Raw genomic sequence first — 115,343 nt, 5'->3', positions numbered from 1 at the left:
TGACGGATGCTGAAAAAGCGCAGCAAACGATCACTGGTACAGTGAAAAAGCTAGAGAAAGAAGGAAGAATTATCGTTCAAAGAGGTGAAGAGGATGTCCTTATTTAAAAACAGAATTCCGAAGAATTCTGTTTCTTTTTCTGAAGAAACGTATGAATTACAATTTCCAAAACCAGCTTCAGTTCAAATAGAAGAGGAAGAATTACAAGCTGATCATGCAGAGCTTCGCGCCCAGCAAGAGTCATTACATATGGAAATGAATCAGCTAAGGCAAGAGAAGCAAATGCTAGAACGAGAGCGGCAGCAGTTATTACAAGATAAAGAACAATTTCAAATGCATATTCATGAACAAATGGAACAGATGGAAGCAGCGCGTGTGCAGTTTCAAAAAGAACAACAAGAAACAGCATATGAATGGACAGAGTTATTATGGGATCAATCTTTTCATCTAGCAGAAAAAATCGTGAATCAAGCGGTAGATTCACGATCGCTTGATGTGTTACCTATTTTAACTGGCATCGTGCAAACATTGCCAACTTCATTTGAAAAATTAATCATTACAGTACATCCAGAAACGTTTGAACGTATTCAAGAAGAGAAGGAAAATACGAAAGAATATTGGTTGCTACAATTAGTAGAATGGAAATATGATTTCTCCCTGCAGTTTGGTGAATTTGTTCTGGAAGAAGAGAAAGAGTTCTTTGAATTTAAATTTGCACCTATATTTGCGAAACTTCGTCAGAAATGGGAAGAAGAGAAGTTATTTGAGGAGCAAAATGTATGAGCCGCCTGTTAATGAATGAGAACGAAAAATGGAATAAGTTCATTGAAACACCACTGTATACGAAAGTGGGCAAAGTTCATAGTGTACAAGAACAGTTTTTCGTAGCAAAAGGGCCGAAAGCGAAGATTGGTGATGTTTGCTTCGTTGGAGAACATAACGTCTTATGTGAAGTGATTGCTATTGAAAAAGAAAATAATATGCTACTTCCATTTGAACAGACAGAAAAAGTATGTTATGGAGATTTAGTGACATTAGTTTCAGAAGATGTTGTTGTACCACGTGGTAATCACTTGCTTGGCAAAGTGTTAAGTGCAAATGGTGAAGTGTTAAATGAGGAAGCTGAAAACATTCCATTACAGAAAATTAAACTAGATGCACCGCCTATACATGCATTTGAACGTGAAGAGATTACCGATGTATTTGAAACAGGAATAAAATCAATTGATTCTATGCTAACAATTGGTATCGGTCAAAAGATTGGTATTTTTGCTGGGTCAGGTGTTGGTAAATCTACTTTACTTGGAATGATAGCAAAAAATGCAAAAGCTGATATAAACGTTATTAGTTTAGTAGGAGAACGTGGCCGGGAAGTAAAAGACTTTATTCGAAAAGAGTTAGGCGAGGAAGGGATGCGAAAAAGCGTCGTTGTTGTAGCGACGTCAGATGAAAGTCACCTTATGCAACTTCGTGCCGCGAAACTCGCAACGTCTATTGCTGAATACTTCCGTGATCAAGGCAATAACGTATTACTTATGATGGACTCTGTTACTCGTTTCGCCGATGCACGAAGAAGTGTTGATATTGCTGTTAAAGAGTTACCGATTGGTGGTAAAACACTGTTAATGGAAAGTTATATGAAGAAGCTGTTAGAGCGGTCCGGGAAAACACAAAAGGGATCTATAACAGGTATTTATACGGTGCTTGTTGATGGGGACGATTTAAATGGCCCTGTACCAGATTTAGCACGTGGTATTTTAGATGGACATATTGTATTAAAGCGTGAGCTTGCAACGCTTAGTCATTATCCTGCAATTTCAGTATTAGATTCAGTAAGTAGGATTATGGAAGAAATCGTGTCACCACATCATTGGCAACTTGCAAATGAAATGAGGAAAATTTTATCAATTTATAAAGAAAATGAATTGTATTTTAAGTTAGGAACGATTCAAGAAAATGAAGAAAATGCTTATATTTTTGAATGTAAAAATAAAGTAGAAGGTATAAATACATTTTTAAAGCAAGGTCGATCGGATAGTTTCCAATTTGATGATATCGTTGAAGCGATACACCATATAGTATAAGGCCTCTGCCTAAGAGGTCTTATTTTTTTGTTTTTTAATATTTCACAGATTTTTTTGGAAAAAAACTATATAATAGAAAAAGAGAACGTTATAATAGGAAGGGGCTATGAAAACAGGTGGATAAACAGCAGTACGACACAATAAAATTGCAAATAAATCAAGAAAAAGAACATATTTTAAAAGAAGTGTATGAATTAACAGCTGAAAAAAGAAAAATAGAACAAAAAAAAGAATATGATTTATATGTTGTGAAATCGCGTAGTAAAGTCGTACAAACTGGGCAACGTATTATGGCGGGCATGCTTTCTTCACATACGTTTTCACCTGAAAGAATAGAAGAATGGAATCGAAAAATTAAAAAAACGGAAGGTTTTATTCAAAAAAATGAAAGCCTTTTAGAGCAAGTAAAAGAAAAAGAACGTGTCATTGATGAGATGTATCAAGAAAATTGTAAAAAGCTTGCGAAAGCACAAGAAAAGCTGGAAGAAAAAATGCTTCTGGATTTGAAAATGTGTATGAATGGATGAGGTGAATGTAGTGATACAGTCTGTATTACCGGTGCAACAAAGTTTACCTCCGCAAAAAGAAAAAGGGCTAGAAGTACAATCAAAAAATGAAGATTCTTCATTCGATCGTACGATGAGAATGGAAAATAAAAAACAGCCGCAAACGGAGAAAACGAAACGAGAAGAAGCACCACCAGAAGAGAAAAAAGATTATATTCTTTCTAAAAAATCGGTAACGAAAGAAGAACCAAATGTAAAGAAAGAAGAAAAAAAAGAGACAGAACAGTTGTTATTAGCTGTATCTGAGCAAATGGTTGCAATTGAGCAATTACATGTGCAGCCGGAATTGTTATATCAATACATACAAAAAATACAAGAGCTATATAAAGAATATGGCAATATTAAACTTAATGAATTACCTGCAGCTGAATTACAACAATTACAAGAACTTCTTTCAAATATGAATATCAAAAATGCTATATGTTTAGAAGATACAATGCAAATGGTATTAGACAAAATGAAGATGCCAGAGCAAACTATGCAAGCATTGAAAGTTGTAGAAACAGAAACTTGTAATATTGCAAAGGAACAAGAAGAGTCTAAAGAGGTAGATCTTCCAAAACTTGAGAGCGATGACGCAAAGGTAGAGTTGCCAGAAGTTGATGCATTAAACGATTCGAGCTCTGCAGGTGCAGAATTATTAAATAAAACGACGAGTACCGAACAAGTAGGGAAATCAAATAGTGGTGCTGAGAAAGTTTCATTACCTGACTTAGGAAAGAAAATGGAAGCACAAGTAGAAGCGCTGCAAAAATTTGTAGTGAAACAAGAACGTGTTTTATTTCAGTTAAATCCAGAAAAACTTGGTACATTAACAGTGTTTATGAAAAAACACGGAGATCAAATTGATGTTCACGTAGAAATGGAAAAACACGATGCGAAAAAACGTGTTGAAATCATTTTTGATGAATTGAAATTAAAATTAAAAGAAAAAGAAATCAATATTCAAATTAGCTATTCAGATAAAGATGAAAATCGAAAAGAACAGCGAGAACAAGAGCAAAGGCAAAAACAGAAATTAGCAAATACAAATCATGAAAAACAACAATCAACAGAATTTGCGGGATTATTGGAGGAATAAAGCGTGCCAACAGTTGGGTTAAATACAACGAGTACAAATCATATTCCGTTACAAGCAGGAGCGCAAGCAAAAAACGCAACTGTTAATGGTGTACAATCGCCAGTGCAACAAAGTAATGGAGTTTCGGCAGGAGCGCAAAAGACTCCTGGTGTAATGGGGAAAGATGATTTCTTAAAATTGTTTTTATCAAGTTTCCAACATCAAGATCCATTTAATGCGATGGATATGAATCAAATGATGAATCAGACAGCACAGTTATCTCTTATGGAACAAGTACAGAATATGACGAAAGCAGTAGATAAGCTGCAATCAACGATGTATTCAACAGCACTTGATGGTGGAATGAAGTTTTTAGGTAAATACGTAAGAGGTGTTGACGGTGACGGAAACAAAGTAACCGGTCAAGTAGAAACAGTTCGCCTTGCGGAAAATAACGATGTACAGCTCGTTATTAATAATAAGGTTGTATCTCTTCGTTTCGTTGAGAGGGTGTCTGATAAACCGATTGGGGAAACGAACCCAGAAGACGCAAAGAAAGACGATCAAAAAGTAACTGAAGAAGTAAAAACTACAAATTCATAAGGAGTGTCCATACGTTATGATTAAAGCGTTATATACAAGTATTACAGGGATGAATGCAACACAAAATGCATTAAGTGTAACTTCAAATAATATTGCCAATGCACAAACAGTAGGTTATAAAAAACAAAAAGCAATGTTTGATGATTTACTATATAACAATTCGATTGGTGCAAAAGGTGACGGTAAATACGCAGGAACAAATCCGAAAAGTATTGGTAATGGTGTGAAAATGAGTGGTACAGTTACGGATTATAGTGATGGTACAATTACGTTAACAGGTGGCAAAACACAAGCCGCAATGGAAGGTAATGGTTTCTTCGTTGTAGGTGATTCAAAGGGCGGAAATATGGAATTTACTCGTAAAGGTACGTTTGGGATATCTTCAGATTACTATATTACGAATACTGAAGGTCAATACGTATTTGCATACCCTGCAAATGAGGCAACTGGTGAAGTTGATTTATCTGGAATTCCAGGACCGTTGCAAATTCCAATGGGAACAGCAATTGGTGGTATTCGAACATCGAAAGGGACAATTAAAGGGAATATTCCAACTGGTGAAAAACAAATTACACAAGATTTACCTGTATATGATAATGCAGGGAATACATGGACAATGCGTGTAGAGTTTAAACAAACGAGTGAACATAATTATACATATAAAGTACAAATGCGTAATGACTCGAAAAAAGAAACAGAGTTTAAGGACGTTCCAGGTGCAGGTGGTAATATGACATTTGATGCTGTTGGAAATCCAAATCCGAAAGAGCAAGGAGCCAATATTCCATTCGATGGCGGCTCTATAAAATTAGACTTAAGTCATTTAACAAACCATCCAACAGATAAAACATTATCAGTAACAGACGTAGATGGTAGAGCAGCAGCGACGGTTAAAGATTGCTTCATTGCTGACGGTGGATATGTGATGGTAAAATATTCTGATGGAAGTATGAAATCTGCAGGTCAATTAGCTGTTGCGATGTTCCCGAACGAAGGCGGACTAATGAAAACCGGTAATGGTAACTATACAGCGACGAATACAACAGGTATTTTAGCTCTTGGTGCATCTGGTCAAAACGGTGCAGGTAAAGTACGTGGTGGTGCACAAGAAGGTGCAAACGTAGATTTATCTGTAGAATTCGTTGACTTAATGTTATACCAACGCGGATTCCAAGGAAATGCGAAAGTAATTAAAGTTTCAGATGAAGTATTAAATGAAGTTGTAAACTTAATTCGATAATATATCGTAAGGAAAAAATGTAATGGAGTAGAAAGGGTTTTTTATTCGTATGACAAGACAAGAGCGAATTTTACAATTGCCTTTTTTCGAAAATAAACGTGAACTTGCCGAGCAAGTATTAAAAATAGAACGAGAAGAGCATGTATATTTACCAGATCAATTTGAAATTAAGCAAGTGCCTCCATATTCATTTGGCGAAAAACAAGCAATCATTGGCCGCATCCATGAGTTTTATTTCATAAGTGTTGGTAGCGATAGCATTTGGAAGTATCAACTGTTTAAGGATGAGATGAAGTGTCGTGAGTTTTTTGTTATGTTGCCAAATATTACGGATCAGCAGATAGCGTTTTGGTTTAATAACATAGAGTTATTGAAAGGTTCTTAAAAGCACTTTTTAGGTTTTGAGAGAGGACCTGGCGATGTTTTGGAGCGGTTAGTGCCTAATAGAGTCCCGACCGATGTGTAAGACCAGAGATATGTAGCATTACTAGAGTAGTATGGTAGTGTAAGAAGTGGTAATATAAAATAGTTTTAAGTTAATTTAAGGTAGTTGTAGTATACAATTAGACTGAATTTCTATAAAAGGAGAGGTGAGGAGGATGGCGCAAAATAAGTATCGCGTTACATTCATTTCGCCGAATGAGATTGAGCAGCGGACTGTAATGGCGGCGAATAGTTTGCCAGATTTAATTCGTAAAGTAGAGAGTATTATTGCAGATCCAAACGGTTATTTTGTGAATGATAAAAAAAATAATTGTTATTTTAAAGTGATTAAAGAAAATGTTACGTTTATTCAGTATGAGTTACTATTTTCGGATAAGGAAATTCATATTGAAAAATTAAAACATATAGCACCAGTAGTATTAAAACGATTATTCGAAAAAATAAATGACCCGGAATTATATGCACTCGCGCTACTTGATGTTGATATAGCAACGAAAGAATATGTGCTAGCAGAAATGAATTCTGAGCTGAGAATAAGAGTAGAGACTGAGCTTTCGAAAAAATGGGAAGCAATGCCGACGGAAGTTGCAGGAGCACAAGAAGTGTTATTAGAGGCACTTGCTTCGTTTATACAAGATTAATTGTTTTTTTATAAAATGAATCGTTCGACTATCTATATTTTTTATATAGGTAGTTGACTTTTTCGCTTTTATAAAGCTTAATAATTAGATATACGGAATTAATGGAAGGGGAGCGACACCTTTATGTCACAAGCACAAAGTATTTTATTAGAAAGCGGAACAAATGAATTAGAGATTGTTACGTACACTGTTGGTGAAAACCTATTTAGTATTAATGTAATGAAAGTACGTGAAATCATTAATCCATTCCCTGTTACAACTGTGCCAGAATCTCATCATGCAGTTGAAGGTGTTGTTCAAGTACGTGGTGAAATTTTACCTGTTATTAACTTAGCAATGGCTCTTAATTTAAAGTCAACAAAGCCACTTGATCAAACGAAATTTATCATCTCAGAATTAAACCAAATGAAAGTTATTTTCCGCGTTGATGAAGTGCATCGTATTCAACGTATTTCATGGGAACAAATTGATGAACCAGCTTCATTATCTATGGGACTAGAAGAAACGACATCTGGTATTGTAAAACTAGATGGCAAAATCATCTTACTATTAGATTATGAAAAAATTGTATGTGAAATTAGCGGCACTGGTTATGACAATAAATCAATTGCAGGGTTAGAACAAAAAACAGATCGAGCTGAAAAAGTAATTTATATTGCAGAAGATTCAGCGATGCTTCGTCAAATATTAGAAGAAACATTATCATCAGCTGGATATACGAAAATGAACTTCTTCAGCAATGGTGCAGAAGCGTTAGCGCAAATTGAAAAATTAGCGAAAGAGCAAGGCGAAAAAATGTTTGAACATATTCACCTGCTAATTACGGATATTGAAATGCCAAAAATGGATGGACATCATTTAACAAAAGTAGTTAAGGATAGTGAAGTAATGAATCGTTTACCAGTCATTATTTTCTCTTCATTAATTACAAATGAATTATTCCATAAAGGTGAAGCTGTAGGAGCAAATGCTCAAGTAAGTAAGCCAGATATTCAAGAGCTAATTGGTTTAGTTGATAAGTTAGTGCTTTAAAAGCTTCTTTTTAGCCGGAATAGAAGCTCTAGCTAAGTGTTGAGCGGTCAGTGCTTAATAGAGCCCTATGCGATGTTGAGACCAGAAATATAGAGTGGTTATAGGTAAGTAGAAGAGCTGGTGTATAACATTTTTCTATTTAGTAGGAATAGAGGAACTACTTATGTAAGTAAGTTTTCAGTGATTAATAGAGTCTCATGCGATGTGAGTTCAGAGGTATGAAGTAGTTTTAGGTAAGAAGAAGTGAGACTTTGATTGAGGATTTGAAGATTGGGTTTATAACTCTATTCTGTTAGAGAGAGGAAGGAATTAGCCATATGTAGTATTGGCTAATTCCTTTTTGGTATTCTATACTCTAACCTGGCAGAAAAATGAAAGGTTTCTGAGATGTTTGGCGCTGTATGTATGAAAAAATCTTCAAATGAAGATTTTTGATTTGAAAATATAAGCAAACGTATTTTCGAAGGTTATTTTAGTAACATTTCGTGGTAACGCAAATTTTTTCGGTGAAAAAATATTCAAAATACCATATAATATAATTAAATGTAATTAATATGCAATTTTACATATTAATAAAAAACATTTTCCAAATTTTTATACTTTCTATACATTTTTGTATGTTAATTATTTGACAGATAATTTCGAACTGTTATAATATGGATATGTAAAAATTGCTATTTTCTTAAAAGACATGGGAGTCAGATGAGAATTGTGAAAGGATGAGGGGGAGTGGCACAGATTATGTATCACCACACAGCAATTAATGTATTAGGTCTTTTACAAAACATGTCAAATAATAAAATAAACGATATGCAACTAGAGGTGGAATTTAAAAAAATAGAAAAAGAATTCCAAGTAAAGTATGAAGAATTAGTTGATTTACATAATAGAATGGTATTATTTCAAATAGATATAGAAAAAAATGGCGGGATGCGAGCGTACGAAAAATCAGCAATTACATGGCTGAAATCTGAACTAGAGCTACTGTATGAAGTGTATCAATTTTGTCAGCGTCACGGTTTAAACATTTTAAATATTTCAAAATACGTAAGTAAAAATGAACTAAATCTTTTTCCAAAAACAGAAAGTCAATTGCAAAATACGTATTATAAATTGAAAAAACGTGAAATACCGTTTGAAAATATTGAAAAACAAAAACCAGGACGAAAGAGAAAATATATACCTGTAAAAGAGACAATTGTTGCAAGAAAACAAGAAAACGAGTACGAATTAAAAGAAGAAATCCAGCATAAAGAGGATGAAAAAAATCTTGTAACAGTTATATCTGGTATCGTTGATAACTTTGAAACAATTAATCAGTGTAGTGAAAGGAAAGAAGACGAACTACATCAGTTTATGGAAGGTATTTATAAGCTTTCTAGCATGGCAGCAGGGCGTTCTAGAGAAGCAAAGAATACACTTAGCCTAGAAGGTGAATTGCAGTCGTTACAACTAGAAAATGAAAGGTTAAAACGAGAGAAAGAAGAGCTTGTACAAGATATTAAGGGCATGACGCAGCTTTTAATTCATTTCATTACAAGTTCTGATATCGATCAAATTCGTAAATTACCAACTTTCGTACAAGATTGTAAAATGGAATTACATAAACTAGGGCTATATAATGCACAAGACGGTAAAATGAAAATTATGGTTGATCGTAGTGGACAAGTTATGACGGTAACACAGTAAAAAAATTTGGGTACAAAATAAAAGGGAAATACATAGTTTATATGTATTTCCCTTTTATTTTGTATGGAATCGTTCCAAAGATGGAAAATGAACTTTTACGATTGTAGTAGTTTAGAAACCATTTGCGGAATTTGATTTGCTTGTGAAACCATACTAAGTGCAACTTCAGTTAACAATTTAAACTTTAAAAAATCGCTCATTTCCTGCGCCATATCCGCATCTTCAATTCGAGATGCAGCATCTGTTAACGCCATACTTTGGCTATATAAATTTTCAATATTAAACTGTAAACGATTCATCATAGCCCCAAGATTAGCACGATGAAGTGATACATTTTGTAAAGCCTCTTCAATTTTACGAATCGCCGCTCTTGCTTCTTGTTCTGTTGAAATCTTGATGTCATGTTGTGTAGGGGCAGGGGGAATATGTTTCGTTACATTTACTGTATGACCGATATCATCTAATGTAATAGGGCGGTTTTGACCGTCAAATACGGATAAATCATTAAACTCAGTCGTCTCGTCAATATAGCCAATTTGTTCTGTTAAAGATTGAAATTCTTTACTGAGTGAGTCACGGTTTTTATTTGAATTTGTACCATTTGCAGATTGAACAGCTAAATCACGCATACGCTGCAAAATATTCGTCACAGTTTGAAGGGCAGCTTCCGCTGTACGAAGCATTGATATCGCATCTTCATTATTACGAATCGCCACGCGCATACCACTTGCTCTCGCATGCATACGAGTCACAATTGCAATGTTAGCGGGATTATCAAAAGCAGTATTTAACTTTTTACCGGTCGCCAAATGCTCCATCGCAACATTCATACGTTTCTCATTCTCATAAAACGACTGTCTAGCATTCATACTCGAAATATTCGTACTAATACGCATAATAGACACTCCTTATAGATTGATATAGTTAGTGTTCTAAAGCTAATAAATAAAAAATAAACCTCTCCGCAAGCAGAGAGGTTTATTCAGGAAACTAACTCAAATGGCTTATTGTAATAATTTAGAAACCATTTGTGGCGTTTGGTTTGCTTGAGAAAGCATGCTGATTCCAGCTTCGTTCAAGATTTTGAACTTAGTCATTTCAGACATTTCTTTCGCCATGTCAGCGTCTTCGATTTGAGAAGCAGAAGCTGCCATAGAGTTTTCTTGGCTTTTAAGGTTTGTTACGTTAAAGTCAAGGCGGTTTAATGTAGCACCTAAAGTAGCACGGCTAGAAGCAATTGTTTCTATTGCTTTATCGATTTTTTCAACAGAAGAAGATGGATCGAATGCTGTTGCCGTAGGTGCTGTTAGTGTTTTAAATTCTGTATTAATCTTTTCTGCAGCAGCTTTAAGAAGAGCATCAGTTTTAGCTGGATCAGCTACTACTTTATCATAAGCTTTGAAAGCATCTTCCATTTTCTCTACTTCTGCTGGTGTATAACCTGATTTGACTTTATTAAAAGCATTTTTTGCATCTGTAACGTCTTGAGCTTGTACAGCTGCATCTGCAGCAGCAGTTTCTAGTCGTTTCATAGAATTATTAAGTGTATCAAGATCATTTTTGTTAACTGTGTTTGAGCCAATGGCTAAATCTGTAATATCTAAGTTTTTAAGTGATGCAGAATCAAGTGAAATTGTAATTTGTTTATTTTTATCATGTGAGTCAAGAGTTTGGATATTAATAGTACTATTAGATCCGTCTAATAATTTTTTGTCGTTAAACTCAGTGTTGTCCGCAATGTATTGAATTTGTTCTTTTAATTGATCAAATTCTTTTTGCATTGCAGCTTGGTTTTTACTAGTATTAGTCTCACTTGCAGATTGGTTTGCAAGGTCACGCATACGAAGTAAGATGTTTGATACAGAGTTTAAAGCTGAGTCAGCTGTACGAATTAAAGACATGCCGTCTTCTGTATTACGAGCTGCAACGTTTAAGCCACCTTCACGTGAACGCATACGAGTTGCAATTGCAAGACCTGCTGCATCGTCAGAAGCGTTGTTGATACGTTTACCACTTGATAAACGGTCCATAGCATTGCTCATTTTTGTTTGGTTTTGGCGCATGTACTCTTGTGTACGCATGCTGTTAATGTTTGTATTAATTCTCATGTTAAGAAACCCCCATTTTTTTATATTGACTTTTCTGCAAATTGAAAAACGGTAATATGCGAAAAAATCAATTTCGAGATTTATTGTAATCCTTGCCACAACGGGTGTCAACTAAAAATTCGAATTAATAAATATAAAAAAATAACAGTTTAACAATATATTCATTTTTTTATTACATAATTATAAAAGGATTATTGCAAACTTTAAAAAAAAACTCTAATATTAGATTATCTTTGTTTACCGAAAAGGTGATATTATGATAGTTGGAAATATAGTAAAAGAAGTGCTTGCATATAAGAAAGGGCAAATTCAGCAAAAGCTAAGTAGTCCACAAGCATTCGTTAGTAGTCGTTTTCAAGAGAAGTTGCAGAGTGAACCTGCGAAGGAGACCAAGGCTACTACGCAGCCGGCAAAAGTAGAAGATATGAGTCAGCCGGTACAATCTACGAAAATAGAAGCGGTTGTTAATAAACCGGCAGAAACTATTAATAAAGTAGAGGAAGCGAGTAAGCCTGAAGAAAAGGCTGAAACGAAGAAAGCAGATGAAGTGCAAGTTGCGCAAAAAGAGTTTGAACGACGTTTCCCAGAAACGAAAAATGAGGCTGTTGATACGTGGGAATTAACGAAGAAGTATAATATTCAAAAAATACGTTCTTCCAATGAAGGGAAGTATGAGGATATTATTGATCGTGTAAGTCGTACATACGGAATTCCGAAAACGTTAATTCAAAAAATGATTGAAGTAGAGTCTAATTTTAATCCGAAAACGGTGTCACATGCAGGTGCGATGGGTCTTATGCAGCTTATGCCAGCGAATGTGAAGGAGATGGGTGTGAAGAATCCATTTTCACCAGCTGAAAGTATTGAAGGTGGCGTAAAAGAGTTAAGCGGTTATTTAAAGAAAAATAACGGCGACTTAGTATTGGCGCTTGCTTCTTATAATGCTGGTCCTGGGAATGTGAGGAAGTACGGAGGCGTACCGCCATTTAAAGAAACGCAAGGATATATTAAAAAAATATTAAATATCGACGTTTCAAAATAAGAAGTTTCATATATAGAGAGAACATGAAATTTTCGTGAACATGATATGGGAGTTGGCTAGATTTGAAATTACAAGATGATATTCCGTTAACAATTTATTTTGAAATCGGAAATACGAAAAAGAAAATTGAAGATCTGCTTCATATTACGAAAGGTACATTGTATCGTCTTGAAAATTCAACGAAAAATACGGTGCGTCTTATGCTTGAGAATGAAGAGATTGGAACCGGAAAGATTTTGACGAAGAATGGAAAGATGTACGTTGAAATCGTTGAATTGAAAAGGTAGGGAAGGGGATTGTCATGAGTGGCGAAAAATTAAGCCAAGAGCAAATTGATGCCCTGCTGAAGGCGGTAAATGAAGGCGAGGAAATGCCAGCTTTCGCACAAGAAGCAGGAAAGCAAGAGAAATTTCAAGAGTATGATTTTAATAGACCAGAGAAGTTCGGTGTTGAGCATTTACGTAGTTTGCAAGCGATTGCTTCTACGTTTGGGAAACAGACGTCACAGACGTTATCAGCGCGTATGCGTATTCCAATTGAACTAGAGCCTTCAACGGTTGAGCAAGTTCCATTTACGAGTGAGTATGTGGAGAAAATGCCGAAAGATTATTATTTATATTGTGTAATTGATCTCGGTTTACCAGAGCTTGGAGAAATTGTTATTGAGATTGATTTAGCATTCGTTATTTATATTCATGAATGTTGGCTTGGCGGAGATAGTAAGCGTAACTTTACGATGCGTAGACCGTTAACAGCATTTGAGTTTTTAACGCTTGATAATATATTCTTGCTTCTTTGTAAAAATTTAGAGCAATCATTTGAAAGTGTTGTTGCGATTGAACCGAAATTTGTAACGACGGAAACAGATCCGAATGCATTAAAGATTACGACAGCGAGCGATATTATTTCATTACTTAATGTAAATATGAAAACAGATTTTTGGAATACGACGGTGCGTATCGGAATTCCGTTCTTATCTGTTGAAGAAATTATGGATAAGTTAACGTCTGAAAATATTGTCGAACATTCTTCGGACAAACGTAGGAAGTATACGTCTGAAGTGGAAGTGAAAGTAAATCAAGTGTACAAACCTGTTCACGTTGCAATTGGTGAGCAGAAAATGACAATGAGTGAGATTGAACAAATTGAAGAAGGCGATATTATTCCGCTTCATACGAAAGTTTCGGATGAATTACTTGGTTATGTAGATGGAAAGCATAAATTTAATTGTTTTATTGGAAAAGACGGAACGCGTAAGGCGCTCCTATTTAAAAGTTTTGTAGAGTAGGAGGATCCATATGAAGCATGAAGTATCTCCTGTGTCATTAATGGGATTAGAAGATTTTGCAGGAAAGCGAAATGAAGCAGGCAAAGCACATATTGATACTGTTTCAGATATTTCGATTGAACTTGGTGTAAAGCTTGGAAAGTCATCTATTACGCTTGGTGATGTAAAGCAGTTAAAAGTTGGGGATGTTCTTGAAGTAGAGAAAAACTTAGGACATAAAGTAGATGTGTATTTAAGTAATATGAAAGTCGGCATCGGTGAAGCAATCGTAATGGACGAGAAATTCGGTATTATCATTTCTGAAATTGAAGCTGACAAGAAACAAGCGGCGCTTATGAAAGCGCAAAGTCAAATGCAAGATAAAGAGTAGAGGAGGAGTCATATGTCGTATATGACGACCTTATTTCAAGTCGTTTTACTGTTTGGTGCGCTCGGTTACGGTGCATATTATATGACAAAAAAGACGCGCAAACAGCAGTTTTTTAAGCAGGGTGAAAATGGCCATATTCAGGTAAAAGACGGCGTGTATTTAAATCATCAAACGAGTGCCTTTTTATTTGAAGTGGACGGAAAGCAAGTGTTCACTGTTATTAGTAATAACGGTGTGCAGTCTGTGCAATTAACCGGAACAGGAAATCAGTTTCAACAAGCACTAGAAGACGCGGTGAAGACTGAAACGAAAAAAGTAGAGGATCCATCATGAGAATAAAGAAACAGTTATCATTATTAGCCGTTATTTTCGTATTTTCTATCGTTTTTTCAATTATTTTTGTAAATCCAGCGTATGCGGCCCCGAACGGTTTTATTAATTTCGAAAATGGAAAAGAGTTTACGAGTAATTCAAGTGTACAACTATTTGCGCTCGTTACCCTTTTATCATTATCTTCTTCTATCGTTCTATTATTTACACATTTTACTTATTTTATGATCGTTCTTGGGATTACACGTCAAGGACTTGGGGTAATGAATTTACCACCAAACCAAGTGCTTGTTGGACTTGCATTATTTTTATCACTCTTTACGATGCAGCCTGTACTCGGGCAACTGAAGAGCGATGTGTGGGATCCGATGACGAAAGAGAAAATAACAGTAAGCCAAGCTGCGGAAACGACAGCTCCTATTATGAAAGAATATATGTCAAAGCATACGTATAAGCATGATTTGAAAATGATGCTGAAAGTACGCGGAGAAGAGTTGCCGAAAGATTTGAAAGATCTTTCCTTATTTACACTCGTACCATCCTTTACGTTAACGCAAATTCAAAAAGGTTTACTAACAGGGATGTTCATTTATTTAGCGTTTGTATTTATAGATTTGATTATTAGTACACTTTTAATGTACCTCGGGATGATGATGGTACCGCCGATGATTTTAAGTTTACCGTTTAAAATACTCGTTTTCGTATATTTAGGTGGATATACAAAAATCGTCGATATTATGTTTAAGACGGTCGCCTGAAGCGCTTGATGCTATGTGATAGGAGTCATATAAATGAATACGTCACCAATTATAGATATTTTCCAAACCTTTTTTTATAAAGGGGTTATGATTTTAATGCCGATTGCCGTTGTAAGTCTGATTGTCGTTATTATTATCGCGGTTATTATGGCAATGATGCAAATTCAAGAGCAAACGCTGACGTTTTTACCGAAAATGGCGAGTATTGTGCTCGTTATTATCATTTTAGGTCCGTGGATGTTCCAAGAGTTAACGATGCTTATTTTAGATTTATTTGATAAAATCCCATCGCTATTGCGTTCGTACTAAGATAGGTGAACTGAAATGAATATGGAATTATGGGCGGCAACGTTTTTTGCGTTTTGTCGCATTACTTCATTTTTATATTTTTTACCGTTTTTCTCAGGCCGATCCATTCCAGCAATGGCGAAGGTTACAGTTGGACTTGCTCTATCAATTACAGTGGCCGATCAAGTGGATGTCTCTCACATCAAGACAGTTTGGGACGTTGCAGCTTATGCAGCAACGCAAATTGTAATTGGATTATCACTTTCAAAAATTGTAGAAATGCTGTGGAACATTCCGAAAATGGCAGGGCATATTTTAGACTTTGATATTGGTTTATCACAAGCAAGTTTGTTTGATGTAAATGCAGGGTCACAGTCCACTTTGCTATCAACAATTTTTGATATATTTTTTCTTATTATTTTTATTTCACTTGGCGGCATTAACTATTTCGTTGCCACTATTTTAAAGTCGTTTCAATATACAGAGGCGATTTCAAAATTGTTGACGACTAGTTTTTTAGATAGTCTACTCGCAACGTTATTATTTGCGATCACATCAGCGGTTGAAATTGCTCTGCCGCTTATGGGAAGTTTATTCATCATTAACTTTGTTTTAATTTTAATCGCAAAAAACGCTCCGCAATTAAACGTTTTTATGAATGCATACGTAATTAAAATTACATGTGGGATTTTGTTTATTGCGATGAGTGTACCGATGCTCGGTTATGTGTTTAAAAATATGACGGATGTATTACTTGAAGAGTATACGAAACTATTTAACTTTTTCTTAACGAAGTAGGGGGACGCGCATGGCAAAGGATAATAAAACAGAAAAGGCCACCCCGCAGAAGCGTAAAAAATCGCGTGAAGAAGGGAATATTGCCCGGAGTAAAGATTTAAATAATTTATTTTCCATTCTCGTATTAGCAGTTGTCGTTTACTTTTTCGGAGATTGGCTAGGTTATGAGATTGCAAATTCCGTAGCGGTGCTGTTTGATCAAATTGGAAAAAATACAGATTCAACCGAGTATTTTTATTTAATGGGGATTTTATTACTGAAAGTATCGGCTCCGATATTAATACTCGTATATGCTTTTCATTTATTCAATTATATGATTCAGGTCGGCTTCCTATTTTCTTCTAAAGTCATTAAACCGAAAGCGTCACGTATTAATCCGAAAAACTATTTTACGAGATTGTTTAGTCGTAAAAGTTTAGTAGATATTTTGAAATCACTGTTTTATATGGGATTAATCGGTTACGTTTCGTATGTTCTCTTTAAAAAGAATTTAGAGAAGATTGTTAGTATGATTGGATTTAACTGGACAGCGTCACTTACTGAAATTATTAGCCAAATTAAATTTATCTTTTTAGCCATTTTAATTATTTTAATCATTCTTTCTATTATTGATTTCATTTATCAAAAATGGGAGTACGAACAAGATATTAAGATGAAAAAAGAAGAAGTAAAAAGGGAGCATAAAGATAATGAAGGGGACCCGCAAGTAAAAGGGAAACGAAAAAACTTTATGCATGCGATCTTGCAAGGAACAATTGCGAAGAAGATGGATGGCGCAACGTTTATTGTAAACAACCCGACCCATATTTCAGTTGTACTCAGGTACAATAAACACGTTGATGCGGCACCAATTGTCGTTGCAAAAGGGGAAGATGAGCTCGCATTATATATACGAACACTTGCCCGTGAACAAGAAATACCAATGGTGGAAAACCGTCCACTTGCTCGTTCTTTATATTATCAAGTCGAGGAAGATGAGACGATTCCAGAAGATTTATACGTAGCTGTAATTGAAGTTATGCGCTATTTAATTCAGACGAATGAACTTGAAGTATAATAGCGCGTTTGGAGGAGATCTCTTTGTTTAAGATAGATTCTGCAAGAACCTATTTTTCTATCTTTTTAGCAGCGTCATTCGTAGTGGCGCTCTTAATTCCACTTCCACCATTTATACTTGATATCATTATCGTTTTTCTACTAAGTATGTCAGTACTTATTTATATGCGAGCGACAAGTATTAACGAGTGGGATGAATTAAAGTCATTTCCGACGATGTTGTTATTAATCGGGATTTTCCGCGTATCGATTAACGTTTCGACGACGCGAGCGATTTTGACAGACGGAAATGCCGGTCATGTTATTGAAGAGTTCGGCCAGTTCGTAATTGGCGGAAACTTATTAATTGGTATCGTTATTTTTACAGTATTAATCATATTCCAGTTTATCGTTGCAAACGGTGCATCTCGTACAGCTGAAGTAGCAGCTCGTTTTACACTTGATTCTTTACCAGGGAAACAAATGTCTATCGATGCTGATTTAAACCAGCGTATTATTTCAGAAAAAGATGCACAGGCAAAACGTAAAAAATTAAATATGGAAACAGAGTTTTACGGAGCGATGGATGGTGCCGGGAAGTTCATTAAAGGGGACGTTATTTTCGGGATTGTCATTTTATTCGTAAACATTATTTTCGGTTTAATTGTCGGAATGATGCAGCAAGGAATGAGCTTTGCAGATGCAGCTCTTCATTATACACAGTTAACTGTCGGTGACGGAATCGTAAACCAAATCGGTTCGTTAATGCTTGCAATTTCAACAGGTATTATCGTAACGCGTGTATTTGACGGCTCACCGGATACAGTAACAGAAGGTATCTTTAAAGAGTTATTAGCACATGAAGTCGTTGTATATGCACTTGGTGGTTTATTTATTGCAATGGGTATTTTTACTCCGCTACCGTTTTTACCATTCGCACTCGTTGGTGGAACGATTATCTTCTTAGGCATTCGTAATAAAAATCGAATAAAGAAAGAAAAAGAAGACGAGCTTCAAAAAGAATTAGAAATGATTCAAGGTGAAGATGAGCAACTGCAACAAGTGGAAGATTCATTCGGAGTATTTACGGATAAATATCCGATTATTGTAGAACTCGGTTTAGATTTAGCAGCACTTGTAAAGCAGAAAATTAACGGGGAAACAGCTCGTGATAAAGTTGTTCTTATGCGGAAGTCGATTATTACTGACCTCGGTATTAACGTTCCTGGAATTAACTTTAAAGATAATACGAGCTTTAGACCACGTGGTCGTTACATTATTCGTATTAAAGGTGCGAAGGCGGCTGAAGGTGTTTTAAAATCAGGTTATTTATTAGCACTAAAAACACCGAACGTAATGGCTGATTTAGATGCAGAACCAGCGAAAGATCCAATTTTCGGCGAAGATGGATATTGGATTTTAGAGCATATGGTGCAAGATGCACAAATGAAAGGCTATCAAGTGTTAGAGCCACTTAGCATATTAATTACACATTTAGATGTTGTCGTTCGACGTAATCTTCATGAATTAATTCAGCGTCAACATGTAAAAGACTTAATTAACTCGCTTGAAAATGATAATGGCGTTCTATTAGAAGAGATTAAGAAGAAAGAAATTGATTTATCACTCGTTCAAAATGTTATTAAACAACTTCTAAAAGAAGGTATTTCTATTCGTGATTTACCAACAATTATTGAAGGTATTATTGACGGAAAAGAAGTGTATCAAAACCACGTTGACGGTGTGACATCATTTGTTCGTGAATGTATTTCAAAAGTTATTTGTGAAAATGCGAAAAATCCGGACGGAAAAATATATGCAGCGCTCTTCTCTGATTCAATTGAGTTAGATGCGGATGTTGTGAATAATTCATATCAAGGTTACTTATTAAACTGGGATTTAGATTTAGAAACACGTGTCGTTGAGCAAGTGCAACGCGTCTTTAAGCAAGCACGTTTAATGGGAAGAGAACCAGTGTTATTAACACGTAGAAAAGATTTTAGATTTGCGATTGTAAGACTGCTAGAACGTTATCAAGTGGAAGCACAAGTACTTTGTATTAGCGAATTAGCACCAGAAATTGTTGTGGATCAAATTGCCTATATTGAATAGTAGGGGGTGAAGTAATGGAAAGTACAGAAAAGAAAGAAGCGTTAATGCGAATAAAAGCAGCTTCGAAAAATGAATTGTATCGAAAGTTATTTGACCAATATGGTACAGATTATTATTACGTTGTCGATGAAAGTGTAAAACGAAATATACCATTTTTCTGGAAAAAGGATTATGAAATGTTAGTTGCTTTTCCAGAAGAAAAACAGGAAGAAGTGAATGAAGGTACAGCTCAATTTCATGAACAGTTAATGGATGTTGTGAATGATCCTTCAGAACAAATTGTGAAGGCGAATGGAATTCAATCAGTACTGCACAATTTAGAAAACGTAACGACTTCTATGTCATACGCGGCAATGCAAACAGGAAATAGTGAAGAATGGGCAAGAAAAAAAGAAAAACTATTAAAGCTGTTTGAAAAAGGAATTGTCGTGGTGAAACAGACGAAAGAAACGGAAGTACCGAAAAAGAAAAAAGTTGTGAAACAAGTCGTTCCGGTAAAGAAAGAAGAAGTAGTTCCAAAGAAAGAAAATCAAGAATCTGTACCGTTTATTATTCAAAAAGTAATTCGGATGCTAGAACAAAACGATGTAGAACAATATTTCATTTATGCATATGCTGAAAAGTTAAAAATAAAGTTTGAAAATGCAACGATGATTACAGAAGAAGAAGTTATCAGGTACATATTGGAAGATATGAAATCTCATTTTAATACGGAAAACGTCTTTGAAAAAGAAGTACAAACAATCGCATTAATCGGTCCAACTGGTGTTGGTAAAACGACGACGCTTGCGAAAATGGCATGGCAATTTCACGGTAAGAACAAAACAGTTGGTTTTATAACGACAGATCATTCGCGCATAGGGACAGTGCAGCAATTGCAAGATAACGTAAAGACAATTGGATCGGAAGTAATTGCTGTGCGTGATGAAGCTGCCATGACAAGAGCGCTTACGTATTTTAAAGAAGAAGCACGCGTCGATTATATTTTAATTGATACAGCCGGAAAAAATTATCGTACGACAGAAACAGTGGAAGAAATGATTGAAACGATGGGACAAGTAGAACCAGATTATATTTGTTTAACGTTATCAGCTTCGATGAAAAGTAAAGATATGATTGAAATCATTACAAACTTTAAAGATATTCATATAGATGGTATTGTGTTTACAAAATTTGATGAAACAGCAAGTAGTGGTGAATTGTTGAAAATTCCGGCAGTATCATCAGCTCCTATCGTATTAATGACAGATGGCCAAGACATAAGGAAAAATATACATATCGCTACAGCTGAACATTTAGCGAAACAAATGTTACAAACATCGTAGAAAAGAGGTGAAGAATAAGGCGCTTGCCTTATTCAAACGAATATGAACGGTCTTTATATAGGTTCTATGGGTATGATGAACTACATGCAGCGAATTAATGTTCATTCGAATAACGTTGCAAATGCTCAAACGACAGGATTTAAAGCAGAAAATATGACGTCTAAAGTATTTGATGTACAAGACACATATCGCCGCGGAGATGGGGCGGTAACAAATATCGGTTCGGTCGATTATGCTGTAGTACCAGCCGCAACACACGTGAATTTAGTACAAGGAAACATACAAATGACAAATAGTGCTACAGATTTCTTTTTAGATGACGGCGCGGCCGGCACAACATCATTTTTCGTTACTTCTAAAAATGATGAAACGTTTTTAACGAGAGATGGTAGTTTCACATTAAATAGTGATCGTTATTTACAAACATCTTCAGGTGCTTATGTTATGGATGTCAATAATGAGCGTATTCGTATTCCTGAAAATGTTGAGTTCTTCGTATCTAATAATGGAGAAATTTATAGAGAAGTTAACGACGGAACTTTGCAAGACCCAGATATTAAGAGAATAGTAATTGCACAGTTACAAACAAAAACAGTAGATGCAGAAACGAATGCTCGACTCGTGCAACGTGAAAATAAAAGCTTTACACTAGCAGAAGGAAACATTGCTAATTTACCGAACGGAACAGGAATAGTAAAAAATCATATGCTAGAAAATTCAAATGTAGATATGACGAAAGAGATGGCCGATCTTATGACGGATCAAAAAATGATTTCGGCGTCACAGCGCGTTATGACTTCATTTGATAAAATTTATGAAAAAGAAGCGAATGAAATATTGAGATAGTGGACTCCTAATAAAGGAGTCTTTTATTAATTTTAAATTTCAGAATTATCAATTGACTTTACGGAGCTTCTTTTTTATATTAGTAGGTATAACTATAACTACTAAAGAGGTGAGAGTATGACAACGGCATTATATTTAGAAGATGCATACAAAACGAGTTGCGAAACAGAAGTGATAAGAGTAGAAGGGAATAAAGTATTTGTAAAGGAAACAATTTTTTATCCAACTGGTGGAGGACAGGAATGTGATACGGGTGTCATTGTACAAGATGGGTCTGTATTTGAAGTTGAAAAAGTAAAGAGGGGGCAGGGAGAAATAGTTCACTATATAAAAGATGAAGCTCAAGTAAAATTAGGTCCAGTTAAATTAGAGATGAATTGGGAAAGACGTCATAATTTAATGCGTCATCACTCGTTACTGCATCTTATCGGAGCTGTTGTTTATGAAAAGTATGGAGCACTATGCACCGGAAACCAAATTTATCCTGATAAAGCACGTATCGATTTTAATGAGTTACAAGAGTTATCGAGCGTGGAAGTAGAAGAAATTGTTGAGGAAGTGAATAAACTTATTGAGCAAAATAAAGAAATTTCCACTCGCTATATGAGCCGCGAAGAAGCAGAAAATGCTGTAGGAATGATTAAAACAGCAATAAATCTCCTGCCAACTACTATCCAAGAAATCCGCATTGTTACAATTGAAAATTTAGACGAACAAGCTTGTGGAGGCACACATGTGAAAAATACGAGTGAAATAGGAACACTTGTTATTGATAAAGTAAAAAGTAAAGGGAAGCAAAATCGTCGTTTTGAAGTAAGGGCGATTTAGATTGTGAGGGGTTACCGATGGATGAAATTATAAAGGAATTACAAAAGTTAGGATTTTCCCAGTATGAATGTAAAGCGTATATTGGATTATTAAAACACTCCCCAGTAACAGGCTATGAAGTGAGTAAACAAACAGGAGTACCTCGTTCTATGATTTACGAGGTACTCGGTAAGTTAATGGATAAAGGAGCGGTGCATATTGTACCTTCTGAACCAGTTAAATATGTACCAGTACCAGCTACCGAATTAATGAATCGAATGCGAAAAGACTTTGAAAAGTCCTTTGAATTTTTAGATGAGAAACTAAATTGTTTAGAACAAGAGCGACAAATAGATGTAATTTCGCATATTCGCTCAAATGATCGTGTTTTAAAAGAAATATGCAATATAATTAATAGGGCAAAGGAAGAATTATGGATTTCTGTATGGGAAGATCAAGTGCATGAAATTGAGCCATACATTCATCAAAAGGAAGAGGAAGGCGTACATATATTTTCAATCTTATTTGGAGCTCCAGAAACAAAAATAGGAGCGACGTTTCATCATAATTATATGACGCCCCACGTTGTTGAAAAGAGAATGGGTGGTCATTTAACTGTTATTGCTCGTGATGGAGAGGAAGTATTAATTGCGAACTTCTCAAATGATAGCACTTCATGGGCCGTTACAACGTATGACCCAGCGCTAGTTCTCGTTGCGACAGAGTATGTACGGCACGATATTATGGTTGAAGAAATCACAAAGGAATTTGGAGCTGATAAGTTAGATACGTTATGGCGTGAAAATATAGATTTAGTTCATGTCGTAACAGGAAAACGAACTTTAGAAGGAATGGAGGATGATAGAGATGAGTAAAGCTCAGGCACATGTAGCTTTGCAGAGCGATGATACATTTCAGCAAGGAGTAAAAGATTGTTTACCAACTGTATTTGGTTATTTGAGCATCGGTATAGCAGCTGGTGTAATTGCAAAAACAGCAGGTTTTTCTATCATTGAAATTGCATTTATGTCCACTTTAATTTATGCAGGTTCTGCCCAATTTATATTAGCTGGTATGTATGCAGCCGGTGCTCCTGCTTCCGCAATTATTTTTACTGTATTTTTTGTTAATTTACGCCATTTATTAATGAGTGCTGCCCTCGCACCGTACTTTACGAAACTACCTCTATTAAAAAACGTCATTATCGGTTCTCAAATTACAGATGAAACTTTCGGCGTTGCAGTGCAGCATGCAGCGCAAAAAGGATATTTAGGTGAAAGATGGATGATTGGGCTTAACGTAACAGCGTATTTAAATTGGATACTTGCTACCATTATTGGTGGGCTATTTGGTGAGTGGATACCAGATCCACATACATACGGGATGGATTATGCATTACCAGCGATGTTTATCGGGTTATTTGTACTTCAGCTCATAAGTAGTAAACCAAAGATAGCAATTCATTTAAGTGTTGCAATTGTAGCGATTATTATCGCATACGTTTCACACCTATTTATGCCAGATAGTATAGCGGTTATTATCGCAACATTACTAGCTGCGACGATTGGAGTGGTGATTGAAAAATGGAAATGAGATTAGACGTATTATTACTTTTACTAGCAGCAGGAGCTGTTACACTCGTGCCACGTATTTTACCTCTACTCGTATTTAGCAAACTACAAATTCCTGAATGGGGTTTAAAATGGTTAAATTACATACCAATTGCAATATTAGCAGCGCTTTTAGCACAAGTTTTATTTATGCATGAGACGATGCAGTGGGATTACCTTATCGCAGCAATTCCAACATTTCTTGTAGCGATATATACTCGTAGTTTATTAGGTACAGTATTAACGGGAGTGGTTGTGATTATTTTGTTACGTTTCTTTTTCTAAAAAGGATTACGCTCATATAATAGCGAAAAGTGTAATAACATGAAAAATATAGGGGTGGTGTTATGATACTTTTAACGATAGGAGCAATTTTGTTAACGCTGTTTATTTTCTTTATTATCGGTTTCGTTACGTTTATGATGTTTGTTGATAAGGCGACACCTCAAATATATTATACACCTTGTGAATCAGTGACAGTGAAAACTAAAGGTAAACATAGAAGGAAGAAAAGTTGAAAGTTGGCTTTTCTTCCTTCTTCTATTACATCCCCGAAATAACTAACAACAATAACCAAAATAGAAAACTAATAAAGGAAAGAAAACCAATACATATCGAGAACACACGATTATTTCTCCATTCGTGCCAAAAAGCGATAAATCCTAAAATACAAAGGAAAAACCAAAGGGGCAGGAATATGAACTCGCTAACTTTCTCGGGGAGTAACGAATAAAAAGTTGTTACATATAAGATCCAATTAGTAAAAAATAAAATGCAAATGATAATAGATTGTAAGTAGGGGCGGTTGAAAAATCTCCCTTTTTTTACGGTTTTAAAAATGATAGTTAGCGCTGAGATAAAGGCAATGAGTATGAAAACAAGTAAGAGTAATGTCAGCGTCATTTTGAGTCTCCTTTATAAGATTGTTTTTATCACGCATGGGCAGTAAGACCCACACCTCAAAACTCAACGTAAGGAAAGAGATTAGGTGGGGGATGAACACCCCCCCACTGATTGAAGTTTCACTTTACAAGAAATGAATCTATTAAATTGTATGCTTGTTTTGTAGAGTGCCTGTTATATTTTTCAGTGTACGGATTTAGAAATCCATGTTCACCGTGTAGTTGTTTTATTTCTAATAAAGGATTTTTTTGTTGCTGCAATGTTTGAATTAAAGAGGATACTGAAAAACTAGCTTCTTTTTCAGGGAATATAAGTAGTGTAGCGCATGTAGGCTTTATGTGAACATAGTCACGTATACGAGAACCGTAACATCCGATAATAAAATTTATTTTCGGATTGTTACTACATAGCCATGAGATGGTAGCTCCAACACTAAAGCCGATAAGTCCAATATGTGTATAACTACTAGAAAGATGAGAAATGAATTCTTCAATTTGCTTTTTTCCATAATCAAATCCAATATGATTTACAAAATGTTCATATGCTTTTTCTTCATCACGATAATGAAATGCATGTTGCGATTGTAGAAGATTAGGACAGAATACGTCTATATGAGATGAAGTAAAGTGGTTGGTAACGTGATGCATATGGTCGTTCACACCATATATTTCATGAACAGCAATGAGAGCTACTTTTTTCTTCATAGTTATAAAGTACCTCTATGAAACTTAAATTCTTTCTCAACAAGGCAGATACGCAGGTGAAAGTTTTCATACCATTGCTCACGACCTCTTTTTTTCGCTTCTTTATGTAAGGTGTTCTTCTTCCAATTTTCAATTGCATCAAGTGATTCCCAATAGGAAATTGTTATTCCGAGTCCAGAATTACCTCGTGCACTTTCTACACTTAAAAATCCAGGTTGTTGCTTTGCAAGTTTCTCCATTTTGTCGGCAACTGTACTATAATCTGCTGTATTATTAGATAAATTGGAAGTGAATATAACTGCATAATAAGAATTGTTTTTTTCTAAATTAGATGCCATTATTTTTCCTCCTTAATGTATAGTGTGAATAATTAATCCATAGTTTGTATTTTAGCAGGTCACCAAAAGAAAAGAAGTAGAAAATTCTTATTTTTTTCAGCTCATGTAAAATAAAAGATTGAAGAAATTTATAATAAGTAATCTGAAAGAAGAAAAATGCCACTTCAAAAGAGAAGTGGCATTTCTTATATTTCCTCTAAGCTATTAACTGGAACAGTTAATTCGCGTCCTGGGTTTTTTACTTCATATATGCGGGCGGTTTCATTGCTTTCATCGACGTGTTGAATCATAACAGGCATGCCTTGAAAACTGACATTGGCTTGTTCCGCTGACACAGAAAGCTCTATTGCACGTTGTATATTCATTTATATTCCTCCCATCATTATTATCTTTGCTAAAAAAGAGGAATAATATACCATTTAGAGACATTCTTAAAGTTTTTGTATTATTTGTAATGTTTCTTTAATAAATGAAGAAAAGATGGAATCAGGATAACCATCTATCGTTTGAACTGCTTCTTTTGCTTCTTTCAGAGCAGCTGGTTTATCTTGAAGTTTTATATGACACAGGGCACGATAAGACCCGGCTGTTAATACCCACGATTGATCAAGTGGATGAGTCATATAATCTGGTATGGTAGCGTGTTTTAATACTGCCAAAGCTTCCTTATAACGTTTTAAGCCATACAAAGATTTTCCTTTTTCAAGATAATATAATCCATCGTCTTGAAAGATTGGTTCATCTTTTAGTTTTTCTCGGAATTGTTCTAGATGTTCTAATGCGATTGTATATTCATTAGTAATTGTGTTGTAGTAGTAAGCTTTTAAAATATCAATAATCGCAATGGATAGAATATCTTCTGTAAAAATGGCAAATTGCTCCGATTTTTTTATGTAATATAAATACTGTTCTTTATCAGCTGTAATGACTTTTTGGTAAGATAAAATGCGATAAAATTCATCTGTTTTATAATACACTTGATGTTTTTTTGAAAATGCAAGTGCATCTAAAATGACTTTTTCACATTTTTTATAATTGCCGTATGCGAGTAAAATAATGGCTTCTTTTAAGTATAGTTGTATATGTGTAATAAGATCCATTTCTAAATTCTTCGTTTTATATTCATCGCGAATTCTGCTAATCAACTGTAAACATTCTTTATATTTTTTCCGTTTGTAGAGCATATAGTAAAACAGTAGTTTCATTTCAGTACTTTCACGATACAAAGTATATTTTTCAAATATAGAAACAGCTGTTTCAACGTAATATTCAATATTATAATCGTTCATAATGGCCGCTCCAGTTATGAACTGTTTATATAAACGTGCTGTGTTTAAAGTAAGGGGTAGTTCTTTTTGAACGATAGGTAGTAAAGTCTTGTATACTTCATCGCATTTATTTGATTTTATTAATGGCTCCATTTTTTGAATGAGTTCCACAATTTCTTCTTCATCTTCTTCTAATAAAAAGCTCGTTTCACATTCAAGTTTTTCCGCAATATATTGTAATGTTTTCATAGAAGGTGTAGCTTTTCCATTTTCAATTTGACTAAGCATACTTTTTGTCAGTTCCGAACCTGCCAGTGCTGTTTGCGTAAGCTTTTTATCTTTTCGTAATGCTTTAATTTTTTCACCGAGAGTTGCCATATTATTGCTCCTTTATATTTAAAAAGTTTAATTGTATTTAACTTATTGTTGTAAAAATTGGAAAGTTGATTATATAATAAGTTTAACACAATTTAACTTTTAAGGGGAGAGAGTCAAAAATGGGAGATATAAGTATAGGAAAACATGATTCAAGAATGAAGATTGCAACTAGAAATATCATTTTAATGATGATTGGAAAAATGACGTCTTTATTAGGCGCAGGTATTTATACGTTCGCAATGGGGTTATATGTATTAAAGACTACTGGTTCAGGGATGGGTTTTGCAATTACGCTCGTTTGCGGATCACTTCCAAGGATGATCTGTGGCCCAATTGCTGGTGCTGTAGCAGACCGTGTGAATCGAAAATGGCTTGTTATTGGTACTGATTTATTAAGTAGTTTAACGATGCTTAGTATGTTTATTCTTGCTACTATATTTGGGCCATCACTTCTTTTTATTTATATTTCAGCAGCATTATTATCAATTTGTGCAAGTTTTTATTCTGTTGCATTAACTTCGTCTATTCCGAGTTTAGTAGATGAAGGACGTATTCAAAAAGCGAGTGCTTTAAATCAAACGGCGGCTTCTTTATCAAATATTTTAGGACCGATTATTGGCGGAGTTGTATATGGTTTCTTTTCAATTAAATCGTTTTTCCTATTAAATAGCATTACGTTCTTTTTAGCGGTTATTTTGCAATTATTTATCGTATTTGATTTATATAAAAAAGAAGTGGCTGAAAGTACAGAGCATTTCTTGACGAGTATAAAAGAAGGTTTTTTATATGTAAAAAGACAACGTGAAATATATGGTTTAATGAAAATAGCATTGTGGGTAAACTTTTTTGCGTGTGGTCTAACAGTTGCACTTCCGTACATTATCGTCCATACATTGCATTTATCTTCAAAGCAACTCGGTACTGTAGAGGGAATGTTAGCAGTCGGGATGCTAATGGGAGCGATTGCTTTATCAGTGCGTAAAGAAGTGAATAATCCGTTTCGTTCTATTTATACTGGACTGTTTTTGTTTGCAGGTTTAAGTTTATGTACAGTCTTTCCGTTGTTAGTTATCATTCCAAAAGTAGCAAGTTTTATTTACTATATTGCTTTTATGATGTTAACTGGTATAGCAATTATGATTGTAAACATTCCAATGCAAGTACATATGCAAAAAACGACAGATCCGAGCTACCTAGGGCGTGTGTTTGGCCTACTTGAAACAATTGCGACTGCCATCGCACCACTTGGTATGATTGTATATGGACTACTATTAGATATGTTGCCAACTAGCATTGTTATGATGACAATAGGCGGAGGGTTATTGTTAGTTGTATTAGTTGGAGTAAAGCAACATATGGCGAAAAAACAAGTAGATGTGTCCGCTTAAAAATAAGAAAATAATAAAAATTTGACTTATCATTATAAAAATGACTAAATTAGTATTTTAGTTTTTGAAACTCTTTTTCATGTATGTTAAAGTAAAGTGAGCTTGCAAAGAAAAGGAGACAACAGCATGAAAAAATTAAGTTTTGTTATGCTTTTTCTATTAGTCGTAATGGCTGGATGTAGCAATTATGACACATATATTGAAACAGGTATGCAATCATTGAAAGATGAAAAGTATAGTGATGCAACAATGTGGTTCGAAAAAGCAGAAAAAGAGAAATCAGGAAATGAAGCGAAATCATATAAAGAAGTTGCTGAGAAAATGGATCACGGAGCAACAGCATTAAAAGATGGTAAGTATTTAGAAGCGAAAGACATTGCAAATGAAGTGTTACAAAAGAAAAAAGATGCTGAACTTGAAAAAGCTGTAACATCAAATGCAGAGAATATGCTTCAAAAAGCAAAAGATGTGGAAGAGAAAGTAAATGAAAGAGTGGCAAAGCGTAGAAAGGTAGAAGAAGAAGGAATCGATAAAATTATTAAAGCTGTCGATAGTATAGATGAAGTGAAAGAAAAAGAGAAGAAAGTATCAGAAGCATTAGATAAGGCTGAAGAGGCGCAAGCAAAAATTGAGGCAAAGAAAAATAAATAGATTTATAGTTTGAAAGGCTGTCGTGCATAACGACAGCCTTTTAATTTTTTGTTGCAAATGAAGTGATGCTCTGTAGTAAAAAAGAAATGATTTTAGAATTCCATCTGTCCTCATGATGAATCGTATAAATGTTACGCTGAAATTCAAATTCAGGGATTGGTATATAGCATAGCTCATTTCGTTGTATTTCTTGCTCGATAGCAAGTTTAGAAATAAAGGCAATTCCATTACCATATTTTAAAATTTGTTTCATCGTTTCTAATGAGTCTAATTCAATTTCAGATTGGAATGTAATGTTGTGCGCCAACGTCCATTGTGTAAGTAAATCTCTCGTTGTAGATGGATTACGATGCAATAGTATGCGTTCCTTTTCGATATTTTGTAACGATACATTGTCTTTCTTTGAAAAATGATGTTCTTTGGAAAAGGCAAGAACAAGTGTATCGGGCATTATATTCGTTTGTTTTAAAAGTGCTTCATCAAATGGAGCAGCGGAAATTATCCCAAGATCGATTTCGTGATTTTGTAGCATCATTCGAATTTCAGGGGCTGTTTTCACTAGTAGCGTTATTTTTATATTGGGAAATTCACATTGAAATTGATGAACGACTTCTGGCAAAAGATAAGTCGCTGGTACATAACTAGCGCCGATTGTTATAGCACCTTTATGAAAATCTTTAAACTCTTGCGTGACACGTCTAGCTTCTTTCATAAGTGCATCTATTTTACAAGCATAATGGTGCAAAGCCTCACCAGCCTCTGTTAAGAAATACCTTCCAGAACGTAATTCGAATAGAGATACACCGAGTTCTTCTTCTAAGCTTTTTATATGAAATGTAATAGTTGGTTGTTTAACGCCAAGTTTTTCTGCAACGATTGTAAGCTTTTTGTATTTCTTAATAAGTACTACAATTTCTAATTTTAAGAGATTCATTATGAATTGCCGCCTTTTTTATTTTAACTATAGAAAAAATCTATAGAAATAAATAGTTTATTAGAAGTTTTTTAATTTAATCTTTACAGTACATTAACATTCAGTATAAATCTTCCATATAGAATGAAAGCAGGTTAAGAATGAGGGGAGAGAGGTGAAGCAATGGATATTACAATTAGTGGATTAGAAAAGGCATTTGGAAAAATACAGGCGTTAAAGACGTTGCAGATTGTAATGAAACAAGGGGAATTCACTACACTTTTAGGACCTTCGGGGTGTGGAAAAACGACTTTACTTAGAATGATAGCAGGGCTTGAAGAACCGGATAAGGGAGAAATATATTTTGGAGACCAGTGCATGTATTCTGCAGCAAAAAAGATAAAGACATCTCCTCATGAACGGAATATCGGTATGGTATTTCAAGATTTTGCCTTATGGCCGCACATGACTGTTTTTGAAAATGTTGCATTTGGTTTAAGAGCTACAAAGCAAACGAATCAATTGCGAGAAAAAGTAGAAGATGCGATAAAGCGAGTTCGCCTGCAAGGTATGGAGAAAAGGTATCCACACGAACTTTCTGGTGGACAGCAACAACGTGTCGCATTCGCTAGAGCAATTGTAACAAAACCTCATTTTATTTTGTTTGATGAACCGCTAAGTGCACTCGATGCAATTTTGCGAGAAGAAATGAGAATAGAGCTTATGGATATCGTTCATTCCATTGGTTTAACTGCACTGTATGTCACTCACGACCAAACAGAAGCAATGTCAATGTCAGACCAAATTATTGTCATGAAACAAGGAGAAGTATTACAAAAAGGAACACCGGAAGATATTTATGTGAAACCGTCTCATGAATTTGTTGCCAAATTTGTTGGTAAGGCGAATTGGCTTGTAGAGGGTAAAAAAATGGTTCGTCCAGAGCATATGAGCTGGACGAAAAATGAAGTGTGCGAAATGTATACAGGTGAAATTAAGCACGTTACATATGTAGGAGAACGGTATGAAATAAAAGTAAACATGGGGGCACTCGGAATATGGACAGCTTATCACAATAGTAAATTAAGCATCGGTAAACCAGTATCGTTATATGTGCCAAAAAAATGTATTCATCATATAGGGGGAGAATCATATGAAGAAATTCAGTTCGCTTAAGTCTTTATTTGTATGTACTTTATTATTTTCGGCTGTAGTAACAGGGTGTAGTTCAAAGACAGGCAATGCAGATGCAAAAAGTAAAAATACGACTGAAAAGAAAATTGTTGTATATAGTGCAGGGCCAAAAGGGTTAGCAGAAAAAATTCAAAAAGACTTTGAAAAGAAAACTGGTATAAAGGTGGAAATGTTTCAAGGGACAACTGGTAAAATTTTAGCGAGAATGGAAGCTGAAAAGAAAAATCCAGTCGTTGATGTAGTCGTACTTGCATCATTACCAGCGATGGAAGGATTAAAGAAAGAGGGTCAAACGTTAGCTTATAAAGAAGCGAAACAAGCTGATAAGCTGCGTTCTGAATGGTCAGATGATAAAGGACATTATTTCGGGTATAGTGCTTCAGCATTAGGGATTGTGTACAATACAAAAAATGTGAAGACAGCGCCTGAAGATTGGAGCGATATAACGAAAGGGGAATGGAAAGGAAAAGTGAATCTTCCAGATCCAGCACTTTCAGGTTCAGCTTTAGACTTTGTAACTGGATATGTGAAAAAGAATGGAAAAGATGGATGGAATTTATTTGAACAACTTAAGAAAAATGAAGTTACAGTAGCAGGAGCAAATCAGGAAGCGTTAGACCCAGTTGTAACAGGTGCGAAAGATATGGTAATTGCGGGTGTTGATTATATGACGTACAGCGCAAAAGCAAAGGGTGAACCTGTTGATATCGTATATCCAAAAAGCGGAACAGTTATTAGTCCACGCGCAGCGGGGATTATGAAGGATAGTAAAAATGTAGAAGGCGCAAAAGAGTTTATTGATTATTTATTATCCGATGATGTACAAAAACAAGTTTCTAAAGCGTATTTATTGCCTGGTAGAACAGATATAAAAGCTGAAAATAGACCAAATGTAGAAGAGATTCGAGTATTAAATATTGATTGGAAAACAGTTGAGAAAGAGCAAGATGAAATAGGAAAACAATTTAAGAAAGTATTTCAATAAGATGGTGATTCCATGGTAAATCGATTCGTATCAGTAAGACAAGTTGGAATGACGGTAGCGTTATTGCTTGTGGCGATGTTAATCGTCATTCCCCTTTTTCTTATTTTATTTTCTAGTATATATGAAAATAGCAGTTGGAACTTTTTAAAGCCTTTTGAAGTGATGCAGAGTGGTGGATTAGCTGGGATTTTTCTGAATTCGCTGCTTCTAGGTGTACTCGTTGTAATAGGAGCTACAATATTTGCATTTCCATTGGCGTTTATTATGAGCAAAACAGATGTAGGAAAGTATAGTAAGTTAGATATTGTTTTTATGATTCCATTTATGACACCGCCGTATATTGGATCAATGGGCTGGATTTTGTTCATGCAACCTAACGGCTATTTCGAACAATTTTTTCCGATGCTAAAGACAGTTTCATCATCGTTTTTTAGTTTAGGAGGTATGGTCTTAATTATGAGTCTGCATTTATTCCCATTCCTTTATTTCATGCTGAAAAACACGTTACTTCAGATTGGGAGTAGTAAAGAAGAAGCTGCAGCAGTTCATGGCGGAAGTTTTTTCTATCGTTTAAGAAAAATAATATTGCCGTTATTAGTATCAAGTTATGTAATGGGTGCTTTACTCATTTTCGTAAAGACGATTGCTGAATTTGGAACACCGGCTACATTCGGACGTAGAATAGGATTCCACGTGTTAACATCAGAAATCCATAAATTTATTTCGAGTTGGCCAATTGATTTTAGTAGTGCAACAGCATTATCTTCTTTATTACTTAGTGCTTGTATGCTTATTTGGTATATGCAAAATGTATTGAATCGAAAGTATTCATATGCAATGGTTAGTGGAAAAGGTGTGAAATCTAAAAGATATACTTTGTCTATATTTACGCGCGTTGTAGCATGGATGTATGTAATTGGTTTATTAATAGTATCAATTGGAATTCCATACTTTTCTATACTTATTGCTTCTTTGTCAAAATTAAGAGGCGGCGGTTTACATGTAAATAACTTTACAACAAGCCATTATGAGGCATTGTTTACAATAGGATCTCCGGGATTAGAGGCTTTATGGAATAGTTTTCTTTTTTCACTCGTAACAGCGATTATCGCGGTAATGATTGGAGTCTTTTTGGCACTTATGATTCGAAAGGGGAAAAAAACCTCTGAAAAATGGCTTGATATGTGCGGTATGTTACCGAATATGGTACCAGGAATCGTTATGGTTGTAGGTCTTATTCTATTTTGGAATTCACCATATATGCCCCTGTCAATTTACAATACACCAATCATGGTTATCGTAACGTATGTTGTTCTGTTTTTACCTTACACGGTGCAATATGTAAAATCATCACTCGGACAAATTGATGATTCTCTCATGCAGGCAGGAAGTGTTTTTTCTGGAAATTATATTTATATTTTTAGAAAAATAATATTGCCTCTTATTATCCCGGGTATTCTTGCTGGATGGGCGATGACATTTACAATTTCGATAAGAGAGTTAGTAGCATCGCTTCTCGTATTACCTCCATCAGTAGAAACGTCAGCAACGTTTATTTTTGCTCAATTTGAACAGGGTGAAGTATCTATAGGCATGGCGATGGCCGTTGTTTCTGTTGGACTTACAACAATGTGCTTATTACTGCTGCAACATATGGAGCAAAAACGAAAAGGGGTAGCATGATGAGAGTGGAAGTGTGGGGAGGAGCAGGAGAATACGGTCGCTCCTGCTATTTTGTAAAAAATAAAGAGACGAAAATAGTATTTGATTGTGGTATTAATCGATCTTATGAGGATAGTTATCCAAAAATAGAGAGAGAAGCTGTTCCATTTTTAGATGCGGTATTTTTATCACATATTCATGAAGATCATACGATGGGTTTACCTTTATTAGCGAAGTATGGCTATAAGAAAAAAATTTGGACGACTCGTTATACGAAGGAGCAACTGCCGTTATATTATGAAAAATGGAGAAACTATAATGTGATGCAAGGGTGGGATTTACCTTATAGCGACCAACACATAAAAGATTTAAATTATGTATGTATTGATGAGATTAGCAATCCAAATGAATGGGTACAAATTACTCCTACATTGCGGTTTCAATGGGGATATAGTGGGCATGTATTGGGAGCTGTTTGGTTTTTAGTTGATATGTGTAATACATACGTATTTTATTCAGGCGACTATTCAGCAGAGTCTAATATACTACGAGCTAATTTACCTGAGAAATTGGGCCACAATATAAAAGTCGCAATTGTGGATGCCGCTTATCACACAGATGATGTTTCGCAAAATGAAAGATTAGACGATCTATGTGCAGAAATTGAACGAGTTATGCAAAATAAAGGAATAGCATTATTACCGCTGCCACAACTTGGTAGGGCGCAAGATATAGTATTGTATTTATATGAACGATATAAAGAATTTCCGCTTATAGTAGATAAAGAAATCTTGGCTGGATTTGAAGAGATGTTCGTATATAAAGAGTGGATAAAAAATAATGAAGAATTTAAATGGATTATGGAGAGTTTAAAAAGAAACATAATAGTGATGGATAATGACATTAGTATGCAAAATAGTTACGGAATAGTTGTAATGAGTGATGCGAATATGCAAACGAAACGAGCACAGTTATGCTATGAACAGCTTCGGAATGAAAAGCGGAATGCCGTTATTTTTACTGGGCACATTGCGAAAGGGAGTTTTGCAGAAAGAGTTATGAAAGAACATGTAAGGAGTACATGTAGGGTGAAGCGAGTTCCGTATAAAGTTCACCAAAGTATAAGAGACGTTAAAGAGATGTTAAATACATTATTACCAGAACATACGGTGCTAGTACACGCTTTGAAAGAGGATACAGATCGATTACAACAAAAGCTAAGTACAGCAGGATATGAAAATGTATATTCACTTGCAATGGAACGTATAGAAGTCATTTAAAATACAAAGGGGATAGGTATATGAAAAAAGTATTTGTATTCGTAAGCATTTTCTTTTGTTGTTTCCTTTATAACGTTAAGGAAGGGTTTACTGCTAGTCCAATGAAACCTAGTTTTGAAGTGAAGTTATTATTAAAGCCAGAACAAGTATTAGGTTATAACAAAGAGATGAAGCAAGAGGTGCTAGAACATTTCCAGGCTGGTACAAAATATGAAAGAATACAAGTGCAATTTTTAGATACTGCAAATAAAAGTTTAAGTGATGAAGGTTGGTTTGCTAGAATTCGAAAGAAAGAATTTAGTAAAGATTTTGAACTAACATATAAAAAAAGATATCCTATTCAAAATGGTGTAATTCAAGATGCACTAGAAGTAGCTAAAAAAGAAGGATTCGATAGTAATACGGATAGTTATGAGGCGGAAATAGATTGGGGATTTGAGAAGAAAACATTAAGCATTTCAAATAAGAAAAGTTACAGTGCTAAAGGATATGGGATACTTGATTTACCAAATGAACAAGCTGCTCAAAACATGTTAATAGAAAAATTACCAGGGAAAATGAACAAATGGTTGTATACAAATTGGGGAGAAGAGATGTTAAAGAATTCCCGTATTTACGGTCCTGTATTAATGAAGCGATATACAGGAGAGTTTGAAAACATAAAAGCAAATATTGAAATTTGGCCATTAAGTAATACTGGGAAATTAGAAGATGACTTCGTAATAGAAGTGTCATTTAAAACAAATGAAGAAAGTATTGCGACAAAACAAAGGGAATTATTAATGGCGAGTTTAGAGAAAAAAGGCTGGTTGTTACCGAAAGATAGTTTGAAGACAGAGCTTATTTTTCAGTAAATAGTAAAAAGGAATCCATATGCCATGGATTCCTTTTTATATATGAGTATTAAGCTAAATCATGTACAGAGATAATAAAGTTGTTTAATTTACAATAAAGTCATTTAAAAAATAATATAGTTGTTTAAAAATCCTTCTTCTACTAACGAGGCAGGTTAGTGGAAGAAATAGCAAGTGGGTTTAACTAGGAGAAGTGTCGATGACATTAAAGAAGACACCGAGGTGTCTTCTGTTTTTTAAATTAAGGATATCGATAAATTAAGATTTACTTACTTAACATTATACTTATTTTCGGACCGAGGCATCTAATCGGTGAGTATATACAAACCAAGTAATGCTTGCTGTTAATAATGTTGACGAAATTAAAGCTGTAAGAACACTATATGTTTGCCAAATAAGTATCGTTGACCAATCGAAGGCAAAAAACATTATACACTGGGCAATCGTAGCGATTAGGAAAATAATTGTTACGATTGTTCTCTTTTTTGTCATTGGCTGCTGCTCATTCGTTTTCTTTTTTCTTAATCCTAAGAAAAATAACAGAACGGCTAATAGGCAAAGAATAATTGTGGTAGACGACAAAATGATATCCAACAGCTGTGTGCCGCTTATCTCATATGACTGAGTTAGATTGCCGTTTAATATATTTTTAACTTTTAGTACCAGGTTTATATTGGTATTTGCGCCGTTGCTCAGTAAGCAGATGGCTGTTCTTTCATTTGGCAGTATGGCTACTTCGGTACTAAAATTTGGATTACCCCCAGTGTGTTCTATAAACGTTTGTTCGGCGTTTACCGACCAACCTGCCGCATAATACATATCATTGACAGCCGAAACAGACATATCACCCCTATGTGATTTTTCGATGGCCCTGTGAAATATTTCGGGTATGTCCTGCACGATACCCATCTGTATGCCCATCCAACGCGCCATATCTTTTGTATTAGAAATGATATAGCCGGCAGGTTTATTCCCAGCATAATCCGGAGCGTTAAATGGAGTTGTTATAAAAAAGGAAGAACGGTAACCCTGTGCTAACTGTCCAGTGGCTTGAGCATCTTCTTTATAAACATACGTCTGGTGAAGACCTAAGGGTAGAAATACCTGTTCCTTCATAAAGTCTTCATAGCTTTGTCGTGATACAATCTCAATAACCAAACCCAATACGTCATAATTAACGGTTCCATAGTTATATTGTTCACCGGGAGAGAACGCCAATTCTGCATCTACCAGCGTTTCCACAGTCTTTTGCAACATATCCGGTGTATTGCCTTGTGGAATACTTTGAGTATGCCTAATATTTGTTAGACCACTGGTATGGTGAAGAAAGTTATTTAGTGTAAGGCTTTGCATATCAACAGGTTTCCCTTGATACTTTAACGTAAACCAAGGTAAATATTTTTGGACAGGGTCAGTCATTGAGAGCAGCCCTTGCTCTTCCAATAGCAAAATCCCCATACCAGTAAAAGCTTTACTCACCGAGGCCAACTCATAGAGTGTATTTTCACTTGCAGACAATCCCTTTTCAAGATCTGCATACCCAGAAGAAAAGTAGAACACTTCACCATCAGCAAGTATTGAGATTGACATTCCAGGCACACCTGATGTACGACAGGCATCATCTAGCAATGCTTGTATTGCCTCAGATTTCGAATCTGACAACGCATAACTTTGTGTTGCGAATCCTGGGAATAATATAAATATCGTTAATACAAAAACAATAGTCTTTTTCATACACTCTCCTTTTTGAAGAATTATAAGGATATAAATAACTTATTTTTATAACTATAAACTAAATTCTAATTTATCTTTCTATTTACCTATATAATATGAAATAATTGTGAAGAGTTACACTTAAACTAACGGGGGCGTTAGTTCAATAAGAAGTAAACAACTTTATTATTCATTTTTTAAGCATTACATAAGCAGATGGATATAATTTGAAACAACTTTAAAGAGGCTTGCTGCATATAGAATGTAGTAAGCCTCTTATCTTTTTTAGTCAAAATTCAATAACTTTATTATCACTATACAAATCAGCTGACACGAACATATCACTATTTTGAAGATTTTTAGAGCGTAAACTATAAGCAACTACCTTCTTTTTATATTGTTTTACAACATCAACATGCTCTTCATGACTGTAAATATAAAATGTGAAATCTTTTTTACCACGTTTTGCATGGATAATTAAAGGAGTGCCTTCATTATGGGGTGGTGCATAATAGCGATCTAAAAATAAACCTTCGTTAAAATCATGAATAATTTTTGATTTCTGTTCGCCTTCTACGTTATTTCCGTGAATTGTAATAGTCACATTCTCTTCTTCAAGTTTTGGATGTGTTTCGTACTTGCTAATAATGGATTCAATAACAGTGTTAGGAAGGCTAGAAACGATAATTTTAAATGCTCCAAATACAACTAACATTACAATAAACCAAGTCGTCATAGTAATCATCCCCTTTATTCTATTTAATAATATAACTCATATGGTAATAGTACATATGGTGAAGTTTTGTATAATTTGTGAAAAATATGCCATTTTTACGAACGAAATATTAGAAAAATCAATTTTGTTACAAAAAGTTGAAATTGAAGTATTTTAAAAGAAAAAGGTTTATAATAAAAATATAACTAATAACCACATTACTAATTATAAGGAAGTGTAACTATGAGTACTGTAGCAATCGTATATGGTATTATTCTTTCCACAATTATTGTTTTGTTTTTCGTTGGGGTTTCACGTTATATTCATAAATGGAAAGAAGGCGTTGCGAAATTAAATCACATTGAAGAAGAACTTAGTGATTTAATGTTACATCATGGTAAATAAAAAGATAATTTTTTAACGAAACAATGTGAAGAATATCACAAAACATGCTCTCATCATGAAAGCATGTTTTTTTGTTATGTGAATGTTAGACATATTCATGAGATTTTTTCGTGCAATACAGTGTGAAATAAAATAATAATTCTTTATGTGTAGGAAGAGTTATTCTGTTTTGTATAATTTTGTAATTTAGTTCGGTATAATTATGATATAGAAGGAAATTTGTTAGAGGAGGTATATTGTGAACATATTAAAGATTATAGGAATTGTTGCAGGAGTGATTATAGTAGCAATTATAGCTTTCTTTGTCATAATGAAGTATTATTTGTCAAAAAAAGATTCTGATTACGTATTAACCTATATAAAAGAACATAAAGACGATGAGACATGTTCATTACTGATTAGAAAAAATGGTGAGATATTAACATCTATAAATGAAAATAAAAAATTGCCATTAGCGAGTACGGCAAAAATCGTAATAGCAGTTGAATTTGCTAAGCAAGTGTCAGAAGGAAAAATAAGTCGTGATGAACAAATTTCATTGCACGAGCTAGAAAAATATTACGTTAAAGATACTGATGGTGGAGCACATCCTAACTGGTTAGAAGATGCCAAAGCGAGAGAATTAGTGAAAAATGGACAAATCGCTTTAGAAGAAGTCGCTAAAGGAATGATTCATTATAGTTCTAACGCAAATACAACATATTTGTTAGATAAGCTTGGAATAGAAAGAGTAAATGAAAGTATAAAAGAGTTAGAGCTTACTAGTCATGATAAGTTCTCTTCGTATACAGCTTCACTATATATGAGAGGGTATGTAGAAAAAGAGCTTCATAAGCCAGAAAATCAATCATTAGAAATGATACGTAACATGTCAAAGGATGAGTATAATAAACATGTGTTACAAATTCATGAATGGATGAAAGATGAAGAAGAATGGAAAAAACGTGAAATTCCATTAAAGGTAGATATGGAATTTCAGCGAATTTGGTCAGATCGATTAGTGAGTGCAAACGCTAAAGATTATATGAGTATAATGGAAAAAATAAATAGTAGAAATTATTTTCCTAAATTAATGCAAGAAGAAATCGAGAATATTTTCAAAGGAACAGTTAATAATAGTAAGTTAGAATTTGCGGGGCAAAAAGGTGGTTCTACCGCATTCGTATTGACAAAAAGCTTGTATACTACAGATAAGAAAGGGAATAAAGTAGAAGTTGTAATTATGTTTAACGATATAGAAGATCAAGTTGTATATCAAAAGCTGAGAAATAATATAAATTATTTTATTCAAGATGCTATAACAGATGAAGAGTTTAGAAATAAATTATAATAAAATAATTTTATTATGTAAACAACATGCTATTAAAGGTAGGTATTGAGATGAGGTTGAATGAGTATATGCTTGAAACGTTTCCGAATTTAGAACTTAGACCACCTCTATTTTATAATTGGGATATTGGTATTCGTTTTAGATTAGGTGTGGACTATGATTGTAATAACATTTATGAAAATTGTCTATATTTAGAAGGCGTTTATAAAAGGACGATTACTTTATTTCAGTCTTTACATTCAACAAAAGATGATATTTATATTGTAGTGGATGTAAATGACTATGCAAATGGTGAAATTTTCAAACAGAAATTGAATATCTTTTCTAAGTATGTCAAAGAGAAGTCCGATTTGTTTAAGTTACAGAAAAATACAATCCCTTATGTTTTTCCAGAAGAAGATGAAGATGGAGCATATAAAACACATAGATATACTTTGAAATGTAAAATCTCTGACTTTACATACATTCCTATGCTAAAAGCAATTTGTAATCAAGATATGGGAATAAAACCGAGTATTTTTCATAGGGTGTATTTTATAAATGTTAACAAGAATACTATATTTCACGTTTATGATGATAGAGGTTGTGATGTATTAGCTACCTCTCCTGATACAATTAGGGATATTTATAATACATATAATGATTGGATATTAGAATACGATAGAAATAAAATTGATAAAGTATTTAATTGAATGTAGTCTATTTTAAATGAGGGAAACACCATATGGGGTGTTTCCCTTTTATTAATATGAAAATCAACATTTAAATTTGAAAGCACTTATTATAAAGGTAAAGGGATTTGATGGTAATGTATTGAATTTGGGTAGAAACGGAAAAAGGAGATGAATAAATGACAACAATCTATTTCGTTCGCCATGCCCATTCTACCTATACAAAAGAAGAACGGGAGCGACCTTTATCTGAAAAAGGGTACTTAGATGCAGAGAATGTAACACGCTTATTAAAAGATAAACATATTGATGTTGTGATTTCTAGCCCGTATAAAAGAGCAATCCAAACTGTACAAGGAATTGCGAATACATATAAATTATCAATACAAACAGAAGAAGATTTGCGTGAAAGATTATTGAGCACAGAGCCAGTATCAAATTTTAATGATGCTATGCAGAATGTGTGGGAAGATTGGAGTTTTGCATACGAAGGCGGAGAATCGAATGATATCGCACAAAGGCGCGCTGTAATATGTATGCAAAATATATTAAAACAATATGAAGGTAAGAATATTGTAATAGGTACGCATGGAAATATTATGGTATTACTCATGAATTATTTTAATTCGAAATATGATTTTGAGTTTTGGAAAACACTTCATATGCCTGATGTGTATAAATTAAATTTTGATAAAAATCGTTTCATTTCTGCTGAAAGAATAGAGAAAACAGTTCATCGGTTAAATATTTTGTAAAAGTTTATCAAAAAAAGAGGAAAGAGAGAAGTTATTGTAGAAGTATGACTTTGTAACATAAAAAATATATGTTAAAGGAGGCTGTTTACATGTTTGAGAAAGAGAAAGAAGGGCTTATTGAAGTTCAAAACGTATATGAAATTGCACCAGAAGATGGAACAATTATTGGTATGGCAACGGAAGAAGAAATGGAAATTGCTGCTGAACTAGAGTTACAGTACTATGCCCATTCTCGTTTGTTAGAAGCAAATATTCAGTTAGACGGTTCCTCCTACAAAGAGTTACTTCAGGAGTTCCAGGAGTACGAAAGAAAATCAATGAGCTTTTGGCGAGCGATACATAAACGTTTAGCTGTGCCATGGGCGTGGGTACTACGTATTGATGTTGCGAATGGCCCTATATATGTAAGTAATGGAAGTTCATATTACGAAGAAATCGATGATGAAGAAGATTATGAATAGATAAGTAAGGAAGCAGCTTTAGTTGCTTCCTTTTTTTATTTGTAAGAAATGAATCGCCTCAATAATAATATCTGGTCGATCATTTTCTATACCGTGACTCGCATGTTCGGCAAGAATATATTGGTTGTTAGTTGAGAGGTGTAATTGTTCGTGAATTAGTTCTTGCCACATTGCTTCAAGTTGTGTTGCTTCCTCTTTTGGCATGCCGCCATTAGTGAATTGAGTAATAGAATATTGAGGATCTCTACCGATAACGATTAATGGTATTTCTAATGTTTTACATAGCTCTTTTAGTGAGAGAGCACAGTTTTTCCACTCCGATAGTTCAGAAGCTGTCGCTTTATATAATGAAGGCGAGGTAGAGAATTCAATTTGCTGTTTTGATTGATCGGTGAGCATAGGTTTTAGTTCATTATAAAGTGTGTCTACATCCATTTTGGAATATATATTATATTTTTGAAACCAAACATCATCAGAATCAGTTTGATCAGAAATTGGTAAATGAAGTTCATCTAAACGGTGTAAGTTCATCGAAGTAGAATCAACTAAAATAAGTGCTTGCAGCTTATCTTCATGTAACATTGCAAAATGTTGTGCACATAATCCTCCATAGGAATGACCGATTAGAATAAATGGCTCTTGAATAGCTAGTTTGTTTAGTAACATATGTAGCTCTTTTGTAACTTGCCTTATTGTACGCGGCTGATTGCCTAAATCACTTTTCCCGTAACCTGGGCGATGGTATGAAACGACTGTAAAGTGCTCTGAAAGCTTTTCTATAATAGGAAACCAATCATAAAATGAGCAAGTCATTCCGGTTTGAATGACTACAGTTTGTTTACCACCTCCTTTTATATGTACTTCTATATTTTGCCCCATTATTTCTACAAATTTATGAATGTTAATTCCTCCTAAGCTTGAAATAATTTTTGACAAGCAAAAACGATACACCAAACACCTATACCAAGTAGGACAGATGTACTAAGTGTAAATGAATTTTTTAAACCAATATAGACGATAAATAATAGTAGTGCTGATGCGGGGAATCCATATAATACCCCTAAAGCAAATTGCCTCAATTCTTGTTTATTTCCGCCTTCGAATGAAATCCAAAATAAACTAAGTAAACTCACGAGAGGAAGGGCAGCAATAAAGCCACCTATCGTACTGTAATGTTTAGCGACTTCAGTGATAATGCCGATAATAAGTGCCGAAACGATTACTTTAACGAGGAAATGCATATTTTGCCTCCTTCGCTAATAACGAAAATGCTTTTTCAATTAATTGTTGTTCTTCTTTTGATAACTGTAATTCTAATATTTTTATCTTTTCTTTATCTAGTAAAGTATGTTTTTCTAATACTTCAATTCCTTCAATTGTTAATGTAAGATTTACAACTCTTTCATCTTTTTTATTTCGCTCTTTAATGATGAAGCCCTTTTGAATAAGGCGCTTTATGTGTTCAGACGCTGTGTTATGAGAAAGACTAAGCTCAGTAGCGACTTTTCCAATTGTTATACCTTTCTCACGAGAAACGATTTGTAAAATACGAATTGCTTGGTGGGAAAGGTTGTCCTCGTATTCGTATCGTAAGTGATAATAAATGCTCTCCCAATGTTGATTAATGTTGTTCATAATAATAAATCCCCTTTTTTATATCGTATAGTAAGATATATTCGTTATTTTAGAAATAAAATCCTTTTATTTGGATAAAAAATGTTGAAAAAGTTTATTTTTATTGAAATATAAGGTAATCTATGTGTAAAGGTATACATTTAGCAAGAGAGAGGATGATAGCTGTGAATACATTCAAATGGATTAGTCATGAACAGATGTATGTAGATGAAATACATGTTGAAAAATGTGGTCCTCTTTCAGTCGGCGTATATGGGGGAAATCAAGAGAGTGATGCATATGAACGAGGAGATGCGGTGCTGGCTTGGTGGGATCCTGAATTACAATTTGAATTTGTTATGATTTTTGATACACATCACAAAACAAAAAATATAGATTATATAATAGAAGCGATTTCGGAAAGAAAAGAAAAACTAAAAGAGTTATTCTCATATCCAATACATTTAGCTTTCCATCATACACATATGTACCTATTAGCGTTATTTACAGATGAGTTATTTATTAAAAAGTGTGATCAAGATGATGAGGAACTCGCTTGCTTAATTTGTTTACGAAAAGGCGAATTTTTATATTGGTTATCAGTTGGTGATTGTTTCGCGTATTTATTCCATTCTGAGAAAACGAAAAATGGAAAAGGACGATTAAATAAACGGAAGAATTACGAATATATTGGCAGGAAAAATATTTTTGCAGCAAATACACCTTGCTTTACGTCAGGTGTAAGAGGATTAGAAAAAGGAATGAATCACATTGTAATGGCAACGGACGGTATTTTAGAGTGTGACAAACGAAGGTTTGATGATGATCAATCTTTAGTAGAAATATTACACGACGGAAATAGCTTGCAGATTGAGCCCGTATTAACAAATGTACTGCAGTGGAAAGGTAGAGACTGTGCCACGATTATTGGATGGTCTATTGATACTGATAATAAACAATGTGCTAATTAATATAAAAGGAGTTCAAGGTTTTTATCCTTGAACTCCTTTTTGTTAAGCAATATGGATGTGATATGTTTTTAACCATTCATTTACTTGTAGCATATACTCCATGGCACTTCTTGCCTCAAAATTGTTAATCTCTTTATTACTTTGATCAGCAATTGAAAGTAAGATGGAATGGTTAATAAGTGAGAAAATAGGATTGTTTTTATTGTTACACATATCAAGTGTTAAATTACGGATTGTTTGTAAGTAGAGTGGATCTTGTGAAGTTGGATAAGCGCTTTTTCTTCTATTGCGTACATCGTCAGGTAAAGCTGGTTGTAGTGCTCTACGTAAAATGCCTTTTTCAATATTATCAATACTTTTTATGTTGAAAGGAACATTCCATAAATATTCAACTAATCTATAATCACAAAACGGTACACGAACTTCAAATCCAACAGCCATACTCATGCGATCCTTACGGTCAAGTAAGAAAGGAAGGAATCTTGTTAAAAATAAATAAAACATTTGGCGTTGTTTCGCGGATTTTTTACTTTCGCCTTCAAGAGTAGGTACTTCAAGTATCGCCTCTTGGAATCGTGTATCAATATAGTCTTCTAGATTACATTGGTTACTTACCTCATTTAGTAGAAGAGGAGATGTATTTTTCCAATTTGTTAGCCAAGGAAACTTATCTACATATAGTAGTTCTTCTTGATGAAACCAAGGATATCCACCGAATACTTCATCAGCCGATTCGCCGGATAAAGCTACGGTCGCATCTTTTTTCATTTCGCAAAATAGTAAATATAGTGAAGTTTCCATTTCACCAGCACTCGGTAAATCTTTTGCATGAAGGGGAACGAATAATTGATTTGCTAATTCTTCAGCATTCACAATAATATCATGATGCGCTGTCCCGACATGTTCAGAAACGCGTTTTACCCAAGGGGCATCTAAACCAGTGCGAGCAAATGTCAGTTCGAAGTCTTTTGCGCTATTTACAAAGTCAACAGAATACGTATGAAGTGTTTTATTTTCAGCAGCAAATTCTTTACCCGCAAGTGCAGTAATACCGCTAGAGTCTAATCCGCCTGATAACATACAAACGAGAGGAACATCGGCAATTAATTGTCTTTTTACTGTATCTTGTAAAATAGATAAAATATGCGAAGATGTATCTTCTATAGAGTCTGTATGGAACTTACTTTCTAAATTCCAATACTTCGTAACTACTTTTTTATGACGTGTAAATGTTATAGAATGTCCAGCACGTACTTCTTGAATATTTTTAAAGACGCCACATCCTGGAGTGCGAAATAAGCCTAATCCAAATACTTCATTTATTCCATCCGCATCAATTTCAGCAGGGACAGATGGATGCGCTAATAATGCTTTAATTTCAGAGCCGAAAATAATACTGCCATTTCTTTCTGTAAAAAAGAGTGGTTTTACACCTAAATGATCTCGTGCTAAAAACAATTGTTGCTTCTGATCATCCCATAAGGCAAAAGCGAAAATTCCGTTTAAATGTCGTACGCAGTCTTCTTTCCATTCTAAATAAGCATGTAGTAATACTTCTGTATCTGAATGGGTTTCAAATGCATGCCCACATTTTTGAAGCTGCTCTCTAAGTTCACGGAAATTATAAATTTCTCCATTATAAGTAAGAGCATACGTATAATCACCAGCACGAAATGTTTTTGGCTGCGTTCCTCCTTTAGGATCTATTACGATTAATCGGCGGTGTGCAAAAGCTGCGCGAGGTGAAAACCAAAATCCTTCAGCATCCGGACCACGATGCTGAATACTATTTGCCATCTTTTTTAAAATAATATGTTGATTTGAAAGGTCTTCTTTCCAATCTACCCAACCTGTAATTCCACACATACATATCTCATCTCCTAATTTAAAATAGTAAATTAACGAAATAAAATATACACAAAGTTAAAGAATGACTATATAAATAGTGTACTACATGAACCAAATTGTAGACTTGAGAAAATTTTCTTTGAACGCATAGTTATGTGAGACAATGGCTAAGGAAAAGTATTCCATTACATACAAAAAATAAAAAAGATGAGAGAAAAAATTTTCTCAGACGTTATATAGGGTGTAAAAGCTTTTACAAAACAATAAGGGGAATCGCTACATGAAATCAAATGAGAAAAATTTTATAAAAAGATTACAACGGCAAAAAGAAGACGCGTTAGAATTTGTTGTCGATACATACTTACCACTCATAAAGGGAATCACGCATAAAGTTCTACTTCCAATTCAAAATGATGGACTCATAGAGGAATGTATAAACGATATATTTCTTTCCATTTGGAATAACGCAAATAAATTTCATGGAGAGCCGAGCGATTTTAAAAAGTGGATTGCAGCGATTGCGAAGTTTAAAGCAATTGATTATTACCGGAAATCGACTAAAACAGTAGAAATCATTTCAGATGAGTTTCATATCAGTACAGAAAAATCAGCAGAAGACGAATTAATCGTTATGGAAGATAGGGAAGAATTATTGAAGCTCATTAATCAATTAGAACCGCTAGATCAAAAGGTGTTCATTATGAAATATTTACTTGGTATGAAGACAGAGGAAATAGGTGACAAGTTAGGATTAACTCGGGCAGCAATTGATAATCGAGTGTACCGGGGGAAAAAGAAACTACAACAAAATGCTACGAATATTAGTTTTGGAGGTAGTGCGATATGAAAGACATTTATGAACTATTAAATGATATTGATATAGACGAAAAAGAACTAGAAGAAATTGAGGCTTCTGAAATTGAAAAGGAAAAAGTAAAACGAAATGTAAAACAATCGATACGTACGAAGAAAAAGATGAAAAGTTGGAAAAAAGGTGTCGCTGCTGCATCTATTTTAGTAGGATTATCAGTTGCAACACTCGGTATCGGATTTCCTACATATGCGGGGGGATTGCCAATTGTAGGTGACATATTCCGATTTTTAGATAATGGTAGAACAGGGTTATATGAAAATTATAAAGAGTTTTCGACTGAGTTGAATATGACAAGGGAGAGTAATGGGGTTAAGGTTACAATTAATGATGCTGTGTTCGATGGTAGAACAATCACAATCACATACTCTATTGAGAGTGATAAAGATTTAGGTGAGAAGCCAAATATATTTGGATATCCGCAGGTGATGGGGTTTAATGGCGGGGGAGGAAGCTCTCAAGTAACAAAAGTTGGAGAGAAAAAGTACGTAGGTATGACTACGATGAGTGGTAATAGTAGTAAAAGGTTAGATGTTGCAAACGTTTGGTGGAATATGGAAGAGATTGAGTTGGATTATAAAGGTAATTCAATTAAGGGGAATTGGAACTTCGCACTTAGTTTAAAAGCAATGGAGAGTAAAGAAGTAAAGGTTAATAGGGTTTCTGAAAATGAATTAATAAAAGTAAATATAGACAAAATGGAAGTAACTCCGATGTCATTTATCGTTTTTTTCAATCAGGAAGAATCTAAAGTATTAAGAAGTATATGGGATAGCGCTGATGTGGAATTAGAAATAAAAGATGATTTAGGAAATAAATATGCTGGTGAAGGAAATGGCGGAACTAGTACAGTAGCAGAACCGCACAAAAGTAGTTGGAGTTCTACATTCCAAAAGTTAAACGAAAATGCAACAAAGCTTATCGTTACACCTCGCGTGCACTTGCGAGTACATACACCTGAAAATCATGGTGGAGTAGAGTATGTGAATGGGAAAGAGAAGAAAATAGAAGTGCCGAAAAAAGAAGCGAAGAGTAAAGATATTGTGTTAGATGATATTGTCATTGATTTAAAGAAATAAAAAAGAGACTGCCTAAAACCATTTAGGCAGTCTTTTTTTCGTTAAGAACTAGTAACGAGCAATGCATGCGGATGCTGCGTTTTATATTCATCTTTCCACGGAATATTTAGTTGTTCCCACGATTCGCCGCTATCATTGGATTGAAAGACGCCATTGTTATTTAACGTGTAAAACGTATGTGGTTCAGCCTTGTTTGTCGCAAACATCGAAATGACTGTACCGATTGCAGATGGTAGTCCTTGTTGTACTTGCTGGAACGGAGTATCTTTCGTTTTTCGATAAATATAAGATTCATAAGGGATACGGTGATGAGCCAGATCAGCACTTGGCGCGGCAGAAACTAGAATCGTATTACAATCAGCTGGATCAATTGCCATGCTGTATAAATAATGATGTTCAAGTCCTTCACTACATGAGATCCAGCTGTTTCCATTGTTATAACTTTCAAGATAAGCACGATCAGGTCCGCCCATAAATCCGTCACCACATGATGCATAAAGACGATTTGGTGCTTCAGGGTGCATAAGTAATTGATGAGCATCGATAGGAGCACCGAATTTTTTATCAATCCATGTATGCCCTTTATCATTACTTTGAATAACAGCACCAGCTTCGATTGAAACGTGTATTGTATTAGGGTTGTTTGGATCAACTGTAATCCAGCGTACGTGATGGGTAAAAGGTCTAGGCGGGAAAGCCCACGTATAAGAAGATAATAATGATTTCATATTTTTAAGTTCAGTCCACGTTTCACCACCATTTTCAGAGCGAAATAAAGCGCTCGGTTCTGTGCCGACATAAACGACCCCATATCCGTTCACTTGTTCATTTGAGCTTATTGTTATGGAAGTGATAGAGGAGTGTAAAATACCATCTTCTTTAGGGAAATCAAAGTAACGATAAGAATCTCCAATTGGTCTCCATGAATCCCCGCTATCGTCACTTAACCATAGACCTCGTCCAAATGTTCCGCAATATACACGGTTTGGGTGGAACGGATCAACAGCGATACAGGTAGGTTGCATATTTTGTAAGTGGTAAGTCGTTTCATAGTTATCATATTGTTCTTTCACTACAACAAGTTCACGTTCCATACAGAGAAATAAACGTTTCATTTAAGTAACCTCCTTAAAATTCTTTCATTAGTAAACAATATGAAAATAAAAAAGAAGTAGTCTTGTTTTATTTGAGAAAAAGGGATTGTCTAAAAAATAGCGAAGTGTGTATACAGAGGAAGCGGGCGTTTACAATCAGTCGATTCGGGATAAAGATGGGGAGTTTGTTTCATACTAACATACAGATATTGTACTTAAAGGAGTATAAGTATGGGACATTCGCATGATCATGGTCATTCAAAAAATAAAAAGGCGTTACTAATTGCCTTCCTACTAACAACAAGTTTTATGATTGCAGAAGTTATTGGTGGATTTGTAACAAATAGCTTAGCACTACTATCTGACGCGGGGCATATGCTAAGTGATGCAGTATCTTTAGCTTTAAGTTTACTTGCGTTTAAGCTCGGAGAAAAAACAGCAACAACTGTGAAAACATATGGATATAAGCGAGTCGAAATGTTAGCAGCATTATGTAACGGTGTCGTTCTTATTGTCATTTCGGTATACATTTTTATTGAAGCAATCCGTCGTTTTAAAGAACCAGTTGAGATTGCTAGTAATGGGATGCTCATTATTGCAGTCCTTGGTCTGCTTATTAATATTTTATCAGCTTGGATATTAATGAGAGGCGGAGATGTGAAAGGTAATTTGAATTTAAGAAGTGCTTTCCTGCACGTACTAGGCGATCTATTGGGTTCCGTCGGAGCGATTATTGCTGCGTTACTTATTAAATTTTTCGGATGGACTGCTGCAGATGCGATTGCTAGTATTCTTGTGTCTATTTTAGTCATTATTAGTGGATGGCGTGTAACACGTGATACGGTTCATATATTAATGGAAGGTGCACCACAGCACATAAATGTTGAAGAGGTAAAAAGTACGTTATTAAATATTCCGATTGTCAAAGAAGTTCATGATTTGCACATATGGTCTGTCACATCAGATTTTCAAGTATTAACATGTCATCTTATTATTAAAGGGAATGAAACGCAAAGTGTATTAAAAGAGGCTACGTATGTATTAAAGGAGAAATTTCATGTAGAACATGTCACCATTCAAGTAGAAATAGATGGTGAATTTCATCATGATGAGACAACTTGCAAAGTATGAAAGAAAAAGGATAAGAAAAAGTGTCATAACATTTTTCGCACGGCATACATATATATATAATGTGGCCACAAATACTTTGCAAGGTAAATATTTCATGAAATTACTTTACTTATAAAGAGTCATCTTTTATAATCAAAAGTGGTAATTGATAAAGATTATCATTTTCAATGATCGTAGAAAGGAGTTTTTTAAAAGATGAGTAGTCAACTCCGTTTTGCTGTTGAAAATCGTAAGAGGCATTTAATTGATGAGTTAATTGGAGCAGGTGTGTTTAAGATTCGCGACCGACAATTATACGAGCTGTCTTTAGAGGAATTGGAAAAAGAGTACGAAGATATGGAAGATTATGCAAATATTCAGGCGTAGCTATATAGATTAGTAAAAGGAGAGCTGGTTACGATTTTGTGTAACCAGCTCTCTTTTTATTTCGTAGAAATTATTTTTTGTATTTCTTTCATGGGACGGAGCCAGTTTTGAGTCATTATTTGTTCCATTTGTTTTTCGTCTTGCTTCTGCAATGCTTGAATGATAGAGTGATGTTCTTCAATAGATTGACTTGCTGGAACAAAGTTTTGGAAAAACAAATATTCAAGACGTAAAACGTGAAGTTGCATATTTTCTAGAAAGGGTTCAATATATTGATTTTTAGCAATAGAAGAAATTGTATTGTGGAATTGTATATCTAATTCTAAAGCTTGTTTTGTGTTTTTTTTCTCTATAGAGTGCTGAAAATGATCATTTATTTCAGAAAGTAGTTGAATATCAGCGTCTGTAATGTTTTGAAGAGCTTGCTTTCCTATAATAGAGTGAAGACCAGCCATCGTTTCATAAATGATAGATACGTCGTCTAACTTAATAGGAGCAATTTTCGTTTTTTGCCCTGGTACCATTTCCACTAATCCAGAAAGCTCTAATATTTGAAGTGCTTCCCTTACAGGTGTTCTGCTTACTCCTAGTGCCTCAGCCAATTCCCCATCATTAATTTTTTCATTGGGCTTCAGTACACCTTCAATAATCCAATTTTGTAGTTGATTTAAAACGAGTGATTTTGCTGAAATTCTTCCTGGTTTTTTATAATTTTGAGGGACAGGCATAGTGAATTCAATCCTTTCATTGTATATTTTCCTTTTTTGCATGAACAAGCTTTAATTTTTCTTTCCCTTCATCCGGCTGTTGGCTTAAGATGAGCACCATTACAATGACACAAAAAGCGCCTAATAACTGAAAAGATTGAAATGGCACGTGCAATATAAGTACAGAAGAAATAATAGCTGCGAGTGGTTCTGTGCAACCAAATAATGTTGTTTCTTTCGGAGTCAGGTATCTTATGCTGTCTAAGTATAAATAAAAGGCAATAAGTGTTCCGAAAATGACGACAAATGTGATGAGCGGTAGGGTACTTAGTTTTACATATTTCATAGTTGATAATAAAATGAATTCGTTTGTAGAAATAAAGTGTACAATCGTTACACCAATACCCCCAATAATCATGCCCCATCCAACGATAACGGAGGAAGACCATTTTTCTAACAATTCCTTTGAATATAAACTATAAAAAGCGAGAGATAATCCAGATAAAATACCCCAAATAATAGCTGGTGTAGAAACAGCCAAGTTATGAACAGACCCGTTTGTTAGTAAGAGAAAAGTGCCTACTAATGAAAGGGTAATTGAAATGAAATCAATTTTTGATGGACGAACGTTCCATTTGAAAAGTAAGTATACAGTGATGAATATAGGAGCTAAATATTGTAATAATGTTGCCACGGCAGCATTTCCTTCTTTAATTGAAGCGAAATACGTATACTGTACAGCAAGCATACCGAATAGACCAAACAAAATCATTTTAATAGCATCAGATTTTTTTTTCCAAATGCCAAATATCTCTTTTTTTCTCGTTCCGAATGAGGAAATAATGAGCAAAATAATTCCAGATATAAGTAAACGGATCGTAACTAACCATTCGGTTGAAACATTGTCATATTGAAAAAGTTGTTGTGCAGCTGTACCAGACAAGCCCCATAAACAAGCACCGATTATGACCATTATAATTCCTTTTAATCGATTTGAATCCATATGATCTAAAATTCTCCTTTCTAAAAATATAAATTGAATACAATATGCAATATATCACAGAATGACTCGTTAATAAACTGAAATTTCTAATTTGTTTTTTGTGTATAGTAAAATATTGTAGAGGAGGGGGAGTATATGTTAGCTGGATTTTTAGTTTGTTTATTTGTTGGGTTACTTATCATTTTTTTAGTGTATCAAATACATGTGAAAAAGAGGTTGTTTTTGTTAGCGGGATATCAAGAAGAAACGTTTGTTGGAGATAAAAATAAATTAGCGAAGCTTTCAGGAGCATTTTCTTATATAGTCGGAGTTGCTACTATAATATTACCGCTTGGCTTAGAAAAAATAGGTGATGTAGTTGGTATCATATATGCTATATTAATTGTTTTAGGTACAGTTGTATTTATAATTAAAGCAAACCTATTAAATAAGAGTGCTATAAAATAAAAAGGCTTCATTCTACTGAAGCCTTTTATTAATTATTATGAAGTATAAGTAAAAGCCGGAATAGGATCAATAAATGTATTCCACTTTTGTCCCATTTCCTTTTCTGTTAATAGGCAATCATCTAATGATTGTTCAATCACAGAACGATTCATATCAATACCGATAAATACGAGCTCAGTTATTCGATCTCCATATCGCTCGTCCCAGTTTTTTAATACTTCTGGTTCTTCTGCAATCATTTGATTTCTTTCAGTTTCAGGTAATGCGGCTATCCAATCACCGGCTCCTTGAATTGTAATAGAGGAACCTGCTTGAGATAGAAGCCCTATCATATTATTACGAGATGCGAGCCAGAAGAATCCTTTCGCTCTTACAACATCTAAAGGCCATTTTTCTAGCCAATTCATAAGGCGCTCGGGATGGAAAGGATATTTGCGACGGTAAACAAAGGAATTGATACCGTATTCTTCCGTTTCCGGTGTATGATGTTCACTATTTAATTCTTGTATCCAGCCGGCCGATTGACTAGCTTCTTCATAATTAAATAGATTTGTGTTTAAAATTTCTTGTGATGGTACTTTGCTAAACGAAGCTTCAAGAATTTTTGCATTAGGATTTAATTTTTTTAGTAAATGATGAAGCTCTATCACATCTTCTTTTTCTAGCAAATCTATTTTATTAAGAATAATTACGTTTGCAAACTCAATTTGATCTATTAATAAATCAATAACTTCCCGGGTATCATTCTCATCGATTGCTTGTTTTCGGTCTAATAAACTTTCTCCGTCTGCAAAATCATCCCAAAACCTATTTGCATCTACAACTGTAACCATCGTATCGAGGCGACAATTTTTCGTTAAATCAATGTTAAGAACTTCGTCTGTATAAGTAAATGTTTGAGCAACTGGAATAGGCTCACTTATACCAGAAGATTCAATAATAATATAGTCAATATCACCATTTTCAACAAGACGATTCACTTCTATCATTAAATCTTCTCGTAGTGTACAACAAATACAGCCATTTTGAATTTCTACTAGTTTTTCCTCCGTACGTGAAAAACCACCCTTTTTTATAAGAGATGCATCAATGTTTACTTCGCTCATGTCATTAACGATGACAGCTACTTTTAAGTTATTCTCATTAGTCAAAATGTGATGTAGTAAGGTAGTTTTTCCGGATCCTAAAAAACCACTCAATACAGTGATAGGTACTTTTTTCATGAAATGATCTCTCCTTTAAATCGTAATAATTACGTTTTATGTTAAACGATGGGAAAAGAAAAAGCAAGAATAAATCATAATGATTACGATTTAAGAATAGAAATAGACTATAAAATTTGTGCTGTAGTATGGAGCATTTGGACAAGCGCATGTTTACATATAAATAAAATGGAGGCGAGAAGCTTGGTCTTTAATAGAGTTTCAAAAGAATTAGTAGGGATAGCTCTTATCGCTATGTTTCTCTTTTTATTATTTTTTGTAGATTTTACAAGTCTAGCAAATTTGCACAAAAATATGCCACAGGAATGGTTGAATGTGAATACAGTATTTTTAAGTATCATTTTTGAAGCAATACCCTTTATTTTATTAGGGGTAATTGTTTCTTCATGTATTCAAGTGTTTGTGACGGAAGATATGATTCAAAAAGTAATGCCGAAATCTCCGATTGTTGCAATGATTCCGGCAGTATTTGTGGGAGTTCTTTTTCCAATGTGTGAATGTGTCATTATACCAATTGTAAGAAGGCTCATTCAAAAGGGGTTACCACTTCATGTAGGCATTGTTATTTTACTGAGTGCACCCATTATGAATCCAGTTGTTCTTTTATCTACTGTATATGCGTTTCAAAAAAATGATTACGTTGTATATGCACGCTTTGGGATAACAATTTTAGTTGCTCTATTCATAGGTCTAATTGTGTATTATTGCTATCGCGAAAGAAATGTTTTAAAAGATGTAGAGGTTTCAGTTCAAACAAGCAAAAAAAAGAGTTGGAAAGATGTTATGAATCATATTGTAGATGAGTTTTTTGATACTGGTAAGTATTTATTGATTGGTGCTTTTTTAGCAAGTGTATTTCAAACGTTTTTTGATCGGAATGTACTGGATGCAGTAGCACATAACGAAGTAATTGCCCCCTTTATTATGATGGGATTTGGTTATGTTTTATCAATTTGCTCTGCAGCCGATGCTTTTATAGCGGCATCTTTTGGACATGTTTTCTCGGTAAAGGCACTTCTCGCATTTCTTGTATTTGGGCCTATGCTTGATATGAAAAATACGTTAATGCTATTTGCATATTTTCAAAAGAGATTTGTATTCTTTTTGATAGGAATTGTCATTGCATCTGTGTATACCATCCTGCAAATCATAATGTTATAGGAGGTGAGAAAGAATGGAGAAAGAGGAGCAGAAGGCGTATCATCGCTATATACGTGGCATTATTTTAATTGGTTTAGCAATGCTCTTATTTAAACTACTTGTAACAGGTAATATTTATAATTTTATCGCTCCAAAAATGATCAAATTTACGTATATAGCTTTTGTAGTAATTTTAATTTTTGGTACTGTACAAGTTTGGGGAGATGGAAGAGAGAAACAGCATGATTGTAATTGTTGTAAACATCATACAACATCAAAATCAGGGATAAAAAGTTTCTTTGTATATGTTTTATTTGTCGTTCCGATAGTTAGTGCTTTTCTCTTTGGAAGTGTAACAATTGATGGAAGTTTAGCAGGAAAAAGGGGTATGAATCAAAGTGTACAGTCGAGAAGTCTGGAAAGGAATGAAAAAGAGGGGGAACAGGTTAATTTTGATGGGCGAGAAGTATCCGTTGATCCAGAAGAAACATCAAATTTATCAACGACTTATAAAACGGAAGAGCAAGTAGTAAAAAGTATGTTAAGACAGCGTAAACTACAAGTAAAGGATAAGGACTATGTTCAAACAATGAATGTAATTGGTCAAAATGTTAATTGGTTTAAAGGGAAAGAAATTACATTCTTAGGGTTTATATATAAGGATAAAGATGTGACGGGTAATAAAGCAGTAGTGGCTCGATATGGTATAACTTGTTGTATTGCGGATGCATCAGTCTGGGGGATGATTGTTACCGGGAAAAATATTGAAAAAACTCCAGAAGAAACATGGGTGAAAATAACAGGATTATTAGATGAAACGACATATAAAGGAACAGTCTTTCCACTTGTAAAAGTAAACAAAATCGAGAAAATTAATAAGCCAACTGACCCATATGTATATGATGCTTTACCTTAATAGAAAAGAATAAATTCTTCATATTTTCATGAAATAGAATCATAATCAAGGCGATAAAAAAATAAAGATAAGAGTAATTTGGTTTGTTAAAAATATGTGCAGAAGGAGTTATGCGATGAACTGGGTTACTCATAAACCATCATTTGAATTTGAAACATTTAGTCCTATTATTCGGTCACAATCTGCGTGGAGTGGACATTTAGATTTTGCATATGACTTAGTACGATTTGAAAAACCAGAAACTTTAGTTGAGTTAGGTACACATCTAGGTGCTTCTTTCTTCAGTTTTTGTCAAGGAGTAAAAGATGGAGGGTTATCGACTAAATGCTTTGCAGTAGATACTTGGGCTGGAGATGGGCATACAGGTCCATATGGAGAAGGAGTTTTTCAAATAGTAGAAAAAGTAGTGAGTGATAACTACCTTAATATAGGAAATTTAATTCGATCTACTTTTGATGATGCTGTAGACCGGTTTCAAGATGAAACGATAAATCTTTTGCATATTGATGGCTATCATACGTATGAAGCTGTTTCTCACGATTATAATACATGGCTACCGAAAGTCGCGAAAAACGGTATTGTATTATTTCATGATATTGAAGTTAGAAGTGGTGATTTCGGCGTATATAAGTTTTGGGATGAGGTAAAAGCGAAGTACCCTCATTTTCAATTTGCGCATTCATATGGACTGGGAGTGTTATTTCCGAAGGGTTGTAGTGATAAGTTTGAAGAAATACTTAAAAATAAAGAAGAAATACAAAATATGTATAAATAAAGGTAGGGCATGCATCATTTTTATGATGTGTGCCCTATTTTTTATGTAGAAAATAATGGTGTGAATTAAAAAGTTAAGATAGTTGTAAAAAGTTTTGTTGCAGCAAATATTAAAAAAGTTAGTATGGGATTGTTCCTTGTAAATAAAATAAAGCTTTAATACGTTCATATCAATCCGGGATTTTACAGTAGTTAATTTCTTAACTAGGTACTTTGCACTTACTAAATTTTGATACAAGGGTCTTATTGACCGAAAATATCGGGATAAATAAAAATACAACATTTTTTATATTTTTCATTGCGAAAAACGTAATCTACTTTTACAATAGAAAGGGTTGTGAATATATTATACTGGAAAAATAAATCGAAATAATATGAAAATTTTGTTTTGTCTTCGCTAATTGTATATTACATACATGTAAGACGACATACGTCATGTTATCGACTTGTAAGGAGAGAAAAAAATGAAAAGTGTAAGATTACCATCGATGCTAGAAATCATAGTTCTTTTATTACTATTTCTTGCTGTTGTCTTTTCCTTCCAAACGATTTTTGATCTCCCAATTCAATTAGCGCTATTTATTTCATGGTTTTTAGTAATTGCGCTTGGATTAAGATTAGGATTTCGTTATCAAGAATTGCAAGATGCAATTACGAAAGGGATTTCTAACGGATTAGAAGCAATACTGATTTTAGTTGCAGTAGGTGCTTTAATTGGAACATGGATTGCTGGTGGGGTAGTACCAACATTAATCTATTATGGATTAGAATTTATTCACCCTAGCATATTCCTATTAGCAACATTAATTATTTGTTCTATAACTTCTATCGCAACAGGAACGTCTTGGGGAACAGTGGGAACAGCAGGTATTGCTATGATGGCGATTGGTGAAGGACTTGGTTTACCACTTCCGCTTGTTGCTGGTGCAGTTCTTTCAGGAGCTTATTTCGGCGACAAATTATCACCACTTTCTGATAGCACAGTTCTTGCAGCTTCTATGGCGAAAGTAGATGTTATTGCTCACGTTCGAGCTATGCTCGTATTAGATGTTCCGGCTTATATTATTACTAGTATTATGTTTACTGTAGCTGGTTGGATGTATGGCGGCGATAATGTAGATTTGAATCGAGTAGAATTTTTAAAAGAAGCTTTATTAAAGCAATTTGATATTAAAATATGGATGCTTATTCCAGCGGTCATTGTTATCGTTCTATTAGCGATGAAGAAACCGTCTATGCCAACAATTGCAATGGGAGCTTTAATTGGTGCAATTTGGGCAACTCTTTTCCAAGGGATGAACTTTGGAGAGGCGATTGGAACAGCTTATAACGGATTCTCAATTCAATCTGGTGTTGAGTTTGTTGACAAGTTATTAAACCGTGGTGGAATTAACGGCATGCTTGGCTCAGTAGCCGTTATTATTTTCGGTTTAGGATTTGGTGGATTACTTGAAAAACTAGGTGTTTTAAAAGTAATCGTATCAAAATTTGAGAAGAAATTAAATTCTGCAGGTAATGTAACATTGTCTACATTAATCGTGGCATTCTTAGCTAATATATTTGGTTGTGCGATGTATGTATCACTAATTTTAACACCAAAAATTATGGAAGATAGCTATGATAAATTAAAAATAGACCGTCGTGTATTAGCGCGTAACTCAGAAGTAGGCGGAACATTAACTTCAGGTATGGTTCCATGGTCTGATAATGGTATTTTTATGGCTGGTATTTTAGGTGTAGCAACGTTCTCATACGTTCCGTTTATGTGGTTAAGCTTCGTATCGTTAATTTTAGCAGTTATTTACGGATATACAGGCAAATTCATCTGGTATGTAGATGATGCAGATAAAGGAAAGCAAGCATCATAAAATAAAAATCACCTTCTACAATATGTAGAAGGTGATTTTTTTATTTTTTAATAGCATTTTCTGAAGTTATTTCATTCTCATATTTAGCAATTTTTTGTTGTATCTTTTTTAAGTTTTTTTCAGTGTCTTGAATGAGCTGTAAGACATTGGTCTCCTGTTGTTTCATTAATTCTAACCTTTGAAGGATGGTAGATTCTCCTTCCATAGACCAGTCGATAAATTGTTTTATTTTTTGAATTGGCATACTAGTGTTTTTTAAACACAAAATCATCTCTAAATATTTCAGTGCTTCTTCATCAAAAACTCGATCTCCTTTTTCGTTTCTTTGCAGAAAAGGAAACAGTCCTTGTTTATCGTAATAACGTATTTGAGAAATAGTTAAGTGTTGCATTTTGGCGACTTGCCCAATTGTATAATACATATCATTCATCCTTTTATTACCAAGGTATAATGCCATCTTTGTTAAATATTTTACCATTATAGTTTGTTTCACTTAATGCATATTTAATAATAATTTTAGCACTTTCAGTGGTTGTATGGCCACCGGGGGAATTTCCATTAAGATCCGTAGTTGTAAAACCAGGAGTTACTCCAAATACTTCTGGACCGTTAGTGGCAAATTCTTTACTAAAAGCTAATGTTAAAGCATTAATAGCTGTTTTGGAAGAATTATATCCTAGTGTATTAATTGGATGTGTTTCACCATTAGCAAACATTGTTAGTGAGGCCATGTCAGTTGTTACATTTATGATTTTACTGTTGCTTGATTTCTTTAATAATGGTAAAAAGGCTTGCATCATTTGGAAAGTTCCAAAAAAGTTAACTTCAAATCCTTGGCGTAAAGTTTCAATATTTAATTCACTAGGTAGCGTATTGAAGTCTAGCGCTATGCCTGCGTTATTAATTAATAAATGTAAGTGGTCAGTCGTTTCGTAAATTTTCTTTGTTGCTTCTTGAATGGATTGTGAATTTGAAATATCTACTTGAATATAGGAAACGTTTGAAACATTTAAAGATTCTACGGCTTGTTGTCCAAGTTGTTCATTACGAGCACCTAAAAATACGTGATAATCTTTTTCTGCTAATTGACGAACAAGTTCATATCCAATTCCTTTATTCGCACCTGTTATAAAAGCATATTTTTTCATATTGAATTCCTCCAGTAGTGTTATAGTAGGTTACAATGGAAAGGATACAGCCTAAACTTAAGTTTAGGTCAAGAGGAATTTTTTAAAATAAATATAGAATATCTATATATAAGAGTGAGAATTCTTATCATTTAAGAGGAAGTCTGTTATTATAAGAGATGTAGGTATTATATTTTCAAGGGGATGAAAACATGGAGTACAGAATTGAAAGAGATACATTAGGAGAAATAAAAGTTCCAGCTGATAAATTATGGGCAGCACAAACACAACGTAGTAAAGAAAACTTTCCAATTGGAACAGAGCAAATGCCGCTTGAAATTGTAAAAGCATTTGCAATTTTAAAGAAGAGTGCAGCGCTTAGCAATCAAAAATTAGGAAAGCTATCAGAAGAAAAAGCAGAAGCAATTGTAGAAGCTGCGGATGAAGTGATTGCAGGGAAATGGAATGAACATTTTCCGCTTGTCGTATGGCAAACAGGTAGTGGTACACAGTCAAACATGAATGTGAATGAAGTAATTGCAAATCGTGGGAATCAAATTTTGAAAGAGAAGGGATCTGACGTACATATTCATCCGAATGATGATGTGAACATGTCACAAAGTTCAAATGATACATTTCCAACGGCGCTTCATGTAGCTTGTGTAATCGCAGTAGAAAATCACGTATTACCAGCAATTACGAAATTAAAAGAAACTTTAGCAGAAAAAGTAACTGCATTTGAACATATTATAAAAATTGGTCGTACACATTTACAAGATGCAACGCCGTTAACTTTAGGGCAAGAAATTAGCGGATGGCACCGTATGCTTGAAAAAACAGAGCGTATGATTGCAGAGAGCAATACATATATGAAAGAGTTAGCAATTGGTGGAACTGCGGTTGGAACAGGTATTAATGCTCATCCTAAATTTGGTGAGATGGTATCAGAGGAAATTAGTCAATTTACAGGTAAACAATTTGTTTCTGCACCAAATAAGTTCCATGCATTAACGAGCCATGATGAAGTTGTATATACTCACGGTGCATTAAAAGCATTAGCTGCGGATCTAATGAAGATCGCTAACGATGTACGTTGGCTTGCAAGTGGTCCACGTAGTGGTCTTGGAGAAATTATTATTCCAGCAAATGAACCAGGAAGCTCTATTATGCCAGGTAAAGTAAATCCAACGCAAAGTGAAGCGTTAACGATGGTTGTAGCGCAAGTAATGGGGAATGATGCAACAATCGGATTTGCTGCGAGCCAAGGTAACTTTGAGTTAAATGTATTTAAACCTGTTATTGCTTATAACTTCTTACAATCAGCTCACTTATTAGCGGATGCAATTGTTTCGTTTAATGACAATTGTGCAGTTGGTATTCAAGCAGATGAAGAAGTAATTAATGAAAATGTGAATCGTTCACTAATGCTTGTAACAGCGCTAAACCCACATATCGGATATGAAAATGCAGCGAAAATTGCGAAGCATGCTCATAAAGAAGGATTAACTTTAAAAGAAGCAGCGTTGCAATCTGGGCTACTAACAGAAGAGCAATTTGATGAAATTGTAGATCCAAAGAAAATGATTGCTCCAAAAGAGTAATAGAAAAAGCCAGGGTTCTGAGTATAGAATCTTGGCTTTTTTGATGTTCATTTTTAAGTTTCATCTACTTGCAATAATGCAAGCTTCAAAATATATTATTTGTTAGCAGGCGTATTCATTACTTTCATCTGTGGGCAGTTCTCTTTTAAGAGTGAAATGAATTTTTCTTCTTCTTGTGGTACGAAAGTGGTCACTGAGTCAAATAAATTATAATTAATTTCTAATTGTTGCCTCGTCCATTTTTTTGAACGAAGTTTTTTGCCAGAGTACTTAATATGGCGAATGTCTTTAAATGGGATTTCAGTACGAAGTATGAAACCGTGTTTTACAACAAGAGATGATTCCGTTACGTTGTAGTGAGAGAAATAGAATGAAGAAAGATTCACGATATTTAATAGCATCATGAGAGTGAAAAAAATAGAATTTTCATTTTGGAAGAATAACGAAACGAAAAAAATAATTATAAATAATGTAATGAAAATGACGTGGAATGGATTTTTTTTCGCTTTAAACTTCAAGTTAGTCACCTCGGTATACTTGTTCTTTAACTAAATTAAATCATAACATTGTGATAAAACGTGTGAATATGCAGAATTGCATATTCACACGTTTTATTATTCATGTAAAATTTCTTGATGGGATAAATTCAAAAGAAGTTTTGTAATAGTGGAGTGGCATGAAGTGACTTACAAGAATAGAAAGATAGCGTTAGTCATAATTAGTTGTATGATGATTATGAGTAGTTGTGCTAATAAATTTGTTGAAGATAGAAATCGAAAGCATACATTTGTACAAGCAAGTAAGGTTTTAGTAGAGACTGTAAATAGAATATATAAAAAGTAAAGGATGTTTTCTTATACGAAAACATCTTTTTTGTAGTTAAAATTGAATACTGAAGTTTTGGAATGAGTGAATACCAGTTCCATATTCACTAATCGCATATGTATTCTGTGCAATTTGTTTAACGGTAAACTAAGGGTCTTGAAGAATATTTATGTTCTATTTCACATCCTATAAAATGAATTTGTATAAACATATTCGCTTTTCGTTGTATTAAACCCTTTTGTTAGATGTTTTTATAAAAGTTTATAAAATGGGTAAACGAAACATTGAAATGTTTGTTTGCGTTGTGATAAGATGGTGAAGTGATAATAAACGTTATGCTGATTTGTTTGGTTTTAAATAAACATTTTAAAGGAGTGTTTAGTATGAGTGATGTTTCAGAGAAGTTTTGGGATGCGTCAATAGAGGAATTAAAGAAAGGGTATGTGTTTGATGAAGAAAAAGAGGAGTACATTTGCTTAGCTTGTGGTGAAACATTTATTAAAGGTGTTATTTATCAAGATAATCAAATTTTGTATGAAGCAGAGAAGTTCGTCCAATTGCATATTCAAAATGAGCATACGTCTATGTTTGATTATTTGTTAAATATGGATAAGAAATTTACTGGTTTAACGGATTTACAAAAGAAAATGGTTCAGTTTTTCCATATGGGACTGAATGATAAAGAAATTGTAAAAGAAATGGATGGCGGAAGTACATCAACAATTCGTAATCATCGATTTACACTGCGAGAGAAAATGAAGCAAGCAAAAGTATTTTTAGCGCTAATGGAATTATCAGAAGAAAAATCAAAAGTACAAACGAAATTTGTGCCAATTCATAGAACAGCAACGATGGTGGATGATCGATACAATATTACGGAAGAAGAAAATGATGAAGTATTAAAAGCTCATTTTACAGAAGGATTAGATGGACCTCTCTCTAAATTTCCGAAGAAACAAAAGCGTAAATTAATTATATTGCGCCATTTAGTGAAGAAGTTTGATAGTAATAAAAAGTATACTGAAAAAGAAGTAAATACAGTGATAGCAAAAGTATACCCTGATTTTGTAACATTAAGAAGATATTTAATCGAATATGGATTTTTAGATCGAACAGCCGATGGAAGTCAATATTGGGTGAAGTTATAATCATACGAAAAGAAAATGAATAGAAGCACAGTATTATAACAACTATACAAAGAGATAGAGATTGAAAATAGATGTTTAATAAAAGGAGAAATGAAATTTGAAACCACCTGCAGATAACAATAAAGAAGGTGCGGAGTCACATAAGTTGGAAAGTGAGAGTAAACCGATTTGGAAATCGATGTCGATGTTTTTAGTACCGTTATTATTAAGTAATGTACTACAATCAGTTGGACAATTATTTGGTATGGTAGTAGTAGGAAGATGGCTTGGAGTTAATGATTTAGCAGCTATATCAGCATTCTTCCCATTATTTTTCTTGCTCGTTTCATTTGTAATTGGTATCGGTTCAGGAAGCTCTATTTTAATTGGTCAGGCGTTTGGTGCTAAAAACGAAGAACGTTTAAAAGCTATCGTTGGTACGACGTTGACGTTTACCTTTATTATTGGAGTTGTGTTGGCGATAATAGGCAGTATTTTTGCGATGGATATTATGCGTCTAATGGGAACGCCAGAAAATATTATTGAAATAAGTGTACATTATGCACGGATTTTATTTATATCGATGCCAGTATTATTTTTATATTTCGCATATACAACATTTATGAGAGGTACAGGAGATTCTAAAACGCCATTTTACTTTTTAATTGTAAGTACAGCGCTAAATATGATTTTATTACCAGTTCTTATTTTTGGATGGTTAGGAGCTCCGAAATTAGATGTGTATGGAGCGGCCTATGCATCTGTTATATCTACAGTTATTACGTTTATTGTCATGCTTGTGTATTTAAAGAAGAAAAATCACCCATTACAACTAGATGGCACGGTTAGAAAATACCTTCGAATGGATGGGGAGTTATTAAAGCTATTGCTAAGGCTCGGTATACCAGCAAGTATAAATATGATATTAGTATCATTATCTGAGATTGCCGTAATCGCATTTGTAAATCGTTACGGTTCGGATGCAACAGCTGCTTACGGCGTTGTGAATCAAGTTGCAAGTTATGTACAAATGCCAGCAGTTAGCCTTGGTATTACAGTTTCCATTTTTGCGGCACAATCGATTGGTGCGAATCAATTTGATCGATTGCAAAAAGTTGTGAAGGCCGGAATTATTATGAACTACGTCATCGGTGGTGTGTTAATATCTCTTATTTACTTATTCTCAAGAGACATCTTATCACTATTTTTAACGAGTCAAACTACAATTGAAATTGCTCATAGCTTAGTTATGATTACGTTATGGAGTTATTTAATTTTCGGTCATGCACAAATTATTAGTGCGACAATGCGAGCGAGCGGTACAGTACTTTGGCCAACTGTTATTGGAGTTGTTTCAATTTGGCTTGTAGAAGTACCCGTAGCATATTATCTTTCTTACCATACAAGTCTTGGAATAGAAGGCATCTGGATCGGGTATCCAGCAGCATTTATTGTCAGCTTAATATTACAGTATGCATATTATAAGCTTTCATGGCAAAAGAAACGAATTACACGATTAGTTAGTTAAATAGAAAAAATGTCCCTAAGTTATTAGACTTAGGGACATTTTTTCGTAAGTGCAGGTTTACAAATAGCTTTTTAAAGTGATATCAAAATGTTGTCTAATGAGTGTTTTATCACTCATATAAAACTCCCACGCTTTTTCCGGTTCACCGATAATCTCAAAGGATTCTTCTGTAATATATAAAGCGCAATTATCCTCGAGTGCAATTCCTTCTATATTCCCTTGATGATTTTGTAAAAAGGAATGGAAGGCGTTCATTCTGTTTAATTGATTATAATGTGGACAAAATCTTTTATTAACAATCCCCCATCCGTTACTTTCTATATAACCAGAACCTTCATAATCTGATCGGATACTAGACGTGAACCAACACATAGCACCAGCGCTATAACCAGCAATAAGTGTTCCTTGTTGCAGAGCCAATAATAATTTTTCATCGAGTCTATGTTCTTTCCATTGCGTAAGCATGTGAATATAGTTCCCGCCACCTAGATAAATTAAATCGGCTGAATGAATCATCTCGTCTATTTCATACTTAGAAGGTGAATCTGTTGTAGTACGTAAAATTTTTACTTCACAATGTAATTGTTTTTCAAACGTGTCTAAAAATAATTTTATATAGCTTTCATCATCATGACTAGCCGTTGGAATAAACAATATTTTTGGGTACTGTTTATTTGTTAATTCTATAAGGCGTTCATTAATAGGCAAGTGATTTGAATCTTGTAAATCACCGCCACCAATGACAGCTAATTTCATAGTAAAGCACCACCTAATCATTTTTGTTATATAAAAATTCGATAGAAGAGAGTTACATTCCTTCCGTAATGTAATCAATAATTAGAAAATATAGCTTAAGTATATCGGAATAGTAAAGAAACTACTGACTATATATACCAATGCATTAGAAACCATTCATTGATATATAATATTTCATACTAATGTTTCAAAATATGGAAAAAATATGTTTAAATAGATATAATGACGCATTCATTCATATTGAATTTATACTTATATTTTAAAAGGGTATCGGAAATAATAGCGATTTTCTAAAACAGTTTTTACTTTTAATAGGAAGTTTTATTACAATATGGTAAAATTATTTCAATATATTTATTTAATATGAAATACAAAGAAGGAGCGTGAAAAAAGTGGATTTTCGATTTGAATTTACAACGAAGCTGAAAGAATACTTAGACGATGAGAAGGATGAAAAAATAATAAAAGATGGACATAGAGATGTAATTTTTCACTATTTATATGCGTTAGAGACTGAAATTGGCGTTGTTAAAAATCCTAATTTTACTTTTTTTGCATCAGGAAGACGTTCACATATAGTGTTAGAAAACGTTGAATTTAAAACAGAAGTAAATGTAAAAAGTAATATAATTGAAATTACAAAAATCGTGGATAATGTAGCTATTCCGTTAGATACTATCGTAGCGAAAGATCGGGAATTATTTGCCCTTGGGCGTAATGAGAAGTTTAGTGTACAAATATTAGAGCAGTATCTCTTTGATACATTTGGAGATAAGTTAGGCTTATAATGAATAGAATGATGTACGTATTTATAGGTAGTGAATTTTAGTTTATATTACTCGCGTTTGACCTCTCATTTAATTTGTACTACAATTCGTAGTGTGAAAGGAGTCATACGATGTTTACGCAAAACTATAGGTTAAATGAGCAAGGATTAAATCATTTCTTTGGACCGCTTGAAGCGAAAATTATGGAGATTATTTGGTCTACTGAAGGTATTACTATTAAAGAAGTCCAGCAGAGATTAAGTGAAGAATCGCCTGTGAATTTTAATACTGTTATGACAGTTATGAACAGGTTAGTAGGGAAATTACACCTAGAAAAACAGACTGTGAAAAGAAGTGGCATATATCGTGCTATACAAACGAAAGAAGAATTCTTATCCAATCAAACGAAGAAAATGACACAGGAATTGATGGGGGAATTTGGAGATTTAGTTGTAAATCATATGTTAGATGAGTTAGAGCAGGCTGATCCGACTTTAATAAAAAAGTTAGAAGACAAATTGAGTCAGTTAAAAAAAGAGGATTAATGAAATGAAATGGCAAATGCGTAAAATCGTATTGTTAGCAGTAATTGTTAGTACCCTCTTTTTCAGCTTGTTACTGTATTACGTTACATATCCATTTCTGTTTCAAAATAAGATGTTCCTTCTTTCAAAATTTTGCTTGTTCCAGTTAGAAAAACATATGAAAGAATTATCGCTGATTCGTATAATAATCGCTGGATTATTATTACTTACTGTATTAATCGTGTGCAAAAGAATTTGGCGACAATTTTTCTATAGTAAAAAATTACAAAAAGTACTTATCCCTTTCATCCGAAAAGGAAAACAAATATATATATTGCCGACTACGGAAGTTGCGGCATTTACAGTTGGACTATTTCGTCCGAAAGTTGTCATGTCAGAAGGGATGCTTCAGACATTTTCAGATGAAGAAATGGATGCAATTATTTTCCATGAAGAATATCATCAAAAGAATTGGGATCCGCTAAAATTATTTTGTTTTACGTTATTAGCAGAAGGGATGATGTACATCCCAATATTAAAAGGGTTGTTACAACGATATCATACGTATCAAGAGTTAGCAGCAGATAAATATGCGATGGGAAAAATGAAATCTTCATTTGAGTTAGGTAGTGCGTTATTAAAATTAATTAAAATAAAGACAATGGAAAATCGATGTATTACAGCTTCATTTGCAAAAACAGCAATAAATTTACGAATCGAGCAAGTGTTAAATGAAAAGGTTGTTAAGCTTACTATTCCGTTACATACGAACTCGGTATATGTAACAATAGGGTTATTCTGTGTGTCGATTGTACTTATTGTTGGAGAGTGCATATAGCCTCTTTTTTTTAGGGTAAACACTACTCTATGTAGTGTGGATAGAGTGTTGTCATTTATATCATTATACTTTTTATCGCTATATATATATCTTATTTATCATATATTACAGGTATTTTATTGTATACAAATCAAATGACGGAAATGACAGCATTCTTTATTCGTCTATTCGGTGGATATACAGGTTTTTAAAAATGAGGAGGAAGAAAAGTGAAGAAACTAATTGCTATTATACTAGTAGGTGCTCTCGTTTGGGCGGGGGTTAACTTTTATAATTCAAAGAAAGAAGAAAAGGAAAGAAAAGCGAAACAAGCAGAGTTACAAGAGAAAGAAGTATTACCACAAGTAGGTTTTAAAGCACCTGGCATCACATTAAAAGGATTAGACGGAAAGTTGCAGTCGTTAAATGATGCCAAGGGAAAACCATATATTATTAATTTTTGGGCATCATGGTGTGGGCCGTGTGAAATGGAGGCACCTGACTTAGTTCATATGTATGATAAATATAAAAAGGATGTTGAAATTTTTGCGGTGAATGCAACTGTTAGTGACCCAGTACAAGAAGCAAGCGCATTTGCTAATCGCTATGGATTTGAGTTTCCGGTTCTACTAGATATGGACGGAGTAGCTGGACTAGATTATAAAGTATTCTCTTTACCGACGACATTTTTTGTTAATAAAGATGGAATTATAGTAGATCATGTACGAGGTGTATTACCACCAGATCAATTAGAAAAGAAATTTAAGAAATTGATTGAGAATTAAGAGCGGATTTTTCTATGGGGAAAATTAGAGTCACTAACAATATAGAATTTAAGAACGAGGTAGTAGATTTATATTTAAAAGAAGGTATGAGATATAGTAATTGAGTCTTTTTTGTTTGACATGTTTACGTTTTTTTATAACAAACGTTCTGTAATTGCATACTTGGCCTATATGTAGGTGTACCTATAAAATGGTGATTATTAACAATATATTGTTAATATCCGAACATCAAAGAGTTAAGTGAAACACTAAACTCACTATTGCGAAACTAGCAACATCATTAAGTTGGCTATCACAAGAGTTACAAGAATTAATGGAGAGTTTAAAATTCAATATAATCAATAAGGATTATATTGATTCATTTGTAAAATCTTTTTTAATTGGAATGTATTAATGTAAATCACACGCTTACTTAAATAAATATAAATTTTGCATATTTAATTGGAAATAGAGCATGATATTACCAATTAAATGGAGGTGTGTTAGAAATGAAAATTCGAGAAAATAACAATTCAAACGAGATTTTGGTAGCGGCGGCAGCAAGTGCAATTGAGCAAATGAAGTATGAAATTGCTCAGGAGTTTGGCGTTACACTTGGACCAGATTCAACTTCACGAGCAAATGGTTCAGTAGGTGGAGAGATTACGAAACGTTTAGTTCGTATGGCGCAAGAGAGGTTATCTGGTCAATATAAAATTCACTAAAGTTAAAGGTATATCCCATTGAAGGGATATACCTTTTTAATTTGTTTTTAAAGAGGATCGTTAAATTTTTTATTGTTGGTTAAGTTTAGAAACTGCGAATTTAGCTGTGAAATTCATTTTCTTCATGTAAGAAGAATTTACTCCTGCTTGAAATTGAACAGAAATATTACTGTCTTATTGTGCTTTGAATACGCGACCATATGGTGAATTAGCATTGTATGTGCCAATTACTTGATTATCTGCATCAAAGACTGTATAAAAAATTGGGAACCCGGAATTTTGTACAAAGACTGTAAGTTCTTCCCCTTTATTAAGATTAAATGATTCTTTTTGGGAAACTTCATAGGAACTCATAGAGTAGTATTTTGTAACTTCTTGAGTTTCTAAATTTGTAGTTGCTGCACTTGTTTTTGATGCCTCTACTCCTGGTAAATTCATATCTGATAGTACTACAATTCCTAGTGCCCCTGCTAAAATAGCTTTTTTCACAATGTTAGTGCCTCCTTTAATATATTTTGAGATTTGAAAAGGAAGTAAAAATACCACTTCTTGAAACCATTATAGTTACAATGAGAATGATTTTCGATATGGTTTGATATGTAATTCTGCATACATAAGATGGCGATATAAGATAATCTATTTGAGATTTTGAATATTCTTAGAAGAAGAGGAGGACAAATTTTTAAAACTATGAATGGACTTGTAGCTGTTTTTTTACATACGTTGGTTTTATAGTGAATATTTCGTTGAGTTTATTTTTGTATGGAAGGGGTATTACAGTTGATTGATTACTATCAAATCTTTTTAATTACTATGACAGGTATTACTTTATTTTTTTATATACAACATGTAGGAAAATTAACGAAAAGAAACAAATAGACATTCTTTGTTGTAGTGTTTTTCTTTTTGAATTATTTATTTCTTAAATTGGCATAGATAAATATAGGTGGGGATACGTTTTTATTTTAAAATATAAAAAAGGAAGGTGTAATCCTTCTTTTCATGATCCAGTATATCTATGTGAAGATTTAATGATATTGTTAAAGTATATATATTTATAAGATGTGAAGCGAACCTATTATTTAATTTACTAATGTTATTGGCGCTATGTAAATTGTATCAACAGAACCGTCAGCATTTGTAACTTCAACTTTATAGCGGAATGTGCCTGCAGCCCAAATATCTTCTCCATTGTCTGAGAAAGTGACTAATTCTTAAGTTGTACCAGCTGGTAACATAGAGTTCCAATTAAACCAAGTTTCATAATAGCCCCAGCCAGTTGCATATTGTTTTTCGATAGAAACTTTGTAATAAACTTATGTTTTTAGGATTTGAAGAATATTCTTAATATGGATTTTAAAGAAAATACATATTTTTTACTAGATGTGAGAAAAAGGAATTGAGGATATCCTTTAAAACAAGATATATTCTGGTCAAAAAATTAGAGGGCATCAATTCATTAAAGCAGTAAAAAACGTTTTTATGAATTGGTGTCCTTTTTGTTTTAAAAAGAGAATATATTTTCTCAACAGGACAAATGGTAATCAGTTATAAGTATTAATTATAAGGATAAAAGGAAAAGAGAAATTAATAATAAAGGAGAATGCGAAATGATAACATTAATATCTGAAAGAAATCTAGCTGAAATCCATGAAGACGATGTAGATGTATTAAAAGTAATGGCACATCCTGTCCGATTACAAATTGTAAATGAATTAATGCACCATAAAGTATGTAATGTTACACAGTTAACGGAAATATTAAGACTCCCCCAATCCACTGTTTCACAACATTTATCAAAATTGAGGAGAACCGTACTCCGTTCAGAAAGAAGAGGGTTAGAGATGCATTATTATATAGATAATGCTAAGGCACGTCAGATTGTTGAAATTTTAGGTTTATATGTATAACTAATTGTTTGATAATATCATACCGTAGAAGCTACCTAACAATAATTAAATTTAAAAGATTGTTTTATCTTGCCACACACAATTTAACACGATACATAGGTGTAAACTTACAAAGAAGGGTTTTAAATAGAAATTAGATATAACAATGGATAATGGTAAGTGTATTAAAGAAACTATAGAATTAATGAAATAAAAAATAAAAAATAAAAAATAAAAAATAATAAATAGTTGTTGTAAAGGCTTATTCTGATAATAAAAGGAATTAGATACATTAAATTCAACTATGAGTTTTTTTACTAAAAATATGTAAGTGAAGATTATAAGCAACATAATCCTTTCGTATCTGATGGACGAAAAGCTTTCATGGATTTCTTTAAGGAGGATTTTGTTAAGAACTCTAATTCTTCTGCAGAAATTAAACGTGTAGTAGCTGAAGGAGATACAGTTGCTCTTCATGTACATTCTCGTACTAACTCTCAAGATAAGGGAGTTGCTATAGTGGATATTTTTCGTATAAAGGATGGAAAGATTGTCGAACACTGGGATGTAATTCAAGAGATTCCAAATGAAGCAGCTAATGATAATACGATGTTTTAGGTAGAAAATCTATTTATAGATTGTTAAAATGTTTTTTCAAAATAAGTAAGATTGCGTTAGTAAAAATATCCTTAGAGTAATTCTTTCTTACTAACGCAATTTTAAACTTTTTAAGTCCGTAATTATACTTGAAATCACCGCGATACCTAATACTATCCTCTATAGTTTATAGGAATAGTATCTCCCTGACTAAAGTTTTCAAGAAAGGATTTTTAAATGTTTTTTAATTCATTGCATGATAGCAGGAATTTAAAGTGGCCTCTATCAGTTCGTTATAACCTTTCTTAAGGTGAATAAATCCTCTTTTTATTTTCTCATTTCCTCCATTTTAGATATGCCTTTTTAGGATTTCAAATCTTACCTTTTCATCAAATTTATCTGCAATGTATATTACAGTTCCGGCAAGATATTTTAGTCCATAAGCTACGGGTGTCATCCAAAGTTTATTTAGGAAAGAAAGATCTTTAATTCGGTGCTTACTTGAAAAGAAAATCATATTGTTCACTCCATTTCTAAAGGTGATAGATATTTTAATAGTCGTCTTATTTATTGTTTTAGTTGCGTAAACAAGGTACGGTACAAAATGTACTTTGCTATTTTGAGCAATTTCTTAGTTTGGAAATTTGTATATAGATAGAAATAATAGGAATATTAAATAAACCCTACTAAAGTTTAGTAGGGTTAAGTAGATAAAGATGTGGAATGGATAATTTAGGAAATAAACGACATAAACTGTGCTTCTTAATTTTTTTGTGTAAGACTTTTAACAAATAACGTTAAATAGTATGAGGAAGAACCAACTAAAATAGCAAATGGTATTAGAATAATATCAATACCATTTACAATTACATAACCAAAAAATCCAGTCCAAAAGCCATTACAAAAAGAACAGTCTAAAAAAATTTCAAACAATTCATGAATACTGCGTAATCTTTCACGTGTGTACTGAAATTTTATTTCAAATAAAAATGCGCGTACCCCTAAGGATATAAATAGCAACAGGCTTATACTTATATCTAAATTCATTTTCTCACCTCCAATTCCTATTTAAAAGTCGTAATAAGTTGTTAGAAAGTTGAGGGTTACAAAATAATTAATATTTAGCCGGGATATTTATTAAATCATATGAAGGATAGTTACTTCAGTAAAAGCCAATTTAATAAAATGAATTAAAGTATATTTTTTTCTATAGATATGGCCCAATGAATAAAATCTAATCTATTAACCTTAACTTTTCTGGCTCTATAGACCATATGATGGAGTCCCTCTAAATCAACTAAAATATAGCGTTGAGGGTTAATATCCTGATTAAAGGTAATTACAGCACTGTATTTAGATCGATTGTCCATATTTTCGATTAAGCTATAAGGATTTTTTATTCCAATCGCATTTTTTCCTATATCGTATCCAACAAATAAGAATTGATTACTTGTAGTAAGAACGACCCTTATCTGTTTATCATTGTATAAAAATGAAAAATATTTTTTTATATCAGTAGCATTTAAATTTCTATCTTTATGTAAATTCAAGATATCACCTCACTGTAGTTATCGAGATTTAAGTAACTATAGTTGCAAGTGAATTGTAAAGAGACTTATTAGTTTAAAGGTTGTTGCTGAATCACAAAGTATAAATTGCAGCATTTAATTTAAAGGTAAAAGCTGAATCAACCATATTAAAGCTAAATAATATTATTAATAAATTATTATCTATTATTTAATAATGATTATTTGATATAAAAATAGATTCAATACTATCTCATTTTAGAAACTAAAAATATTTAAAACCATTATTTTTATATTGAATTCCATCAATTTCAAAGTGAATTTAATTATTTTTTGTAATTTATAAACAAATTCAGAGAAATAAATCATTTACATGTTTTATGTTAAATGACAAATACTCCTCTTAATAGAATTGTTAATTTGTTAATTGAAGAATAAATAAGAAAATCTCTGATCATTTCAATTCAATAGTTAAGAATGTACGTGAGAGTTTAATAGAATCTAAGTGTAAAAATCAATTTCGTTAAGAGTAATTATGGGGTGAGATAGAGTTTGACTAAATTTATTCTAAGTGATGTTAAATTTTCATTGTGATTTTCTTATATTGTTACTGCAAATACTTACAAGAGGGTGTGATGAGTTGTTCTTTCCACGTATCACTGATGTTTATGCTTGCATACATAAGACATTGAGAGAAGATAGTGTAATACGTAAATGTATGGGTCTTAATAATATTACAGTAGATATGGAAAATGAAATGCACATACAAAAGCGTATGTCTCCTAAAGAGGCACTAAATAACCAAATTCCTTTAATTGCATTTTACAAGTCATTTGTTCAAAAGGAACGAAACAATAATATTCATGTGATAACATTTGACTTCGATATCTACACAAATGATGATGTGGAATTGGCATTAGACCTTGCAGATAGAATAAATCAATTATTCGATAATCAATCTCTGCAGTTATTTAAAGGAGTATTTTTCAAGGGTCAGTATGTAGGATCTGCAGAGGTTGCAAGTGAACTAGAACACTCTTATAAGTATTTCACTAGATTTGAATTTATTTTTGAAATTGAGGGGTGTAGTTAATGTCACAATTTGACAAGTTTAACAGTAAGAATAAGAAAATGATTATTAAAGGTGCAGGTAAATTTATGGCTAAAATTCCAGGGTGTGATGAATTAATTACACTAGGTCACATGGCGAATATGCGTCTTGATGTGCAGTTGGATATGGTTGATATTGAAGGGGGAGACTCTTCAGCACCTATTGATACACTACTACGTAAAAAGGTAATTGATATTACTGCAGAGGATGCAAAATTTGATTTAAACATGGTACGTCTTGTGTTAGGGGCAAAACTTCGAGAAGGAGTTAGCGGCTTAGCCTATGAATTGAAAAATGAAACAGTAACAATTGCTGGCGATACTGAACCTGTTTCTATTAAATTATCTAGTCCAGTATTAACAGGTAGCGGAGCACCTAAAGTACAGATTTTCAACCAAGTTGCAGGTTCATTTGTACCAGAATCAGCAATTACAGTAAATGGATCAGCTGTAACACTAAAAGGTGGTGCGGTTGAAGGTGATACTGTAGTAGTTTATTATCCTGTAGCATCATCATCTATCGATCCTGATGGTTTCGTATGGGTATTAGAAGAACGTCATGATGTTAAAGGTGGACTAGTAACTCTTAAGAATCCTCTATTTGGTGGATCTTTAGGTTCAGCTTCTTCTAAGACAGAGCATGTATCTGTAAGATTAGTAAAAGAGAATAAATTACTTAAAAAAGTAACAACTAATCCTGCAAAAGGTGAGTATACAATTGATCCTTCTACAGGGGAGATTAAGTTTAATGATTATCTTGAAGGAGAGCAAATTTATGTGAACTACAAGCGCCCAGAGGTTGTAGATGTAATGGCAATTGGTTCTCGTGATTTCCCTCTTACAGTATCTGTTGTTCATGATGGACATTTTGAACAAATGGATGGTAGCATTCAAGGTTACCAAGTTGAACTATATTCTTGCCGAGTGAAATCTAACTTTACATTAGACACAGCACGACAAACAGCAGCGACTCATAGTATTACACTTACAGTTATTGATGGGGAACGTACAGACAGTCGTTTAGGTTCTATTAAGCGTTATCAAATTGAAAAAAATGGCGATGTTTGTTAATTAGAGAGGAGGATACTAATGTATCCTCTTTTTTATTGATTCATTTTTAAAACTTTAGATAAGGGTGAGAATGGATTATAAAAAATATCTATCACTTAAACCTTTTTTCATAAGGTTGTTACATTTAACACATAAATTCTTATATTAGTTACGAGGTCGTTTAGGTGATCCCCTTCCTTGCGTCCTCTATAAATTTATTAAGGGGTAATAGAGTAATATAGGGGGAGATTAAATGAGTGAACGTAATTTAGCAATTCCAAGTAGAGAAGAAGCTATTGAGGAACCTACTCTTGTAGAGGAAGCAGAGAAAAAGGTTGAACAGCAAGAACCTAATAAACAAGAGGAAGTAAAGTTAACTAAGCAGGAATCAGAGTTTATTGAAAAAGTATTCTTCGAAGAGGATGAAAAGGTAACATTACGTGATGGAAAAACCTATGCTATCCCTCCTTTAGGATTAAAAGATGCTAAAAACCTAATGAAAAAGTTGAATACAATTGATACAGGTGTCATTATTGCTAATTTAATTGCAGATGAAACAGGTAATGATAGTTATGATGAACTATTAGAGGTCCTATTGATGGGCTTTAAACCGTATTATAAAGAAATTTCAGCTCAGTATTTAGGGGATTATATTGATATTGTAACAGCTAAAGAAATTATAGATATTATGATTGGACTTAATGGCTTAAAAAAGTCTTTATAGACTCTGAGGAAGAAGAAAAAGAATATGACGAAAATGCCTACGTTGATTGGGCAGAAATTTTCTTTAACTTAGGTCACTACCTGGGGATGAAAAAACAGGATATATGGGATTTGACATTACCTCAGTTAAACTATTACTTAAAGAAATGCCATAAGCATATAGAGTTTACAGTTAAGGTACATTCAATGTCCTTCACTGGGTTATTTGGGGGCGGTTCAGCTCAAGCTACCGAACAGGATAATCTAAAACATAGTGATGGAAAAGAAGTAATTGACGGATATGAGGTTGCAAATGCTGATGACATGGAGTGGTTAGCAGGTATTCTCTAATAAATAATCCTGCCCTTCCTTTTTATTTGAGGATAGGGCGGGATTTTATTATGTAAAAGGAAGGTGAAATAAGTGACAGTCAATAATCAAAATATTGGTGCTACTATTGCACTAGAGTTTGATAAGTCAATAAAAAATATGAAAGAGTTTGGAGTACAGTTGGAACAGCTAGATCATCGTTTTGGTAGTATAGAAAAACGTATAGATACTATGAAAAGCTCTTTATCTTCGTTATCGGCTCAGACATCTAAGGCAGCGGGAAGTAACCTTAGAGCAAAACTTGAGCAAGAATTAAATAATATCGTCCAGGCAAATGGTATTACTTTATCTTCAGTTGGGACAGCACCTTTAAGTATTAAACAAGAAACCGTTCAACAATTGATGTCTAAAGTAGATAAAGAGTTAAATAAAACGATTGTAAAGATGATCAAAAATATAAACATTAATATGGATTCTGCTATGAATAATAGCGTAGTACCAGTTGGAAAAGATGAATTTAATAAAATTAATAAAGAAATTTCTAAGTTAATTAGTAATCAAATTAAACAATTAGTAAATTCCATTCGCGAAAATGGGGGGGATTTAGTAAATGCAGATAACTTGAGTGGACTTAAATTAGATATTTCTAAGGGAACGGTTAAGCAAATTTTAGTAAGTATTAAAAATCAATTAAAACCTATTTTACTGAACCCTGAGGTTGCTATTGAAGGACAGACATTCACAATTTCATCGAAAGATTTATCTGAATTAACGAAAAAAGTAAGAGGGAAAATAAAAGATTCTATAAAATTTGATTTCGAGGGTGTTATTAGCGAAGAGAATAGCATTGATAGCGAGATTATAAAAACAGCTAAGCGTATTGATAGTTTAATAGAAAATTATATAAAAGGCATACGAGGAGGGCTGCAAAAGATTGATCTCAAATCTGTAGAAGTACCTATGAAAAATATATCTAAACAACTTCAAAGGTATATTGCAAATGATTTAGGTGTTTCTCCAGCCGAGTTAGCTCATACTTTTCATTCTGTGGATAGAGGATCTCTAAGAGGATATGCTTTAAAAAGGCAGTTTGAGGGTATGGAAAATACAATTAATAAAAAATTAACTGCAGGAACAAATAAAATAATGATGTCAATGAAACAATCAGTAAGAGCTGTGGACTTTGAACCTCATTCTAATATTACGCAATATTTAACTAGTGAAATTAACAAGCTGAATAAGCAAATTATTAAAAAAATCAAGGAGTCCGTTGATAAGCAGTTTGCACATATAAGAAATGAAATTCTAGAAATTAATACTAACCCTCAAAAGGCGAATAGTAATAGACAGTTAAGCTTTATTGCAGGAAATAGTGCTAATACTTTAAATAACTCAAGTGGATCAAATCATAGTAATACAAATAAAAATAATAGCGATTCTAGTACAAGTAAATCCACAAAACAAGACAATCCTTTTGACGGGTTTGGAATGGCTGGAGCGGTTACCAAACAAGTTAGGAGCCTTGCTTCGGGCTCAATGCTAGATCCGATGGCTGCAATATCTAAGGCAATGGAAACCTTTAAAATTGCTCAGTTAGAACAGTTAAAGATTACACAAAACTTCTCTTTGAAACCAGAATATAAAAACAAAAATGGAAATACAGATTGGTTAAAATTAGATAATGATACTGGAAATCTAATGAATAATGTACGTGATTTATCCACTCTTTACGGTATTGATTATGAAAGAATGTCTAAGGTAGCTGGTATAGCATCAAATGTAACAGGAGATAAACAATCTGCACGACAATTTGTTGATCAAGCTTCTAAGGTTTATCGCTTAGATAACAAATCAGACTTAGTTGAAACAATTGCTCCAGGATTACAGACAATTATGGCACAGTTTAAATTATCTGTCTGGGAGTTGGATGGAGTAGTTAACTCTTTTGCTGTTGCTACGAGTCAAACTAAAGCGAACAGTGAAGATATTATGAAGGCAATGTCAAAATCGGGTACAGCACTCCATTCAGTGGGAGTGAATGCAGAAGATGCAGTGACTTTAAATGCATTAGCTATTCAAACTTCAGGAGAAACAGGGGAGAATGCAGGTGCAGCCTTAAAAACGATTGCAGAACGTATTACTTTACCATCTGTTTCTAAGCAATTAGAAAATTATGGTGTAAAGGTATTTGAAAAAAATGAAAGTGGTATGAAAGTACGTCGGAATTTCATTGATATCCTATCAGACACTGCGAAAGCAAGCAAAAATAAATATATTGGAGAAGATAAAGTAAAATCCATTCTGTATGGAGAAGGTGGGGCAAACCAGCCACCAAAACTGATGTCCTTTTTAGAGACCATGCATAAAGCGGGGATAAATAACAGTAAGGATTTATCGTATTGGAAAATTAAGCAAGAAATTAATGAATTTAAAAAAGATCCTGCACGCCTTCAAGAAATGATTGCGGTAACGATGAAATCACCTTCAGTGACAATGGAAAGAGCTGGGGTATCTGTTAATAATGCATTAGTGTCAGTATTAGATGCGCTAAATCCAGAGATTCAAACTTTGGCAAAAATTATTACAAACTTAGCCCAGGGAATGGAGAAACATGCAGGGCTATTTGCGCAGTTAATTACGATTTTAGGTAATGCCTTGGTAGGTTTTGGTGCTATTCATGGAGTCAAACGATTAGGTCAATTGAGTAATTATGAAGAGCATTACAAGAAAGCCACTATGGAAAACAAATTCTTTGGTGGTACATCTTTTACAAATCGTAAAGTGGACGGAGCGGTAGGTTTTTTAAATGATCATGTTTTGGGGGAGAGCCAAGATTTACGTAATCAAGTAAATAACAAAAAATTCTATCGTGCGGCTATGAAAAATGATACGTTAAAAAGTTATTTTGAAGAATTAGCAAATTTAAAAGAGGATAGAAAGAATGAGATAAAAGAATATGTAAAAGATCATGGTGGAAAAGCTGAAAATATGGCCGATTTCCTTAGCATCATGGATGAATCTAAAGGCTATTATAAAGGTGAAAAGAAAGAATTAACAGCTGATGAATTACATACTCGTTCAGCCTATAATGCTCGCAACCTTACCCAAAGTAAATTATTAACAGACGTTTTTACCACAAATTTCTCAGAGCATTTAGTGAATACCTTATCAAATAGGACTAACTTTGACAGTATGAATGAGAATCAAAAATCAACGGCTGGTCGTTTAGCTCAAATGGATGATCAAAAACGTATTGGATTTGAGACATATCTAGATCAAAACTATCAAAGTGTAGGTAAATCGATAAATAATATGGATGGGCTTAATAAGGCACTCGATGAATATGAGGCTAGTAATCGAAAGGCTACTATACAAACAAGACAAAGTACCACTGCGTACAGGGATTTATCAAGTGCCGTAAAAAAGGTAGCTGATGAAGCTGAAGGTGCATCAAAAAATAGAATGAAGGGGTTTCTCGATTTTCTTGATACTATCCCACAGCGAACAAGAGGAGCTGGTGGGGCTATTATGGGACTTGCACGCAGCGTAGGAAGATTTGCTAAACAATTAGCTATTGCAACCGCTGTTGGTGATGTTTTAACGAATTCTGCTGAGAGCTTTGGTTTAACGACCAAGCAAGAAAAAATACGAGATTATCATAATCAAACCGCAGGTGCCGCTGAAGCATATGTTAAATATGAAGAAGATGAAGGTAAGGGGAGTAGATTTCTAAGACAAGCCGGATTGGCATGGAATAAAATTACAAATACTTTTTCACCAGGACACCCCGACGTAGATAGTTTTGATGTGGGATTAGGTCAAGAATTTTTAGGCGGAAAAGGGGGATTTAAAGGGAATTTTGAGAATTGGATAAAGAGAGAATATGGAACGTCGAATTGGAAAGAAGCTTTAGAAAAAGAGAATGAAAAAAGGGCAAATGATGCAAAATCTAAAGGTCAAGATGGAAATTATTCAAAAGCATCTTTAACAGATTTAACACAATCGTATTTAAATCAATCTGGAATGTATGCTAAGAAGCAGCAATTGGAAAAAGAAGAGTTTATAGATCAATATAGGAAATCGGCCATCTCTGAATCAGAGCAGAATATGCGAAGGGATGAAGCAGAAAAAGCTCGTAAAGCTTGGGAGAATAAAATGATAGATGAGGGTCAATATGATTACTTTTCTTATGATGATTTAAAATCTCGTATTCAAGAGAGCCAGAAAGTTGCCAGTAATAAGGGAGAACTTAACTTAATTACCGCCCTTTTAGATGGTGTGAAAGCTGACTCAAAAGAGTATATGAAACTTAGGTTACAAGTAATTCAACAAGAGAGAGAAGCTTACAAAAAAGAGATGGACGAGCTTCATAACTTTACTCGAGGGCGAGAAGCAGAGTTGGAAGAATTAGAAAAAAACGGGAAAAGGTATACTGTGGACCCAGAAACTAGAGAAAAGGTAGAGACGGCTGATTATAAAAAAATTAAAGAATCTGTTGAACGGAGTAAGGACAAAGAAAAGAAATTAAAAGCTGAATTTGACCTAGAAGATAAGAAAAAACAAATTGAAGCACAACGTATTAAAACGGAATTTTATATTAACGACACTCAGAAAGGATTTTCTAGAGCTCAGGCTAAGAAACAGTATAAGGATACATTAAGTGCTATTAGCATGAACACAGAGAGTCCTACTTATATTGATTCACAGATTGTTTCAAGCCAATCAATGATTGGAGAAATGAAAAGTAAACTGGCAAATCTGCAATCCCAACAGTTAGCAGATCCAGATGGTCAGTTACAAGATACTATTCAAGGATTGAGTCAACAAATCGCGAGTGCTGAATTAGAAGTTAAAAATTTAAGAATTCAAAGGCTTACAGCTTGGAGACATGATTTCGGTAATAATATGGATGATTTGGAAATTAAGTACATGCAGGAACGTGTGAACTTTGGACCAAGTATAGGAGATGATAGTTTCTTAGCACGTGACCTAAGAGTAAGAGAATTACAAGATCGTAAATCACTTATAGATAAGACCTTAGCGGTAAGAATTGCAGAGCGAAATAGTGGTAAGTTTGAAGAAGGTTCATCTGAATACGAGCAAATCATGAAAGATATTCGAGAATTGACAAAGCAATCTTTACAAGCACAGATTGGTATCCACCAAGAGTTAAGAGCGCAAATGGGTGGAACATTTAATCTTCCTGAAGGCGTACAGGTTATGTCTCAGTATGATTATCTAACAAGTAAAGGTACACATTCAAACTTTAGTGTTCAATCGGGAGATATGTATGTCAATATAACTTTACCTAATGTAACTGGACAAACTTCTAGTCAACAGTTAGCGAATCTTGGAATGAATTTAGGAAAAGGATTAGCACAAGGTAGAACAACACCACTACGAAATCAGTTAAATTCAGCCCCTTGGGGATATCCAACATTCTAATTACAAAACCCCATCTAATTATTAGGTGGGGTTTCTTATAATACTAAGGGGTGATTAAATGGCACAACAAAAACCAAGTAAATCTAATGATGATGTATTTAAACGTAAATTATTTTATGATAACGGGATTCGTTTTGTACAAGTAAGGGGGCGTATGACTGGCGATTATAAGCCACCAACACCAGTATTAAAATCCCATATAAACGAAAATATTCAATCTTCTGCAGGATTGGTAGGGAAAGGGACTTCTCATTATTCTACTACCATTCAATTTTTATTTGCGAGCAAAGAGGAATTTGCAGATTGGCTGCAGTTTATTGGTGCAGAACACAAATACTATGATGAAAAAGGCACGATTTATTTAGGGATTGTTAATGGTGATTTAGATATTAAAACAGCAGAATTTGAGACGAAATATATCATTACTGTAAACCTTATGTTAATTCGAAAACAAGATTTCGAATATCGTCATCAATATCCTTTTATAGATATTGAAAATCATTGGGCGCAAACGTATATAGATGAAATGCAAAAAAGGGGCCTTGTCACTACTTATGCTAGTGATGGAACACCTGTACAATATTTTCAACCTGAAGTTTGGATTACAAGGGCTCAAACGGCATCCTATATGACAAGGACTTTTAAATACATCGAAAAGATATTGAGGGGGTATTAAAAATGCCAAAGCGATGGTTAGATGTGGGTCCAAAGGATTGGTTTTATCGCGCAGTATTAGAAACAGATAATATGTTTATTGATGCAAAAAAAGAAGAAACCTTATTTAGTGGAAAAACCTATAACCAATTTATTGGTGGCAAGTCACGTCAGGTTCATAATTTTACTTCCACAGAGGGACAAACCAAGTTTGAAGTAAGTGGATATAAACCTGATTCTAGGGAAATGGTGTTTGTTTATATTGATGGGGTGCCTACACTTCCATCTAAACTTGAGGATAATTTTATACATATTGGTTACCCGTTAACCAATGGAAGAGAAGTTAGTATTCTTTTATCTGGTGTAGTGGAAATGCATGAAGGAGATCATACACCTGAAAACTGTCAGATTTATCCTTTGATGAGCGGATGCTCATTAGCATATCCGGCAAAAAAGTTAGAAAAAGCAAATAATTACGTATTTGATATCACTTACTCTTTAAATGAAATAGCAGTTTGCATGAACAAGAAGTTAAAGAGAATACATGTAGATGTAAATGAAGATGAATCCATACAAGATGCGCTTACAAGAACCTTAGGATTTAAACGAGACTGTTTTACTATAATTAATGGATATCTTTATGTATCTTATAATTTAAATCAATTTCCTATTTATGTAAATTATAATTATCAAAAGGGTGCTCAAATCAAAAATAGGCAGGGAGAAAAAGTTGTCCCTATGTCAAGTTGCGCACTCTATAATGATAGATTCTTTCCTGATATAACGATATATAGAGGAGAGTTTTTTACTTTGTTACAACGTTTTAGAATGAATATTTATAATCGATATACAGATAGAGGATATGTGAATAACACAATTAAGCAAACAGAGAGATACATTAAAGATAAAGATAAGATTGTAGGAAAATGGTATGCCGAATCAGTCTTAAATATATTAGATGAAAAATTTAATGATGGTTGTTATGTATTTCCACTTTACGCAGATGATTCCTTTCAACCTGAGGTATGTGTAACTAGAGCTGAAGCAATTGTATATTTACATAGATTTACAGAATGGGCACTAGAAAGATTTAGATAGGGGGGAATAAGGTATGCCGAACGTATTTGATCATAGAACTCCTGCGCCTCAGTTGTTAAATGACGTAATGAGAAAAGTTAATGCTTTAGGTCATGAACCTAGGGTTATTATTGAATTTGACAAAATGGCCTATGTACCAGGAATGAAAAATAAGTTTGAAGTTTGGGACAGAATTCGAGAAGCATCTATTGTGCATCAGGCAGCAGAGGCGACTTTAACAACACCAGTAGCAGGTGCTGAGCCAAGTTCTGTTACAAAAGGTGGAGAGTCAGGGGATAGATTTGAGTATATTAAATGTGCCTTAAATAAATGGGTAAAACATTATAAGTGTCCCAATGTTGCTTATTTCTTTCTATTAGCTGTAGCGAAACATGAAACAGGATTTGGAACATTGGGACAAGGGAAACCTGAAAATGGAAGTTATATCGTAGGATATGGTTGCCCGGGTTCATGCAAGCCTGCATATAAAGGTATAGATACCCAAGCGAAGTATGCTGCAAAACGTTTTTCCGAGGCAATGAGGAGCAGATACGGAAAAATTTCTAATGGATATATGGATGCTAGTGATGTTGATTATTTCCATGAAGGTGGAGATAAAGGGTATAAAAAATGGAAATGGTCAGCAGATGGACCTAACTGGAAAAAACTTGTGAAAAGCTATTTTGATAGAATTATTGGTGAATCTAGTCAAAAAAAATGGCATTGTAAAGAATCTGGTTCTATTATTAATAAAAATCTGTTTCCAAAGCATTCTACAAATCTAAATGTTTCGAAGAAGGAAGACTGTGGTTGTGAGAAAGCTGAGACTTATACAATTGAGGAACAAAGGAAAGAAGTTCATAATGCAAGCTCTAATGCGTTATCCGGTGCTACTTTTCCTGTTGAAGGAATTTCATTTGGAAATGGTGCGAAAGTATCTTCACACCATATGAAACATAAGGGCGGAGGTGCACGTTCAGGGCATAAGGGTACTGATATTGTACATACATCCCAAGGTAAGATTAATGGTATGTGGGTAGTAGCGGCTTGGGCTGGATATGTACATAAAGCTTATAAAAGTACATCTTATGGTAATTGTGTAATGATTCAACATGGTAATGGATATATGACAGTTTATGCCCACATGCAAAATAATTCTTTACAGGTTCGAAAAGGTGATTTAGTTAATCCAGGAACACGTTTAGGAAAAGCCGGGAATACAGGTCAATCTTATGGTGCTCATTTACACTTTGAAATTTGGAAAGGTGAATGGATTTATGGTGGAAATAATCATATTGATCCATATCCTGTTTTAACAGGTGCTCAAAAATTGGGAGTAGCACCAAGCGGTGGAGATAATAATGGCGGTGGTAACACGGGCGGAAATGGTGAAGGTGGTGGAGATGATAATAGTACAGGAAATGGAAGTGGTGTTAGTCAACCACCACCCCAAATGACCATTACCCAAAATATTAAGTTTAATAAGTGTTTTGATAGGGATGCAAATCTGGATGGAAATTGGCACGGACAAGAGAACATAACCCATTTTACAGCTTGGTCAACAGGTGAAAAGTATTTAGGCTTTAATGAGAATATTGCCAAAGGAGCTGTTGAAGATTTTGGATATAAACATAACTTCTCTTCAGACGGATTTTATGAATATGCTTTCTATGCAGATCTTAAAGAAGGAGATTCTGTAACGGTTACATATGACGGAATGATTGTAAAACGATATACAAAAGAGAACAATACAACACAACCTACATATGAACCTCCAGTTTATGCAAAATGGGTTGCAAGTGATATACAAGGAGTCAATTCACATATATTAGATTTCTCCTTAAATAATGTAAGTGGTGAGGCTGTATTTGGACTAAAATGCTTTAAAGTAGTGGAAATTGAAACTCAATACGGCGCACAATATGTTGATGAAAGAATTAAGGCTCGTAAACGTGATGTATGGGTTGATACAGGGGCATTTGTATACGATAAAACCTTTACAGTAGACCAAGATGTATTACAGTGGGAGATAAATAGCCATTTTGACGCCAGAGTCGCAACTGCAAGAATTACTTTAGACAATAAACATGGTATTTATTCTCCTACATATGAACGAGCCAATATCTTCCCTGAAAATTTAAGAGAAGCAGAGATGTCATATTATGAGAATGGTGCAATCAGACATGTGTTAAGTGAAGCTACCCCAGTACGTATTTATGCAGGCTATGGTGAAAACCTAGTAAGGGTTTTTACAGGACGTATAAGAGGAGAAATTGAGCAAAATTCTGATGAAAAAACAATTACTATTAATTGTGTAGATATGTACGATATGTTAGAAGAACATGTTTTTGATAGGGTCCTAACTTTTCCTCGAAGAGATGAGATACATGGTGATGAAAAACAACCAGTAACCATGTGGGTTAAATCATCTATTATTCATAATATCGTAAATGAGGCAGGAATGATTGGATGGAGAATCCATGAAGATGATTTGAGATATGCTGATGCAATCATTGAAGAAACGTATTATATTGATATTGATAGGGGTGGGAAAAAGGCAATCGTCTGGGATACTAAAAGTCAACAATATGTTGAAAAAGATATAGCAACTGTACAAGATGCACAAGGTTATAAAAATCCTTATGTACAGGCGATAGATTTTTTAGAAGGTACAAGGGCATCTGATGCGGTTCATGAAGTGATTGGAGATATTATGTATCGCTCCTACTGTGATCGTTATGGGACATTTAGATTGGAAAATATCCGTAAAATTAATGCAAGTGAGGCAAAATGGTCATTTATAGATGGTGAGAATTTATATTCTCTTTCCACTTCTATTGACCATTCTCGTATACGTAATCATCTTATTATTGTTGGTAATGGTGGGCAAATTGAGCATTTTGTAGATAAAGATCTTCTTATATCTACAAAGGGTAATATGAGAACGGCTAAGATTGTTGCTGATTGGATTGATGAGCGATTTGGTTCAAATGCAAGAGGAACCAAAGAGGATATTTCGAACAAATTATTTTTTGATATGAAAAGACAAGCCCGTACTTTTAATGCCGTTGTTAAAGGAAATCCAATGATAGAGTTATTAGATGGTTGTTATGTTTATGATAGTAATACTTCTAATGCAGGGTATTATGTCATAAAAGGGAACCGACTTGTTGGAAATAAGGAAGGGATGTTAAATTTCCTAGAATTTACTTGGCATGACAAAGAGAATTATTATAGCTAAAAAAACAAGGAGATTCCTACAGAACGTTAGGAATCTCCTTGTTTTTTCTTATAATGCTATGGAAAGCGAGGTGGGAAAATGGCGCAAAAGAGTCATATGAACGTAAATGATGTATATCCAATACTTGATATGATCAATAGAAAAGTTAATCAAGGAAAGGGAACAAGACACCATTTTACTAGTCCGCTATTCAATAATGATAACGACAATGGTGTAACAACATTGAATTCTTCTCAATGGCAAGTAGAGTCATTTGAAGTCATAAGGGAAACAGAAAATTCAATAGCTAATCATGTAATTAATGAGATTAGAATTATTTATCGAAATGGTGCAATAGATAAAATCTCTTTAGTCCGTGGGCTCAATCCACCTGTATCTGATGAAATTCAAGATTATGAGTACATCAACAATATTATGATTACAGAAGTTTCTATAAGAACAGAGTGGTTTGGTAAATCCCAAGAAGTTGTTGCAAAGATTATAAGGGAAAATGATTACGGTAATTTTAAAAAGGTTAAACTTACGTATTTTGACTCGGAATGGGGCTCGAGTGAGGAAGAAATCGAAGAAGATTCTATACCGTCTAAATATGAAAATCCATCTGATTTTTATAACGGTAAATATAGTAATTATGAAGAAGTGATAGTAGAAGATTATGTAGACTATGCAGAAATAGGATATGCATCTAATGAAGAAATTGAAATCTCTCCAGATGGTTGGTCTGATGGATACAATCCATCGTCTCCTGTAGATGTGAATGTGGAACTCGGACCAAAGGTAACAGATGAAATTTAGAGAGGAGGTCCTACATGAGTTTTGGAGCAAATGTAGTAGTTGGAGGGGAAATAGATAGAGTAGGTAGATTGGGTGGTGGACGTTTAGATTATCCATTTATGCCTACAAAAACAGTTCCTTATATAAAGGGGAAAATTTTAGAGGTACTAGGTACTTTAGGGCACTTTGATATTCAATTTATCCCTGATTTTGATATTGAGCTGGTTTCCGTAGCTGTAGGAGCGTCTAGATATCATTCCTTTGATAATTGGAGTTTGTTTATTGGAGATGATCATAAAAATAACTACATATTTGATGAAATATATACGAAGGATTTACCAGAAGGTGCTTATTTAATGGCTGTGAAAACAGTAAAAGCAGGTACCCCAATTACATTCCGCTTTGATAATAAAGGTGGGCAATCGAAATATGTTTGGATAAACTTTCAATGTTTAAGGGATAATCCCAACAAATAAGAGAGGTGGATATAAATGCCTTGGGTAGAGGAAACATTAAGACACGATAATTTTTTAGATGATATGTTTGATAAAGTATTTAGAAGATTTAAAGATAAATCAGGTAATTACTGGTGGCAGAATTTTAACAATCAAGTTCCAAAAGTAGATCTATATAAAATTACTTTTGAAAAAGGGTTATTTGTAAAAGGAGAAGAGGGATATCTAACCCCTTTTGAATCTCGAGAAGGTATGTTATGCATCACTCGGCATATGATTATGCGTAGGTGGGATAATGAGTATTTAGCATTCGCACAGTCAACAGGGGCTGTAAAAATTAACACTAAAGATATTCCTAGAGAAAAAGAAGGTTTCTTAGAATGGATTTCTAATTTTTATAGAAAATCTGTAGACTATACAACTGTTTATTCATACACACTAGACACATATGCTGGATATACGCATTATGTATCACCTAGTGGTGAACTTGCTCCAGTTACTATCATGAGTGAAAATCATGGTTTGGATATATTTAGGGATAGCATGGATATAGAGTACTACGGTGAGGATGAATACTATGAAAGTATGAAACAATCACCGATTATTACCATGCAATTAAAAGGAGATACAGGTGATTTAGTTGCCTCCATAGGGAAATTAAATTATCGAACTAATACGAATTGGTGGGGGGACTCTTTAATTCAGTTAAAAGGTGTATTTGATGAGACAAGTGCATTTTTCACATTAAAAGTAGATTCGGCTCCTAGCTGGGAAAATAATATGGTGACTTTAATTCCCTTTTTCTTTGGAAATCTAGTATCTAAAAATACATCTTCGAAAAATGAAACACCAATCGCTATGCTTGGAGGTAGGCAAGTAGGAGAATTTTTTGACTTTGATAGTATAGAGACTAAAACTGAAATTTTACAACCTATCACAAGAAATTATGTAAACCATCCATCAAACGGAGTAGATTCCGTTATGATCAAAAAAACAAAATATGGAGCACGTTATCAAGAACATTTTTTACGTTGGAACGTGCCACCTAATCTAATGCCACCTACTCGTGAAGAATTAAGACTGGTCAAAAATGCACAAGGAACCGAGAAGGAGGAAGAATATGCTCGTAAGTACCCAAGGGCATGGAATTATTTAAGATATGGTTACTATCAATACGATTTTCATGCATCTAGGTATAGTAATAAGATTCATACATCTCGTGCAACAGTCATGCATCCTGAAGATGGGGTATTAGGGTATATTCCTAATATCGTACTTCTGCCCGTTATTAATGTTTCCGAAGGTGAGAAGTTAGTGTTCCCTTATTGGTGTGAAGAATGTAATGAATCTCAATATCAACCTGAGGTACCTAAAGAATCTACTAAATTAGAGTGGGGAATTGCTAAGAGTACAAGCGAACTGAATAATCTTCATGTGCATTTAGGAGATTCAACCAATAATTCTAATTCCAATTCTGATAAAGGTAATAAATTTTCTTATTATTGCGATGGGGCAGTAAGGGCACAAGCAGTAGATGATACTTATTGGAATCCCTCTGTTATTACGCAAGATTATTTGGCTAACAGCACAGATGGTATTGGAAAGGAATTAAGCAAATCGTTCTGGGAGGGGCGAAATGATTGGTTAGATTATTTACAGGAGCCTCAAAGTCAGTATCATTTGGATAACTCTAAAATAAAAATTGAAGATTTTCATAAATTTTTATGGAAAACTTTAAAAGATATTAAAGAGGAAGGTTATAGTTTACAAGATAGATGGCTAGATTTTAACGAGTGGGGAAAGGCAAATTTACCTTGTTTAAATGAATTGCAAAAAGCCTCAGTATTTATGTCAGCTAAACTCAATAAACCTGTCTTATTTTTCCAAGGTTCAGAGGGGTTTTTAAAGGGCGATATATTAGATAAAATGCTTCCTTTAATTAAGAAAGTACCAAGTGCTATATATGATTGGATTGACTTTAATAACGTATTTATTGAAAACGAAGATGATACAGGTCTTGTTGGAGCTTGGGTAATGGATAGTTTTGCTACAGCCATGCATAGTAATGGGAAAAAGGAAAATATTTTATCTTCTTTTCGTTCTTTAGTTAACTTTGAACCTCAGGTGCTGCTTTATAATATTTCAGCTGCCAAGGCACATCGCCCATATGACTATATAAAACCTAACCTGGGTTTTGGCAGTCATGTTGTTGATGGAGAATATAAAGCATATTATTTACCGGATATGACTAATGATAATTATATACCTTATGTTGCCGCAGAAGTAGCTGTACATGAGATGGGTCATGCATTATCTAATTATGGATATGACATATTAGGTGAAAAACTACATGAAATGCAAGAATGGTTAGATATTAGTGGGTGGATCGAGAATATTGATGGTTCATTTAATGAACTAACGAAAAGCTCGCCGGGTACAGCACTAGATAATGGAAAACTTGCTCCGGTATCAGATTATGGATGTTTTAGCCCGGCCGAAGACTTTGCTGAGGCCTTTATGATGTATATCATTAATAGACAGTTTTTAGCTAGCAATTTTAAAGATAAACACGATTTTATAGTTAATAAATTAAAAGAAATGGGTATTGATTCAAAAATGTAGGAGGTAAAATATAATGATTCTTAAGATAAAAAGAGGAGAAGATTTTGCCTTTATTGATAATGAAGGTGATATTCAACATAAAGTCAGAGTAAGCGGTAATAATGAATCTCTTGTAAAATCCCTGGATAATATTTTGAATGTTCAAACTGGAATAAGGTTTAGAGGAGAGATTAAGGGTATTCCACCTAAATTAATTACAAAGGACGGAAAAAATCCTTCGACAATCAATAAATCTAATAAATTATATCTTATGGAATATTTTAAAAGAGACTTAGAATTACAAGGCTTTACCGTGGAAATTATAAAAGCGTAGAGGTGATTTTGATATGGCATTAACTCCCGTTCCTAATTTATCAGTACCGCAAAATAAAGGGTTTAAAGGAACTGATTCACTACCAATTATACATTCAATTAGATGGAGGCATTTACCAGCGAGGTACATTTTTAAAGACGTAGATGACGTAATTACATATCATTCTCATGGGCCACTTACTATAGATATTAACAAGCATGGTGTATCTTATCTTGATGTTTATTTCCTAAAAGATACTGATATTGTTGAAGTAACAGCATATATCAGATTTTTAAGAGAAAAAGATCAGCTTTTAATAGAGGAACCCTATAAAATTGGAGAGGCTGGGGCAGTAATTGCTCTAGAGGATGATGAAGTAAACCATGAATTAAGGAGAGTTAAAGGAATTGCTTTTACGCAAAAAGACTTAGGTGATGGTACACCTATGTACGACTTTATGAATATGTCTAAAGAAGGCATTTATGAAGTCTGGATAAAAGTAATTACAGGGTTAGGAAAAGAAATGCATTTAAGGGTTCCTTTTCAATGGGACAACTTGGTGCCTAGCATTCCTCCAGAAAAAGATGGTCATGATTCTGATAATGCGGGCAAGGATAACAAAAAATCAGAATATAATGATGAATATTACGTGACGATTGTAGAGGGGGACTCAGCTTTTACTAAAAGGCCTTCTACCCATTTTAGAATGGCAGGTATAGGTATGTTAAAAGATGCGGGTTGTTTTAAAAGAATAGAGACTCCTGTATTAGAACCAATTTCAAGGCCTTCAAAAATACAGATTATTAATGATATCCCAATTAGTAGCTGTGGTTTAAATTTAATTACATCACGATTTAATAAGGTAGTAGGAGAGGTTGTTACATTCTCGCTTGTACACACAAATAAATCTGGTATTCTACGCATTGATACGAACTATGATAAGAATGGTTTAAAGAGTCTTGGGAATGGAACGTTTAAAGTTATTAATAAGGGCGTATATAAAGTTACATTTATTGTAACGTATAACGATGGACAAGAATGTATAACTGAGGGGACTATTATTGGCGAATTTATTTGTGAATTAAACATTACTGGTCCTTCTTTAAAATCACATGTAGGAGATTCAATTGTTCTTCATTTAGATCATGGACAAAATAGTTCAGCTTCTAATATTGGTGTACTTGTTCAAACCCCTCCTAAAGTCATGCAGACAGGAAATTACACTTTTACTAGTAGTTCACCAGGAGTATATTCAATTAAATTTATCGTTGATTATGGTTTTGGAGTTTGCGAAAAAATAGTGAATATTGAATTTATCTCAAAAAATATTCTCCCTGAAAAACCAGAAGGTGAAGGTGGAAAACCAGAAGGCGGAGGCGGAAAACCAGAAGGTGAAGGTGGAAAACCAGAAGGCGGAGGCGGAAAACCAGAAGGTGAAGGTGGAAAGCCAGAAGGTGAAGGCGGAAAACCAGAAGGTGAAGGTGGAAAACCAGAAGGCGGAGGTGGAAAGCCAGAAGGAGAAGGTGAGAAACCAGGTAAAAATGTACTAAAATGCGGACAAACAGCACAGGGTGGCATGGGATATGGGGAATATATTCATGCTGTAAGTGAAGAGGGCATCTGCTATGTGGAATATGATTTCTTCTCTGCACCAGATAGAATGCGAGTATTTGTTAATAATGAATTGATTTATGATACTTCACGTAAAATGGATAAAGAAGGAAGCCCATTTGGTTTTTATTATAAACCTGATGATGGGGAATTAAGAGTAGTAATGAATGATGGCCAAGATAAAGGGAGCAGGTGGAGTTATACCCTGTATTGTGGAAGTAGTGTACCTTCGGATGTAAAGCTAAAAGCTAAAATTATTAATTAGACATGAGTGTTGTTAACAGAATAAAAAGACTACTTATAATAAATTTAAGTAATTAGTTGCAACTTATTACCTACTCATAACGATAACTAAGTTGCAGAATAAGGGCGGGTAAGATCTCGTCCTTAATTAATAGAAAGAGAGGTGTAGAAATGCCGTATATTGATAGCACACCTGCACTTTCCCCTTATAAGGTTCGTGAAGGTAACTTACAACACGGTTTTATGGATTTACTGATTAAACACGGCTGGACCAAAGTAGTAGAGTTTAAAAAAGCTGTAACAGGGTCTTATTATGTTACAGATCATCCTTTAGAAGGAAGGCATGATGAAAAATTTACAGTTGCCAATCATATTATTCTACGTAATGCACGAGGTGATTTGTTTGGTTTTGCTGTAGTTGCAGATTGGAAGGAGTTTACTGCTCATGATAAAGGGATTCCATATTACAATGCTTTTAAATCAACAGCTACTGAAAAAGAGGCCCTTATTAACTATATGGCCAAAGAATTTGAAAAAAGAAAAGTAAATACATCTCTTTATTTTTATATGTTGGAAAAATTACCAGATGTAAAAGAAGGAGATAAATTATTTACCCCATGGGGAACGGGATCTAGTGCAGATGAAAAACGACTTCAAATGGCTTTAGATATTGAAGTTACACAAATTGATTTTAAATCTACAAGTGCTGGTTCAGAATTTGTAAAACAAGCGAATCCTGTTGTGATGCAGTCGCCTATTGTAGAGTCATCTCTACGTTCACCATTACTTGAAAATATTGATTACCCTTATATGCATACAAATTGGTGGGTTGATTCGGAAATTAATATTAAAGGACATATTGACAGTAATAGTCTTTTCTTAATTATCCAAACGGATAATACACCAATGTGGGAAAATAATGTCGTACCTATTGTACCGATTTACTTTGGCGATATTGAAGCAATAGATGAAGGTGATCCTGCTATCGCATTATTCGCAGGAACTGTTCCAAAAGGTACTGATACAAATGGCGTTGCTGCTTATAACTTTGATGATATTAAGATTAAAGGTGGGCGTCAAATTATGCCTGTCCTGAAAAAATATCCTTCTAATCCATCTAATGGTGTTGAATCTGTAATGGTGAGTCGTACTAAATTAGGTTCTCGTTATCAAAGTTATTACTTGTCTTGGAATGCACCTGCACAAGATATGCCTCCTAAGCGTGTATCTGAAGTAGGTAATAAACAATACCCACGAGCATGGGAACGAATTAATAATTATCAATTCAATCCTTCACGTTATTCGGATAAAGTACAAACTTCATTTATTTATCTGATTCATCCAGAAGAAGGAGTAAGAGGATATTTAAAGAACTCTGTAGGATTTAATTCAATTAATATGGGATCTAGTGAATTAAGAATTCGTCAAGAGAGTTGTCCAGAAAAGGTTTTTGATGTATATCAGTGTGTCCCAGTTAGTGCAATTTCACCACTAACGAAGCGACCATCCACACAATTTCGACCAATGGGATTAGGGTTGTACAAAGAAGCACTAAATACTTCTAAGAAACCAGCAGCGAATAAGACTCTAGTTAATGTTTCTAACCTAAAAGCTACAAATCCACAAGAAGGAACTGTATTACTTACTTGGACAAATCCGAATGATATGGAGCTCTCAACGGTTAACATCTTCGTAAATGGTATGAAGTATGCAACAGGTGTCACTGAAGTAGAATCATATACTATTAAAAATGTGACAAAAGGAAATGGTGTAAAAATTAAACTAGTTTCTGTAGACATGAAAGGAAATGAATCTGCAGGTATTGAAGTATCTGTGAACGTAATGTAGTAATGCAACTTACATGTTATGAAAGAAAGGTACCTACCTATAATATACATGACATAGAAGAATTGCTATTTATAAAACTAATTAACCTATTATTAAAATAAAATGATGAAGTGGGTGATGAGATGCCATATATTGATTCAACTCCTCAGGATTATCCCTCTAAGTTTGAAGAAGATAACTTGCAGGACGTATTTGCACAAATGTTAATTGATAACGGTTGGACGTTAGTGAGGAACTTTTATAAAGCTGCGGTAGATACTAGGGCGTACAATCGCCGAACGGATCAAGTCAATTATGCAATTGCAAGACATACCATTTTTAGAAATGCAGATGGGAAATTGCTAGGTTTTGCGACAATTAGCCAATTCCCTCTTAAGTACAAGTATGAAAAAAAACAGCCTATTCGTAGACCTCACGATGATACCGATCCTAATGATCCTAACTTTAAAATGAAGCCTACTTGGGATGAATGGATTAAACAAAAGTATGTAGATAATACAACAAGAACAAACTTGTATTTCTATATGTTAGAGAAGTTACCAAACTCTAATCTTGTTAAAGAAGATGGTATTGTTTCTATCGTTACTATGCCAGGTATGGGTGGTACATCCTTTGAGCAAGACAGAGATAGGGATAGAGATGACTGGTCTAAGTGGTGGTATGAGTATTTTGAAGGAAACTACCATGTAGAAGATAGAGACTACGATCCAGAAGACTTAATTTATGAAGAAAAATTATTATCAGCTTCTCCTTTCCATGTAATACGTTCAGCACTAGATATTGAAGTGTTAGAAACACGTTGGGATACTGATATGCAAGAAGCGGTAATTGAAAAAGCGGATCCTCGTGTAATGCAGTCACCAATTGTTAAGACTACATTGCGCGCTGAATTTTTAGAGCATATAAACGATCCTTTATGGCATACGAACTGGTGGACAGATTCAGAAGTTCGTGTCAAAGGTCATATTGATAGCACAACATTTTTCCTAGTTCTTCAAGCTGATACAGCCCCTGTTTGGGAGAAGAATTTGGTTCCGACTATACCGCTATATTTCGGTAAAGTAAATTCTTTAGATGGAGATAAAGATGAAGGCTATGCATTATTTTCAGGAACTATTCCACCTGTAAAGCGTGTGGATTCAACTAGAAAAGAAACTACATTTTCTTGGCGGAAAATTATGCCTGGCGATACAATCCTTTATGTCAATGATGCAACGAAATTACCTGAGGCACCAGCGTTGTTAACGATTAATGGTACAGAGGTAGTTAAACTAATTGAGAAAAAAGGTAACTATTTAACTGTTGAACGTGCGCAACTAGGAACATTCATGCGTGCACCTTATTGGGACACAGGTGCGACAATTGCTCGTCTATCGACTAACAACGCTAGCAAACGAGTGAAGAATGAAGATGTAGTATCTTTATTTGATTTTGATGATCCTGGCGCAACTGTTGGCGAAACAATTTATCCTTTACTTAAATTGTATCCACATCATTCTTCAAATGGTGTAGATTCTGTAATGGTTTCCCGTTCAAGATTTGGTGCACGTTATCAGGCTCACTATCTCTCATGGAACGCACCTTCGAACCAGCTACCACCAAATAGAGTAGATGAAATTGGTAAGAAATATCCGAGAGCATATAATCCTGTTGAAAAAACTAACAATTATAAATATCAATTTAATACTTCCCGATACTCAGATAAAGTACACTCCTCTCGAATTTATGTAGTTCATCCTGAAGAGGGTGTGAGGGGGTATTTAGATAAAGCAATTGGTTTTAACTCACAAGGAATGAGTGCAACGAACTTACGTGTTGCAAAACAAAACTGTCCGGAAAAAGTTTATGAAATGTATAAACCACATAGTATAGGTGCGGTATCTCCTCTAACGAAGCTACCTGTTACACCTTTCCGTCCTGTAGGTTTGGGGATTTATTCTGAGGACGTTAATCCAAATGAAGTTCCTCACGACATTAAGAATGATAAAACTCCTCCAGGAGAAGTGAAGATTACTAAAGTATTAAGTCCAATATCACAGACTATTGATGTAGAATTTGAACTTCCTACAGATAAGGATTTAAAGCATGTCAATATCTACTTAGATGGTAAGATCTATGCTACTGGAATTACTGGAACAACTTATTACAGATTAATGGGATTAAACACAGGATTTAAACCTGAGATCAAAATTACTACGGTGGATTCAGCCGGTAACGAATCTGTAGGTATTACTGCAACACCTATAGAGGTTTCTTAATAAATATAGAAGGGGTGACCAATATGTCATTAATTAATACAGATGGATTTTTCGATGTAGATTTGTCCGTGCAACTTCTACCTTTAGATTTAGAGAAGTTGTTTAATGCGGGAGGATGGAGTACTTTAGGGAAATACCGTGCGGTATCGCCTTTAACAGATGCAAATGGAAAGAAGGATCCATACCGAAAAACTTTTGCTGAAACTTTTCTATTTGAATCGAAAGGTAGCGATAAACAACATCGCTACTTTGGATTCACCACAGGTTATGGTGGAAATCTGAGAAAGCTTGGAGAGGAACCTGTAATTTCAAAAGATACATTTTTAGGTGAAATGAAGGATGTAACTCCTAGTGGGGCCAAAAAAACAAAGACAGTATTTGAATTTATGGTTAAACCAGTTATTCCTTCTAGTGTAATTTTATATCGTGAAGATGGTTCAATGATTGACCAAGCTACAACAAAGTATTTAATAGATGGAGAGAAAGGGGCTGTAACATTCAATGATAGTCAAGTAGGTAAGGTTCTTTCTACATACTCGCTTACAGATAATGCTCCAGATCTAGTAAAACGCTTATGGTTCTTTACGTTTGAAGGATTTATCCCTACTCGATTTATTTTACGTTCTGAACGCCCTGACTTGGCTGAGCTAGAAGACAAAAAAGGTGGAGTATTTAGCTTTAAAATGAAGAAAGGGAACCAACGTATCCGCGAGAATTCATATAAGTTCTATGATAAATTAACTGGAACAGTACCCCTTGATTCCGCTGATTATACTGTGGACCATGAGGCCGGTACAGTAACGTTTTCAGGAGGAACTGAGCCTTTAGCATTATTCGCTGACTATGAATTAGAATATGTAAAAGATGCAAACGGTAGTTATGGAGATATTGAAGTAAATAAGTTTAATCCGCAAGTTCCAACAGAACTTATGGGGGCCGCTTATGATGCAGTTCGCTTTGTGTATCCTTCATTACCAACAGCCGTATCGTTTATTCCGCAAAATGATATCGGTTTAGGATGGGGACGAGATTCTCAAGTTTATTATTGGGGAAATATTACAAAGGACCGTATCGTTTCTTACTTCCGTTTAGATCCTGCGCCGGATCCTGAAAGTACGTTCTTTGCACCATTATATATTGGACGTCTATCAACAATTGGTAAGACTCCTCGAATGAATAATGTAATTATTGGTGGAGCTCGTTCTGATGATGAGATTCAATATAAGACGGGTATGAAATTAGGACGTAGTGTAGTTGACTATGGTGTAAATACATCTAATGGTAATAGTTCTGTACTTGTACAGCGAACTGTTGGCGGGGCAATGTATCAAAAACATTACTTAGCATTTATTACTCATGATGCTGACGTAGATCCAAGCCATGAGTCTCGTTTTAATCCGTCTGTATATTCTAATAAATATCACATTTCGCCAATGTATATTGTTCATCCTTCTGATGGTTATGTGGGTAGACTAGATGAAGTTTATGCAATTCATCCAAAAAATATCTCACAATTAGATGAACTAGAAGTAAAAGAACGATCTGAAAACGAGCAAGTAGGTACAGGAGATGGAGCAATTAAAGAGTTTCATTTATTCCATAGACCTACAATCGATGATGAATTTGAAGTTCGCTTAGTAAGTTCAACTGGATGTAATACGTTAACTAAAGCGAATTATGTTGAATATAAAGCAGATACACCTCCAGCTGCTGGGAAATTTACAGTAGATGGTTCTACCAAACGATTAATTTTGGGTGATGCTCCAAAAGATCGCGTAGAAGTGATTGTTTCTTATAATTACGCCCAAACATATCGTTACACTTTAGCAGATACACCTAGAACACCTTTCCGTTTAGCGAACATGACTCCATATGCTCCTATTGGACTTGGTTTCTTAAAAGAAAATTTATAATAACCGCAACTAAGTCATGACTTGTACCGAATACTACGGTGCAAGTCTTACTTTGTCGAAAGGTGGGTGGTGGAAAATGAGTAACAGTAAGCATTATTTACTCAGTTTCACTACCCTTTTTTATAATAAAAAGGGATATGTATTCAGGTTCAATCGTCATCAAAATGTACCTAATCTAGATGTTGTCCCATTGGCTTTTGATCCTTGGAATAGGTATAGTGCGTTAGCTTTAGATGATATGAAAATGGGTACAAAAGTGAAACGAGCGGCTGGTGCGATGCACTCTGTATTAGCTGATTACAAAACTATATTTGAAGGCTCCAATTTAAATTTAGAAAAAGGTAGTCTTATTTATATAGCGGAGGTAGGAGAAGCATTAACTAGAGGGGATAAAAGTGCACGACAAGGGGATTTAATAGAAATAACAGAGAATAAGGATTTTTACGCTTATTTTGGAGAAGTTATTAGTCAAATTAATACAAATCTAGTTAAGAAACTAAACAAATATGACTTGAAATCTAGTAAAAAGTCGATGATTCATACAGAAACTCCATTTGAATATAAAAGTAGTAATAAGAGGGTTTATAGTGAAAGGAATTCTTATGATTTCGGCTTTTTGAAAGAGTTAATTGGAGAAAATATTAGTTTAGAACTACTCGAGTTATTACCGAGTTTTGGTCATAATCAAGTAAAAGAATTAGCAGATGTATTATTTAAAAGTGGGCAAATTAATACGGAAGAAAGATTGCTAACCTTACAATATGGCGAGAAAGTTGTAGAAATAGCAAAAGCCAATTTTTTAAAAGTGGTTTTGGATGCCCTCTATAGCCAATTGGATAAGGGGAACAAATTAAGTGAATTTGGGAAAGAGCCCAATAAGATTGAGAACTTTAAAGTTATTTTTACAAGTTATCCTGATGAAGGAATATTAAAAGGAAAAGATACACCAATTCAAGGCGTTCTGAATTTAGGAGATATAGGTGAATCCTATAAAGGAATTTTAGGTTTTCTACAAAAGCATGAAATGAGTAATGGAAATAAGCTGTTATCAAGTAAGGTTGCAAATACTGAAACAGGATCTTTAATTGCATTAGAAGGAAACGTTTCTCAGGATAGTAGAGGGAATTATCATTTATATGGATTAGTCCCATTTGATATATATGAGGCGTATATTGAACCTAAAATTTACGAGGGTGTGTCTCATATAGCTACATTAAGTGAAGCGAGTGAAGTCTATAGATTAATGAATCAGAAAGCTTCATTAGATGAAACACGAAACGTACATGATGTAATTATTCAGGGTTTAGGTGCAGGTAAGAATATTTCAGACGGAAGAGTAGATTCAATGACAGTACCAAGGGCAAATGTGAATTATACTTTGAATGATTTTAGTCAGTACATTGGTAGTACCTCTTTCAAGTCTGTAAAACAGCTAATTCATAGAATGGAAGATAGTAAATCTTATCAGTATACGAAGAATAGTGAGAAATTTATCATTGCAGATAAGTATAAAAATGTTCAAAATAATTTATCAGGATTCGAATTAGGTCAGGTTTACCATTCTGGTTCTGAGTCACTGGATATGGAAAAAACACAAAGCAAATCATTTAAGTATGGATTTGAAGATTCAGTATTAAATAGTAACTTTAGTAGTCATTATCAAACGAATGTTACTACTTTATTGGATAGCACAGAATTTATTCGTGAAGCAGAAAAGTTAAATCTACTTAGTGGAGATAGAAATTACCAAGTTGGTGAAAAGGTTGTTATAAATTCCGGTGAAACATTCCAGATTCAAAATGGCCATTTGAATAATTTAGAGAATGGCGCTAATCGTTTTGCTTTTAAAGGGGAATTAATAGCTATAGAACAGGCCTTTAGCAATGAGGATATGATAGATGTTGAACTTAACGAGTTAAATACAATGCAAACTCACTCTTTATTAAAGGACGCTAAAATAGATGGTTTTTCTTCAAGTGTGTTGGAACAATGTGAAGATGTAGTGGTTACACATGTAGTGAAAAAGAGTGAAAAGAAAAAAACAAATGAAACAAAAATTGAACAAAATATTTCTGTTAAAAATAGTGTAGCTGATTATGAGATAACTATAGAAAATGAAATTAAGTATCATCTAGATAAAGAATTTGACACATTTATTTCAACGACTATCTTAAGTGATCAAAGAGAAATCGTAGTTGATATTTCGAATGACTATGGAGATTTTGGGGAGATAGAGAAGAATTTAGAACTTTATGTAGAAGAACAAAGTGTAGTAAATAAACCCGAAAAGAACATGGAAATTCAGCAAGACACACTAATCAATTCAAAACTTGAAAAGATATTTGAATCTTATATTCAAGATAGTAATGTAGTAAATCAATTGAAACAAGAAGAAGAAATAAATTTAGTGAATTTTTTAGATGCTAAAAGTGAAAAGGTATTGAATACTGATGTGTCAACCCACATGATAGCAGATGATATACTGAGAGAAGAAAAAGCTCATGTTGATAATCTAATTGGATTGGAATTAGAAAATATAGTTGAAACCTATATTCAAAATAACGATTTAGCAGCGCTTGCAGAACGAGAAGAAGAGCTGAATGAAATAAATCTAATTGATGCAGTTCTAGATAATACAAGAGACTTGTATTTATTAGATAGTAGTAGAGCGGATCAAACTGATCATAAAGAACAGGTATATATTGAGAAGTTAGTTAGTTCGAAACATGAAAAGATATTAGAAACGTATATGCAAAGCGGTAATATGGCAGAACAAAATGAAAATAGAAAAGAAACGCTAGAGACGTATGTACAAAATAGTAATAAAGCAAAACGAATGAACGAAGAAGAACTACATGTCGAGAAGATATTAAACACTAATCTTGAAAAAACGTTAGAAACGTATGCGCAAAGTGGTGAGATAGCAGAACAAATTGAATACGAAGAAGAAACAGCTGTAGAAAAACTGTTAGGCATGAATCTGGAAGAAACGCTAGAAATGCATGTGCAAAGTATGGATAGATTGGATCAATTACAACGTGAAGAAGAACTACATGTCGATAAACCACTAATTATGAATTTGGAGAAAACACTAGAAACGTATGCGCAAAGTGGTGAAATAGCAGAACAAATCGAACGCGAAGAAGAAACAATAGTAGAGAAATTGTTAGGCATGAATCTGGAAGAAACGTTAGAAATGCATGTGCAAAGTATGGATAGATTAGACCAATTACAACGTGAAGAAGAACTGCATGTCGATAAAATGCTAAGCATGAATCTTGAAAAAACACTAGAAACGAATGTGCAAAATGGTGAGATAGCAGACCAAATTGAACGCGAAGAAGAATTACACGTCAATAAATTACTAGATATGAATCTGGAAGATACGCTAGAAGTGTATATGCAAAGTGACGATAGAGCATTTCAAAATCTTCGTGAAGAGGAAAATTACTTCATTAATCTAAGTACAGCAAAATCTGATGGGATAATTGATAGTGTTGTCTATAAGGAAAATACAATGTCAAATATGGCTGAAAAAGAAAATGGTATTCTATTGGATTATGTATCAGAAGGTATAGTAGGAGAGACTTATGAAACGTTAATAGAAGAGGTAGAACCATTAATTATTCATAAAGAATATGAAACAATGATACAAGAGGTAGAAAACGCATTAAGTGGAAGTGAAGTCCACGTTGCAGTAGAAAGAAAACATTTAGCTCATCTGTTTAATATATTTGATATTGAAATGAACAATCAAGTACTAACCAATGTAGGGAAAGAAAAGGATGCTACCATTGAAGATACAGTTTCAGGTAATCAAACAAATGAAATTGGAGTTGTAGTTACTGATGGGGCTCTTATGAGTTTGGAAGATACTTATGAGTCAATTATTGATCCTACTATTAAAGGTGAAATGGGTGCAACTATAGACACTGTAGTTATAGATGCGAATTTAGCAGATCACCACGCATCAAATGAAGTGGATATTGCAACAATTGAATTCGTAAATAGTGGTAATGATAGAGAAACAACATTAGAAGAAATAGAGTTTGCAGGTTCAGAAAGTAATTTCGAAACTACTATAAATCACTATGATTTTGCGAGTAATAGTCAAGAAACAGATTCAATTATAAACAATAATGAAATGGCAATTTCGGGAATTCATGTAGATACAGAGGTAGAAGAAAGTACCTTAGCAGAATGTAATGTATTCTTAGATGTTAACGAAGAACAATTTGATAAAACAATATTACGTAAAAATAGAAAAATGACAATAGAAGATGAAATGCAAACAGAACAGGTAAATAAGAAGAAAATAAGGATTTTCAAAGAAGAAGAGGGAAGTTCAAGTAATGAAACTATAATGAGACTGGATGAAGAAGAACAGATAAACATTAATTCTGCTTCAAATATCACAATAGATAGTGAAACTACAACGAAAAAATTAATATCAAATACAATGTCTATAGAAGATGAAGAATTGTTAAATATTAATAAAGGGAATTATGGATTTATTGATGGAATTGATGAGGGAATGCATTCGAATTCAAATATAATTTCTATAGAAAATGAAGTTGATTTAAATATTGAAAGACAGCATGAAATGAATGTAATTGATGAAGATGATACAGGTATAGGATTACCTGAACCAGATAAGCCATGGGATGAAAAAGAAAAGGATAAAGTATGGCTCATTATGGGTAAACCATTCCCTGCATGGAATGGTTGGAATATCAAGAAGACGCGATAGGAGGAAGTTACTATTGAGCATTCATAGGGTTCAAACTGGACTTATTTTTGACGATAATTTTGAAACACTTGATTCACGTTGGATCGTATCCCCTACTGATTCTTATACGTACAGTGATTCTGATAAACAATTAGTACTTAAACACAACTCTACTGATAGAAGTACAAATGCTCTTTTTTCTCTGCCTCAAAATGAAGATGAATTGTTACTACAAGTGCATTCGAACTATACACCAAAATATTTGGGAGATGAAGGTGGTCTCGTTATTTGGAAGAATGCTCTTGAGAAAGTTGAGTTTTTGGAAAGTGAAGATAGCATTTATGAGAATACCTATAATATTTGGAGAACAGTAAAAAAACAAAATCTGTGGACCTTTTTTGCAGAGCGAGGAAATGCGTGGGAGCTATTTGACTCAACAATTTGTATCGATCCAGTTATGGCTGGAGTTGTATTAAAAGGTACGCCAAGAGATGGGTATACCCCCCTTATTGTAGAAAGGGTCATCTTGTGTAAAGGTACCAATATTAGTGTGGGTAATTTAAATAGTTTTTATAAAGTTGAGTTAATTGATTATGAAAGAAATATTGTAACTACTCAAATAGTTCCAGATGGATATTCAGGTATAGACATTGAATTACCTACCATTCCTTTTAAGGGGAAAATTAGAGTTTACGATAAGAATGAGACTGGTGAGTATGTTTTAATAGATGAACAAAAAGAATACGCTGAAATGTACGGCGGAGATCTGTTTTTAAGAGGTACAAATTTAAAAGTCAAATGGAAAGGCCAAGAGTTAAGTGAAACAAAAGCTACACATTTAGGTGCACTGAAAAGTGACATAATTGAACAAAAATTGACTGTCTTAAACGATACTTCGGGAAATGTAGCCGAGAATATTGAAATTCAGATTGCTGTTTATAAAAAAGAGTTTGGCTGGGAATGGTGTGATCTTGCCACAGACAACAACGGTACTCCTAATCAATATGAAGATACAACAATACGTATAGGAACGTTACATGAAGGAGAATCAAAGGATTTTTGGGTGAGAATTGCTAGGGTCGATACAACCGATCCTGAAAAAATAAAACAACAGATGAGACCTTCACACTTCTTCTTGGAAATAAGAAACGAATAAGGGGTGGCTAAATGGGAACAAGAATGAAGCTCCATAGATATAGTCCTATCACAAAAGATTGGGATGAAATATTACACGTTGTTGATCAAGATTTCGTGAAAACATATGGTACATCAAATCCTATTTTACCAGTTGGTCATACTTATGAACCAAATAAAGGGTTGTTAAAAGTGTATTATAATGGCCGGCGTTTACTAAGCGGAGTTGATTATATTGAGCTGGATGATTATCACATCCATTTAGGTGTAGGTTCAAAAAATGAAGAGCGTTCTATACAGCTACAAATTGGTGATGAGGTGTACATAGAAGTCTATAAAAACCAATATTGTAGTAGAGGGCAAGCTACTATTAGTGGAACGCAATTTTATGACTTACAAAAGGAAGTTTATGATGCTCGGCAATTCAGAGAGAGTGATAAGCCTCATATTTCATTAGATGCACGTCTAGATGAAATACAACGCCAGTTAGAATTGGTGTACGGTGGAAATTCTAGTGTAGATATAGATTATGAATATAACGCAAGAGGTCAAATTATTCGTGAAATTATCACGGGAGATCATACTATTATTCGAGAGTTTACGTATTATGAGAACGAGGCACCTATGGTAAAGGGTGAATTGAAAACAGAGACTGTATATTATACAGATGGTCTTGGAAGTCTATCTCAACAGGTTACAAGGGAATTTTCATATGATCCTGCAACTAGAAGACTATTAAAGACAACAGTACGAGGGGATAGCTAAGTCTATCCCTTTGTTAATTTCCAATGGAAAGTTCTTATAATGACAGTGCATACCTCGATTTATAAGGAGGATAAATTTATGGATTTTATTGCTTACAATAGAGCACATCTCAATAACAGGCGTATACGGAAGCTTGACGATAAAGTGATGGTATTTGTTGTGCCATCTATTGTACAAGTAGGTATTGTTCGTACAGAATTACGTTTCCCTTATAAGGGAAACGTAATTGATGCGTATGTAACGTGCGGCACAATGGGAGAATCAAAAACGTGTATTGACATTGAAAGATGCAGTCAAAGTTCATATGATACAACACCTATTTGGCATAGCATTCTTGCTGATGAACTTGTTATTGATGGAAAGAGCAAATCTAATCGTACGTCCTCTACACCATATTCTTTTAAACCGTCACAACTAGCTGTTAATCGTGATGATCACTTTAGAATCAATATCAAAGAGGTAGGTAAGGGCGTAAAAGATATTACTGTAGAGTTGGTAGTTGAATTAGCTCTCGAAGAATAATAAATAATTCATCACAACTTTATAAAGAGATGTAGCGATAATTAAAGTGTAAATAAAAATTAGGAGGTCATTTATATGCCAGCACCACAAGTGAATTGGAGAAAACAAGACAACTCAGGAGCTGTACCGTCTTGGAATATTGGGACCATTGATGCAGGAACACCTTCCTCTGATTTTGGAGTATTAATTTGGAATAACTTTACGGGAACAACAGATTTATCTACTATGACAAACTGTACTATTACGACAAAAGATAGTGCAGGGGGTAATACGGGTGAGTTAGTAACAAATAAATGGGTTGAGGTGACTGTTGCATCGGCAGCTGAAACTGGTCGTACACCTATTGGAGGTAATTCTACTCATCCAATCCAAGCAGGAGGAAATTCAACGAATACTGATGGTACGTTTTCTCCAAATGCAAATGAAATTTTAGGTGTTAAAAATGATGGTAATAAAACTAGTGCAAAAGGTAACTATGCAGAAGTTATCCTTCGTGCCAATGTTCCAGGTAACGCGACAGCAGGAAACGTAGCATTCTTAACACGTGTTGCATATCAGTACGTATAAAAAATAGTTACTTCAATGCAATGAGGTAGGGGGAAGCAAATTGATTTTACAAAATGATAAATATACACATTCTCCTGTGGCACAGGATTTTATCTGGGTGGCTGAGTATCCTGACGGTACTCATCTCCCAGAATTTGATTTTAATACAAAAGAAGAGAATAGCTTTTATAAGATTGATAGAAATAAGCTTTTCAGATTCGGGTTAATTGGTCATGGTAATAAAATTTATTTTGAACGTGATGGTATTTTCAGTATAGCAGGTCATCGCATTCAGTTCTTTTATGAGTTTGATGGAAAAACTATACCTTTAAATGGCGATTTTAAGTATGACATTAACGATATTATCACATTTAAAGATGCAGAAGCATCAGGACTTGTAGCTGGTTTTCAGGGAAACGGAATGTTATCGAATCGTATCACTCATTACAGCTTAGGTTATAAAACGAATATTAATGTAGAAGGTATTAACTTTCATTTTAAGCCCATTGTAAAACTTCCACTTAATCAACCTGCCATGATTAATTTACGAATGGTAGCTGATCAGAAATTAGATGGAAAAGTGATTATAGTAAATAATGGACGAGTAGCTTTTGAAACTAAAGCGCCTCTTGAACCTAATATAGGTGGTGAATTGAATTGGATCATTCAGTAAAGTTAACAAGAGATCAACTTCTAAATATCCTTTATGGTACGTCTTATAACATGGATGGGAGTGTAGTAAAAGATTCTGAAACGATACGAAACTACACAATAGAAGTTATAGATAAGAAAGTTCACTTAAAAACATTTAATATACCTGTTCAAATCTTAGTAGAAAACGAATGGTGTGATATTGAAAATGTAGTAAGTGATGAAGATTTAAGTCTAATATATTCAACGTTTCAAGAAGTTCATCTGGACAGTGAAATAATTTTAGATACAGATGATCCTACAGGTATTTCTGTACGAAGTCGTGAACGTGTTCGCGATTTATCTAATTTAATTTCTGAAGCAGGTATTGATTTGCCACGGGAATTTACTTGGGTAGACGGGGCATCTGAAACAAGTGGTGTGATTATTTTACCTCAGGATGATTATGATAAAGTATTTATTGCTACTGATCCGGACAAAGATGGAAATCCTTTAATTGTCTTTATTGAACAAAAGACAGAAAAGAATCAAGAAAGACCATACTTTGTAAAAGAAAAAGGTAAGACATATATATATGTTGACCATTTTTCTGGTGGGGGAGGTACCCAGTCTAGTCCTTATTTAGTTGAAGATGAAAAAGATTTATCTAATGTCCGAAGTAATTCAGGTGCTTACTACACACAAACAAAGGATATTATTATGACCAGTTATCAAACTGGTTCCGGTTTTGCTCCAATTACTAGCTTTAAAGGTTACTATGATGGTGCGGGATATGATATTAAAGATTTATATATTAATCGTACCCAATCTAATGTGGGTTTGTTTGGTGAACAAACCGGGGGGACTATTAAGCGTGTTCGATTAGTTAACGTAAATATTGTGGCCAACGGATTAATGGTAGGTGCTTTAGTAGGAAAGTCTGATGGAGATGTTGAAGATTGTGCTGTAATTTCGGGAACAGTTAAAAATGAGGGGAGCTCTGCTCAACATACAGGTGGTCTAGTCGGTTACCAAAATGCAGGGAGTATCTTTAGAAGCTACAGTCATGCGGATGTGATGTCTTCAGGTAATAACTGTGGTGGTTTTGTAGGAACTGTTAATGGTGGATCTGTATCTCAATGTTTCTCAACAGGTTCTGTTACTGATTTAACAGTTGCTAAAAATGCTTCGAATCATGGGGGGTTTGTAGGTTCAGGAAGCAGCATATATTCTTGCTATTACAATCTTACAAAACAAGGCGGAGTAGCTAAGGGTGGAGGCAATGCAATTAATGAAGCAGACATGAAAAAAGCTTCTTCATATTCGTTTGATTATCAGAATTTTTGGTATGTTGGTGATTATAAAGTTAATAAGGGATATCCTGAGAATAGGAAGTTTATTAAGTATAGAAAAGGTAAAGGTACTTCAAATGATCCATTCCTAATTTATAATCAATTTGATTTAGAACAGGTCCGTCATTTCGCGGATAAACATTTTCGTATGGAAAATGATATTATATTGAACTATCCCAAGTCGGGTTATGGTTGGCTGCCAATTGGAATGGGGATGAGTAATTATAATAATGGCTGGTTTGCTAATGTTTTTGAAGGTAATTTTGATGGGAATAGTAAGGCTATAGGTAACCTTTATATGTATAGACGTTCATCTAGTAATGTTGGGCTATTTTACGAATTATCTAATTACGCTATTGTGAAAAATCTGACTATTATTGATGTTGACATGGAAGTTGGTAATCAATCAGGTATTGTAGTGGGTAAAATGGGGGATTATTCTAAATTAATTAATGTAAGTGTAAAAATGTTTAACTCATTTAATTATAAGGCTTTCGCTGGTTCAGGAAACGGAAATGGTTCGGGAGGATTGGTAGGTAATATGGGTGACGGAGCTATTATAGAAAATTGTCACTTCGATGCCCCGATTCAACAGCAAAGTGGGTATTTTGGAGGTATTGTAGGTACTACAAGTAAGAGAGCCAATATATCAAAATGTACTGTATCGGGTATTTTTGACCAAGTCAATGGTTATATGGGTGGGATTATTGGTAATATACCTTATATAGTATACTCTTCAAAAGGTAGTCAAGATATTATGGTGCAGGATTGCGTAGTCCATGCCGATATGCGTAAAGCATCTAGCTCTTCCGGTGTTGTTGGCGGAGTTCATTATAGAAAGCACGAGTATTATAATTCTAGTAGAAATAGCCAAGATGGGGTTTGGAATGTAAAGATTTCTAGAGTAATTATTACAGGTTATGCAAGAGCATCAGCTCTATACAACTCGACGTGTGATTATAATTATACAGGAGAAACTCCCCAAGTAACATATTTTATTACAGGTTGGACAATTGATAATAGCTTCTATAATAGAAATAATACTAGCTCAGGATCTTATAATGCACTCGAAGCCAAATATACACCAGAAATTCGACATCCTTCCACTTACGGTGCCTACGACTTCGTGAATATTTGGGCATTTGATGAAAAGAATCGAGATGGGGATCCCGTATTAATAAAACACATCCCACCAAAACTTCCGATTTTAGGTTTTAGAAATGAAATAGGCCTGTACTATACTGATGAAGCAGGTAATATTTTACGATATTTAGAATATGGAACTTTGGTAGCGGGTAGTACCTCTGAGGCTTATCCTGTATGGCTGCAGAATAATGCTGATTTCCCTGTTAAGGATATGAAAGTTTGGGTTGATCCACCTACAGTAAAACCAGGTATTACAGTCCAACTAAGTTTATCAAACAATCCTTTTGTACCTGTAGATGAAATACCTTTCCCTGGAACGATACCTATTGGAGACGCTAGACAGTTTTATATTAGGTTCTTGTCCGAAGTTACAGTTACAGAGGGTGGTACATTTGATATGAAGGCAAAAGCAAGTCCTGCTTAATGAGCTTTTCATCTCAATACAATGGGATTGGATGTGATTAGAATGGCATATCCGTTAAAGGGACTGACCTTACATTTACACTCTGCGTTAGCTAACCAAGGTTACTCACAGGGTGTAAATACAATCCCTGTTAATTCTTGGTTTGATTTAGCAAGAAAAGGGCATAACGGAAGTTTGATAAGTTTTAACTTTTCGCAAGATAAGACTTGGACAGGTATGAATATACTTACTGACCCTTATTCACTTTACTTTAACGGCCTTAACAATCACGTAGTAATCCCTAATCATTTGGAATTACTGCCAACAGACTCAGGTTTTACGTTTGAAACTTGGGTCAAACCAGTTAAGTCAGGTTATATCGCATCTTATGGTGCGGGGAGTGAACGAGGGTTTTCACTTTATTTTGACTTAGATACTCGTGAAATTCGGGTTCAAATAACGACAGAAACAAAGAAAATGTCTTTTGTTTTTGCTGAAGTTAACATAAAGGCTTGGCAACATGTAACTTTGCTGTATGACGGGGAACGCTTATGGGGGATGATCAATGCAGCTCCGCAAGGCTTTAGTTTACCTGTATTAGGAGAATATATTAATACAAAGGCCCCATTAGTATTAGGTAAATCATCAACAGCAAATAATAGTTATTTTGAAGGGAATATAGCAACTTTTAGAATATATCAAAGGGCCCTTAGTTGGGATGAGGTAACGAATAGTTACAATGCAGGTTTTCTTATTACCGACAATAAAAGTGAACTATCTTCTAAGGGATTAGTATTATGGCGTGATGAGATAGAAGCTACCTTAAATGTAAGCATGATGTCTCGAGCAACAGCAAAATATGAGACAGCCAAAGTAGATAGTCAAAATATAAAAGGCTTCATAGATATTATGAAACCTGAAGATATGATAAGTTCTATTATAATTAATCCAAGTATTAGAATAGCCGCTAAATATGAGATTGATAAATTCGGAGAAAACGATTTAGTTGCTACAATTAGTGTCACACATTTCCAAAAAGATTTAAGATGTACATTGAATATCAATCCTATCAGTTATATGCGTTCTGAATATAATATGGAGGGTTATGGATCTAGTGATTTTAAATCAGAAATTAGAGTATGTACACATAACACTCTATTTTCCAATATATCTATTAACCCTTATGCCAAATTAGTAGGTCATTATGGGATTGATGAGCAATATATTTCAAGTTTACTCTCTGAAGTAAATGTATTGACGTATCCTGCACATTTAAAATCAAACATTATAGTGAATATGAAAGAAATTCATTTGTCTGCTAAGTATGAAACGGACAAAGCTTCATATCATGATTTTAAAGGTGCCATTTCTGTAACATATTTTAAAGATTTACCTTCCAATATTGGAGTTAATATAAATGTAGATAGATTAGTAAGGGCTACATACTTTACTGAGCCTTCGTATTATAGTGATCTTTATTCCGAGATTTTTGTAATGGGTACGAATAACTTGGAATCAAGTTTACACATCTCTACTACTTCATATATAAGAGCAACCTATGGAGTAGATGGTATTACCATTAGAGATTTCCCTGCAAATCTTACTGTAAGAGCTGTACAGGAGCTTCTCTCTACTATTAACGTAACGACCCGTTCATCCATGAGAGCACAGTATGGTATGTCGGGAATTATCATAGATGATTTGGCTTCAAAAATTACTATTACTAGTCTTTCAGAGCTCGATGGTACCTTAACGGTAGCTGTAAAGGGAATAATGTCTGCCAGCTATGAAATTTCTCCAATCTTTATAGCGGATTTACCTATGGATTTAGGGATTAAAGAGTGGAATGAATTATATGGAGACATGTTCATTAATTTGAAAAACAGTATGACGGCTACCTATGAAATAGCGCCTATTTATTTTGAATGGTTATCATCTGAGTTATCGATTAGAGTAACTGAAAATTTACAATGTAAATTGTTTGTCTCTAAGCCATTCGTATTAAGAGCTAGTTATGGCATGATGGAAAGGCCAAAGTTTAATATGAAATTGTATCCGAATAAGGATGCATTTGTTCGTGAATTTTTCCCGAAATTAAACTATGGTTCAGAAACACAGATGTATATAGGTAGGACTGGATCACCGTTTCCTGAGAAATATCGTTCCCTTGTTGGATTTGATATTTCAACAATACCTACAGCAAATACTGAAATAGGTAAAGCTATTTTACGACTGTATTATGATGGGAGAGGACAAGGTTCTCAGTCTGTCCAGGTCACTGAAAGTAATAGTCAATGGAATGAAACAGGTGTAACGTGGGCTAACCAACCTCAAGCTGCAATAGATGGATTTTCTGTAACTAGAGTAATAGGTGGAGCAGCTGGATACGTAGAGTTTGATGTAACGCAGTTAGTTAAGCAGTGGCATATATATGAAAAACCTAACCTTGGTTTCTTAGTGCGGGCAGTAGAAGAGTCGGAAAATTTATCTAGAGGATTTTATACAAAAGAAGCAATCGAGCGAAGACCAGAGTTAGAAGTTACATACTATGACATGCAGATATATTCTAATGATCATGCGTATGTTTCAGCAGAAATCACAATTATTCAGAATAAGGTAAAAGATTTAATTGGTAACATTCTTGTTAGAGATAATAAAGGATTTGGTAATCTAGCATCTAGTTTACATGTTCATCAACCTAGGGAACTAGAATCCCGAATTTGGATTAATCATCCACAAATTATAGGTAGTATTGTATCTAGACAAAAAGATTTTAGTGAAATTCCTGTAAAAATAGCTATTAAAACAATAGGTGCATCTGACCTTGATGGTTATATTCGTGCCAATGAAATAGAAAAACGTTCGAGTATTTATGTTCTTTATAGAAATGATTTGAGCACTAATATTACCGCTCGTGTATGGGGGAACCCTATAGTTAATGGTGGGCAAATAACCTCTACTATGAGTATTACTGAAAATAATAAAGTCTCTAGTGTTTATGTTCTTTATAGGGATGATCTCATTTCTAATTTTGATATAAGAGTATGGTCTAATGATACTGACTTGCAAAATAATCTACCCATGGAATTTGAAATCACACGTAGTTTTGAGTTGCCTGGTAGTTTAGATGTTAAAGAGCGAGTTGAATTAGATAGTACAATTGGAATTAGGGTTGAAGAATATACGGATCAACATTCTGAAATGTACGTTAAGTATAGGGTGGATTTAAAAGGTTATGGTAACATAGGAAATCCTAATTTAAAAACGTACATTAATGTTTGGGAGAAATCTTTATTAAATGGCCATGTAATTGCAAGACAAAATAATGAGAACAATCTTCCTGCGACTATTCATATTCCGCTAGGTGGGTGGGAGGAAATTCCTTCTTCGATTAATCTACGCATGATGTATGATGTTCCAGGTACTGTAACAGTAAACTCAGGTAATTTACAATCGTTTATTACGATTCCTATTAATGCGCAAAAAAATCTGGTTTCCATGTTAAATGCGCGAGTAAGAAGAAGCTCAGATTTAGACAGTATATTTGAAATAAATTCAGGTAACTTCTATTCAGAACTAACTGTAAGAGCTATAGGTCATATAGATTTTAGAGGTTATGTAAGAGTTAAACAAAATACTGAAGATAGGCTTCCGATTAAGGGGTATGTAAGGCCTTGGATTAACTTGTTCTCTAGCATTACTGCTAGTAAGCCACGGTATAGAGATTTAGCCTCTTCTATTAGAATAAGACAAACTGGTGCAGTGATACTAGAAAACTCTATTATAGTAAGGGTATGGGGTGACTCCTGGCTTGATGGCGGACAACTAGATGGAACAATAGCTATTCGAATATGGGATAACCAGAATCAAGAATCAAGTATTAGTATTAGACGAAGTGCTGAAATCGGATTAAATGGATTTATTCAAGCTAAACAAGTTAGTGATTTACCTTCCAAGATTGCTGCAAGACAAATTGCCTTTGCAGATTTAGCTTGTGAAATAGCTTGCTATGATCATTTTAATTTGTTCGGGAACGCAACCGTTAGAGTATGGGGGGATTCTCAAACAGATGGTGGTTTACTCAATGGTGAGATTACCGTAAGACAGTCTTCGAATAGTAATCTTGTTGGTTTAGTTGAAGTATTTGAACATTACAGTGTAAATTCCACGCTTATTGTAAGACAGAGTGATAAGGCAGATGTAAGCAGTACAATTGCAGTAA

Annotated in this window: 108 protein-coding genes and 3 pseudogenes (2 of these 111 only partly in view); 86 read left to right on the top strand and 25 right to left on the bottom strand. The window is 34.1% G+C overall.

Annotated features, from left to right (window positions below):
• The 11 genes from fliG to MRP26_RS03695 all read left to right on the top strand — a co-directional run.
• On the top strand, positions 1–107 hold the 3' portion of the coding sequence (fliG, locus tag MRP26_RS03745) for a flagellar motor switch protein FliG (protein ID WP_000883364.1). The gene continues 898 nt to the left of window position 1, outside the view; the window shows 107 of its 1,005 coding nt (coding positions 899–1,005); its start codon lies off the left edge, out of view; it ends in the stop codon at positions 105–107.
• Complete coding sequence (locus MRP26_RS03740) at positions 94–783, top strand: FliH/SctL family protein (RefSeq protein ID WP_016082179.1); 690 nt, start codon at positions 94–96, stop codon at positions 781–783. The genes fliG and MRP26_RS03740 overlap by 14 nt, the downstream gene beginning before the upstream one ends.
• Positions 780–2,084, top strand: a complete 1,305-nt coding sequence (gene fliI, locus MRP26_RS03735) for a flagellar protein export ATPase FliI (RefSeq protein WP_069355338.1) — start codon at positions 780–782, stop codon at positions 2,082–2,084. The genes MRP26_RS03740 and fliI overlap by 4 nt, the downstream gene beginning before the upstream one ends.
• 116 nt (positions 2,085–2,200) lie before the next feature.
• Positions 2,201–2,611, top strand: a complete 411-nt coding sequence (locus tag MRP26_RS03730) for a hypothetical protein (RefSeq protein WP_000360860.1) — start codon at positions 2,201–2,203, stop codon at positions 2,609–2,611.
• A 10-nt stretch (positions 2,612–2,621) separates the two neighbouring features.
• On the top strand, positions 2,622–3,731 hold the full coding sequence (locus tag MRP26_RS03725; protein WP_140155646.1) for a flagellar hook-length control protein FliK: 1,110 nt from the start codon (positions 2,622–2,624) through the stop codon (positions 3,729–3,731).
• A 3-nt stretch (positions 3,732–3,734) separates the two neighbouring features.
• A complete protein-coding gene (locus tag MRP26_RS03720; RefSeq protein WP_016082176.1) occupies positions 3,735–4,313 on the top strand; it encodes a flagellar hook assembly protein FlgD in 579 nt (192 codons plus the stop codon).
• Positions 4,314–4,329: 16 nt separating this feature from the next.
• The gene (locus tag MRP26_RS03715; RefSeq protein ID WP_000588320.1) at positions 4,330–5,553 is read left to right on the top strand and encodes a flagellar hook protein FlgE; all 1,224 of its coding nucleotides are present in this window, start codon (positions 4,330–4,332) and stop codon (positions 5,551–5,553) included.
• A 49-nt stretch (positions 5,554–5,602) separates the two neighbouring features.
• Positions 5,603–5,938: a DUF3964 family protein gene (locus MRP26_RS03710; RefSeq protein WP_063536039.1), complete on the top strand. Its 336-nt coding sequence runs from the start codon at positions 5,603–5,605 to the stop codon at positions 5,936–5,938.
• 214 nt (positions 5,939–6,152) lie between these two features.
• Complete coding sequence (locus MRP26_RS03705) at positions 6,153–6,638, top strand: LysR family transcriptional regulator (protein WP_197242233.1); 486 nt, start codon at positions 6,153–6,155, stop codon at positions 6,636–6,638.
• A 123-nt stretch (positions 6,639–6,761) separates the two neighbouring features.
• A complete protein-coding gene (locus MRP26_RS03700; RefSeq protein WP_000075943.1) occupies positions 6,762–7,670 on the top strand; it encodes a chemotaxis protein in 909 nt (302 codons plus the stop codon).
• Between the two features lie 741 nt (positions 7,671–8,411).
• Positions 8,412–9,359, top strand: a complete 948-nt coding sequence (locus MRP26_RS03695) for a DNA-binding domain-containing protein (RefSeq protein WP_242806014.1) — start codon at positions 8,412–8,414, stop codon at positions 9,357–9,359.
• Positions 9,360–9,454: 95 nt separating this feature from the next.
• Here the strand turns inward: MRP26_RS03695 and MRP26_RS03690 are convergent, their stop codons facing one another.
• Together MRP26_RS03690 and MRP26_RS03685 are read right to left on the bottom strand one after the other, a co-directional pair.
• Positions 9,455–10,255 carry a flagellin N-terminal helical domain-containing protein gene (locus MRP26_RS03690; RefSeq protein ID WP_197241893.1) on the bottom strand — a complete coding sequence of 267 codons (801 nt, stop codon included), beginning with the start codon at positions 10,253–10,255 and terminating at the stop codon, positions 9,455–9,457.
• 108 nt (positions 10,256–10,363) lie between these two features.
• Positions 10,364–11,467 carry a flagellin N-terminal helical domain-containing protein gene (locus MRP26_RS03685; protein ID WP_001222396.1) on the bottom strand — a complete coding sequence of 368 codons (1,104 nt, stop codon included), beginning with the start codon at positions 11,465–11,467 and terminating at the stop codon, positions 10,364–10,366.
• Between the two features lie 256 nt (positions 11,468–11,723).
• Between MRP26_RS03685 and MRP26_RS03680 the strand changes: the two are divergent.
• The 17 genes and pseudogenes from MRP26_RS03680 to MRP26_RS03600 form a co-directional block, all read left to right on the top strand.
• Positions 11,724–12,488 (top strand): annotated as a pseudogene (locus MRP26_RS03680) (lytic transglycosylase domain-containing protein); the annotation flags it as partial.
• Between the two features lie 83 nt (positions 12,489–12,571).
• Positions 12,572–12,796 (top strand): flagellar motor switch protein FliN, encoded by a 225-nt coding sequence (locus MRP26_RS03675; RefSeq protein WP_000775712.1) that lies wholly within the window; start codon positions 12,572–12,574, stop codon positions 12,794–12,796.
• A gap of 14 nt (positions 12,797–12,810) precedes the next feature.
• A complete protein-coding gene (gene fliM / locus MRP26_RS03670; protein ID WP_000012361.1) occupies positions 12,811–13,797 on the top strand; it encodes a flagellar motor switch protein FliM in 987 nt (328 codons plus the stop codon).
• Between the two features lie 10 nt (positions 13,798–13,807).
• Entirely contained in the window at positions 13,808–14,167 is a 360-nt protein-coding gene (gene fliN / locus MRP26_RS03665; protein ID WP_000680010.1) for a flagellar motor switch protein FliN, read from the top strand.
• A 12-nt stretch (positions 14,168–14,179) separates the two neighbouring features.
• Positions 14,180–14,500 (top strand): hypothetical protein, encoded by a 321-nt coding sequence (locus tag MRP26_RS03660; RefSeq protein ID WP_000121178.1) that lies wholly within the window; start codon positions 14,180–14,182, stop codon positions 14,498–14,500.
• The gene (locus tag MRP26_RS03655) at positions 14,497–15,255 is read left to right on the top strand and encodes a flagellar type III secretion system pore protein FliP (RefSeq protein ID WP_001220582.1); all 759 of its coding nucleotides are present in this window, start codon (positions 14,497–14,499) and stop codon (positions 15,253–15,255) included. Before MRP26_RS03660 ends, MRP26_RS03655 begins: the two co-directional genes overlap by 4 nt.
• Before the next feature lie 33 nt (positions 15,256–15,288).
• Positions 15,289–15,564, top strand: coding sequence for a flagellar biosynthetic protein FliQ (locus MRP26_RS03650; RefSeq protein WP_001098080.1), 276 nt, complete (start codon positions 15,289–15,291; stop codon positions 15,562–15,564).
• Positions 15,565–15,579: 15 nt separating this feature from the next.
• Positions 15,580–16,341 carry a flagellar biosynthetic protein FliR gene (locus tag MRP26_RS03645; protein ID WP_001055717.1) on the top strand — a complete coding sequence of 254 codons (762 nt, stop codon included), beginning with the start codon at positions 15,580–15,582 and terminating at the stop codon, positions 16,339–16,341.
• 10 nt (positions 16,342–16,351) lie between these two features.
• The gene (gene flhB / locus MRP26_RS03640; protein WP_001040120.1) at positions 16,352–17,398 is read left to right on the top strand and encodes a flagellar type III secretion system protein FlhB; all 1,047 of its coding nucleotides are present in this window, start codon (positions 16,352–16,354) and stop codon (positions 17,396–17,398) included.
• A gap of 23 nt (positions 17,399–17,421) precedes the next feature.
• On the top strand, positions 17,422–19,488 hold the full coding sequence (gene flhA / locus MRP26_RS03635) for a flagellar biosynthesis protein FlhA (RefSeq protein WP_061660307.1): 2,067 nt from the start codon (positions 17,422–17,424) through the stop codon (positions 19,486–19,488).
• Between the two features lie 14 nt (positions 19,489–19,502).
• A complete protein-coding gene (gene flhF / locus MRP26_RS03630; RefSeq protein ID WP_071730842.1) occupies positions 19,503–20,813 on the top strand; it encodes a flagellar biosynthesis GTPase FlhF in 1,311 nt (436 codons plus the stop codon).
• A 42-nt stretch (positions 20,814–20,855) separates the two neighbouring features.
• Positions 20,856–21,659: a flagellar basal-body rod protein FlgG gene (locus MRP26_RS03625; protein WP_197241892.1), complete on the top strand. Its 804-nt coding sequence runs from the start codon at positions 20,856–20,858 to the stop codon at positions 21,657–21,659.
• A 117-nt stretch (positions 21,660–21,776) separates the two neighbouring features.
• A complete protein-coding gene (locus MRP26_RS03620; protein ID WP_197241890.1) occupies positions 21,777–22,487 on the top strand; it encodes an alanyl-tRNA editing protein in 711 nt (236 codons plus the stop codon).
• Between the two features lie 17 nt (positions 22,488–22,504).
• Positions 22,505–23,341: a TrmB family transcriptional regulator gene (locus MRP26_RS03615; protein ID WP_016513054.1), complete on the top strand. Its 837-nt coding sequence runs from the start codon at positions 22,505–22,507 to the stop codon at positions 23,339–23,341.
• Positions 23,334–24,059 carry an AzlC family ABC transporter permease gene (locus MRP26_RS03610; RefSeq protein WP_197241889.1) on the top strand — a complete coding sequence of 242 codons (726 nt, stop codon included), beginning with the start codon at positions 23,334–23,336 and terminating at the stop codon, positions 24,057–24,059. Before MRP26_RS03615 ends, MRP26_RS03610 begins: the two co-directional genes overlap by 8 nt.
• Positions 24,050–24,361: an AzlD domain-containing protein gene (locus tag MRP26_RS03605; RefSeq protein WP_000425954.1), complete on the top strand. Its 312-nt coding sequence runs from the start codon at positions 24,050–24,052 to the stop codon at positions 24,359–24,361. The genes MRP26_RS03610 and MRP26_RS03605 overlap by 10 nt, the downstream gene beginning before the upstream one ends.
• Before the next feature lie 62 nt (positions 24,362–24,423).
• Entirely contained in the window at positions 24,424–24,594 is a 171-nt protein-coding gene (locus MRP26_RS03600; RefSeq protein WP_000602244.1) for a DUF3951 domain-containing protein, read from the top strand.
• 25 nt (positions 24,595–24,619) lie between these two features.
• Here MRP26_RS03600 and MRP26_RS03595 read toward each other — a convergent pair whose 3' ends face one another.
• The 5 genes from MRP26_RS03595 to MRP26_RS03575 form a co-directional block, all read right to left on the bottom strand.
• Positions 24,620–24,979 carry a hypothetical protein gene (locus MRP26_RS03595; RefSeq protein WP_197241888.1) on the bottom strand — a complete coding sequence of 120 codons (360 nt, stop codon included), beginning with the start codon at positions 24,977–24,979 and terminating at the stop codon, positions 24,620–24,622.
• Between the two features lie 119 nt (positions 24,980–25,098).
• On the bottom strand, positions 25,099–25,683 hold the full coding sequence (locus MRP26_RS03590) for a dienelactone hydrolase family protein (RefSeq protein WP_197241887.1): 585 nt from the start codon (positions 25,681–25,683) through the stop codon (positions 25,099–25,101).
• A gap of 2 nt (positions 25,684–25,685) precedes the next feature.
• Entirely contained in the window at positions 25,686–26,021 is a 336-nt protein-coding gene (locus MRP26_RS03585) for an antibiotic biosynthesis monooxygenase family protein (RefSeq protein ID WP_197241886.1), read from the bottom strand.
• Between the two features lie 185 nt (positions 26,022–26,206).
• Positions 26,207–26,386, bottom strand: coding sequence for an H-type small acid-soluble spore protein (locus MRP26_RS03580; protein WP_001025734.1), 180 nt, complete (start codon positions 26,384–26,386; stop codon positions 26,207–26,209).
• 66 nt (positions 26,387–26,452) lie between these two features.
• Positions 26,453–27,667, bottom strand: coding sequence for a helix-turn-helix domain-containing protein (locus MRP26_RS03575; protein WP_242805985.1), 1,215 nt, complete (start codon positions 27,665–27,667; stop codon positions 26,453–26,455).
• Positions 27,668–27,786: 119 nt separating this feature from the next.
• Between MRP26_RS03575 and MRP26_RS03570 the strand changes: the two genes are divergently transcribed.
• Together MRP26_RS03570 and MRP26_RS03565 are read left to right on the top strand one after the other, a co-directional pair.
• A complete protein-coding gene (locus tag MRP26_RS03570; RefSeq protein WP_023521619.1) occupies positions 27,787–29,055 on the top strand; it encodes an MFS transporter in 1,269 nt (422 codons plus the stop codon).
• 126 nt (positions 29,056–29,181) lie between these two features.
• Positions 29,182–29,706 carry a DUF4398 domain-containing protein gene (locus MRP26_RS03565; RefSeq protein ID WP_000736436.1) on the top strand — a complete coding sequence of 175 codons (525 nt, stop codon included), beginning with the start codon at positions 29,182–29,184 and terminating at the stop codon, positions 29,704–29,706.
• 40 nt (positions 29,707–29,746) lie between these two features.
• Here MRP26_RS03565 and MRP26_RS03560 read toward each other — a convergent pair whose 3' ends face one another.
• Positions 29,747–30,640 (bottom strand): LysR family transcriptional regulator, encoded by an 894-nt coding sequence (locus tag MRP26_RS03560; protein WP_088022584.1) that lies wholly within the window; start codon positions 30,638–30,640, stop codon positions 29,747–29,749.
• 162 nt (positions 30,641–30,802) lie between these two features.
• Between MRP26_RS03560 and MRP26_RS03555 the strand changes: the two genes are divergently transcribed.
• From MRP26_RS03555 to MRP26_RS03535, 5 genes are read left to right on the top strand one after another with little or no spacing between them, the layout of a single operon-like run.
• Positions 30,803–31,795, top strand: coding sequence for an ABC transporter ATP-binding protein (locus MRP26_RS03555; protein WP_089170754.1), 993 nt, complete (start codon positions 30,803–30,805; stop codon positions 31,793–31,795).
• Positions 31,773–32,798 carry an ABC transporter substrate-binding protein gene (locus MRP26_RS03550; protein WP_089170755.1) on the top strand — a complete coding sequence of 342 codons (1,026 nt, stop codon included), beginning with the start codon at positions 31,773–31,775 and terminating at the stop codon, positions 32,796–32,798. Before MRP26_RS03555 ends, MRP26_RS03550 begins: the two co-directional genes overlap by 23 nt.
• Positions 32,799–32,810: 12 nt before the next feature.
• A complete protein-coding gene (locus MRP26_RS03545; RefSeq protein WP_197241884.1) occupies positions 32,811–34,481 on the top strand; it encodes an ABC transporter permease in 1,671 nt (556 codons plus the stop codon).
• Entirely contained in the window at positions 34,478–35,740 is a 1,263-nt protein-coding gene (locus MRP26_RS03540; protein WP_197241882.1) for an MBL fold metallo-hydrolase, read from the top strand. The genes MRP26_RS03545 and MRP26_RS03540 overlap by 4 nt, the downstream gene beginning before the upstream one ends.
• A gap of 20 nt (positions 35,741–35,760) precedes the next feature.
• A complete protein-coding gene (locus MRP26_RS03535) occupies positions 35,761–36,594 on the top strand; it encodes a hypothetical protein (RefSeq protein ID WP_000755327.1) in 834 nt (277 codons plus the stop codon).
• A 285-nt stretch (positions 36,595–36,879) separates the two neighbouring features.
• Here MRP26_RS03535 and MRP26_RS03530 read toward each other — a convergent pair whose 3' ends face one another.
• Both MRP26_RS03530 and MRP26_RS03525 read right to left on the bottom strand, forming a co-directional pair.
• Positions 36,880–38,328, bottom strand: a complete 1,449-nt coding sequence (locus MRP26_RS03530; protein ID WP_242805984.1) for a serine hydrolase domain-containing protein — start codon at positions 38,326–38,328, stop codon at positions 36,880–36,882.
• Positions 38,329–38,596: 268 nt separating this feature from the next.
• Positions 38,597–39,043 (bottom strand): YfmQ family protein, encoded by a 447-nt coding sequence (locus MRP26_RS03525; protein WP_000214587.1) that lies wholly within the window; start codon positions 39,041–39,043, stop codon positions 38,597–38,599.
• 40 nt (positions 39,044–39,083) lie between these two features.
• Between MRP26_RS03525 and MRP26_RS03520 the strand changes: the two genes are divergently transcribed.
• The 6 genes from MRP26_RS03520 to MRP26_RS03495 all read left to right on the top strand — a co-directional run bounded on the left by MRP26_RS03520 (position 39,084) and on the right by MRP26_RS03495 (position 42,644).
• Positions 39,084–39,200 carry a hypothetical protein gene (locus MRP26_RS03520; protein WP_002011946.1) on the top strand — a complete coding sequence of 39 codons (117 nt, stop codon included), beginning with the start codon at positions 39,084–39,086 and terminating at the stop codon, positions 39,198–39,200.
• Positions 39,201–39,265: 65 nt separating this feature from the next.
• Positions 39,266–39,427 (top strand): hypothetical protein, encoded by a 162-nt coding sequence (locus MRP26_RS03515; RefSeq protein ID WP_000108701.1) that lies wholly within the window; start codon positions 39,266–39,268, stop codon positions 39,425–39,427.
• Positions 39,428–39,665: 238 nt separating this feature from the next.
• Positions 39,666–40,757 carry a serine hydrolase gene (locus MRP26_RS03510; protein ID WP_029441930.1) on the top strand — a complete coding sequence of 364 codons (1,092 nt, stop codon included), beginning with the start codon at positions 39,666–39,668 and terminating at the stop codon, positions 40,755–40,757.
• A 68-nt stretch (positions 40,758–40,825) separates the two neighbouring features.
• A complete protein-coding gene (locus MRP26_RS03505; RefSeq protein WP_065486054.1) occupies positions 40,826–41,449 on the top strand; it encodes a DUF3885 domain-containing protein in 624 nt (207 codons plus the stop codon).
• Between the two features lie 158 nt (positions 41,450–41,607).
• Positions 41,608–42,183: a histidine phosphatase family protein gene (locus MRP26_RS03500; RefSeq protein WP_197241877.1), complete on the top strand. Its 576-nt coding sequence runs from the start codon at positions 41,608–41,610 to the stop codon at positions 42,181–42,183.
• An 89-nt stretch (positions 42,184–42,272) separates the two neighbouring features.
• Positions 42,273–42,644, top strand: a complete 372-nt coding sequence (locus tag MRP26_RS03495) for a hypothetical protein (RefSeq protein WP_000461779.1) — start codon at positions 42,273–42,275, stop codon at positions 42,642–42,644.
• 18 nt (positions 42,645–42,662) lie between these two features.
• On the opposite strand, the gene MRP26_RS03490 is transcribed toward MRP26_RS03495, so the two are convergent.
• From MRP26_RS03490 to MRP26_RS03480, 3 genes are read right to left on the bottom strand one after another with little or no spacing between them, the layout of a single operon-like run.
• The gene (locus MRP26_RS03490; protein WP_197241897.1) at positions 42,663–43,595 is read right to left on the bottom strand and encodes an alpha/beta fold hydrolase; all 933 of its coding nucleotides are present in this window, start codon (positions 43,593–43,595) and stop codon (positions 42,663–42,665) included.
• A complete protein-coding gene (locus MRP26_RS03485) occupies positions 43,556–43,885 on the bottom strand; it encodes a DUF3147 family protein (RefSeq protein WP_053564812.1) in 330 nt (109 codons plus the stop codon). The genes MRP26_RS03490 and MRP26_RS03485 overlap by 40 nt, the downstream gene beginning before the upstream one ends.
• Entirely contained in the window at positions 43,869–44,279 is a 411-nt protein-coding gene (locus tag MRP26_RS03480) for a MarR family winged helix-turn-helix transcriptional regulator (RefSeq protein ID WP_053564811.1), read from the bottom strand. The genes MRP26_RS03485 and MRP26_RS03480 overlap by 17 nt, the downstream gene beginning before the upstream one ends.
• 122 nt (positions 44,280–44,401) lie before the next feature.
• Between MRP26_RS03480 and MRP26_RS03475 the strand changes: the two genes are divergently transcribed.
• On the top strand, positions 44,402–45,229 hold the full coding sequence (locus MRP26_RS03475) for a PP2C family serine/threonine-protein phosphatase (protein ID WP_002040904.1): 828 nt from the start codon (positions 44,402–44,404) through the stop codon (positions 45,227–45,229).
• Between the two features lie 42 nt (positions 45,230–45,271).
• Here the strand turns inward: MRP26_RS03475 and asnB are convergent, their stop codons facing one another.
• Positions 45,272–47,095, bottom strand: coding sequence for an asparagine synthase (glutamine-hydrolyzing) (gene asnB, locus MRP26_RS03470; protein ID WP_078401035.1), 1,824 nt, complete (start codon positions 47,093–47,095; stop codon positions 45,272–45,274).
• A gap of 262 nt (positions 47,096–47,357) precedes the next feature.
• On the opposite strand from asnB, the gene MRP26_RS03465 reads away from it, so the two are divergent.
• The gene (locus MRP26_RS03465; RefSeq protein ID WP_000840007.1) at positions 47,358–47,924 is read left to right on the top strand and encodes a sigma-70 family RNA polymerase sigma factor; all 567 of its coding nucleotides are present in this window, start codon (positions 47,358–47,360) and stop codon (positions 47,922–47,924) included.
• A complete protein-coding gene (locus MRP26_RS03460; protein ID WP_044306863.1) occupies positions 47,921–49,027 on the top strand; it encodes a DUF4179 domain-containing protein in 1,107 nt (368 codons plus the stop codon). Before MRP26_RS03465 ends, MRP26_RS03460 begins: the two co-directional genes overlap by 4 nt.
• 41 nt (positions 49,028–49,068) lie before the next feature.
• Here the strand turns inward: MRP26_RS03460 and MRP26_RS03455 are convergent, their stop codons facing one another.
• Positions 49,069–50,142, bottom strand: coding sequence for a WD40/YVTN/BNR-like repeat-containing protein (locus MRP26_RS03455; RefSeq protein ID WP_000825318.1), 1,074 nt, complete (start codon positions 50,140–50,142; stop codon positions 49,069–49,071).
• 210 nt (positions 50,143–50,352) lie between these two features.
• On the opposite strand from MRP26_RS03455, the gene MRP26_RS03450 reads away from it, so the two are divergent.
• Positions 50,353–51,252, top strand: a complete 900-nt coding sequence (locus MRP26_RS03450; protein ID WP_098033419.1) for a cation diffusion facilitator family transporter — start codon at positions 50,353–50,355, stop codon at positions 51,250–51,252.
• A 195-nt stretch (positions 51,253–51,447) separates the two neighbouring features.
• Positions 51,448–51,618 (top strand): Fur-regulated basic protein FbpA, encoded by a 171-nt coding sequence (gene fbpA, locus MRP26_RS03445; RefSeq protein ID WP_000098302.1) that lies wholly within the window; start codon positions 51,448–51,450, stop codon positions 51,616–51,618.
• A gap of 56 nt (positions 51,619–51,674) precedes the next feature.
• Here the strand turns inward: fbpA and MRP26_RS03440 are convergent, their stop codons facing one another.
• Positions 51,675–52,346, bottom strand: coding sequence for a GntR family transcriptional regulator (locus MRP26_RS03440; RefSeq protein ID WP_003270099.1), 672 nt, complete (start codon positions 52,344–52,346; stop codon positions 51,675–51,677).
• Between the two features lie 16 nt (positions 52,347–52,362).
• A complete protein-coding gene (locus MRP26_RS03435; protein WP_242805983.1) occupies positions 52,363–53,328 on the bottom strand; it encodes a DMT family transporter in 966 nt (321 codons plus the stop codon).
• A gap of 135 nt (positions 53,329–53,463) precedes the next feature.
• Here MRP26_RS03435 and MRP26_RS03430 point away from each other — a divergent pair, with 135 nt between their 5' ends.
• Positions 53,464–53,775: a DUF3784 domain-containing protein gene (locus MRP26_RS03430; RefSeq protein ID WP_065483072.1), complete on the top strand. Its 312-nt coding sequence runs from the start codon at positions 53,464–53,466 to the stop codon at positions 53,773–53,775.
• Positions 53,776–53,810: 35 nt separating this feature from the next.
• Here the strand turns inward: MRP26_RS03430 and MRP26_RS03425 are convergent, their stop codons facing one another.
• Positions 53,811–54,998, bottom strand: a complete 1,188-nt coding sequence (locus MRP26_RS03425) for a GTP-binding protein (protein ID WP_197241871.1) — start codon at positions 54,996–54,998, stop codon at positions 53,811–53,813.
• A 168-nt stretch (positions 54,999–55,166) separates the two neighbouring features.
• Between MRP26_RS03425 and MRP26_RS03420 the strand changes: the two genes are divergently transcribed.
• From MRP26_RS03420 to nhaC, 4 genes are all read left to right on the top strand, one after another.
• Positions 55,167–56,159, top strand: coding sequence for a permease (locus MRP26_RS03420; protein WP_178389810.1), 993 nt, complete (start codon positions 55,167–55,169; stop codon positions 56,157–56,159).
• A 13-nt stretch (positions 56,160–56,172) separates the two neighbouring features.
• Complete coding sequence (locus tag MRP26_RS03415) at positions 56,173–57,054, top strand: TIGR03943 family putative permease subunit (protein WP_197241869.1); 882 nt, start codon at positions 56,173–56,175, stop codon at positions 57,052–57,054.
• 115 nt (positions 57,055–57,169) lie between these two features.
• Complete coding sequence (locus tag MRP26_RS03410) at positions 57,170–57,829, top strand: class I SAM-dependent methyltransferase (protein ID WP_001104670.1); 660 nt, start codon at positions 57,170–57,172, stop codon at positions 57,827–57,829.
• 463 nt (positions 57,830–58,292) lie between these two features.
• Complete coding sequence (gene nhaC / locus MRP26_RS03405) at positions 58,293–59,696, top strand: Na+/H+ antiporter NhaC (RefSeq protein ID WP_000843986.1); 1,404 nt, start codon at positions 58,293–58,295, stop codon at positions 59,694–59,696.
• A 40-nt stretch (positions 59,697–59,736) separates the two neighbouring features.
• Here nhaC and MRP26_RS03400 read toward each other — a convergent pair whose 3' ends face one another.
• Both MRP26_RS03400 and MRP26_RS03395 read right to left on the bottom strand, forming a co-directional pair.
• On the bottom strand, positions 59,737–60,117 hold the full coding sequence (locus MRP26_RS03400; protein WP_197241868.1) for a MerR family transcriptional regulator: 381 nt from the start codon (positions 60,115–60,117) through the stop codon (positions 59,737–59,739).
• Positions 60,118–60,133: 16 nt separating this feature from the next.
• Positions 60,134–60,844, bottom strand: a complete 711-nt coding sequence (locus tag MRP26_RS03395) for an SDR family NAD(P)-dependent oxidoreductase (protein ID WP_000759552.1) — start codon at positions 60,842–60,844, stop codon at positions 60,134–60,136.
• Between the two features lie 191 nt (positions 60,845–61,035).
• On the opposite strand from MRP26_RS03395, the gene fumC reads away from it, so the two are divergent.
• Positions 61,036–62,424 carry a class II fumarate hydratase gene (gene fumC / locus MRP26_RS03390; protein WP_242805982.1) on the top strand — a complete coding sequence of 463 codons (1,389 nt, stop codon included), beginning with the start codon at positions 61,036–61,038 and terminating at the stop codon, positions 62,422–62,424.
• A 95-nt stretch (positions 62,425–62,519) separates the two neighbouring features.
• Here fumC and MRP26_RS03385 read toward each other — a convergent pair whose 3' ends face one another.
• Complete coding sequence (locus MRP26_RS03385) at positions 62,520–62,942, bottom strand: PH domain-containing protein (RefSeq protein WP_000669072.1); 423 nt, start codon at positions 62,940–62,942, stop codon at positions 62,520–62,522.
• 163 nt (positions 62,943–63,105) lie between these two features.
• Here MRP26_RS03385 and MRP26_RS03380 point away from each other — a divergent pair, with 163 nt between their 5' ends.
• From MRP26_RS03380 to MRP26_RS03370, 3 genes are all read left to right on the top strand, one after another.
• Positions 63,106–63,267 carry a hypothetical protein gene (locus MRP26_RS03380; protein WP_000221432.1) on the top strand — a complete coding sequence of 54 codons (162 nt, stop codon included), beginning with the start codon at positions 63,106–63,108 and terminating at the stop codon, positions 63,265–63,267.
• A 365-nt stretch (positions 63,268–63,632) separates the two neighbouring features.
• Entirely contained in the window at positions 63,633–64,397 is a 765-nt protein-coding gene (locus tag MRP26_RS03375) for a DUF2087 domain-containing protein (RefSeq protein ID WP_242805981.1), read from the top strand.
• 97 nt (positions 64,398–64,494) lie between these two features.
• Complete coding sequence (locus MRP26_RS03370) at positions 64,495–65,904, top strand: MATE family efflux transporter (RefSeq protein ID WP_242805980.1); 1,410 nt, start codon at positions 64,495–64,497, stop codon at positions 65,902–65,904.
• 57 nt (positions 65,905–65,961) lie between these two features.
• On the opposite strand, the gene MRP26_RS03365 is transcribed toward MRP26_RS03370, so the two are convergent.
• Positions 65,962–66,660 carry a peptidase E gene (locus MRP26_RS03365; RefSeq protein WP_098562233.1) on the bottom strand — a complete coding sequence of 233 codons (699 nt, stop codon included), beginning with the start codon at positions 66,658–66,660 and terminating at the stop codon, positions 65,962–65,964.
• Positions 66,661–67,052: 392 nt separating this feature from the next.
• Here MRP26_RS03365 and MRP26_RS03360 point away from each other — a divergent pair, with 392 nt between their 5' ends.
• The 5 genes from MRP26_RS03360 to MRP26_RS03340 all read left to right on the top strand — a co-directional run bounded on the left by MRP26_RS03360 (position 67,053) and on the right by MRP26_RS03340 (position 70,257).
• Entirely contained in the window at positions 67,053–67,448 is a 396-nt protein-coding gene (locus MRP26_RS03360; protein WP_000347524.1) for a DUF3942 family protein, read from the top strand.
• Positions 67,449–67,558: 110 nt separating this feature from the next.
• On the top strand, positions 67,559–67,972 hold the full coding sequence (locus MRP26_RS03355; RefSeq protein WP_242805979.1) for a BlaI/MecI/CopY family transcriptional regulator: 414 nt from the start codon (positions 67,559–67,561) through the stop codon (positions 67,970–67,972).
• Positions 67,973–67,976: 4 nt separating this feature from the next.
• Positions 67,977–68,789 carry a M56 family metallopeptidase gene (locus MRP26_RS03350; RefSeq protein ID WP_242805978.1) on the top strand — a complete coding sequence of 271 codons (813 nt, stop codon included), beginning with the start codon at positions 67,977–67,979 and terminating at the stop codon, positions 68,787–68,789.
• Between the two features lie 209 nt (positions 68,790–68,998).
• Positions 68,999–69,553, top strand: a complete 555-nt coding sequence (locus MRP26_RS03345) for a TlpA family protein disulfide reductase (RefSeq protein WP_000733184.1) — start codon at positions 68,999–69,001, stop codon at positions 69,551–69,553.
• Positions 69,554–70,041: 488 nt separating this feature from the next.
• Positions 70,042–70,257, top strand: a complete 216-nt coding sequence (locus tag MRP26_RS03340) for an alpha/beta-type small acid-soluble spore protein (RefSeq protein ID WP_242805977.1) — start codon at positions 70,042–70,044, stop codon at positions 70,255–70,257.
• Positions 70,258–70,326: 69 nt separating this feature from the next.
• Here MRP26_RS03340 and MRP26_RS03335 read toward each other — a convergent pair.
• A pseudogene (locus MRP26_RS03335) lies at positions 70,327–70,746 on the bottom strand (hypothetical protein).
• 1,121 nt (positions 70,747–71,867) lie between these two features.
• Here MRP26_RS03335 and MRP26_RS03330 point away from each other — a divergent pair.
• Positions 71,868–72,167 carry an ArsR/SmtB family transcription factor gene (locus MRP26_RS03330; protein ID WP_000631354.1) on the top strand — a complete coding sequence of 100 codons (300 nt, stop codon included), beginning with the start codon at positions 71,868–71,870 and terminating at the stop codon, positions 72,165–72,167.
• Positions 72,168–72,467: 300 nt separating this feature from the next.
• A pseudogene (locus MRP26_RS03325) lies at positions 72,468–72,764 on the top strand (nuclear transport factor 2 family protein); the annotation flags it as partial.
• Positions 72,765–73,505: 741 nt separating this feature from the next.
• On the opposite strand, the gene MRP26_RS03320 reads toward MRP26_RS03325, so the two are convergent.
• Positions 73,506–73,790 (bottom strand): hypothetical protein, encoded by a 285-nt coding sequence (locus tag MRP26_RS03320; RefSeq protein ID WP_044584300.1) that lies wholly within the window; start codon positions 73,788–73,790, stop codon positions 73,506–73,508.
• 143 nt (positions 73,791–73,933) lie between these two features.
• The gene (locus tag MRP26_RS03315; RefSeq protein ID WP_044584301.1) at positions 73,934–74,293 is read right to left on the bottom strand and encodes a BRO-N domain-containing protein; all 360 of its coding nucleotides are present in this window, start codon (positions 74,291–74,293) and stop codon (positions 73,934–73,936) included.
• 616 nt (positions 74,294–74,909) lie between these two features.
• Between MRP26_RS03315 and MRP26_RS03310 the strand changes: the two genes are divergently transcribed.
• The 24 genes from MRP26_RS03310 to MRP26_RS03195 all read left to right on the top strand — a co-directional run.
• The gene (locus MRP26_RS03310; protein ID WP_242805976.1) at positions 74,910–75,362 is read left to right on the top strand and encodes a hypothetical protein; all 453 of its coding nucleotides are present in this window, start codon (positions 74,910–74,912) and stop codon (positions 75,360–75,362) included.
• Positions 75,362–76,450, top strand: a complete 1,089-nt coding sequence (locus MRP26_RS03305) for a hypothetical protein (RefSeq protein WP_242805975.1) — start codon at positions 75,362–75,364, stop codon at positions 76,448–76,450. Before MRP26_RS03310 ends, MRP26_RS03305 begins: the two co-directional genes overlap by 1 nt.
• Positions 76,451–76,682: 232 nt before the next feature.
• Positions 76,683–77,153: a DNA polymerase III subunit gamma/tau gene (locus tag MRP26_RS03300; protein WP_090976056.1), complete on the top strand. Its 471-nt coding sequence runs from the start codon at positions 76,683–76,685 to the stop codon at positions 77,151–77,153.
• A 110-nt stretch (positions 77,154–77,263) separates the two neighbouring features.
• On the top strand, positions 77,264–77,482 hold the full coding sequence (locus MRP26_RS03295) for a hypothetical protein (RefSeq protein WP_238143102.1): 219 nt from the start codon (positions 77,264–77,266) through the stop codon (positions 77,480–77,482).
• Between the two features lie 72 nt (positions 77,483–77,554).
• Positions 77,555–82,906 (top strand): phage tail tape measure protein, encoded by a 5,352-nt coding sequence (locus MRP26_RS03290; protein WP_242805974.1) that lies wholly within the window; start codon positions 77,555–77,557, stop codon positions 82,904–82,906.
• A 58-nt stretch (positions 82,907–82,964) separates the two neighbouring features.
• Positions 82,965–83,582: an S-layer homology domain-containing protein gene (locus tag MRP26_RS03285; RefSeq protein ID WP_000068594.1), complete on the top strand. Its 618-nt coding sequence runs from the start codon at positions 82,965–82,967 to the stop codon at positions 83,580–83,582.
• A 2-nt stretch (positions 83,583–83,584) separates the two neighbouring features.
• Complete coding sequence (locus tag MRP26_RS03280) at positions 83,585–84,658, top strand: hypothetical protein (protein ID WP_001126627.1); 1,074 nt, start codon at positions 83,585–83,587, stop codon at positions 84,656–84,658.
• 13 nt (positions 84,659–84,671) lie between these two features.
• Positions 84,672–87,878, top strand: coding sequence for a M23 family metallopeptidase (locus MRP26_RS03275; RefSeq protein ID WP_090976060.1), 3,207 nt, complete (start codon positions 84,672–84,674; stop codon positions 87,876–87,878).
• 78 nt (positions 87,879–87,956) lie between these two features.
• Positions 87,957–88,673 (top strand): hypothetical protein, encoded by a 717-nt coding sequence (locus tag MRP26_RS03270; RefSeq protein ID WP_097999158.1) that lies wholly within the window; start codon positions 87,957–87,959, stop codon positions 88,671–88,673.
• A 14-nt stretch (positions 88,674–88,687) separates the two neighbouring features.
• Positions 88,688–89,128 (top strand): hypothetical protein, encoded by a 441-nt coding sequence (locus tag MRP26_RS03265; RefSeq protein WP_000007797.1) that lies wholly within the window; start codon positions 88,688–88,690, stop codon positions 89,126–89,128.
• A gap of 15 nt (positions 89,129–89,143) precedes the next feature.
• Positions 89,144–91,729 carry a hypothetical protein gene (locus MRP26_RS03260; protein ID WP_242805973.1) on the top strand — a complete coding sequence of 862 codons (2,586 nt, stop codon included), beginning with the start codon at positions 89,144–89,146 and terminating at the stop codon, positions 91,727–91,729.
• A gap of 13 nt (positions 91,730–91,742) precedes the next feature.
• Entirely contained in the window at positions 91,743–92,042 is a 300-nt protein-coding gene (locus tag MRP26_RS03255; protein ID WP_000601026.1) for a hypothetical protein, read from the top strand.
• Positions 92,043–92,055: 13 nt separating this feature from the next.
• Positions 92,056–93,897, top strand: a complete 1,842-nt coding sequence (locus MRP26_RS03250) for a hypothetical protein (protein WP_242805972.1) — start codon at positions 92,056–92,058, stop codon at positions 93,895–93,897.
• Between the two features lie 149 nt (positions 93,898–94,046).
• Complete coding sequence (locus tag MRP26_RS03245; RefSeq protein ID WP_242805971.1) at positions 94,047–95,723, top strand: hypothetical protein; 1,677 nt, start codon at positions 94,047–94,049, stop codon at positions 95,721–95,723.
• A gap of 122 nt (positions 95,724–95,845) precedes the next feature.
• Positions 95,846–97,981: a hypothetical protein gene (locus MRP26_RS03240; protein WP_097961826.1), complete on the top strand. Its 2,136-nt coding sequence runs from the start codon at positions 95,846–95,848 to the stop codon at positions 97,979–97,981.
• A gap of 23 nt (positions 97,982–98,004) precedes the next feature.
• Positions 98,005–99,894, top strand: coding sequence for a hypothetical protein (locus MRP26_RS03235; RefSeq protein WP_242805970.1), 1,890 nt, complete (start codon positions 98,005–98,007; stop codon positions 99,892–99,894).
• Positions 99,895–99,970: 76 nt separating this feature from the next.
• A complete protein-coding gene (locus MRP26_RS03230; protein ID WP_242805969.1) occupies positions 99,971–104,644 on the top strand; it encodes a ring-infected erythrocyte surface antigen domain-containing protein in 4,674 nt (1,557 codons plus the stop codon).
• Between the two features lie 13 nt (positions 104,645–104,657).
• Positions 104,658–105,779: a hypothetical protein gene (locus MRP26_RS03225; protein WP_197241856.1), complete on the top strand. Its 1,122-nt coding sequence runs from the start codon at positions 104,658–104,660 to the stop codon at positions 105,777–105,779.
• Between the two features lie 11 nt (positions 105,780–105,790).
• Positions 105,791–106,522: a hypothetical protein gene (locus MRP26_RS03220; RefSeq protein ID WP_197233575.1), complete on the top strand. Its 732-nt coding sequence runs from the start codon at positions 105,791–105,793 to the stop codon at positions 106,520–106,522.
• A gap of 78 nt (positions 106,523–106,600) precedes the next feature.
• Positions 106,601–107,044, top strand: coding sequence for a hypothetical protein (locus MRP26_RS03215; RefSeq protein ID WP_197233573.1), 444 nt, complete (start codon positions 106,601–106,603; stop codon positions 107,042–107,044).
• A 75-nt stretch (positions 107,045–107,119) separates the two neighbouring features.
• Entirely contained in the window at positions 107,120–107,611 is a 492-nt protein-coding gene (locus tag MRP26_RS03210) for a hypothetical protein (protein WP_001111329.1), read from the top strand.
• 40 nt (positions 107,612–107,651) lie between these two features.
• Positions 107,652–108,263: a hypothetical protein gene (locus MRP26_RS03205; RefSeq protein ID WP_000602965.1), complete on the top strand. Its 612-nt coding sequence runs from the start codon at positions 107,652–107,654 to the stop codon at positions 108,261–108,263.
• On the top strand, positions 108,248–111,142 hold the full coding sequence (locus MRP26_RS03200; RefSeq protein WP_242805968.1) for a halomucin: 2,895 nt from the start codon (positions 108,248–108,250) through the stop codon (positions 111,140–111,142). Before MRP26_RS03205 ends, MRP26_RS03200 begins: the two co-directional genes overlap by 16 nt.
• A gap of 42 nt (positions 111,143–111,184) precedes the next feature.
• On the top strand, positions 111,185–115,343 hold the 5' portion of the coding sequence (locus MRP26_RS03195; RefSeq protein ID WP_242805967.1) for a DNRLRE domain-containing protein. 197 nt of this gene lie beyond the right edge of the window; only the first 4,159 of its 4,356 coding nucleotides appear in the window; it begins with the start codon at positions 111,185–111,187; the stop codon falls past the right edge of the window.

This window comes from Bacillus sp. CCB-MMP212, assembly GCF_022748145.1.
In the GTDB taxonomy this organism is placed as follows: domain Bacteria; phylum Bacillota; class Bacilli; order Bacillales; family Bacillaceae_G; genus Bacillus_A; species Bacillus_A cereus.
This window is presented reverse-complemented; position numbering and strand designations above follow the sequence as displayed.

What these genes read in the sequence shown, in the direction of transcription:
- fliN (WP_000680010.1), top strand. Translation starts at nt 13,808, where the DNA reads ATGAAGCATGAAGTATCTCCTGTGTCATTAATGGGATTAGAAGATTTT.
- MRP26_RS03305 (WP_242805975.1), top strand. Translation starts at nt 75,362, where the DNA reads ATGTCACAATTTGACAAGTTTAACAGTAAGAATAAGAAAATGATTATT.
- MRP26_RS03595 (WP_197241888.1), bottom strand. Translation starts at nt 24,979, where the DNA reads ATGACGCTGACATTACTCTTACTTGTTTTCATACTCATTGCCTTTATC.
- MRP26_RS03615 (WP_016513054.1), top strand. Translation starts at nt 22,505, where the DNA reads ATGGATGAAATTATAAAGGAATTACAAAAGTTAGGATTTTCCCAGTAT.
- MRP26_RS03620 (WP_197241890.1), top strand. Translation starts at nt 21,777, where the DNA reads ATGACAACGGCATTATATTTAGAAGATGCATACAAAACGAGTTGCGAA.
- MRP26_RS03250 (WP_242805972.1), top strand. Translation starts at nt 92,056, where the DNA reads ATGGCATTAACTCCCGTTCCTAATTTATCAGTACCGCAAAATAAAGGG.
- MRP26_RS03245 (WP_242805971.1), top strand. Translation starts at nt 94,047, where the DNA reads ATGCCGTATATTGATAGCACACCTGCACTTTCCCCTTATAAGGTTCGT.
- MRP26_RS03275 (WP_090976060.1), top strand. Translation starts at nt 84,672, where the DNA reads ATGCCGAACGTATTTGATCATAGAACTCCTGCGCCTCAGTTGTTAAAT.
- MRP26_RS03560 (WP_088022584.1), bottom strand. Translation starts at nt 30,640, where the DNA reads ATGAATCTCTTAAAATTAGAAATTGTAGTACTTATTAAGAAATACAAA.
- MRP26_RS03685 (WP_001222396.1), bottom strand. Translation starts at nt 11,467, where the DNA reads ATGAGAATTAATACAAACATTAACAGCATGCGTACACAAGAGTACATG.
- MRP26_RS03605 (WP_000425954.1), top strand. Translation starts at nt 24,050, where the DNA reads ATGGAAATGAGATTAGACGTATTATTACTTTTACTAGCAGCAGGAGCT.
- MRP26_RS03610 (WP_197241889.1), top strand. Translation starts at nt 23,334, where the DNA reads ATGAGTAAAGCTCAGGCACATGTAGCTTTGCAGAGCGATGATACATTT.
- MRP26_RS03585 (WP_197241886.1), bottom strand. Translation starts at nt 26,021, where the DNA reads ATGGCATCTAATTTAGAAAAAAACAATTCTTATTATGCAGTTATATTC.
- MRP26_RS03555 (WP_089170754.1), top strand. Translation starts at nt 30,803, where the DNA reads ATGGATATTACAATTAGTGGATTAGAAAAGGCATTTGGAAAAATACAG.
- MRP26_RS03450 (WP_098033419.1), top strand. Translation starts at nt 50,353, where the DNA reads ATGGGACATTCGCATGATCATGGTCATTCAAAAAATAAAAAGGCGTTA.
- MRP26_RS03715 (WP_000588320.1), top strand. Translation starts at nt 4,330, where the DNA reads ATGATTAAAGCGTTATATACAAGTATTACAGGGATGAATGCAACACAA.
- MRP26_RS03580 (WP_001025734.1), bottom strand. Translation starts at nt 26,386, where the DNA reads ATGAATATACAACGTGCAATAGAGCTTTCTGTGTCAGCGGAACAAGCC.
- MRP26_RS03365 (WP_098562233.1), bottom strand. Translation starts at nt 66,660, where the DNA reads ATGAAATTAGCTGTCATTGGTGGCGGTGATTTACAAGATTCAAATCAC.
- MRP26_RS03545 (WP_197241884.1), top strand. Translation starts at nt 32,811, where the DNA reads ATGGTAAATCGATTCGTATCAGTAAGACAAGTTGGAATGACGGTAGCG.
- MRP26_RS03320 (WP_044584300.1), bottom strand. Translation starts at nt 73,790, where the DNA reads ATGAATTTAGATATAAGTATAAGCCTGTTGCTATTTATATCCTTAGGG.
- MRP26_RS03700 (WP_000075943.1), top strand. Translation starts at nt 6,762, where the DNA reads ATGTCACAAGCACAAAGTATTTTATTAGAAAGCGGAACAAATGAATTA.
- MRP26_RS03690 (WP_197241893.1), bottom strand. Translation starts at nt 10,255, where the DNA reads ATGCGTATTAGTACGAATATTTCGAGTATGAATGCTAGACAGTCGTTT.
- MRP26_RS03400 (WP_197241868.1), bottom strand. Translation starts at nt 60,117, where the DNA reads ATGTATTATACAATTGGGCAAGTCGCCAAAATGCAACACTTAACTATT.
- MRP26_RS03460 (WP_044306863.1), top strand. Translation starts at nt 47,921, where the DNA reads ATGAAAGACATTTATGAACTATTAAATGATATTGATATAGACGAAAAA.
- fliM (WP_000012361.1), top strand. Translation starts at nt 12,811, where the DNA reads ATGAGTGGCGAAAAATTAAGCCAAGAGCAAATTGATGCCCTGCTGAAG.
- MRP26_RS03505 (WP_065486054.1), top strand. Translation starts at nt 40,826, where the DNA reads ATGCTTGAAACGTTTCCGAATTTAGAACTTAGACCACCTCTATTTTAT.
- MRP26_RS03650 (WP_001098080.1), top strand. Translation starts at nt 15,289, where the DNA reads ATGAATACGTCACCAATTATAGATATTTTCCAAACCTTTTTTTATAAA.
- MRP26_RS03285 (WP_000068594.1), top strand. Translation starts at nt 82,965, where the DNA reads ATGGCACAACAAAAACCAAGTAAATCTAATGATGATGTATTTAAACGT.
- MRP26_RS03570 (WP_023521619.1), top strand. Translation starts at nt 27,787, where the DNA reads ATGGGAGATATAAGTATAGGAAAACATGATTCAAGAATGAAGATTGCA.
- MRP26_RS03230 (WP_242805969.1), top strand. Translation starts at nt 99,971, where the DNA reads ATGAGTAACAGTAAGCATTATTTACTCAGTTTCACTACCCTTTTTTAT.
- MRP26_RS03270 (WP_097999158.1), top strand. Translation starts at nt 87,957, where the DNA reads ATGGCGCAAAAGAGTCATATGAACGTAAATGATGTATATCCAATACTT.
- MRP26_RS03515 (WP_000108701.1), top strand. Translation starts at nt 39,266, where the DNA reads ATGAGTACTGTAGCAATCGTATATGGTATTATTCTTTCCACAATTATT.
- MRP26_RS03695 (WP_242806014.1), top strand. Translation starts at nt 8,412, where the DNA reads ATGTATCACCACACAGCAATTAATGTATTAGGTCTTTTACAAAACATG.
- flhF (WP_071730842.1), top strand. Translation starts at nt 19,503, where the DNA reads ATGGAAAGTACAGAAAAGAAAGAAGCGTTAATGCGAATAAAAGCAGCT.
- fumC (WP_242805982.1), top strand. Translation starts at nt 61,036, where the DNA reads ATGGAGTACAGAATTGAAAGAGATACATTAGGAGAAATAAAAGTTCCA.
- MRP26_RS03575 (WP_242805985.1), bottom strand. Translation starts at nt 27,667, where the DNA reads ATGGCAACTCTCGGTGAAAAAATTAAAGCATTACGAAAAGATAAAAAG.
- MRP26_RS03330 (WP_000631354.1), top strand. Translation starts at nt 71,868, where the DNA reads ATGATAACATTAATATCTGAAAGAAATCTAGCTGAAATCCATGAAGAC.
- MRP26_RS03395 (WP_000759552.1), bottom strand. Translation starts at nt 60,844, where the DNA reads ATGAAAAAATATGCTTTTATAACAGGTGCGAATAAAGGAATTGGATAT.
- MRP26_RS03420 (WP_178389810.1), top strand. Translation starts at nt 55,167, where the DNA reads ATGGAGGCGAGAAGCTTGGTCTTTAATAGAGTTTCAAAAGAATTAGTA.
- MRP26_RS03465 (WP_000840007.1), top strand. Translation starts at nt 47,358, where the DNA reads ATGAAATCAAATGAGAAAAATTTTATAAAAAGATTACAACGGCAAAAA.
- MRP26_RS03600 (WP_000602244.1), top strand. Translation starts at nt 24,424, where the DNA reads ATGATACTTTTAACGATAGGAGCAATTTTGTTAACGCTGTTTATTTTC.
- MRP26_RS03255 (WP_000601026.1), top strand. Translation starts at nt 91,743, where the DNA reads ATGATTCTTAAGATAAAAAGAGGAGAAGATTTTGCCTTTATTGATAAT.
- fbpA (WP_000098302.1), top strand. Translation starts at nt 51,448, where the DNA reads ATGAGTAGTCAACTCCGTTTTGCTGTTGAAAATCGTAAGAGGCATTTA.
- MRP26_RS03660 (WP_000121178.1), top strand. Translation starts at nt 14,180, where the DNA reads ATGTCGTATATGACGACCTTATTTCAAGTCGTTTTACTGTTTGGTGCG.
- flhB (WP_001040120.1), top strand. Translation starts at nt 16,352, where the DNA reads ATGGCAAAGGATAATAAAACAGAAAAGGCCACCCCGCAGAAGCGTAAA.
- MRP26_RS03280 (WP_001126627.1), top strand. Translation starts at nt 83,585, where the DNA reads ATGCCAAAGCGATGGTTAGATGTGGGTCCAAAGGATTGGTTTTATCGC.
- MRP26_RS03235 (WP_242805970.1), top strand. Translation starts at nt 98,005, where the DNA reads ATGTCATTAATTAATACAGATGGATTTTTCGATGTAGATTTGTCCGTG.
- MRP26_RS03540 (WP_197241882.1), top strand. Translation starts at nt 34,478, where the DNA reads ATGATGAGAGTGGAAGTGTGGGGAGGAGCAGGAGAATACGGTCGCTCC.
- MRP26_RS03415 (WP_197241869.1), top strand. Translation starts at nt 56,173, where the DNA reads ATGGAGAAAGAGGAGCAGAAGGCGTATCATCGCTATATACGTGGCATT.
- MRP26_RS03520 (WP_002011946.1), top strand. Translation starts at nt 39,084, where the DNA reads ATGGTAATAGTACATATGGTGAAGTTTTGTATAATTTGTGAAAAATAT.
- MRP26_RS03485 (WP_053564812.1), bottom strand. Translation starts at nt 43,885, where the DNA reads ATGCATTTCCTCGTTAAAGTAATCGTTTCGGCACTTATTATCGGCATT.
- fliI (WP_069355338.1), top strand. Translation starts at nt 780, where the DNA reads ATGAGCCGCCTGTTAATGAATGAGAACGAAAAATGGAATAAGTTCATT.
- MRP26_RS03625 (WP_197241892.1), top strand. Translation starts at nt 20,856, where the DNA reads ATGAACGGTCTTTATATAGGTTCTATGGGTATGATGAACTACATGCAG.
- MRP26_RS03240 (WP_097961826.1), top strand. Translation starts at nt 95,846, where the DNA reads ATGCCATATATTGATTCAACTCCTCAGGATTATCCCTCTAAGTTTGAA.
- MRP26_RS03260 (WP_242805973.1), top strand. Translation starts at nt 89,144, where the DNA reads ATGCCTTGGGTAGAGGAAACATTAAGACACGATAATTTTTTAGATGAT.
- MRP26_RS03655 (WP_001220582.1), top strand. Translation starts at nt 14,497, where the DNA reads ATGAGAATAAAGAAACAGTTATCATTATTAGCCGTTATTTTCGTATTT.
- MRP26_RS03440 (WP_003270099.1), bottom strand. Translation starts at nt 52,346, where the DNA reads ATGCCTGTCCCTCAAAATTATAAAAAACCAGGAAGAATTTCAGCAAAA.
- MRP26_RS03710 (WP_063536039.1), top strand. Translation starts at nt 5,603, where the DNA reads ATGACAAGACAAGAGCGAATTTTACAATTGCCTTTTTTCGAAAATAAA.
- MRP26_RS03210 (WP_001111329.1), top strand. Translation starts at nt 107,120, where the DNA reads ATGCCAGCACCACAAGTGAATTGGAGAAAACAAGACAACTCAGGAGCT.
- MRP26_RS03265 (WP_000007797.1), top strand. Translation starts at nt 88,688, where the DNA reads ATGAGTTTTGGAGCAAATGTAGTAGTTGGAGGGGAAATAGATAGAGTA.
- MRP26_RS03525 (WP_000214587.1), bottom strand. Translation starts at nt 39,043, where the DNA reads ATGACGACTTGGTTTATTGTAATGTTAGTTGTATTTGGAGCATTTAAA.
- MRP26_RS03455 (WP_000825318.1), bottom strand. Translation starts at nt 50,142, where the DNA reads ATGAAACGTTTATTTCTCTGTATGGAACGTGAACTTGTTGTAGTGAAA.
- MRP26_RS03565 (WP_000736436.1), top strand. Translation starts at nt 29,182, where the DNA reads ATGAAAAAATTAAGTTTTGTTATGCTTTTTCTATTAGTCGTAATGGCT.
- asnB (WP_078401035.1), bottom strand. Translation starts at nt 47,095, where the DNA reads ATGTGTGGAATTACAGGTTGGGTAGATTGGAAAGAAGACCTTTCAAAT.
- MRP26_RS03535 (WP_000755327.1), top strand. Translation starts at nt 35,761, where the DNA reads ATGAAAAAAGTATTTGTATTCGTAAGCATTTTCTTTTGTTGTTTCCTT.
- MRP26_RS03480 (WP_053564811.1), bottom strand. Translation starts at nt 44,279, where the DNA reads ATGAACAACATTAATCAACATTGGGAGAGCATTTATTATCACTTACGA.
- MRP26_RS03220 (WP_197233575.1), top strand. Translation starts at nt 105,791, where the DNA reads ATGGGAACAAGAATGAAGCTCCATAGATATAGTCCTATCACAAAAGAT.
- MRP26_RS03355 (WP_242805979.1), top strand. Translation starts at nt 67,559, where the DNA reads ATGTTTACGCAAAACTATAGGTTAAATGAGCAAGGATTAAATCATTTC.
- MRP26_RS03300 (WP_090976056.1), top strand. Translation starts at nt 76,683, where the DNA reads ATGAGTGAACGTAATTTAGCAATTCCAAGTAGAGAAGAAGCTATTGAG.
- MRP26_RS03500 (WP_197241877.1), top strand. Translation starts at nt 41,608, where the DNA reads ATGACAACAATCTATTTCGTTCGCCATGCCCATTCTACCTATACAAAA.
- MRP26_RS03215 (WP_197233573.1), top strand. Translation starts at nt 106,601, where the DNA reads ATGGATTTTATTGCTTACAATAGAGCACATCTCAATAACAGGCGTATA.
- MRP26_RS03340 (WP_242805977.1), top strand. Translation starts at nt 70,042, where the DNA reads ATGAAAATTCGAGAAAATAACAATTCAAACGAGATTTTGGTAGCGGCG.
- MRP26_RS03375 (WP_242805981.1), top strand. Translation starts at nt 63,633, where the DNA reads ATGAGTGATGTTTCAGAGAAGTTTTGGGATGCGTCAATAGAGGAATTA.
- MRP26_RS03350 (WP_242805978.1), top strand. Translation starts at nt 67,977, where the DNA reads ATGAAATGGCAAATGCGTAAAATCGTATTGTTAGCAGTAATTGTTAGT.
- MRP26_RS03705 (WP_197242233.1), top strand. Translation starts at nt 6,153, where the DNA reads ATGGCGCAAAATAAGTATCGCGTTACATTCATTTCGCCGAATGAGATT.
- MRP26_RS03530 (WP_242805984.1), bottom strand. Translation starts at nt 38,328, where the DNA reads ATGAAAAAGACTATTGTTTTTGTATTAACGATATTTATATTATTCCCA.
- MRP26_RS03550 (WP_089170755.1), top strand. Translation starts at nt 31,773, where the DNA reads ATGAAGAAATTCAGTTCGCTTAAGTCTTTATTTGTATGTACTTTATTA.
- MRP26_RS03435 (WP_242805983.1), bottom strand. Translation starts at nt 53,328, where the DNA reads ATGGATTCAAATCGATTAAAAGGAATTATAATGGTCATAATCGGTGCT.
- MRP26_RS03425 (WP_197241871.1), bottom strand. Translation starts at nt 54,998, where the DNA reads ATGAAAAAAGTACCTATCACTGTATTGAGTGGTTTTTTAGGATCCGGA.
- MRP26_RS03475 (WP_002040904.1), top strand. Translation starts at nt 44,402, where the DNA reads ATGTGTAAAGGTATACATTTAGCAAGAGAGAGGATGATAGCTGTGAAT.
- MRP26_RS03430 (WP_065483072.1), top strand. Translation starts at nt 53,464, where the DNA reads ATGTTAGCTGGATTTTTAGTTTGTTTATTTGTTGGGTTACTTATCATT.
- MRP26_RS03590 (WP_197241887.1), bottom strand. Translation starts at nt 25,683, where the DNA reads ATGAAGAAAAAAGTAGCTCTCATTGCTGTTCATGAAATATATGGTGTG.
- nhaC (WP_000843986.1), top strand. Translation starts at nt 58,293, where the DNA reads ATGAAAAGTGTAAGATTACCATCGATGCTAGAAATCATAGTTCTTTTA.
- MRP26_RS03495 (WP_000461779.1), top strand. Translation starts at nt 42,273, where the DNA reads ATGTTTGAGAAAGAGAAAGAAGGGCTTATTGAAGTTCAAAACGTATAT.
- MRP26_RS03645 (WP_001055717.1), top strand. Translation starts at nt 15,580, where the DNA reads ATGAATATGGAATTATGGGCGGCAACGTTTTTTGCGTTTTGTCGCATT.
- MRP26_RS03410 (WP_001104670.1), top strand. Translation starts at nt 57,170, where the DNA reads ATGAACTGGGTTACTCATAAACCATCATTTGAATTTGAAACATTTAGT.
- MRP26_RS03740 (WP_016082179.1), top strand. Translation starts at nt 94, where the DNA reads ATGTCCTTATTTAAAAACAGAATTCCGAAGAATTCTGTTTCTTTTTCT.